This window comes from Ramlibacter sp. bp-362, from assembly GCF_054956735.1.
Genome location: NZ_JBUDXE010000006.1, coordinates 219310 through 315116, shown reverse-complemented (window position 1 = coordinate 315116; position 95807 = coordinate 219310). Strand labels below are relative to the sequence as shown.

Annotated in this window: 65 protein-coding genes and 1 tRNA gene (1 of these 66 running past the window's edge); 30 read left to right on the top strand and 36 right to left on the bottom strand. The window is 70.5% G+C overall.

What is annotated here, in order from left to right; genetic code table 11:
* Positions 1-87: 87 nt before the first annotated feature.
* Genes ACY0MJ_RS11060 through hemC form a run of 4 tightly spaced genes read right to left on the bottom strand, consistent with a single transcriptional unit; the run spans position 88 to position 4104 of the window.
* Positions 88-1344: a heme biosynthesis HemY N-terminal domain-containing protein gene (locus ACY0MJ_RS11060; protein ID WP_462638499.1), complete on the bottom strand. Its 1257-nt coding sequence runs from the start codon at positions 1342-1344 to the stop codon at positions 88-90.
* A 3-nt stretch (positions 1345-1347) separates the two neighbouring features.
* The gene (locus tag ACY0MJ_RS11055) at positions 1348-2439 is read right to left on the bottom strand and encodes a uroporphyrinogen-III C-methyltransferase (RefSeq protein WP_462638498.1); all 1092 of its coding nucleotides are present in this window, start codon (positions 2437-2439) and stop codon (positions 1348-1350) included.
* Positions 2436-3191 carry a uroporphyrinogen-III synthase gene (locus tag ACY0MJ_RS11050; protein WP_462638497.1) on the bottom strand — a complete coding sequence of 252 codons (756 nt, stop codon included), beginning with the start codon at positions 3189-3191 and terminating at the stop codon, positions 2436-2438. Before ACY0MJ_RS11050 ends, ACY0MJ_RS11055 begins: the two co-directional genes overlap by 4 nt.
* A gap of 10 nt (positions 3192-3201) precedes the next feature.
* Entirely contained in the window at positions 3202-4104 is a 903-nt protein-coding gene (gene hemC, locus ACY0MJ_RS11045; RefSeq protein WP_462638495.1) for a hydroxymethylbilane synthase, read from the bottom strand.
* 75 nt (positions 4105-4179) lie between these two features.
* Between hemC and ppc the strand changes: the two genes are divergently transcribed.
* Positions 4180-6978, top strand: a complete 2799-nt coding sequence (gene ppc / locus ACY0MJ_RS11040; RefSeq protein WP_462638494.1) for a phosphoenolpyruvate carboxylase — start codon at positions 4180-4182, stop codon at positions 6976-6978.
* 36 nt (positions 6979-7014) lie between these two features.
* Here the strand turns inward: ppc and ACY0MJ_RS11035 are convergent, their stop codons facing one another.
* The 4 genes from ACY0MJ_RS11035 to ACY0MJ_RS11020 are packed head-to-tail and all read right to left on the bottom strand — an operon-like array spanning position 7015 to position 10324.
* Entirely contained in the window at positions 7015-7281 is a 267-nt protein-coding gene (locus tag ACY0MJ_RS11035; RefSeq protein ID WP_462638492.1) for a DUF3297 family protein, read from the bottom strand.
* An 11-nt stretch (positions 7282-7292) separates the two neighbouring features.
* A complete protein-coding gene (locus ACY0MJ_RS11030; RefSeq protein ID WP_462638490.1) occupies positions 7293-8483 on the bottom strand; it encodes an AI-2E family transporter in 1191 nt (396 codons plus the stop codon).
* Positions 8484-8520: 37 nt separating this feature from the next.
* Positions 8521-9258, bottom strand: coding sequence for a LytR/AlgR family response regulator transcription factor (locus ACY0MJ_RS11025; RefSeq protein ID WP_462638489.1), 738 nt, complete (start codon positions 9256-9258; stop codon positions 8521-8523).
* Positions 9259-9283: 25 nt separating this feature from the next.
* Complete coding sequence (locus ACY0MJ_RS11020) at positions 9284-10324, bottom strand: sensor histidine kinase (RefSeq protein WP_462638487.1); 1041 nt, start codon at positions 10322-10324, stop codon at positions 9284-9286.
* A gap of 105 nt (positions 10325-10429) precedes the next feature.
* Here ACY0MJ_RS11020 and argH point away from each other — a divergent pair, with 105 nt between their 5' ends.
* Positions 10430-11821: an argininosuccinate lyase gene (gene argH / locus ACY0MJ_RS11015; protein WP_462638486.1), complete on the top strand. Its 1392-nt coding sequence runs from the start codon at positions 10430-10432 to the stop codon at positions 11819-11821.
* On the opposite strand, the gene ACY0MJ_RS11010 is transcribed toward argH, so the two are convergent.
* From ACY0MJ_RS11010 to ACY0MJ_RS10990, 5 genes are read right to left on the bottom strand one after another with little or no spacing between them, the layout of a single operon-like run.
* A complete protein-coding gene (locus tag ACY0MJ_RS11010; protein WP_462638484.1) occupies positions 11818-13959 on the bottom strand; it encodes an HlyD family efflux transporter periplasmic adaptor subunit in 2142 nt (713 codons plus the stop codon). The two genes, argH and ACY0MJ_RS11010, sit on opposite strands and share 4 nt — an antisense overlap.
* A 1-nt stretch (position 13960) precedes the next feature.
* Positions 13961-15286 (bottom strand): efflux RND transporter periplasmic adaptor subunit, encoded by a 1326-nt coding sequence (locus ACY0MJ_RS11005; RefSeq protein WP_462638482.1) that lies wholly within the window; start codon positions 15284-15286, stop codon positions 13961-13963.
* Positions 15287-15291: 5 nt separating this feature from the next.
* A complete protein-coding gene (locus ACY0MJ_RS11000) occupies positions 15292-16110 on the bottom strand; it encodes an efflux RND transporter periplasmic adaptor subunit (protein WP_462638481.1) in 819 nt (272 codons plus the stop codon).
* Positions 16111-16112: 2 nt separating this feature from the next.
* Complete coding sequence (locus tag ACY0MJ_RS10995) at positions 16113-18098, bottom strand: TolC family protein (protein ID WP_462638479.1); 1986 nt, start codon at positions 18096-18098, stop codon at positions 16113-16115.
* A 26-nt stretch (positions 18099-18124) separates the two neighbouring features.
* Positions 18125-45892 (bottom strand): tandem-95 repeat protein, encoded by a 27768-nt coding sequence (locus tag ACY0MJ_RS10990; protein ID WP_462638477.1) that lies wholly within the window; start codon positions 45890-45892, stop codon positions 18125-18127.
* A 347-nt stretch (positions 45893-46239) separates the two neighbouring features.
* On the opposite strand from ACY0MJ_RS10990, the gene ACY0MJ_RS10985 reads away from it, so the two are divergent.
* The 3 genes from ACY0MJ_RS10985 to ACY0MJ_RS10975 all read left to right on the top strand — a co-directional run bounded on the left by ACY0MJ_RS10985 (position 46240) and on the right by ACY0MJ_RS10975 (position 48984).
* Entirely contained in the window at positions 46240-47388 is a 1149-nt protein-coding gene (locus ACY0MJ_RS10985) for an alpha-hydroxy acid oxidase (protein ID WP_462638475.1), read from the top strand.
* A gap of 31 nt (positions 47389-47419) precedes the next feature.
* A complete protein-coding gene (locus ACY0MJ_RS10980; RefSeq protein WP_462638511.1) occupies positions 47420-48619 on the top strand; it encodes a Y-family DNA polymerase in 1200 nt (399 codons plus the stop codon).
* A gap of 101 nt (positions 48620-48720) precedes the next feature.
* On the top strand, positions 48721-48984 hold the full coding sequence (locus ACY0MJ_RS10975) for a hypothetical protein (RefSeq protein WP_462638473.1): 264 nt from the start codon (positions 48721-48723) through the stop codon (positions 48982-48984).
* A gap of 97 nt (positions 48985-49081) precedes the next feature.
* Here ACY0MJ_RS10975 and queF read toward each other — a convergent pair whose 3' ends face one another.
* From queF to ACY0MJ_RS10955, 4 genes are read right to left on the bottom strand one after another with little or no spacing between them, the layout of a single operon-like run.
* Positions 49082-49924 (bottom strand): NADPH-dependent 7-cyano-7-deazaguanine reductase QueF, encoded by an 843-nt coding sequence (gene queF / locus ACY0MJ_RS10970; RefSeq protein WP_462638472.1) that lies wholly within the window; start codon positions 49922-49924, stop codon positions 49082-49084.
* Between the two features lie 10 nt (positions 49925-49934).
* Positions 49935-50798, bottom strand: coding sequence for a 2OG-Fe(II) oxygenase (locus tag ACY0MJ_RS10965; protein WP_462638470.1), 864 nt, complete (start codon positions 50796-50798; stop codon positions 49935-49937).
* Complete coding sequence (yaaA, locus tag ACY0MJ_RS10960) at positions 50795-51571, bottom strand: peroxide stress protein YaaA (RefSeq protein WP_462638469.1); 777 nt, start codon at positions 51569-51571, stop codon at positions 50795-50797. Before yaaA ends, ACY0MJ_RS10965 begins: the two co-directional genes overlap by 4 nt.
* 11 nt (positions 51572-51582) lie before the next feature.
* On the bottom strand, positions 51583-51864 hold the full coding sequence (locus ACY0MJ_RS10955) for a hypothetical protein (protein WP_462638467.1): 282 nt from the start codon (positions 51862-51864) through the stop codon (positions 51583-51585).
* Positions 51865-51938: 74 nt separating this feature from the next.
* Between ACY0MJ_RS10955 and hemA the strand changes: the two genes are divergently transcribed.
* The 5 genes from hemA to ACY0MJ_RS10930 all read left to right on the top strand — a co-directional run bounded on the left by hemA (position 51939) and on the right by ACY0MJ_RS10930 (position 56762).
* Positions 51939-53210, top strand: coding sequence for a glutamyl-tRNA reductase (gene hemA / locus ACY0MJ_RS10950; protein WP_462638465.1), 1272 nt, complete (start codon positions 51939-51941; stop codon positions 53208-53210).
* A 155-nt stretch (positions 53211-53365) separates the two neighbouring features.
* On the top strand, positions 53366-54463 hold the full coding sequence (gene prfA, locus ACY0MJ_RS10945) for a peptide chain release factor 1 (RefSeq protein ID WP_462638464.1): 1098 nt from the start codon (positions 53366-53368) through the stop codon (positions 54461-54463).
* Positions 54460-55281, top strand: coding sequence for a peptide chain release factor N(5)-glutamine methyltransferase (prmC, locus tag ACY0MJ_RS10940; protein ID WP_462638463.1), 822 nt, complete (start codon positions 54460-54462; stop codon positions 55279-55281). The genes prfA and prmC overlap by 4 nt, the downstream gene beginning before the upstream one ends.
* 39 nt (positions 55282-55320) lie before the next feature.
* Entirely contained in the window at positions 55321-55650 is a 330-nt protein-coding gene (gene grxD / locus ACY0MJ_RS10935; protein WP_462638462.1) for a Grx4 family monothiol glutaredoxin, read from the top strand.
* 116 nt (positions 55651-55766) lie between these two features.
* The gene (locus ACY0MJ_RS10930) at positions 55767-56762 is read left to right on the top strand and encodes an AAA family ATPase (protein WP_462638461.1); all 996 of its coding nucleotides are present in this window, start codon (positions 55767-55769) and stop codon (positions 56760-56762) included.
* Positions 56763-56891: 129 nt separating this feature from the next.
* Here the strand turns inward: ACY0MJ_RS10930 and ACY0MJ_RS10925 are convergent, their stop codons facing one another.
* Together ACY0MJ_RS10925 and ACY0MJ_RS10920 are read right to left on the bottom strand one after the other, a co-directional pair.
* Entirely contained in the window at positions 56892-57506 is a 615-nt protein-coding gene (locus ACY0MJ_RS10925) for a lytic transglycosylase domain-containing protein (RefSeq protein ID WP_462638459.1), read from the bottom strand.
* A complete protein-coding gene (locus ACY0MJ_RS10920; RefSeq protein ID WP_462638458.1) occupies positions 57503-59248 on the bottom strand; it encodes a proline--tRNA ligase in 1746 nt (581 codons plus the stop codon). Before ACY0MJ_RS10920 ends, ACY0MJ_RS10925 begins: the two co-directional genes overlap by 4 nt.
* Positions 59249-59341: 93 nt before the next feature.
* Between ACY0MJ_RS10920 and ACY0MJ_RS10915 the strand changes: the two genes are divergently transcribed.
* Together ACY0MJ_RS10915 and ACY0MJ_RS10910 are read left to right on the top strand one after the other, a co-directional pair.
* Positions 59342-59998 (top strand): RNA pyrophosphohydrolase, encoded by a 657-nt coding sequence (locus tag ACY0MJ_RS10915; protein ID WP_462638456.1) that lies wholly within the window; start codon positions 59342-59344, stop codon positions 59996-59998.
* On the top strand, positions 59988-60500 hold the full coding sequence (locus ACY0MJ_RS10910; protein WP_462638455.1) for a CNP1-like family protein: 513 nt from the start codon (positions 59988-59990) through the stop codon (positions 60498-60500). Before ACY0MJ_RS10915 ends, ACY0MJ_RS10910 begins: the two co-directional genes overlap by 11 nt.
* 106 nt (positions 60501-60606) lie before the next feature.
* Here the strand turns inward: ACY0MJ_RS10910 and proB are convergent, their stop codons facing one another.
* From proB to rplU, 4 genes are all read right to left on the bottom strand, one after another.
* Positions 60607-61743: a glutamate 5-kinase gene (gene proB, locus ACY0MJ_RS10905; protein WP_462638454.1), complete on the bottom strand. Its 1137-nt coding sequence runs from the start codon at positions 61741-61743 to the stop codon at positions 60607-60609.
* The gene (gene cgtA / locus ACY0MJ_RS10900) at positions 61740-62819 is read right to left on the bottom strand and encodes an Obg family GTPase CgtA (RefSeq protein ID WP_462638453.1); all 1080 of its coding nucleotides are present in this window, start codon (positions 62817-62819) and stop codon (positions 61740-61742) included. Before cgtA ends, proB begins: the two co-directional genes overlap by 4 nt.
* Positions 62820-62884: 65 nt before the next feature.
* A complete protein-coding gene (rpmA, locus tag ACY0MJ_RS10895; RefSeq protein ID WP_462638452.1) occupies positions 62885-63145 on the bottom strand; it encodes a 50S ribosomal protein L27 in 261 nt (86 codons plus the stop codon).
* A gap of 12 nt (positions 63146-63157) precedes the next feature.
* Positions 63158-63472 (bottom strand): 50S ribosomal protein L21, encoded by a 315-nt coding sequence (gene rplU, locus ACY0MJ_RS10890; protein WP_201690164.1) that lies wholly within the window; start codon positions 63470-63472, stop codon positions 63158-63160.
* 224 nt (positions 63473-63696) lie between these two features.
* Between rplU and ACY0MJ_RS10885 the strand changes: the two genes are divergently transcribed.
* The 8 genes from ACY0MJ_RS10885 (at position 63697) to ACY0MJ_RS10850 (ending at position 70413) form a co-directional block, all read left to right on the top strand.
* Positions 63697-64626, top strand: coding sequence for a polyprenyl synthetase family protein (locus ACY0MJ_RS10885; RefSeq protein WP_462638510.1), 930 nt, complete (start codon positions 63697-63699; stop codon positions 64624-64626).
* A 27-nt stretch (positions 64627-64653) separates the two neighbouring features.
* Positions 64654-64730 (top strand) — tRNA-Pro (locus ACY0MJ_RS10880).
* A gap of 232 nt (positions 64731-64962) precedes the next feature.
* On the top strand, positions 64963-66696 hold the full coding sequence (pilB, locus tag ACY0MJ_RS10875; RefSeq protein WP_462638451.1) for a type IV-A pilus assembly ATPase PilB: 1734 nt from the start codon (positions 64963-64965) through the stop codon (positions 66694-66696).
* Positions 66697-66723: 27 nt separating this feature from the next.
* Positions 66724-67935, top strand: coding sequence for a type II secretion system F family protein (locus ACY0MJ_RS10870; RefSeq protein ID WP_462638449.1), 1212 nt, complete (start codon positions 66724-66726; stop codon positions 67933-67935).
* A complete protein-coding gene (locus tag ACY0MJ_RS10865) occupies positions 67935-68798 on the top strand; it encodes a prepilin peptidase (protein ID WP_462638446.1) in 864 nt (287 codons plus the stop codon). The genes ACY0MJ_RS10870 and ACY0MJ_RS10865 overlap by 1 nt, the downstream gene beginning before the upstream one ends.
* 8 nt (positions 68799-68806) lie before the next feature.
* Positions 68807-69409: a dephospho-CoA kinase gene (gene coaE / locus ACY0MJ_RS10860; RefSeq protein ID WP_462638445.1), complete on the top strand. Its 603-nt coding sequence runs from the start codon at positions 68807-68809 to the stop codon at positions 69407-69409.
* Between the two features lie 40 nt (positions 69410-69449).
* On the top strand, positions 69450-70202 hold the full coding sequence (gene zapD / locus ACY0MJ_RS10855; protein WP_462638444.1) for a cell division protein ZapD: 753 nt from the start codon (positions 69450-69452) through the stop codon (positions 70200-70202).
* A gap of 7 nt (positions 70203-70209) precedes the next feature.
* Positions 70210-70413, top strand: coding sequence for a DNA gyrase inhibitor YacG (locus ACY0MJ_RS10850; protein WP_462638443.1), 204 nt, complete (start codon positions 70210-70212; stop codon positions 70411-70413).
* Positions 70414-70545: 132 nt separating this feature from the next.
* On the opposite strand, the gene ACY0MJ_RS10845 is transcribed toward ACY0MJ_RS10850, so the two are convergent.
* From ACY0MJ_RS10845 to ACY0MJ_RS10825, 5 genes are read right to left on the bottom strand one after another with little or no spacing between them, the layout of a single operon-like run.
* A complete protein-coding gene (locus tag ACY0MJ_RS10845; protein WP_462638442.1) occupies positions 70546-71010 on the bottom strand; it encodes an NUDIX domain-containing protein in 465 nt (154 codons plus the stop codon).
* Complete coding sequence (locus ACY0MJ_RS10840; RefSeq protein ID WP_462638441.1) at positions 71007-71879, bottom strand: ATP-binding protein; 873 nt, start codon at positions 71877-71879, stop codon at positions 71007-71009. The genes ACY0MJ_RS10845 and ACY0MJ_RS10840 overlap by 4 nt, the downstream gene beginning before the upstream one ends.
* Positions 71876-73102 carry a bifunctional glutamate N-acetyltransferase/amino-acid acetyltransferase ArgJ gene (gene argJ / locus ACY0MJ_RS10835; RefSeq protein WP_462638440.1) on the bottom strand — a complete coding sequence of 409 codons (1227 nt, stop codon included), beginning with the start codon at positions 73100-73102 and terminating at the stop codon, positions 71876-71878. The genes ACY0MJ_RS10840 and argJ overlap by 4 nt, the downstream gene beginning before the upstream one ends.
* Positions 73103-73140: 38 nt before the next feature.
* Positions 73141-73575, bottom strand: a complete 435-nt coding sequence (locus ACY0MJ_RS10830; RefSeq protein ID WP_462638439.1) for a rhodanese-like domain-containing protein — start codon at positions 73573-73575, stop codon at positions 73141-73143.
* Between the two features lie 49 nt (positions 73576-73624).
* Complete coding sequence (locus ACY0MJ_RS10825; RefSeq protein WP_462638513.1) at positions 73625-73816, bottom strand: hypothetical protein; 192 nt, start codon at positions 73814-73816, stop codon at positions 73625-73627.
* On the opposite strand from ACY0MJ_RS10825, the gene ACY0MJ_RS10820 reads away from it, so the two are divergent.
* The 5 genes from ACY0MJ_RS10820 to ACY0MJ_RS10800 all read left to right on the top strand — a co-directional run bounded on the left by ACY0MJ_RS10820 (position 73737) and on the right by ACY0MJ_RS10800 (position 81425).
* Entirely contained in the window at positions 73737-74858 is a 1122-nt protein-coding gene (locus ACY0MJ_RS10820; protein ID WP_462638438.1) for a TRAP transporter substrate-binding protein, read from the top strand. The genes ACY0MJ_RS10825 and ACY0MJ_RS10820 overlap by 80 nt on opposite strands.
* A gap of 85 nt (positions 74859-74943) precedes the next feature.
* Entirely contained in the window at positions 74944-75558 is a 615-nt protein-coding gene (locus ACY0MJ_RS10815) for a TRAP transporter small permease subunit (RefSeq protein ID WP_462638437.1), read from the top strand.
* Positions 75555-77618 (top strand): TRAP transporter large permease, encoded by a 2064-nt coding sequence (locus tag ACY0MJ_RS10810; protein WP_462638436.1) that lies wholly within the window; start codon positions 75555-75557, stop codon positions 77616-77618. The genes ACY0MJ_RS10815 and ACY0MJ_RS10810 overlap by 4 nt, the downstream gene beginning before the upstream one ends.
* A gap of 133 nt (positions 77619-77751) precedes the next feature.
* A complete protein-coding gene (icmF, locus tag ACY0MJ_RS10805) occupies positions 77752-81045 on the top strand; it encodes a fused isobutyryl-CoA mutase/GTPase IcmF (RefSeq protein ID WP_462638435.1) in 3294 nt (1097 codons plus the stop codon).
* 23 nt (positions 81046-81068) lie between these two features.
* The gene (locus tag ACY0MJ_RS10800) at positions 81069-81425 is read left to right on the top strand and encodes a SpoIIAA family protein (RefSeq protein ID WP_462638434.1); all 357 of its coding nucleotides are present in this window, start codon (positions 81069-81071) and stop codon (positions 81423-81425) included.
* Here the strand turns inward: ACY0MJ_RS10800 and ACY0MJ_RS10795 are convergent.
* Positions 81385-82527, bottom strand: coding sequence for a 3-deoxy-7-phosphoheptulonate synthase (locus ACY0MJ_RS10795; RefSeq protein WP_462638433.1), 1143 nt, complete (start codon positions 82525-82527; stop codon positions 81385-81387). The genes ACY0MJ_RS10800 and ACY0MJ_RS10795 overlap by 41 nt on opposite strands.
* 34 nt (positions 82528-82561) lie before the next feature.
* On the opposite strand from ACY0MJ_RS10795, the gene ACY0MJ_RS10790 reads away from it, so the two are divergent.
* Entirely contained in the window at positions 82562-83347 is a 786-nt protein-coding gene (locus ACY0MJ_RS10790) for an alpha/beta fold hydrolase (RefSeq protein WP_462638432.1), read from the top strand.
* A 27-nt stretch (positions 83348-83374) separates the two neighbouring features.
* Here the strand turns inward: ACY0MJ_RS10790 and glgX are convergent, their stop codons facing one another.
* A complete protein-coding gene (gene glgX, locus ACY0MJ_RS10785; protein WP_462638431.1) occupies positions 83375-85516 on the bottom strand; it encodes a glycogen debranching protein GlgX in 2142 nt (713 codons plus the stop codon).
* A 119-nt stretch (positions 85517-85635) separates the two neighbouring features.
* Between glgX and ACY0MJ_RS10780 the strand changes: the two genes are divergently transcribed.
* A complete protein-coding gene (locus ACY0MJ_RS10780; protein WP_462638430.1) occupies positions 85636-86850 on the top strand; it encodes an MFS transporter in 1215 nt (404 codons plus the stop codon).
* Here ACY0MJ_RS10780 and ACY0MJ_RS10775 read toward each other — a convergent pair.
* The 4 genes from ACY0MJ_RS10775 to ACY0MJ_RS10760 form a co-directional block, all read right to left on the bottom strand.
* Positions 86840-87235, bottom strand: coding sequence for a response regulator (locus ACY0MJ_RS10775; protein ID WP_462638429.1), 396 nt, complete (start codon positions 87233-87235; stop codon positions 86840-86842). The two genes, ACY0MJ_RS10780 and ACY0MJ_RS10775, sit on opposite strands and share 11 nt — an antisense overlap.
* Positions 87236-87306: 71 nt before the next feature.
* On the bottom strand, positions 87307-88671 hold the full coding sequence (locus tag ACY0MJ_RS10770) for an efflux transporter outer membrane subunit (RefSeq protein WP_462638428.1): 1365 nt from the start codon (positions 88669-88671) through the stop codon (positions 87307-87309).
* Between the two features lie 8 nt (positions 88672-88679).
* A complete protein-coding gene (locus ACY0MJ_RS10765; protein WP_462638427.1) occupies positions 88680-91850 on the bottom strand; it encodes an efflux RND transporter permease subunit in 3171 nt (1056 codons plus the stop codon).
* Between the two features lie 10 nt (positions 91851-91860).
* The gene (locus tag ACY0MJ_RS10760) at positions 91861-93105 is read right to left on the bottom strand and encodes an efflux RND transporter periplasmic adaptor subunit (RefSeq protein ID WP_462638426.1); all 1245 of its coding nucleotides are present in this window, start codon (positions 93103-93105) and stop codon (positions 91861-91863) included.
* A gap of 110 nt (positions 93106-93215) precedes the next feature.
* Between ACY0MJ_RS10760 and ACY0MJ_RS10755 the strand changes: the two genes are divergently transcribed.
* The gene (locus ACY0MJ_RS10755) at positions 93216-93839 is read left to right on the top strand and encodes a TetR family transcriptional regulator (RefSeq protein ID WP_462638425.1); all 624 of its coding nucleotides are present in this window, start codon (positions 93216-93218) and stop codon (positions 93837-93839) included.
* Here ACY0MJ_RS10755 and ACY0MJ_RS10750 read toward each other — a convergent pair.
* Together ACY0MJ_RS10750 and ACY0MJ_RS10745 are read right to left on the bottom strand one after the other, a co-directional pair.
* Positions 93836-94309, bottom strand: a complete 474-nt coding sequence (locus ACY0MJ_RS10750; protein WP_462638423.1) for a hypothetical protein — start codon at positions 94307-94309, stop codon at positions 93836-93838. The genes ACY0MJ_RS10755 and ACY0MJ_RS10750 overlap by 4 nt on opposite strands.
* A gap of 136 nt (positions 94310-94445) precedes the next feature.
* On the bottom strand, positions 94446-94916 hold the full coding sequence (locus ACY0MJ_RS10745; RefSeq protein ID WP_462638422.1) for a hypothetical protein: 471 nt from the start codon (positions 94914-94916) through the stop codon (positions 94446-94448).
* 133 nt (positions 94917-95049) lie between these two features.
* On the opposite strand from ACY0MJ_RS10745, the gene ACY0MJ_RS10740 reads away from it, so the two are divergent.
* Together ACY0MJ_RS10740 and ACY0MJ_RS10735 are read left to right on the top strand one after the other, a co-directional pair.
* Positions 95050-95550 (top strand): cupin domain-containing protein, encoded by a 501-nt coding sequence (locus ACY0MJ_RS10740; protein WP_462638421.1) that lies wholly within the window; start codon positions 95050-95052, stop codon positions 95548-95550.
* Between the two features lie 2 nt (positions 95551-95552).
* Positions 95553-95807: the beginning of an aldo/keto reductase gene (locus ACY0MJ_RS10735; RefSeq protein WP_462638420.1), read on the top strand. Its footprint extends 702 nt past the window's final position; 255 of the gene's 957 nt are visible here — the first part of the coding sequence; the start codon lies at positions 95553-95555; its stop codon lies off the right edge, out of view.

The window sequence follows — 95807 nt, the reverse complement described above, 5'->3', positions numbered from 1 at the left end:
CCCCCCCCCCCCCCCCCCCCCCCCCCCCCCCCCCCCCCCCCCCCCCCCCCCCCCCCCCCCCCCCCCCCCCCCCCCCAGCACCCTGCCTCAAGCGTTCCCCGCCGCCTTCTTCCACGCCTGCGCCGCCGCCGGCGCATCCTCGCGCTGCTCGGCGAGCTGCGCGAGCGCGCGCCAGGCGCTGCGGTGCAGGCCGGGGTCCTGCAGGCCGAGGGCGGCCTGGGTCAGGAGCTGTTGCGCCTTGCCCCACAGCTGGCGCTTCATGCAGGCCATGCCGGCCAGGTACTGCAGCGTCGCGTCGCGCGGGTTGGCCTTCTGCGCGGCCTCGATGCGCGCCAGCCAGGCGCCGTCCACCGAGTCCAGGCCCTCTTCCAGCGCGCACACCAGCTTGACGCGCAGGTTGTCGCTCAGCTCCGACTGCCGCTCCCACACCGGCAGCAGCCAGTCGCGCGCCAGGTGCGCGTCGCCGCCCAGCGCGACGAAGCGCTGCGCCGCGTGGATCGCGACCTCGGGCAGCAGCCGTTCGCCCGGCTCCAGGCCCATCCAGGCGCGCTGCAACTGCGCGACGTCGTAGGCGCCGTTGAGCAGGTCGACGGCCAGGCCGCGCACGATGCTGCGCGCCGCCACCGGCGAGAAGGCGTGGTGCTTCGCCAGCAGGCGCGCGGTGTCCAGCGCCTCGAGCGGCTGCCCGGCCTGGCGCGAGGCGCGCAGGCGCGTGCGCAGCGCCAGCGTGCGCCGGCCGGCGCCCTGCGGCAGGCCCTGCAGCAGCTGCATCGCGGTCTCCGGCTCGCGGTCTTCCAGCGCCCAGCGCGCCGCGCGCAGCAGCGCGCCGTCGCGCGTTTCCTGCGCGTCGCGGGCGGAGGCCTGCTCCAGCGCGCCCTGCAGGTGCTCCTCGCGGGCGGTGCGATCCTGCAGCGCCTGCGCCGATTCGGCGGCCAGCAGGTGCGCGATCGCGCGCAGCTGGGCGGCGTTGGCCGGCTTCGCGCCCGAGCCCGTGAGCGAGGCTTCCTGGTCCAGCACGGCCTCGGCGCACTTGCGCGCGCGGATGTAGCGCCCGGCCAGCAGGTGCGAGATCGCATCGAGCAGCGCCGCGTGCATCGCGCGCTCCTTCTGCTGGGTGCGCCAGCGCAGCGCCTGCTTGGGCAGGTCCAGCAGGGCCGAGAGCGCCCGCGTCACCGCGTGCACGAAGAAGAAGGCGCCCACCAGCAGCAGCACCACCAGGTTGAGCGAGAGGTCGATGCGGTACGGTGGCCAGAACAGCGTCACCGTGCCCTGGTTGTTGCCCGCGAACAGGGCGCCCGCCACCGCGATGGCGAACAGCACCAGCAGCCACAGCGCGGCGCGCATGGGCTACTTCCCGGCGCCGGCGGTCACCAGCGCGGCCAGGGTCTCGTCGATGCGCGGCAGCTGCGCGATGCGCACCTGCGCCTGCACCTGCTGCAGCTGGCCCACGACCGACTGCACGCGGCGCGAGCCCGGATCGAAATACTTGTTCAGCATCGCCATCGCCGTCGCGACGTCGGCGCGCGCCGCCTCGTTCTGGCGCGCCAGCAGCGACAGGCGCAGGTTCAGCAGCTTCAGCTTGAGGTTCTCGCGCAGGAAGAAGGCCTGCTCCGGCGCCAGCAGCATGGCGTCGGGCTGGTCGACGCGGCTCACCCGCACGAGGTCGCGGGCGTTGTCCAGCACGGCGTCGCGCCAGCGCACCCACCACTCGGCCACGCCCGGACGGGCCGGCGCGCTGGCCGCCCCGGCCGGCTTGGCCGCGGGCTCGCGCAGCGCCCGGGCGGGCACGGCATTGGCGACCGGCAGTTCGTCCACCTCGCGCACGATGTCGTCCAGCCGCGCGAGCAGCCCCGGCACGTCGGTGACGGTGGCCGAGCGGATGCGCTCGATGTCGCGCGCGATCGAGGTGCGCAGGCGGGCCAGGCGCGGCTGCGCGGCGCGCGCGAGGCGCTGGTCCGCCGTCTTCAGCGCGGCCAGCAGCGGCTCGGCGCTGCCGGTCAGCTGCGTCTGCTGCTGCGCGAGGCGCAGCGCCGATTCGATGTCGACCACCAGGTTCTCGTCGCGCGTGCGCGAAAGGTTCTGGATCAGGTCTTCCAGCTGGCCGCGCTGCAGCGCCACCTCGGACAGGCGCGATTCCAGCACGGCCTGGCGGCTCGCCGCGTCGCGGGCGATCTCCTGCGCCTGGCGCGCGAGCGTGCGCGCCTCGATGGCGGTGGCGCCGCTGTCCGCGCTCTGGCGCGCCAGCTGCTCCTGGATGGCCGACAGGCGCTGCCACAGCATCACGCTGGCCAGCAGCGCGACCCCGGACAGGAGCGCCAGCACGAACAGCGTGACGCGCGATACCGTCGCGCGCAGGGCGCCGCCTTGCGCGGGCGGGACCGGCGCCGGCAGCACCGGCGGAAGCTCGGGTGGCGGCGGCGGCGGAGGCAGGGAACTCATCCAGCCGATTCTATCGACGCGAGCACGTCGGCGAGGCCGGGACGCGATTCCTGCACGACACCGAACCCGACGGAACGCACCGCGTGCGCGATGCGCGGATGCGTGGCGAGCGCGCGGGCGCGCGACCAGTCCTGCCGCGGCAACAGTTGCGCCAGGTGCGCGACGGCCTGCGAGCTGCTGAACAGCCACAGCGACCCGTCCGTCGCCGCGCGCCGTGCCTGCGCCTGCTGCTCCGCGGTCCAGGAGGGGCACTGGCGCACGTAGGCCACGACGGTTTCGACGACGACGCCCTCGGCAGCCAGTTGCTGCGCGAGCCACTCGCGGCCGGCGCTGCGGCCGTCCTCGCCGCCGCCGCGCACCAGCAGCAGGCGGTCACCCGAACGCAGCTGGCCCCGCACCTGCTGCCAGAGATGTTCGGAATCGAATTGCCCCGCGTCTTCCGCCGGCGCATCGATGCGCTCCGGGTCCACGCCGCCGGCGACGAGCGCGTCGCGTGTCGCCGGTCCCGGCGCCCACGCGCGCGCGCCGCCGAAGCGCGGGCCGCAGGCCAGGAAGCCCTGCACCGCGTTGGCACTGACGAACATCACCGCGCCGTAGTCGCCGGCATGGTCGGCCGCGTGCTGCAGCGCGCCGGCGTCCGGCGCGGGCGCGATGGACAGGAGCGGCAGCCAGAGGCTCTCGACACCGCGTTCGCGCAGGAGCGCGGCCCAGCGTCGCGCCTCCTGCTGCGGCCGCGTGAGCACCACGGCCATGCGCGTTCCCTCAGCGGGCGCCGCCCGCGCGCAGGCGACCGGCGACCTGTTCGCCCAGGGCGGCGGCTTGCGCGAGGTCGGCCACGACGTCGGCGCCGCGGGCGCGCACCAGCACGCCGGGCTGGTCCGGGTCGCCCCAGGCGGCCTGCAGCTGCAGGTATTCGCCGTCGAAGGTGGCGTGCGCGGCCAGCGGCATGGAACAACTGCCGCCCAGCGCGCGGCTGACGGCGCGCTCGGCCGCGACGCACAGCCACGTGGACTGGTTCGCCAGCGGCTGCAGCGCCTCGGCCACGTCCGGGCGCTCGCTGCGCGTCTCGATGCCGAGCGCGCCCTGCCCCGCCGCCGGCAGCATCTCGGCCGGCTCGAACACCTGGCGGATGCGCGCGCCCAGCCCCAGGCGCTTCAGCCCGGCGGCGGCGAGCACGATGCCGTCGTACTGGCCGTCGTCGAGCTTGCGCAGGCGCGTGTCGAGGTTGCCGCGCAGCGGCTCGATCTTCAGGTCCGGGCGCAGCGCCCGCAGCAGCACCACGCGGCGCAGGCTGGAGGTGCCGACCACCGCGCCCTGCGGCAGGTCGGCCAGCCGCGCATAGCGGCCGGAGACGAAGGCGTCGCGCGGATCCTCGCGTTCCATCACGCAGGCGAGCTGGAAGCCGGCGGGCAGCTCCATGGGCACGTCCTTGAGCGAGTGCACGGCGAGGTCGGCCCGGCCCTCCTCCAGCGCCACCTCGAGTTCCTTGACGAACAGGCCCTTGCCGCCGACCTTGCTGAGCGACCGGTCCAGGATCTGGTCGCCGCGCGTGGTCATCCCCAGCAGGGCGACCTGGTGGCCGCGCTGCTGCAGCAGGGCCTGCACATGTTCGGCCTGCCACAGGGCCAGCCGGCTTTCGCGCGTGGCGATGGTGAACTGGCTCAAGTCCGTAACCTGCTCGTGATCGGTGGGAGGGAGGTCGATGCTAGCATCGCCCGCATCCCCCCACCGGAAGCCAGCATGCCGCCCAGCGAGCAGCCGCCCGTGCGGCGCGCCAAGGAGAACGAACGTCCGCTCACCGAGGACATCCGCCTGCTCGGGCGCATCCTGGGCGACGTGATCCGGGAGCAGGAAGGCGTGGAGGCCTTCGAGCTGGTCGAGCGCATCCGCAAGCTCTCCGTGGCCTTCCGCCGCGACGCCGACCAGGAGGCGGACCGCGCGCTCAAGAGCCTGCTGAAGTCGCTCTCGGGCGAGCAGGCGGTGCGCGTGATCCGCGCCTTCACCTATTTCAGCCTGCTGGCCAACCTCGCCGAGGACAGGCACCACATCCGCCGCCGCGAGGTGCACGAGCGCGCCGGCGACACGCAGGAAGGCAGCGTCGAAGTGGCGCTCGCGCGGCTGCGCTGGGCCGGCATCGGCGCCCGCGCCGTGGCGCAGACCCTCGCCCACAGCTACGTCTCCCCCGTGCTCACGGCGCATCCCACCGAAGTGCAGCGCAAGAGCATCCTCGATGCCGAGCGCGACCTCGCGCGCCTGCTGGCCGAGCGCGACGACATCAAGGCGCGCGCCCTGCCCCGCGACGCGCTGGCGCCGCGCGCGCTCGCCGCCAACGAGGCGCAGATGCGCGCCCGCGTGGTGCAGCTGTGGCAGACGCGGCTGCTGCGCTTCACGAAGCTGACCGTGGCCGACGAGATCGAGACCTCGCTCAGCTACTACGAGGCGACCTTCCTGCGCGAGATCCCCAAGCTCTATGGCCAGCTGGAGCAGCAGCTGGGCAACCAGCCGGTCGCGAGTTTCCTGCGCATGGGCCAGTGGATCGGCGGCGACCGCGACGGCAACCCGAACGTGACGGCGGAGACGCTCGCCTATGCGCTGCGCCGGCAGTGCGAGGTGGCGTTGCGCCACCACCTCACCGAACTGTTCTGGCTGGGCAGCGAGCTGTCGCTCTCGGCGCTGCTGGTGCAGGTGACGCCGGAGATGCGCGCGCTGGCCGAGCGCTCGCCCGACGTCAACGAACACCGGCTGGACGAGCCCTACCGCCGCGCCGTCACCGGCATGTACGCGCGCCTCGCGGCCACGCTGAAGGAACTCACGGGGGGCGAGGCGGCGCGCCACGCCGTGCCGCCGCAGAACCCCTACCCGGACGCCGAGGCCTTCCTGGCCGACCTGCGCACCATGCGCGACTCGCTCGTCACGCACCACGGCGCCGCGCTCGTGCAGCAGCGGCTGCATCCGCTGATCCGTGCCGTGGAGGTGTTCGGCTTCCACCTCGCCACCGTGGACCTGCGGCAGAACTCGGAGCAGCACGAGGAAGTCGTGGCGGAGCTGCTGGCGACGGCCCGCATCGAGGCGGACTACCGCGCGCTGGACGAGGCGGGCAAGCAGGCCGTGCTGCTGCGGCAGCTCGCCGACGCGCGGCCGCTGCGCGTGCCCTCGGCGGCCTACAGCCCGCTCGCGCGCAAGGAGCTCGCGATCTTCGAGACGGCGTTCGCGCTGCGCAGGCGCTTCGGGCCGCAGTCCATCCGCCACACCATCATCAGCCACACCGAGGCGGTGAGCGACCTGCTGGAGGTGATGCTGCTGCAGAAGGAAGTGGGCCTGGTGCGCGGCACGCTGGACCGCGACCTCGTGCTGGACCTGATCGTGGTGCCGCTCTTCGAGACCATCGCGGACCTGCGCAACGCGGCGCCCATCATGCGCGAGTACTACGCCCTGCCCGGCATCGCTGCGGCGATCCAGCGCTCGGGCGCCGAGCAGGACATCATGCTGGGCTACAGCGACAGCAACAAGGACGGCGGCATCTTCACCAGCAACTGGGAGCTGTACCGGGCCGAGATCGCGCTGGTGACGCTGTTCGACCAGCTGGCGCAGTCGCACCGCATCCAGCTGCGCCTGTTCCACGGCCGCGGCGGCACGGTGGGCCGCGGCGGCGGCCCCAGCTACCAGGCGATCCTGGCGCAGCCGCCCGGCACGGTGCGCGGGCAGATCCGCCTCACCGAGCAGGGCGAGGTGATCGCCTCCAAGTACGCCAACCCCGAGATCGGCCGGCGCAACCTGGAGACGCTGGTGGCGGCGACGCTGGAAGCGACGCTGCTGCAGCCCACCAAGCCGGCGCCCAAGGCCTTTCTGCAGGCGGCCGAGACGCTGTCGCAGGCCAGCATGCGCGCCTACCGGGCGCTGGTGTACGAGACGCCGGGCTTCGTGGATTTCTTCTTCCACGCCACGCCGATCCGCGAGATCGCCGAACTGAACATCGGCTCGCGCCCGGCCGCCCGCAAGGCGTCGCAGCGCATCGAGGACCTGCGGGCGATCCCCTGGAGCTTCAGCTGGGGACAGTCGCGGCTCACGCTCAACGGCTGGTACGGCTTCGGCTCCGCCGTGGAGGCCTTCCTGGCCGCGGGCCCGCGCAAGGAGCAGGCCGCGCTGCTGCAGAAGATGGTCCGGCAGTGGCCCTTCTTCAAGGCGCTGCTGTCCAACATGGACATGGTGCTGGCCAAGAGCGACCTGGCGCTCGCTTCACGCTACGCGGAGCTGGTGCCGGACGCGCGGCTGCGCCGCCGCATCTTCGGCGCGATGGAGGCGGAGTGGCAGCGCACCGTCGACGCGCTGGCGCTCATCACGGGCGAGAAGCAGCGGCTTGCGGGCAACGCGGCGCTGGCGCGCTCGATCCGCCACCGCTTCCCCTACATCGACCCCCTGCACCACCTGCAGGTGGAACTGGTCCGCCGCTGGCGCGCCGGCACCGCCGACGAACGCGAACGCCGCGGCATCCACCTCGCGATCAACGGCATCGCGGCGGGGCTGCGGAATACGGGGTGAGCCGGCACTGCGAAAACGGAAGTCCGCACCCGAGGCTTACTGGTAGAACGCCTCGACCTTGCCCTTGAGCTTGATCAGCAGCGGCTTGCCCTTGCGGTCCAGGGTCTTGCCGGCCGGCACGCGGATCCAGCCTTCGCTGATGCAGTATTCCTCGACGTCGTGGCGCTCCTGGCCGTTGAAGCGGATGCCGATGTCGTGTTCGCAGACGGCGGCGTCGTGGTGCGGGCTGCGCGGGTCGACGGACAGGTGGTCCGGCAGCGGCGGCTTCGCCGCGGTGTCGGGGGAATCGTTGGTTTCGCTCATGGCCGCTATTGTCACGTCCCCAGCAGCTCGCCGATCGGCTTCAGGTGGTCGACCCGGTCGCACACCGCCTTCACCGCCATCAGGATGGGGATGCCCAGCAGCAGCCCCCACACGCCCCACAGCCAGCCCCAGGCCAGCACGCCCACGAACACGGCCACCGGGTTCATGCTGCTCGCCCGGCTGGTCGCCCAGGGCACCAGCAGGTAGCCCTCGATGGTGTTGATCAGCAGCGAACTGCCCGCCACCACCAGCGCCATGTTGAGGTCCCCGTCGAACTGCAGGAAGGCCACCAGCGCCGCCGCCGCGGTGACGGCGAAGGAGCCGATGTAGGGCACCAGGTTCAGCACGCCCGCGGCCACGCCCCACACGGCCGCGTGCTTCAGGCCGATGATGGCGAAGCAGATGCCCGTCGCCAGGCCCACGGCGACGCTCGCCGCCAGCTGCACCAGCAGGTAGCGCTGCATCTGCGCGTTGATCTCGTCCAGCGCCTGCACCGTCAGCTTCTTCTCGGCCAGGCCGGGCCCCGCGATCTTCACCAGCTTGCGGCGGAAGGTGTTGCCCGAGACCAGCAGGAAATAGGTGAGGAAGGTGACGATCACGGTCTGGCCGACGACGTTGGCCAGGCCCAGTGTCCCGGTCCACAGGTGCTCGCGCAGGTCGAAGCGCGGCTTCTCCACGACCACGCGCGCCACGCCCCTGGCCGGCGCGCCCTTGGGGCCGGCTTCCTCCGCCGCCTTCTGCAGTTCGGCCGCGGCCTTCTGCACCGTCTCCAGCGCCGTGTCCTGCTTCTTCGGGCTGCGGTGCATCACGTCGCGCACCTTGCGGGCCGCGTCGGGCAGCGAGGCGATCAGGTCGTTGGCGTCGTCGGACAGCGAATAGACGGCGGCGCCCGTGCCGCCCAGGATGCCCAGGATCAGCACCCCGGCGCTCACCGCGCGCGGCACCTTCATGCGCTGCAGCCAGTCCACCACCGGCGACAGCGCGTAGGTGAAGACCAGTCCCAGCATCAGCGGGATGAAGAAGCCGCTGGCCCAGCGCAGCACGGCCAGCACGGCGATCACCATGAGCACGCCCAGGGCGACGCTGCGCACGTTGCCCGGCATGTGCAGCAGCACGTGCGGCGGCCCCCGCGGGTCCACGGGGGTGCGGGGCAGGTCGTCGGGATCGGCGGAGCCGGTCGAATCGGATGGATCGGAACTCACTTGGTCTTCAGCTTCCTGCGAGTCCCCGGTCCTCTGGTCAGCTCGCCAGCGCCTCCCGCACGGCGCTCAATTGCCGGCGCGAGACCGACAGGGATTCTTCGATCCCGTTCAGGCGCACCGCCCAGCCCTCGCCTTCCTCGGCGTCGAAGTGCTTTTCCAGCGCCCGCACCGCCCGCCGGGACACCAGCGCGTTGCGGTGCACGCGCAGGAACTGCGTGCCGTGGCGCTCCTCGAGTTCGCTGAGCGAGCCGTCAAGGATATAGCTTCTGGCCGCCGTGCGGACGGTGATGTACTTCAGTTCGGCCTTGAAATAGAGCACCTCGTGCACCGGCACCCGCTCGGTGCGGCCGCGGTCCTGGATCACCAGCACCTCCTGCTCCGGCTCCGGGCCGCCCAGGCGGCCCTGCAAGGCCTTCTCCACCCGCGCCAGGGCCTGCTCCAGCCGCTCCAGGCGCACCGGCTTGGTCAGGTAGTCCACGGCCTCCAGCTCGAAGGCGGTGACCGCGTGTTCGGCGTAGGCCGTGACGAACACCACCACCGGCGGCTCCGGCAGCGTGCGCAGCACCTGGGCCAGCGCCAGGCCGTCGGCGCCGGGCATGTGGATGTCCAGCAGCACGGCGTCGAAGGCCTGCCGGCGCAGGTGCTCCATCGCCTGGGCGGCGTTGGCGGCCTCGCCGGCCACTTCCGCCGCGGGGGACTGGCAGTCCGCCAGCAGGGTCCGCATGCGCGAGCGCGCCAGCGGCTCGTCGTCGACCAAGAGCATCTTCAGGCCCATTTCTTCCCTCCGTCCGTAGTCTTGTTCATGCCGGCACCTCGATCCGCACCTGGTACCGCCCCTCGAGGAGCGCCGTCTGGAACTGCGCCTGCACGTCGTGCAGCAGCCGCAGGCGGTCGCGCACGTTGTCCTGCGCCACCCCGTGCCCCGGCCTGCCCTGTCCCGCCGGGACCGTGTTGGTCACCTTGATCACGACGATGCTGCCGCGCCGCTCGGTCGACACCTTCACGTCCGCTCCGGCCGGACTGGGCTCGACGCCATGCTTCACCGCATTCTCCACGAGGGGCTGCAGCAGCAGCGTGGGCACCCGGGCGCTGCCCGCGCGCGGGTCGATCGCCCAGATCACCCGCAGCCGCTCGCCGAAGCGGATCTGCTCGATGGCCAGGTAGTGGCGCGCCAGTTGCACCTCCTCGGCGAGGGTAGCGGAATCGCCCTTGCTCACCAAGGCATGCCGGAACAGCTCGCTCAGGTCCTCCAGCAGGGCCTCCGCCTTGGCGGGTTCCTCGCGCACCAGCGCGATGGCGCTGTTCAGGCTGTTGAACAGGAAGTGCGGGCGGATGCGCGCCTGCAGTTCGGCCAGGCGGGCGGCCGTCTCGGCCGGCATCCGGCCCTTGTCCCTCAGCACCAGGGCGACCACCATCACCCCCGCGATCAGGGCCCCGGCCAGGGCCGAAGCCGTCCAGGGCACGCGCCCGGCCGACCCCACGGCGGCGATCAGGGCGCACCCGAACAGGCCCGCCAGCGCCCCCAGCAGCACGCCCGTCACCTGCTGGGCGCCGCCCGGCAGGCGGGCCAGGATGCGCTTGCAGCTGCAGGTGACGCCCAGCCAGGCCAGCGTGCCGGCCAGCGAACCGCCGCTCAGGATGGCGAAGCGCTCGACCCAGGCCACCACGCCGCCGCCCGCGAACAGGGCGCCCACGGCCATCACCGCTTCGACGAACAGCACGGCCCGCAGCACCACACCCAGCTGGCAGGCGTCGAACACCATCTCCGGGCGCGGCTGGGCGACCGGCCGTTGCGGCCGGGACAATTCCTGGAACGCGGATAATAGTTGCGAGTCGTCCATCAGACCTCCGCGCGCGGCTCCGCGCGCCCTGCCGGGCCTCCTTCCGCCTGCATTATTGGTGAACAGACCCTCCAGCCCATCCGCCAGCGCATCCGTGCAACCCCTATGAGCCAACTCGATCACAAGTCCGAGGCGTGGTCCGCCCTCTTCAGCGAACCCATGAGCGACCTCGTGAAACGCTACACCGCCAGCGTGTTCTTCGACAAGAGGCTGTGGCAGGCGGACATCGCCGGCTCGCTGGCGCACGCCGCGATGTTGCAAAAACAGGGTGTCATTTCCGCAACGGACCTGGCCGACATCCGCCGCGGGATGGAGCAGATCCGCCAGGAAATCGCCTCCGGCGCCTTCGACTGGAAGCTGGACCTGGAGGACGTGCACCTCAATATCGAGGCCCGCCTGACCCAGCTGGTGGGCGACGCGGGCAAGCGCCTGCACACCGGCCGCAGCCGCAACGACCAGGTCGCGACCGACGTGCGCCTGTGGCTGCGCGGGGAGATCGACCTGATCGCCGGCCTGCTGGCCGACCTGCAGAAGGCCCTGCTCACGCTGGCGGAGCAGAACGTGGACGTGGTCATGCCCGGTTTCACGCACCTGCAGGTGGCGCAGCCGGTGAGCTTCGGCCACCACATACTGGCCTACGTGGAGATGTTCGCCCGCGACCAGGAGCGCATGCTGGACGTGCGCAAGCGCGTGAACCGCCTGCCGCTGGGCGCGGCGGCGCTGGCCGGCACCAGCTACCCGCTGGACCGCGAGTTCGTGGCGAAGGAGCTGGGCATGGAGGGCGTCTGCCAGAACTCGCTGGACGCCGTGAGCGACCGCGACTTCGCGATCGAGTTCACGGCGGCGGCCTCGCTGGTGATGGTCCACGTGAGCCGCTTCTCCGAGGAGCTGGTGCTCTGGATGTCGCAGAACTTCGGCTTCATCCGCATCGCGGACCGCTTCACCACCGGCTCGTCGATCATGCCGCAGAAGAAGAACCCGGACGTGCCGGAACTCGCCCGCGGCAAGACCGGCCGCGTGGTGGGCCACCTGATGGCCCTGATCACGCTGATGAAGGGCCAGCCCCTCGCCTACAACAAGGACAACCAGGAAGACAAGGAGCCGCTGTTCGACACGGTCGACACGCTCAAGGACACGCTGCGCATCTTCGCCGAGATGGCCGGCGGCATCACCGTGGTGCCGCAGGCGATGGAGCAGGCGGCCTTGAAGGGCTACGCCACGGCGACCGACCTCGCCGACTACCTGGTGAAGAAGGGCCTGCCCTTCCGCGACGCGCACGAGACCGTGGCGCACGCGGTGAAGGCGGCGGTGGCGCACAACTGCGACCTGTCGGAGCTGCCGCTTGCGGTGTTGCAGCAGTTCAACGCCGCCATCGGCAAGGACGTGTTCGACGCGCTGTCGCTGCGCGGCTCGCTCAATGCCCGAAACACGCTGGGCGGCACGGCCCCGGCCCAGGTGAAGGCGCAGATCGCGCGCCACCGGGCGCGCCTCGCCTAGAACCCGCTCTCGCGCACCAACACCGTCAGCAGCTGCCGCACGGATGCGGTGACGGCGTCCAGCGGCCCCGTGGGCACGTGCAGCACGCCCGGCGACAGCATCGCGGGCGAATGGGCCGCCGTCTCCACGTCGACCTGGTACAGGGTCTCGTGCAGCTCCCAGGCGCCGCGGCCGTTCTGCGTTGCCACCAGCGGGCCGCCGTTCTGGGCCGCCAGCAGCGGGTGCGGCAGCAGCCGGGAGCCGGTGGTGTCGACCCGCACGACGCGTCCTTCCACCCGCGCCAGCTCGGGCATCTGCGGCACGAACTCCAGCCGCTGCCCCACCCGCAGGCGCTTGACCTGCGACTCCGAGACCCAGGCCCGCACCTGGGCGCCGCGCGTGGCCACCACCCGCCCGAGCAGCTGGCGCGGGTTCAGCCAGCGGCCCGGCGCCAGGTCGGGCGCGAGGTCCGTGACGCGCCCGGCCTGCGTCGCCCGCACGGTCAGCAGGGCCTGCTCGTCGCGGATGCCCTGCTGCTGCGACAGCGCCTCGGCCAGCTCCTCCTGCAGCACCAGCGCGCGATCGCGCTGGCGGTCGCTCGCCGGGATGCGTGCGAGCTCGCCCTGGATCCGCGCGATGCCCACCTCGTTGGCGCGTGCCCGGTAGGCGAGGTCGGGCGAATCCAGCACCAGCAGCACCTCGCCCGCGCGGACGTTCTGGCCGGGCACGACGCGCACCTCCACCAGCCGCGCCGGCACCGGCGCGTACAGGCGCGCTTCCTCCGCCGCCATCAGCAGCCCCGGCGAGCGCGCCTCGCCGGCCCAGGCGAGCAGCGTGAGGCCGCCGCCGGCCAGCGCCAGCAAGGCCAGCAGCCGCAGCCAGCGCGGACGCAGCTCGGCGCGCATGCCCCACAGGGCGCGCGCCTCGTTCCACACCGGCATCGCGATGAACCAGCCCAGCTCCACGGCCATCAGCGCGATCCCCAGCAGCTTGAAGAAGGCCAGGTACACCAGCAGCGCGATGCCGAAGAAGACGACCGCGCGGTAGGCCCAGGTGACGAGCGCGAAGGCGACGAGGAAGCGCCCGAAGGCCGCGCCGTGCGGCTCCGGCGGCGGCACGTCGCGCCCCCAGAGGCTGCGACGCAGCCACCAGCGGGCCCGCGCGCCGGAGCGCTCGTGCAGGTTGGGGAAGTCGAGCGCGTCCGACAGCAGGAAGTAGCCGTCGAAGCGCATGAAGGGACTGGCGTTGAGCGACAGCGTCAGCAGCAGCGAGGTCGTCGACAGGAAGAACAGCGCCGAGCGCAGACCGCCGGGCGGCGTGATGGTCCAGAGGAACAGCGCGACGAGCGCGATCGCGCCCTCCGTGGCGATGCCGGCGGCGGCGATGCGGAAGCGGGCCCTGTGGTCCGGCAGCTTCCAGCTGTCGCTGGTGTCGGTGTAGAGCACCGGCCACATCACGAGGAAGGCCAGGCCCATCACCGGCACGCGCACCCCGTGCGCCCGCGCCACGAAGGCGTGGCCGCACTCGTGCAGGATCTTGGCGAAGAAGGCGGCCACGGCCGAGGCGACGATGCCCTCCAGCGTCAGCAGGCCGGCGAACGCCTGCGTGTAGTCGGTCCATTCGCGGGCCAGCAGCATCGGCGTGACGAGCGCCAGCGCGATCAGCAGTACGCGCACGGGCAGCGACACCAGCCAGCGCGCCGCCGGCAGCAGCTTCACCAGCAGCGCGTCGGGCCGCAGCAGCGGGATGCGGAAGAACAGGTAGTGGTGCAGCAGCCAGGTGAGCCAGTGCAGGCGCTGGCGCAGCCACAGCTCGCGCAGCGTGGCGTAGCCGGCGGCGCTGCTCGCGTCGACGAGCTGGTACCGCACGAGCAACTCGCGCAGCTGCAGGATGTCCTCGGGTTCGACGTCCCAGCCCTCGCCGGCGGCCACGCGCGCGGCCATCGCGCTGGCGCTTTCGCCGCCCTGCCAATGCGCGAGCAGGTCCACGTCGGCCTGGCCCAGCTCGAAGTAGCGGTTGCGCAGCGGGTCGTGGATGCGGAAGCGCGGCGAGCCGTCGCGGAAGGTGCCCACGCGCAGGACGTGCAGGTCGCTGCGCAGCGCGGGCAGCGGCAGCTGCGCCGGGTCCGGCGCGGCGGGAAGCGGCAGGACCGCGGCCACCTCAGAGTCCCAGCAGGCGGCGCAGCGAGCCGAGCGGCCGGCGCAGCAGGTAGTAGCCGAGCATCACGCGCTCGCCGTGCAGCCGGGCCGTGCCGCGCAGGCCCAGGCGCGGCAGCGGGGTGCCGGGGGCGAATTCGGCCTTCAGCACGAAGGCCAGGCCCGCGTCCACCGTGTTCTCGGCTTCGTAGCTCACCTGCGTGATGCGGGCGTCGAGCGCGCTCAGGGGCGCGACGTTCTGGAAGAAGCGCACCTCGGCCCCGGGCGCGAGCGGGATCGCGTCGGCGGGCGGAAGGTGCACGGTGAGCTGCGCTTTCGCGGGGTCGGCGACGGTGGCGATGCGCTCCCCCGTGCTCACGGTGCGGCCGATCCACTCGTCCGGGTCGGAATAGATCACCAGGCCGGCCGCGGGCGCCCGCAGCTGGATGCGCGCGAGCAGGTCCTCGGTGTAGGCCACCTCGGCCTGCTTCTCGTCGATGCGCGCCTTGAGTGTCAGCAGGTCGGCGCGGCTCTGGTCGTCGCCGAAGGCCTTGGAGCCGGCCCGCGCGTATTCGGCGCGGGCGATCTCCAGGCCCTTCTGCGCCACGGCGTACCGGTTGCGCAGCACCGTGTCGTCCATCGAGGCGACCAGGTCGCCCGCCTTCACCAGCGTGTTGGGCGCCACGTGGAAGCGCGCGAGCACGCCTTCCACCGGCGCCGTCACCGGCGCGGGCCGCTGCGGCGTGACCTCGGCCGGCGCCAGCGCCGACAGGCGCACCGGCACCAGCATCAGCGCGGCGAGCGCCGCGGCCAGGCCCGCGAGCAGCTTGCGGCTGATGCGCGGCCGCTGCTTCCAGCGGGCGATCCAGCCGCGTCCCTGCCAGGCGCCCAGCACCAGCGCCACCTGGCGCGCGGCCAGCTGCACCAGCGCGACGCCGGGGGCGTCCATCGGTTGTTCGAAGCCCAGCACCAGCCAGCCCAGGAGCACGCCCGAAGGGGAGGCGAGCCGGCAGACGATGGCCTGCTCCGGCAGCCACTCGGCCCAGTCTTCGGCGAGCTCCGGCGGCACGTCGGCGGCCGTGAGCGTGCTGCTCGCGGCCTCGCCCGTGCTGCGCACGAGCCGGGCCAGCCATTGCGCGAACGGCGCGTTCTCGTCCACCTCGTGCAGGTGCGACACGGCGGCGACCCGCGCGTGGCGCACCGGGTCGGGCTGCAGCAGGACGGCCAGCCGGTGCGGCAGGAAGGCGCCGAGCCGGTTGACGGCGACGAAACCGGCCTCGGCGGCGGAGGCCGCGGCGACCAGTTCCGCCTCGTAGCGAAGCAGGGCCTGGCCGGGATCGAAGGCTTCCATGGCCGCTAGCGGCGCTCCTGGAAGCTGGCGCTGCCGATCATGCCGGGCAGCACGTTGGCCGGGACGCGGTCGAAGCGCCCCACCACCTCCACCGTCTGGCTGCTGCCGTCCACGCGGCCGCTGATGCGGTGCACGCGGCCGTTGTACATCTCGCCGGTCTCTTCCACCTTCAGCTGGAAGGGCACGCCGGGCTTGAGCCAGCGCAGCCAGGACGAGGGCACCAGCAGCTGCGTGCGCAGGCTGGCGAGGTTGACGATCTCCAGCAGCGGCTGGCCGGCCTGCACCGACTCGTAGGCCTTGGCGCGCACGCGCACCACCTTGCCGGGATAGGGCGCGTGCACGGCGCACTGCTTCTCCTGCACCTGCGCCAGCAGCACCTGCGAACGCGCCTTCTCGGCGGCGGCGGCGGCCAGCGTGACGTCGAGGTCGCTCACCGCGCCCAGGCTTTGCAGCTTGAGCTTGGCGAGGTGCGTTTCGCGCGCGCCGAGCAGTTCCGCCTGCGCGACCTTCACGGCGGCCTGGCGGTCCTGGCAGTCGAAGGCGGCCAGCAGGTCGCCGGTGGCGAAGGTGTCGCCCACCTGCTTGGGCACGGTGGTGAGGCGACCGGCCAGCTGCGAGGAGATGGTCGCTTCCATGTCGGCGACGACCAGCGCGCGCACGGTGTTCGCTTCGGGCGCGGGCGCCGGCGACGGGACGGGTTTCGCGCCGGGAGGCGCATCGGCCGGCGCGAGGTCGGCGGGACCTTGGGCCCAGGCGAGCGGCTGCGCGAGCAGCAGCGCACAGGCGGCGGCGCGCAGCAGGAGGGGGAGGGACAGGGACTTCATGATCATTTCAGCGGTTGGGTGGACGCGGGCGACGGCCCGGTCCAGCGGCGATCGAGCTTCAGGACGTTGCCTTCGGTGAGCGAGAGCGTGTCGGCGCGGGCGTTGGCCTGCAGGCGGCCGCCGAGCAGCGCCCGCAACTGGTCGGCGACGCGGAAGACCGCGGCCTCCCCCAGCACCTTCCACTGCTCGGCGCCGATCGGCTCGACCAGCATGGAATGCGTCTCCACGGTCCGCAGGACCTTCTGGCCGTCGCCCTGCAGCAGCGTGACGCGCAGGGTGACCGGTCGGCCCGACGCCTGCCGCGGGCCGAGCTCCACGGCGACGTCGGTGCGCACGGCCGCCTCGCCCTCGGTCACCGGGATGCGGGCGATGCGCAGCACCAGGCGCATGGATTCCAGGAAGTCGGCGCGGGCGGACTCCGGCACGCCCGTGACCTGGCCGATGGCCATGGACTGCATCGGGTTCCGCGCCGCGGTCGAGAAGTTGTCGGCGGCGAACTTGCCGAGCGCCTCCGCCAGCTGCGCCGACAGCGTCGGCCCGTCGCCCACCGGCGTCTCGGCGGCCACGACGTCGTAGCCCACGGAGTTCATGAGCCGGCCCATGGCGTATTCCAGGTTGGACTGCACCACGTCGCGGTTGATCTCGGTGAGCGCCAGGCGCGCGGAGGCGCGGATCAGTTCCAGCTCGGTTTCCAGGCCCGACTGCTGCGTGGCCTGCATGGCGCGCAGCAGTTCGCGGTCGTCGATCACGGCCTCGTTCCAGATGCGTACCTCGTGCTTCAGCAGGTCGTAGCGCTGCGCGGCGATGCGCGTCTGCGTCATCACCGCCATGGCGGCGGCCAGCCGGCGCGCGTTGTCCAGTTCCTCGGTCGCCGCCTGGCTGCGCTGCATGGCCGGCAGCGACAGCAGCTTCAGCAGGTTGAACGACACCAGGCCGCCGGCCTCCGTCCACTGGTTGTTGATCAGGAAGCGGTTGCTGTCGTAGTTGGCGCCGACGTTCAGGTTCAGCGAGGGCAGGATGGACAGCAGCTGCTTCTTGCCCTCCTGCAGCGTGACGCGCTGGCGGTAGCGCTCCTCGCCGAGTTCCGGGCGTCGCTCCAGCGCCAGCGCCTCCAGTTCGTCCACGCGCGTGATCAGGTCCGGCAGCTGCAGGCTGAAGCGCACGACCGGCGCGATGCGGTACGGCTCGCCCGGGCGCAGGCCCACCAGCTCGGAAAACTCGGCCCGCCACTGCACGAGGTCCTGCCGGCGCGCGCTGAGCTGCTGCTGCAGGTCCAGCAGCGAGCGGCGGTAGGCGATGATCTGCAGCGGCGGCAGCAGCTTGCGCGCCTCGATCAGGCGCGAGCGCTCCGCGCCCTGCTCGATGCGGGCCAGCACCTCGTCGACCTCGGGCAGCAGGCGCTGCGCCGCCTCGGCGCGCCACCAGGCCAGCTGCACGTCCAGCACCAGGTTCTGCAGGGCGCGGCGGCGGCGCTCCTCGGACACCAGCACGAGGTCGGCGTTCTGCTTGGCGCGGTAGTAGCTGACGCCGAAATCCAGCAGGTTCCAGGTGAGCGCCGCGTTGCCCGTGTTGCGGATGCGCTCCGTCGCCGAGGACGGCACGGCGCTGATCGTGCCATTGGGCTGGTAGCCCAGGCCGAAGGCATCGTTGTCGCGCCAGGTGTAGCCCGCGGACAAGGCCAGCCGCGGCAGCATGTCGAAGCGCGAGAGATCCAGCTGCTGCGCCTGGACCGCGACTTCCATCTGCCGCACGCGGAACGCGAGGTTGTGCCGGATCGCGCGCGCGGCGGCGTCGGCCAGCGTGATCGGCGCCGTGACCGGCTCGCTGCCGCGGATGATGGCCGCCAGGTCCTCCTGCGCGAAGGTCGATTTCTGCTCCGGCGTGAAGGGCTGCGGGGTGACCGCGCAGCCCGCGAGCAGCAAGGCGGCCGCGCACGCTCCCGCGCGCGCAGCGCCCCGGACCCGGCCGGCCTGCCTGTCTGCTCTCACGTCGAATCCCCTCTGTAGATCATCGATTACATCCCATGTGTGCGCTGCGGCCCACCGTTTTTTGCGTCCGTGTCGCGCGCAGGCCGCGCCGACAACGCACGATTCACGAGTCCCAGGTCCGCCCCGGGCTCCCGCACCTGCCGCAGCTGCGCGCCGAAGCTCGGGGCCGCGCGCTTGGCGGGCTCCGCCTGCGCGTGCTCCTGGCCGGCGGCCGTGCGCACCGGCGAGCGCTCGAAGGCGAGCTTCAGGTGCGTGACGGCCTCCAGGCCGTGGTCGTCGCGGGCGACGATGCGGATGTCCAGCGTGCCGCTGAAATCGTCCGGCGCCGTGCCGCTGAAGCGGCCGCTGACCCGGTCGAAGGCCAGCCAGGCCGGCAGCGGCTCGCCGCTGGCCAGGCGCGCGCTCAGGCGCACCACCGCATGCGGATTCGTGTGCGCGAAGGCATCGGCCGGCACGCGGAAGTCCAGCGGGCGGCCGGACACGTGGCGCTGGTCGCGCATCGGCACGTACGGCACCAGCAGGTCGCCGCTGCGGCCCGCCGCCATCGCCAGCTGCTCCGGCGACAGGTGCACCACCTCGAAGCCCGGCTCGCCGTTCTCCAGCCGGGCGAGCCCCAGCCGGTCGCTGCCGTCCATGCTGAAGCGCGTGCGCGCCTCGCGCCCCGCGTTGTCGCGCGCGATCAGTTCCACGTCGAGGTGCGGCATGCCCTCGCCCGCCGCCGGCCGGCCCAGGAACTGGCCGGTGCTGCCGTCGAAGCGGATCCAGGCGGGCAGCGCCTGGCCGTCCACCTGCCGCGCCTGCAGCCGGACGATGGCGCGCGCGTCGGTGTGGATGAAGGCGTCGCGCGGCACCGTGTAGTCCAGGCCGTCGGGGCCGAAGGCGATGTCGGGCACGCCGTGCAGGACCGCCAGCGCGGCGCCGTTCACGAGCTCGCCTTCCGCGAGCGGGCCGCGCACGGCGGGGAAGCCGCGGTCCGAGGACTCGAGGATGCCGGTCGTCGTTCCCAGCATCGCGCTGCGCACCGGATCGCGCACGTCCAGCCGCACCAGCGCGTAGTCCGACGGCGTGAGCGTCAGCACGTTCAGGTCGGCCAGCGACGGCATCAGGAAGGGCGACGAGGCCAGGACCGGCGAGGCCGGCACGGCGCCCGTGGCGGGCAGCGGCGGCGCCGGCGGCAGCGGTGCGGGCGCCGGCGCGGGCGCCTGCACGGCGTCGCCCGTTCCGGTGACCGGGCCGGGGAGGACAGGCGGCAGGGGCACGGGGGCGACCGTCACGCGGATCGTGTAGGTCCGGGTCGCCACGCCGTCGCCGACCGTGTAGCTGAAGCTGTCCGTGCCCGCGTAGCCCGCGGCCGGCGTGTAGGTGTAGGTGCCGTCCGCGTTCACGACCACCGTGCCGTGGGCCGGGTCGCCGGCCTTGGCGTAGCGGACCGCGTCGCCGTCGGCGTCGCTGGCGGCCGGCAGGCGGCCGGTCGCGGCGGTGTCCTGGGTCGCCGCGAGGCTGCCGTCGCTGGCCCGCGGGACGTCGTTGACCGAGACCACCGTGAGCGTCACGACCTGCGTCGCGACCTTGCCGGCGTCGTCCCTCACCGAGACGGTGAAGCTGTCGCTGCCATGCCAGTCGCCGGCCGGCACGTAGGTCCAGCGGCCCGTGGCCGGGTCGAGGGTCACGGTGCCGTGCGCCGGGCCGCCGACGACGGTGAAGTCCGGCGCGGACATGCCGTCGGCCACGTCGGTCGCGGTGACGACGCCCGTGACCGGCGTGTCCTCGCTGCCGGTCGCGGCCAGGTCGCCGCCGAACACCGGCGCGTCGTCGACCGCCGCCACCGTGACGACCACGATCGCCGTCGTGCTGCCGCCGTGGCCGTCGCTCACCGTGTAGGTGAAGCTGTCGGTGCCGTGGAAATCGGCCCCGGGGGTGTAGACGTAGGTGCCGTCGGCGTTCACGACCACCGTGCCATGGGCCGGGTCGGCGGCCTTGGCGTAGCTCACGGTGTCGCCTTCCACGTCCGTCACCGGCGGCAGCGTGCCGGTCGCGGGCGTGTCCTCGGCGGTCGCGATCGCGACGGGGGTGGCGACGGGGGCGTCGTTGACGGCATTGACGGTGACGTTCACCGTGTAGCTGTTGCTGCCGCCCTGGCCGTCGCTGACGCTGTAGCGGAAGCTGTCGCTTCCGCTGAAGTTCGCGTCGGGCGTGTAGGTGTAGGTGCCGTTGGCGTTCACCACCACGGTGCCGTGGGCCGGGTCGCCGGCCTTCGCGTACGTGACGGCATCGCCATCGGCGTCGGTGGCCGCCGGCAGGCTGCCCGACCTGGCGCTGTCTTCCGCCATCGCGATCGCCAGCGGCGCGGCCACGGGCGCGTCGTTGACCGCGGCGACCGTCACGCTCACCGTGTACGTGCTGCTGCCGCCGTTGCCGTCGCTGACGGTGTAGCTGAAGCTGTCGGCGCCGTTGTAGTCTGCGTTCGGCGTGTAGGTGTAGGTGCCGTCGGCGTTGACGACGACGGTGCCGTGGGCCGGGTCGGCGGCCTTGACGTAGGTGACCGCATCGCCGTCGGCGTCCGTGGCCGCCGGCAGCGTGCCGGACTTCGCCGTGTCTTCCGCCGTCGCGATCGCCAGCGGCGCGGCGACCGGCGCGTCGTTCACGGCATTCACCATGACGTCCACCGTGTAGGTGTTGCTGCCGCCGTGCCCGTCGCTCACGCGGTAGGTGAAGCTGTCGGGGCCGTTGTAGTTGGCGACCGGGGTGTAGGTGTAGGTGCCGTCGGCGTTCACGACGACCGTGCCGTGGGCCGGGTCGCCGGCTTTGGCGTAGGTGACCGGATCGGCATCCGCATCCGTGGCGGCCGGCAGGCTGCCGGAGTTCGCCGTGTCTTCCGCCGTCGCGATCGCCAGCGGCGCGGCCGTCGGGGCGTCGTTCACGGAGGCGACCGTGACGTTCACCGTGTAGGTGTTGCTGCCGCCGTTGCCGTCGCTGACCGTGTAGCTGAAGCTGTCGGCGCCGTTGTAGTCGGCGTTCGGGGTGTAGGTGTAGCTGCCGTCGCCGTTGACCACCACCGTCCCGTTCGCGGGATCGGCGGCCTTGGCGTAGGTCACGGAGTCGCCGTCGGCGTCCGTCGCGGCCGGGAGCATGCCCGATCGCGCCGTGTCTTCGGGGGTCGTGATCGATTGCGTGGCGGCTACCGGCGCATCGTTCACGGCGTTCACCGTCACGTCGACCGTGTAGGTGTTCGTGCCGCCCTGGCCGTCGCTCACGCGGTAGGTGAAGCTGTCGTTGCCGTTGAAGTTGGGGTTCGGCGTGTAGGTGTAGCTGCCGTCGCCATTGACCAGCGCGGTGCCGTTCGCGGGATCGCTCGCCTTCGCGTACGTGACCGTGTCGGCATCGGCATCGCTCGCGGCCGGGAGGTTCCCCGACGTCGCCGTGTCCTCCGGGGTCGTGATCGCCAGGCCAGCCGCAACCGGCGCGTCGTTCACGGCATTCACCGTGACGTTCACCGTATACGTGTTCGTTCCGCCCTTGCCGTCGCTCACGGTGTACGTGAAGCTGTCGCCGCCGTTGTAGTCGCCGTTCGGCGTGTAGGTGTAGCTGCCGTCGCCGTTGACCACCACGGTGCCGTTCGCGGGATCGCTGGCCTTGGCATAGGTGAAGGGATCGGCGTCCGCGTCGGCCGCAGCGGGCAGGTTCCCCGAGACCGGCGTGTCCTCGCTGGTGGTGATCGAAGCACCTGCCGCGACCGGAGCATCGTTCACGGCATCCACCGTCACGTTCACCGTGTAGGTGTTGCTCCCGCCTTTCCGGTCGCTCACCGAGTAGGTGAAGCTGTCGGTGCCGTTGAAGTTCGCGTCGGGCGTATACGTGTACGCGCCGTTGGCGTCGATGACGACCGTGCCGTTGGCGGGATCGATCCCCTTCGCATAGCTCACCATGTCGCCGTCGGCGTCGGAAGCACCCGGCAGGTTGCCGGAGGCCGCGGTGTCCTCTGCGGTCGTGATCGCCAGGCCGCCGGCCACCGGGGCGTCGTTCACGGCCATGACCGTCACTTCGACCGTGTACGTGTTCGTTCCGCCGTTCCCGTCGCTCACGCTGTACGTGAAGCTGTCGTTGCCGTTGAAGTCGGCGTTCGGCGTGTAGGTGTAGCTGCCGTCGCCGTTGACCACCACGGTGCCGTTCGCGGGATCGCTGGCCTTGGCGTAGGTGAACGCGTCGCCTTCGGCATCGGTGGCGGCGGGCAGGCTGCCCGATGTCGCCGTGTCCTCGGCGGTCGTGATCGCCAGGTCCGCCGCCACCGGCGCGTCGTTCGCGGCGGTCACCGTGATGCTCACGCCGTACGTGTTGCTGCCGCCCTGGCCGTCGCTGACGGTGTAGGTGAAGCTGTCGCCGCCCTCGTAATCGGCGGCGGGCGTGTAGGTGTAGCTTCCGTCCTGCTCCACGACGAGCGTGCCGTGGGCCGGGCCGCTGGCCTCGGCGTAGGTCACGTCGTCGCCGTCCACGTCACTGGCGGCCGGGAGGTTGCCCGAGAAGGGCGTGTCCTCGGGCGTGGAGATCGCATCGGCGCCGGCGACAGGGGCGTCGTTGGCCGCGGTCACCGTCACGCTGACCGTGTACGTGCTCGTTCCCCCCTTGCCGTCGCTGACCGTGTAGTCGAAGCTGTCGGTGCCGTGGAAGTCGGCGTCCGGCGTGTACGTGTAGGTCCCGTCGGCGTTCACGACCACCGTGCCGTTGGCCGCGTCGCCGGCCTTCGAATACGTGACGCCATCGCCGTCCGCATCCGCCGCCGCCGGCAGGCTGCCGGACCGGGCCGTGTCTTCCGCCGTCGTGATCGCCAGGGGCGCAGCCACCGGATCGTCGTTCACGGGGTCGACCGTCACGTTCACCGTGTAGGTGTTGCTGCCGCCTTTTCCGTCGCCGACCGTGTACGAGAAGCTGTCGGTGCCGTTGAAGTCGGCGGCCGGCGTGTACGTGTAGCTGCCGTCGGTGCCGACGACCACCGTGCCGTTGGCCGGGTCGCTCGCCTTGCTGTAGACGAGGGGATCGCCCTCCGCGTCCGTGCCCACCGGCAGGTTGCCCGAGGTCGCCGTGTCCTCGCTCGTCGTGATCGAGGCCGCTGCCGCCACGGGCGCGTCGTTCACGGCCGTGACCGTCACGCTCACCGCGTAGGTGTTCGTGCCGCCCTTGCCGTCGCTGACGCTGTAGCTGAAGCCGTCGCTGCCGTTGAAGTCCGCGTCGGGCGTGTACGTGTACGTGCCGTCCGCGTCGACGACCACGGTGCCGTGGGTCGGGTCGCCGGCCTTGGCATAGGTGACGGCGTCGCCATCGATGTCGGTCGCGACCGGCAGGGTGCCCGCCTTCGCCGTGTCTTCCACGGTGGTGATCGACACCACGGCGGCCACCGGCGCGTCGTTGGCCGGATCCACGGTGACGTCGACGGTGTAGGTGTTGCTGCCGCCCTGGCCGTCGCTGACCGTGTAGCTGAAGCTGTCGCTCCCGTTGAAGTCGGCGTCGGGCGTGTAGGCGTAGGTGCCGTCGGCGTTCACGACCGCCGTGCCGTGCGCCGGGTCGCTCGCCTTGGACCAGATCATCGCGTCGCCGTCGATGTCCGTGGCGGCCGGCAGCACTCCCGATGCCGCCGTGTCCTCCGTCGTCGTGATCGCCAGGCCGGCGCCGACCGGCGCGTCGTTGGCCGCGGTGACGGTCACGCTGACGGTGTAGGTGTTCGTCCCGCCCTGCCCGTCGCTGACGGTGTAGTCGAAGCTGTCGCTGCCGTTGAAGTCGGCAGCCGGCGTGTACGTGTAGCTGCCGTCGCCGTTCACGACCACCGTGCCGTTCGCCGGGTCGCCGGCCTTGCTGTACGTGACGGGGTCGCCGTCGACATCCGTGCCGCCCGGCAGGCTGCCCGAGACCGGCGTGTCTTCCGCCGTCGTGATCGCCTGGGCCGCGGCCACGGGCGCATCGTTCGCGGGGGCGACCGTCACGCTCACCACATAGGTGTTCGAGCCGCCCTGCCCGTCGCCCACCGTGTAGCTGAAGCTGTCGCTGCCGTTGTAGTCGGCGTCGGGCGCGTAGGTGTAGCTCCCGTCGGAGTCGACGACGACCGTGCCGTGCGCCGGATCGCTCGCCTTGGCGTAGGTCACGGCGTCGCCGTCGATGTCGGTGCCGGCCGGAAGGTTGCCCGTGAACGGCGTGTCCTCGGACGTCGTGATCGCATCGGCCGCGGCCACCGGCGCGTCGTTCGCGGGCGTCACCGTCACGCTCACCGAGTAGGTGTTGCTGCCGCCGTTGCCGTCGCTGACGGTGTACGAGAAGCTGTCGCTGCCGTTGAAGTCGGCATCGGGCGTGTACGTGTACGTGCCGTCCGCGTTCACGACCACCGTGCCGTTGGCGGGATCGCCCGCCTTCGCATAGGTGAGCGCATCGCCGTCCGCATCCGCGCCGGCCGGCAGGCTGCCCGCCTTGGCGGTGTCCTCCGTCGTCGTGATGGCCAGGGGCGCGGCCACGGGTGCGTCGTTCACCGGGGCGACCGTCACGTCCACCGTGTAGGTGTTGCTGCCGCCGTTCCCGTCGCTCACGGTGTAGCTGAAGCTGTCGCTGCCGTGGAAGTCGGCATCCGGCGTGTACGTGTAGCTGCCGTCGGCGTTCACGACCACCGTGCCGTTGGCCGGGTCGCTGGCCTTGGCGAAGCTGACGGCGTCGCCCTCCACGTCGCTGGCCGCCGGCAGGTTGCCCGAGAACGGTACGTCCTCGGGCGTCGTGATCGCGTCGGCGGCGGCCACCGGCGCGTCGTTCACCGGGTCCACCGTCACGCTGACGGTGTAGGTGTTGCTGGCCCCGCCGCCGTCGCTGACCGTGTAGTCGAAGCTGTCGCTGCCGTTGAAGTCGGCATCCGGCGTGTAGGTGTACGTGCCGTCGGCGTTGACGACCACCATTCCGTGGTCGGGGTCCGTCGCCTTCGCGTAGCTCACGGCATCGCCCTCGGCATCGGCCGCCCCCGGCAGCGTGCCCGAGGCGACCGTGTCCTCGCTGATCGTCACCGCCAGCGGCGCGGCCACCGGCGCATCGTTCGCCGCCGTGACCGTGACGCTCACGGCATAGGTGTTGCTGCCGCCGTTGCCGTCGCTGACCACGTAGTTGAAGCTGTCGGCGCCGGCGAAGTTGGCGAAGGGCGTGTAGGTGTAGGTTCCGTCGGCGTTGACGACGACGGTGCCGTTGGCCGGGTCGCTGGCCTTCGCATAGCTGACCGGGTCGCCCTCGACGTCGGTTGCGGCCGGCAGGATGCCCGAGACCGCCGTGTCCTCCGCCGTCGCGATGGAAGCGGGCGCCGCCTCGGGCGCGTCGTTCACCGGATCGACGAGGACGGTGACCGTGTAGGTGTTGCTGCCGCCCTGGTCGTCGCTGACGCTGTACGTGAAGCCGTCCGTGCCGTTGAAGTCGGCGTCCGGCGTGTAGGTGTAGGTGCCGTCGGCATTCACGACGACCGTGCCGTTGGCCGGGTCGCTCGCCTTGGCGTACGTGATCGGGTCGCCTTCGGCGTCCGCCGCTGCCGGCAGGCTGCCCGACTTGCTGGTGTCCTCGCTGGTCGTGATGGAGATCGAGAACGAGGCCGCGATGGGCGCGTCGTTCACCGGGTCCACCGTGACGTTCACCGTGTAGGTGCGGCTGCCGCCGTTGCCGTCGGCGACCGTGTAGTCGAAGCTGTCGGCGCCGTTGTAGTTGGCGTTCGGGGTGTAGGTGTAGGTGCCGTCGGCACTCACCACCACGCTGCCGTTGGCCGGGTCGCTGGCCTTCGCGTAGCTGACCGCGTCGCCCTCGGCGTCGGTGGCCGCCGGCAGGCTGCCCGAGAAAGGCGTGTCCTCGTCGGTCGTGATCGCTGCGCCGGCAGCGACCGGCGCATCGTTGACCGGCGTCACCGTGATGCTGACGGTATAGGTGTTGCTGCCGCCGTTGCCGTCGCTGACGGTGTAGTCGAAGCTGTCGCTGCCGTTGAAGTCGGCATCGGGCGTGTAGGTGTAGGAACCGTCGGCGTTCACGACCACGGCGCCGTTGGCGGGGTCGCTGGCCTTCGCGTAGGTGACCGCGTCCCCGTCGGCGTCCGCCGCGGCCGGGAGGTTGCCCGTCTTGGCGATGTCCTCGGCGGTGGAGATCGCCAGGTCGGCCGCTTCCGGCGCGTCGTTCACCGGGTTCACCGTCACGCTCACCGCATAGGTGTTGCTTCCGCCCTGGCCGTCGCTCACGGTGTAGGAGAAGCTGTCGCTGCCGTTGAAGTGGGCCGCCGGCGTATAGGTGTAGGTTCCGTCCGCGTTGACCACCACGGTACCGTTGGCGGGATCGCTGGCCTTCGCGTAGGTCACGCCGTCGCCGTCGACATCGGTGGCCGCCGGCAGGCTGCCCGACTTCACGGCGCCCTCGGTCGCGACGATCGCCGCCGGCCCGGCCACCGGCGCGTCGTTCGCGGGGGTCACCGTCACGCTGACGGTGTAGGTGTTGCTGCCCCCTTTGCCGTCGCTGACGGTGTAGTCGAAGCTGTCGCTGCCGTTGAAGTCGGCGTCGGGCGTGTACGTGTAGGTGCCGTCGGCGTTCACGACCACGGCGCCGTTGGCCGGATCGCTGGCCTTCGCGTAGCTCACCGTGTCCGCGTCGATGTCCGTGGCACCCGGCAGGCTGCCCGACTTCGCCGTGTCTTCCGTCGTGGTGACGGCCTGCGCGGCCGCCACTGGCGCGTCGTTCACGGCGTCGACGGTGACGTTCACCATGTAGGTGTTGCTGCCGCCGCTGGGGTCGCTGACGGTGTAGCTGAAGCTGTCGCTGCCGTTGTAGTTGGCGGCCGGCGTGTACGTGTAGGTGCCGTCGGCGTTGACGACCACCGTCCCGTGGGCCGGGTCGCTGGCCTTGGCGTACGTCACGGCGTCGCCGTCGACGTCGGTCGCCACCGGCAGGGCGCCGGACTTCGGCGTGTCTTCCAGCGTGGTGATCGCGTCGGCCGCGGCCACCGGCGCGTCGTTCGCCGGCGTGACCGTGACGCTCACCGTGTAGGTGTTGCTGCCGCCCTTGCCGTCGCTGACGCTGTAGGCGAAGCTGTCGCTGCCGTTGAAGTCGGCATCGGGCGTGTACGTGTACGTGCCGTCCGCGTTCACGACCACCGTGCCGTTGGTGGGGTCGCCGGCCTTGGCGTAGGTGACCGTGTCGCCGTCGACATCGGCCGCGGCGGGCAGGCTGCCCGAACTGGCGCTGTCCTCGCCGGTCGTGATCGCCAGGTTCGCCGCGACCGGCGCGTCGTTCGTGGCCGTCACCGTGACGCTGACCGTGTACGTGGCGCTGCCGCCCTGGCCGTCGCTGACGGTGTAGTCGAAGCTGTCGCTGCCGTTGTAGTTCGCGGCGGGCGTGTAGGTATAGGTTCCGTCCGCGTTCACGACCACCGTGCCGTGGTCCGGATCTCCGGCCTTGGCGTACGTCACGGTGTCGCCGTCGACATCGGAGGCCACCGGCAAGGTGCCGGACTTCGGCGTGTCCTCGGTCGTGGTGATCGCGTCGGCGCCGGCCATCGGCGCGTCGTTCACGGGCGTGACCGTCACGCTGACCGTGTACGTGTTCGTTCCGCCTTTGCCGTCGCTGATGCCGTACGTGAAGCTGTCGCTGCCGTTGAAGTCGCCGTCCGGCGTGTACGTGTAGGTGCCGTCGGCGTTGACGACCACCGTGCCGTTGGCCGGGTCGCTCGCCTTGGCATACGTGACGGCGTCGCCGTCCGCATCGGCGGCGGCCGGCAGGCTGCCCGACTTCGCCGTGTCCTCGCCGGTCGTGATCGCCAGCGGCGCCGCCGCGGGGGCGTCGTTCACGGACGACACCGTCACGCTGACCGCGTACGTGTTGCTGCCGCCCTTGCCGTCGCTGACCGTGTAGCTGAAGCTGTCGGCGCCATTGAAGTTCGACGCCGGCGTGTAGGTATAGGTCCCGTCGGTGTTGACGACCACCGTGCCGTTGGCGGGATCGCTCGCCTTGGCGTAGCTGACGGCCTCGCCGTCGATATCGGTCGCCGCCGGCAGGGTGCCGCTCTGCGCCGTGTCCTCGGCCGTCGTGATCGAGGTGACGGCGGCCACGGGCGAGTCGTTCACCGCCGTCACCGTCACGCTCACGGTGTACGTGTTGCTGCCGCCGTTGCCGTCGCTGACCGTGTAGTCGAAGCTGTCGCTGCCGTTGTAGTCGGCGGCCGGCGTATAGGTGTACGTGCCGTCGGCGTCGACGACGACCGTGCCATGGGCCGGGTCGCTGGCCTTCGCGTACGTGACGGTGTCGCCGTCCGCGTCGCTCGCCGCGGGCAGGCTGCCCGACTTCGCCGTGTCCTCGCTGGTCGAGATCGAGGCCGCGGCCGCCACGGGAGCGTCGTTCACCGGCGTCACCGTGATCGTCACGGTGTAGCTGTTGCTGCCGCCGTTGTCGTCGCTGACGGTGTAGTCGAAGCTGTCCCCGCCGTTGTAGCCGGCGGTCGGCGTGTAGGTGTAGCTGCCGTCGGCGTTCACGGTCACGGTGCCGTGCGCGGGATCGGTCGCCTTGGAATAGGTGACGTCGTCGCTCTCCAGGTCCGTGGCCACCGGCAAGGTGCCCGCGAACACGGCGCCCTCGGTCGCATTGATCGCCGTGTCGCCGGCCACGGGGGCGTCGTTGACCGGGTCCACCGTGATCGTCACGGCGTAGGTATTGCTGCCGCCCTTGCCGTCGCTCACCGTGTAGGTGAAGCTGTCGGGGCCGTTGTAATCGGCCGCGGGCGTGTAGGTGTAGCTGCCGTCGGCGTTCACCGCGACGGTGCCGTGGCCCGCATCCGTTCCGAGCGCGTAGGTGACGTCGTCATTCTCGAGGTCCGTTGCCGCCGGCAAGGTGCCCGAGAATGGCGTGTCCTCGGTCGCAGTGATCGCCGCGTCTGCCGCCACAGGGGCATCGTTGACCGGGTCGACCGTGATCGTCACGGTGTAGGTGTTGCCGCCTCCGTGGCCGTCGCTGACCGCATAGGTGAAGCTGTCGGAGCCGTTGTAGTTGGCAGCGGGCGTGTAGGTGTACGTGCCGCCAGGATCCACCACCACCGTGCCGTGGCCTGCGGCAGTCTCCAGCACGTAAGAGACGTCGTCGTTCTCCAGGTCGGTTGCCACCGGCAGCGTGCCAGAGAACGGCGTGTCCTCGGTCGCAGTGATCGAAGTATCGCCCGCCACGGGCGCGTCGTTGACCGGGTCGACCGTGATCGTCACGGTGTAGGTGTTGCTGCCGCCGCTGGCATCGCTCACCGTGTAGGTGAAGCTGTCCGCCCCGTTGTAGTTCGCCACCGGTGTGTACGAGTACGTGCCGTTGGGATTGACCACCACCGTGCCGTGGCCAGCAGCAGTCTCCACAGCGTAGGTGACGTCGTCGTTTTCCGCGTCCGTGGCCACCGGCAGCGTTCCGGAGAACACCGTGTCCTCGGTCGCAGTGATCGACGTATCGGCAGCAACGGGGGAGTCGTTGGCCGGATCCACCGTGATCGTCACTGTGTAGGTGTTGCTGCCGCCGTTGCCGTCGCTCACCGTGTAGGTGAAGCTGTCCGGGCCGTTGTAGTTGGCGTTGGGCGTGTAGGTGTACGTGCCGTTGGGACCGACCATTACCGTGCCGTGTCCAGCAGCAGTCGCCACAGCGTAGGCGACGTCGTCATTTTCCGCGTCCGTGGCCACCGGCAGCGTGCCCGAGAACACGGTGTCCTCGGTCGCAGTGATCGACGTGTCGCCGGCCACGGGAGCGTCATTGACCGGATCCACCGTGATCGACACGGTGTAGGTATTGCTGCCGCCGTTCCCGTCGCTCACCGTATAGGTGAAACTGTCGGAGCCGATGTAGTCGGCAGTGGGCGTGTAGGTGTACGTACCGCCAGGATCGACCACCACCGTGCCGTGACCCGCAGCAGTCTCCAGGGTGTACGTGACGTCGTCATTTTCGGCGTCCGTGGCCACCGGCAGCGTGCCCGAGAACACAGAGTCTTCGGTCGCAGTAATCGACGTATCGCCGGCCACGGGAGCGTCATTGACCGGATCCACCGTGATCGTCACGGTGTAGGTGTTGCTGCCGCCGTTGCCGTCGGAGATGGTGTAGGAGAAGCTGTCCGCACCGTTGTAGTTGGCCGCCGGCGTGTAGGTGTACGTGCCGTTCGGGTTCACCACCACCATGCCGTGTCCAGCAGCGGTTTCCAACACGTACGTGACATCGTCATTTTCCGCGTCCGTGGCGAGCGGCAGCGTGCCCGAGAACACTGTGTCCTCCGTGGCGGTGATTGACGCATCGCCCGCGACCGGGGCATCGTTGGCCGGATCCACCGTGATCGTCACGGTATAGGTGTTGCTCCCGCCGTTGCCGTCGGAGACGGTGTAGGAGAAGCTGTCCCCGCCGTTGTAGTTGGCGGCGGGCGTGTAGGTGTACGTGCCGGTCGGGTTCACCACCACCGTGCCGTGACCAGCAGCAGTCTCCACAGCGTAGGTGACGTCGTCGTTTTCCGCGTCCGTGGCCACCGGCAGCGTGCCCGAGAAGACGGAGTCTTCGGTCGCAGTGATCGCGGTGTCCGCACCAACGGGAGCGTCATTGACCGGATCCACCGTGATCGTCACGGTGTAGGTGTTGCTGCCCCCATTCCCGTCGCTCACCGTGTAGGTGAAGCCGTCCGCCCCGTTGTAGTTGGCCGCGGGCGTGTACGTGTACGTGCCGTTGGGATTCACCACCACCGTGCCGTGGCCAGCAGCAGTCTCCAGCACGTAAGAGACGTCGTCATTCTCCACTTCGGTCGCCACCGGCAGCGTCCCAGAGAATGGCGTGTCCTCCGTTGCAGTGATCGACGTATCGCCGGCCACAGGAGCGTCATTGACCGGATCCACCGTGATCGTGACGGTGTAGGTGTTGCTGCCGCCGTTGCCGTCGGAGACGGTGTACGAGAAGCTGTCCGCACCGTTGTAGTTGGCCACGGGCGTGTAGGTGTACGTGCCGTTCGGATTCACCACCACGGTCCCGTGTCCAGCAGCAATTTCCAGCACGTAAGAGACGTCGTCGTTCTCCAGGTCGGTCGCCACCGGCAGCGTGCCAGAGAACGGCGTGTCCTCGGTCGCAGCGATCGAGGTATCGGCCGCCACGGGCGCATCATTGGCCGGATCCACCGTGATCGTCACGGTGTAGGTGTTGCTGCCCCCGTTGCCGTCGCTGACCGTATAGGTGAAGCTGTCCGCCCCGTTGTAGTTGGCGGTGGGCGTGTACGTGTAACTGCCGTTGGGATTCACCAACACCGTGCCGTGGCCAGCAGCAGTCTCCAAAGCGTAGGTGACGTCGTCATTTTCCGCGTCCGTGGCGACCGGCAGCGTGCCCGAGAACACGGTGTCCTCGGTCGCAGTGATCGACGTATCGACCCCCACAGGAGCGTCATTGACCGGATCCACCGTGATCGTCACGGTGTAGGTATTGCTGCCGCCGTTGCCGTCGGAGATGGTGTAGGAGAAGCTGTCCGCACCGTTGTAGTTGGCGGCCGGCGTGTACGTGTACGTACCGTTCGGGTTCACCGCCACCGTGCCGTGTCCAGCAGCAGTCTCCAGCACGTAAGAGACGTCGTCGTTCTCCAGGTCGGTCGCCACTGGCAGCGTGCCCGAGAACACGGTGTCCTCGGTCGCAGTGACCGACGTATCGCCGGCCACGGGAGCGTCATTGACCGGATCCACCGCGATCGTCACGGTGTAGGTGTTGCTGCCCCCGTTGCCGTCGCTGACCGTATAGGTGAAGCTGTCCGCCCCGTTGTAGTTGGCAGTGGGTGTGTAGGTGTACGTACCGCCAGCATCGACCACCACCGTGCCGTGGGCCGCGGCAGTCTCCAGCACGTAAGTGACGTCGTCGTTTTCCGCGTCCGTGGCCACCGGCAGCGTGCCAGCGAACACCGTGTCTTCCGTCGCAGTGATCGCGTCGTCTGCGCCAACCGGGGCGTCGTTGACTGGATTCACCGTGATGGACACGGTGTACGTATTGCTGCCGCCGTTCCCGTCGCTCACCGTATAGGTGAAGCTGTCGGAGCCGTTGTAGCCCGCCACCGGCGTGTAGGTATAGCTGCCGTCGGCGTTCACCGTCGCCGTGCCATGCGCCGGGTCCGTCTCCTTGGCGTACACGGGCGTGTCGCCCTCGGCGTCGCTGGCCGCCGGCAGGTTGCCCGACGCCGGCGTGCCCTCGCCCACCGTGATCGTGAGCGGACCGGCTTCGGGCGCGTCGTTCACCGGAATGACGTCGACCGTGGCGTCCAGCGTCGCGCTCGTGTTCCCGGCCGGGTCGGTCACGCTGTAGCTCACCGTGCGGCTGGCTGTGGTCGGGTAGTCGCTGCCGTTGGCGTAGGTGACCGAACGCAGCGCCGCCTCGTACGTGGCCACGCTCGCCGTGCCGGTGAGCGTCAGCACGCCCGTGGCGGCATCGAAGCTGCCCGTGATGCCGCCGCCGGCGGTGAAGGACAGCACGTCCTCGCCGGGCACGTAGCCACCGGTGATGGCAATGGTGGCCCCGGTCATGTCGGTGCTGTCGGCGTCGCCGAGGGAGAGCGCCGGGCTGACCACCGCCGGCGCATCGTTTTCCGTGTAGGCGAGCGTGCCGCCGTTCGCGAGCACGGGCGGGAAGCTGCTGGTCGTCGCCAGCGCGATGCTGCGTTCGGAGACGTCCGCGTCCACGCCGCCGTTCGCGGTGCCGCCATCGTCGCGCACGACGAAGGCGAGCGAGGCCGTCGCGGCGCCCGCGCCCGCCGTGTAGACCAGCTTGCCGGCCGCCAGGTCGGCCGCCGAGACGGTCACGGGGCTGCCCAGCGTGGCCGTGGTGATCGCCACGCCGTCCAGCGTCAGGCTGCCGTTCGCCGGCACGGAGGTGATCTGCACTTCCAGCAGCGCGTCGCCGTCGCGCGCATCGCTGAAGCCGAAATCGGTGGCGTCGAAGGTGTGGCTGGTGCCCACCAGCAGCGTCAGGGCGCCATCGCTGCCCTGCGGCGCGTCGTTCACCGACAGCACCGTGATGCTGGCGCTGTCGATCGCGCTGGAGAAGGCCGTGGTGCCGCCGTTGTTGGCCCCGCTCGTGTCGGCCGTGCCGCCGTTGCTGCCGCTCGTCCGGTCCCAGGCGCGGAAGCTCACGGCGCCGGACACCGTGCCGTGGAAATCGGCGGCAGGCTGGAACCAGATCCGCGTGTTCGCGTCGGCGGCCAGCAGCAGCGCGGCGCCGTCGCTCGGGCTGCTCGCGACCGGCGTCCAGCTCAGGCCGTTGTTGGTGCTGTAGTACCAGCTGCCCTGGCTGGTGTCGAGACCGGTGATGGCGATGCCTTGCATCGCGCCGGCGCCGTCCGCGTCGGACTGCCCGCCGGTGAGCGTCGACACCAGCGTGCCCACCGCGCCGCTGGGCGCGCCGGCGTCCTCGGCCACGGCGTCGAGCGCCAGGCCGGGCGTGGCGGCGAGCACCGGCGCGTCGTTGCGCGCCGCCACGGTGATGTTCACGTTGGCGCGCGAACTGCTGTTCGGCGTCGCCTCGTCGTCCTGCACCACGAAACTCACGGTGCGGGTGGCGGTGCTGGGCGCGTCCGAGGTGTTCAGGTAGCTCACCGAACGCAGCGCCGCCTGCCAGTCCGCCTGCGAGGCGGAGCCGGTGAGCGTCAGCACGCCGGTGGCGGCATCGAAGCTGCCCGTGATCGCCGCGGTGTTCGTGAAGGCCAGCAGGTCCTGGCCGGCCACGTAGTTGGCCGAGATGCTGACGGTGGCCTGCTTCAGGTTCACCGTGTCGGCATCGCTGACCGTGAGCGCCGGCGCGATGGCCAGCGCCGTGTCGTTCTCGGTGAAGCTGCGGGGCGCGACGCCGCCGATCACGGGCGGATCGCCCGCGGTGACCGCGATGGCCAGCGTGCGGTCGACCAGGTCGGTGTCGGCCCCGCCGTTGGCCGTGCCGCCGCCGTCGCGCACGCGGAACGTGAAGTCCGAGCCGGCCGGCGCGCCGCCGGCGCTGTAGCGCAGGTTGCCGGCGGCGATGTCGCCGGCCGACACGAAGTCGCTGGCGGCCACGGCCTGCCACGTGCCCGGGCTCGCCTGGAACTCCAGCACGCCGCCGCCGGGGATGCTGGTGAAGAGCACGCCCGCGAAGGCGTCGCCTTCCACGGGATCGCCGAAGCCGAAATCTGCGGCCGTCAGCACGACTGTCGTGCCCTGCTTCAGCGACAGCGCGCCGTCGCTGCCGACGGGTGCGTCGTTGACCGAGGCCACCGTGATCGTGATGTCGGCGCTGCTGGCCTGCAGCCGCCCGCCCGTGCCGGTGTTGCCGCCGTCGTCCAGCGTGAAGACCACCGTGCGGCTGGCCGTGGACGGCTGGTCGGACGTGTTGCTGTAGGCGATCGCCCGAGCGAGCGCCTGCGTGGCGGCGACGGTCGCGTTCGCGTTCAGCTGGATGCGCAGCGGCTGGCCGCCGCTGCCGTTGCTCGTGGCATCGATCGCGCCGATCGCCACGCCGCCGAAGGTGACCGTGTTGCCGACCACGCCGACCTGCCCGGCGCCGCTGCCCTGGTCCAGCACCGACAGGATGTCCTCGCCCACGGCGCCGTTGGCCGTGATGCGCACTTCCAGCCAGCCGCCGTCCAGGCTGGCCGGCAGGTCCGGATCGGCGAGCACCAGGCCGGCGTCGATCGCCGTCGCTGCCTGGTTCTCCACATAGGCCAGCATCGCGCCGGAGGCCGTGACCACCGGGGCATCGTTCTGCACGCCCATGGTGATCGTGGCGGCCACCACGTTCGAGTCCTGCGTGCCGTCGTTGACCGTGAAGGTGACGCTGCGGTCCGCCTGGCTGGGCGCATCGCTCAGGTTGACGTAGGTCACCGCGCGCAGCGCCGCCTGCCACTGGGCCTGCGTCGCACCGGCGGCGGAGGTGAGCGCGAGCACGCCGTTCGCGGCATCCCAGCTCGCCGTGATGTCGCCGTAGAGGGTGGCGTCCGTATTGGCGAAGGCCAGCACGTCCTCGCCCTCGACGTAGCCGCGGCTCATCACCACCTGGCCGGATTCCAGCGTGGCGTTGTCGGCGTCGAACACGGAGATGTTGGCGTTCACCGGCTGCGCGACCGGCGGGTTGGCTTCGGCGTAATCGAGCACGCTGCCGCCGGACAGCGCCGGCGGCACCTGGCTGCCGACGTTGAAGAGGATGGCGCGCTCGGTCGTGTCGAGGTCCACGCCGCCGTCGGCCGTGCCGCCGCTGTCCTGCACCCGGAAGCGGATGTTCGCCAGGCCCAGCCCGGTCTCGCCCGCCGCGGGGTCGTAGCGCAGGAAGCCGGCGGCGATGTCGGCGGCGGACACGAATTCGTCCTGCGCCACCGCGACCCAGCTGCTGCCGTCGAAGCGCTGCAGCGCCCCGGTGCCGGGCGCCGGCAGCCCCGTGATCTTCACCGCCTGCAGGCTGTCGGACGGCGAATCCTGCGTGTCGCTGAAGCCGAAGTCCGCGGCCGTGAGCACGTGCGGCGTGTTCTTGCCGGTCCAGAGCGTGCTGCCGCTGCCGACCGGGGCGTCGTTCACCGGCTTCACCGTCACGTCCACCGTGTCGCTGGCGCTGGAGAAGGCGCTGCTGCCGCCGTTCACGCCCGTGTCGAAGCGCCCGCCGTTGCTGCCGGCCGTGCGGTCCCAGGCGCGGAAGCTCACGGCGCCGGCGATGCTGCCGTTGAAGTCGGCGGCGGGCTGGAAGTACAGGTAGGCGTTGCCGTTCGCGGCCAGCAGCAGTGCCGACGCGGCGGAAGGCGCGCTGGCCACCTGCTGCCAGGAGGCGCCGCCGTCGATGCTGGTCCACCACGTGCCGCCCGCGCCGGAGAGGCCGGTGATCGCGATGCCCTGCAGCGCGGCCGCCCCATCGCTGTCGGCCTGTCCCGCCACCAGGCCGTCCACGGCGATCGCGCCGGCGACGCTGCCGGCGGTGGGCGCCGGCGCGTCCTCGAGCACCTGCACCGCGGCGCCCGCCGGCGTGAGCGTCGGCGCGTCGTTGACGCGGCTGACCGTGACCGTGGCGCTGCCGGCGTTGCTCTGGTCCACGCCGTCGCTGACGCGGAAGGCGATGCTGCGCGCCGCCATCGACGGGTTCTCGCTCGTGTTGCGGTAGGTGACGCTGCGCAGCGCCGCCTGGTAGTCGGCGACCGAAGCCGTGCCCGTGAGCGTCAGCACGCCGCCGGCGTAGCTGGCCACCGTGATGCCGTTCTGCGCGGTGAATTCCAGCAGGTCCTCGCCCGCGGCGAAGTTCCCGGTGATGGCGATCGTGGCGCCGGTGAGCACGAGGTGGTCCGCGTCCGCGACCGTGAGCGCCGAGTTGAGCACCACGCCCGTGCCGTTCTCGGCATAGGCGACAACCGTGGCGACGCCGCCCAGCACGGGCGCGTCGTTGGCCGGCACGACATCGATCGTGCTGGTCGCGAGGGTGTTGGAAGCCGCGGCGCCGTCGTCCACCTGGTAGCTCACGGTGCGCGTGGACGTCGTCGGCGCATCGCTGGTATTGCGATAGGCGACGGCGCGCAGCGCGGCCTGCCATTCGGCGGCGGTCGCCGTGCCGCCGGACGAGGTGAGCGTCAGTCGTCCCGTGGCGGCGTCGAAGCTGGCGACGATGTTGCCCATCGTGCCGTCGTTGGCGAAGGACAGCAGGTCCTCGCCGGCGACGTAGCCGCCGCTGATGGTGACGGTGGCGCTCGCCAGGCCGGGGCTGTCGGCGTCGCTGACGGTGATCGAGCCGTCAATGGCCGCGGCCGGCCCGTTCTCGGCATAGGTGAGCGCCTGGCCGCCGCCGCCCAGCACGGGCGCATCGTTGGCCGCGGTGAGCGTGATCGTGCTGGTGAGCGTGTTGGACGGCGTCGTGCCGTCGGTGACCTGGTAGCGCACGCTGCGTGTCGTGGTCACCGGGTCGTCGCTGCCGTTGGCGTAGGTGATGGAGCGCAACGCCGCCTGGTAGGCCGCCACGCTGGCGCTTCCGCTCAGGGTCAGCACGCCGGTGGCGGCATCGAAGCTGCCCGTGATGCCGCCCTGGTCGGTGAAGGCGAGCACGTCCTGGCCGGCCACGTAGTTGGCGATCCACACCGTGGCGCCGGTGAGGTTCGCGCTGTCCACGTCGGCGACGGTCAGGCCGGCGCTGATCGCCACCGGCGCGTCCTGCTCGCCGTAGGCCACGCTGGCGGGATTGGCCAGCGCCGGCGCGTCGTCCACCGAGACGAGGTTGATCGTGCTGTTCTGCAGCGTGTTCGACGCGCCGTCGCTGCCGCCGTCGTCGACCTGGAAGCGCACCGTGCGCACCGAGGTGTCGGGCGCCTCGCTGCTGTTGCCGTACTTCACGGCCCGCAGCGCCGCCTGCCATTGCGCCAAGGTCGCGGTGCCGCCGGCGGAGCCGAGGCTCAGCACGCCGGTCGCGGCGTCGAAGCTGGCGGTGATGTTGCCGTAGGTCGCCGCGCTGTCGTTGGTGAAGGACAGCAGGTCCTGGCCCGCGTGGTAGTTGCCCGTGATGGCGACACTGGCGCTCGCCAGCGTGGCGCTGTCGGCATCGCTCACCTGCAGCGTCGTGTTGACGGCCGTCGGCGCCGCGTTCTCCATGTAGGTGACGACCGTGCTGGCGGAAGAGAGGATCGGCGTGTCGTTGGCGCCGACGATGTTCACCGTCAGCGTGCGCGTGTCGCTGCCGCCGTCGCCATCGTCGACGGTGACGCTGAAGTTCTCGCTCGGGTTGGAGCCGGCCGGCACCGCGTTGATCGCCGCGTTGTCCGGCACGTAGGTGTACGCCCCGGTGACGCTGTCCAGGTACAGCGTGCCGTAGCTGCCGGCCAGCTGCAGGTCGTAGCCGTCGGGGGCGCCGGCGCCGGCGGCGCTGCTCCCGGTGAGGCCGAAGGTGGCGCCGGGCCCGTCCGCGTCGCTCACCGTGAGCGTGCCGGTCACGGCGAAGAAGCTCTGGGGCAGCGCGTTGTCGTTGAAGGTGATCGCAGCGGGCGTCGAGAGCGTGGGTGCGTCGTTGGCGTCCGTCAGCGTGATCGTGCTGGCGAGCTGGTTCGACAGGGCGCCGGTGGCGGAGCCGTCGCTCGCCTGGAACACCACGGAACGCGTGCTCGTGTCGGGCCGGTCGCTCGTGTTGGCGTACTGCACCGAGCGCAGCGCCGCCTGGTAGTCGGCGACCGTCGCCGTGCCGGACAGCGTCAGCACGCCGGTGGTGCTGTCGAAGCTGCCCGTGATGCCGTTCTGGCTGGTGAACGACAGCACGTCCTGGCCAGCCACGAAGTTCGTGATGCGGACGGTGGCGCCGGTCAGGTGGGTGCTGTCGCTGTCCGTGACGGTGAGCGACGCGTCGATGGCGGCCGAGGCGCCGTTCTCTGCGTAGGCCAGGGTGGCGGGCACCGCCAGCACGGGAGCGCTCGTCCCGCTGCTGCCGGCGAGGCTGATGGTCGTCGTCAGCGCGGCGGAGCTGGCCGTGCCGTCGTTCACCACGAAGTTCACGGTGCGCGCCGTGGTGTTCGCGCCGCTGGCGTTGGCGAAGCTGACGGCCCGCAGCGCGGCCTCCCACTGCGCCGCCGTGGCCGTGCCGCCGGCGGAGGTGAGCGTCAGCACGCCCGCCGCATTGCTGGTCAGCGCGATGTTGCCCATGGTCGCCGCGTTGGCGGTGAAGCCCAGGGCGTCGCCGGCCTGCGGATTGGCGAGCGTGACCGTCGCCGTGGTGTCGTTGCCGGCGACGACGTCGGCGAGGCCGCCGTCGAGGTCCGTGAGATGGACCCACGGATTGATCGCCGCCGCCGGACCCGGCGTGTAGCCCAGGGTGGAAGCGGTGCTCGAGAGGGACGGCGTGTCGTTCGTCGCCACCACGGTCACGGTCCCGGCGAGCGGCAGGCTCCAGACCGCGTTCGACGCGTCGGTGATGGCCTGGATGCTGAAGGTCCGGGCCGCCGTGCTCGGCGCGTCGCTGCCGTTGGTGTAGGTGACGGCCTGGAGCGCGGCCGCCATCTGCGCCGCCGTGAAGCCCGAGGCGCGGCTGAGCGTGATCACGCCCGCATTGATGCTGACGGTGATCGCACCGGCGCCCATCGTGGCGTTGTTCTGGGCGAACGACAACTGGTCCTCCGCGGCCACCCAACCGGAGGTGAAGGCGAGCTGGCCGGAGAGATAGTTCCCGGTCGACAGCGACACGGCCCCGTCGACCAGGGCGACCGCCGCGCCGTTCTCCGTGAAGGACTTCGGCGAGATGGAATTCGTCCAGGTCGCCTGCGTCGCGCCAGCGTTGGCGCTGAAGAAAGTGAGGACGGCCGAGGCGGAGGTGTTGGTCGCCGCATCGCCGCTGTCGTCGACGACGGCGAAACTCATCGTGCTGGTCTTGCCGTTGCCGCCCGGCGCCGAGAACCGGAACTTGCCCGCGGCGATGTCGGCATAGGTGACGGCAGTTCCCGCCACGTACGTCGTCCAGGTCGAACCGTTGGCGCTGTACTGCAGCGTGCCGTCGCTGGGAGACTGCAGCACGACCGACAGCGGCCCCGAATCCACGTCCGAGAACGCGAAGTCGGCGACGGTGAACACGTGGGTGCCACCGTTGCCGGCGTACAGGGTGCGCGATTGCGTGGTGGGCCTGTCGTTGACGGGCGCCACCGTGATCGCGCTGCTCACCTCGGCCGACAGGTTGGACGTCCCCTGCCCGTCGTCGACCTGGAACGTCACCGAGCGGGTGCCCGCCTTGGGATTGTCCACGCTCGTGTTCCGGTACGTGATCGTCCGCAGCGCCGCCTGGTACTGCGCCACAGTCGCCGTACCCGACAGCGTCAGCACGCCCGTCGTCGCGTCGAAGGACCCCGTGATGCCGTTCTGGTCGGTGAAGGCCAGCACGTCCTGCCCCGGCACGAAATTCGTGATCCGCACCACCGCGCCGGCCAGCGTGCCGCCGCTGTCGCTGATGGCCAGCGTGTTGTCGATGACGGTCGCCGGGTCGTTCTCGGCATAGGTGATCGTCCGGCCGCCGGTGAGCGAGGGCGCGGTGTTCGCCAGGGCGGTCTTCACCGTGCTGGTCGCCAGCAGGTTCGAGTCCGCCGCGCCGTCGTTCACGCGGTATTCGACGGTGCGCGTCGCCGTGCCGGGCGCCCCGAGGTTGCTGTAGGTCACGGCGCGCAGCGCGGCCTGCCACTGCGCCAGAGTGGCCGTGCCGCTGGCGGACGCGAGGCTCAGCACGCCGGTCGTGCTGTCGTAGCTGCCGGCGATGTCGCCCATCGTCAGGCCGTCGTTCGTGAAGGCCAGGCGGTCGTTGGCGTCGCGGTTCGCCGTGATGCTGACCGTCGCCGTCGCCAGCGTCGCGCTGTCCACGTCGGTCACGAACAGGGATCCGTTGACGGCCTTGGCCGCGTCGCCCTGGGTGTAGCCCAGCGCCGTGGCCGGGCCGGACAGCACCGGCGCGTCGTTCACGGCCGCGACGGTCACGGTGCTGGTCGCCGCCAGCGAGAAGGCGACGCCGTCGCTCACCCGCCATTCGATGCTGCGCGCGGCGGTGGACGGGTCCTGGCTCGTGCTGGAGTACGTCACCGAGCGCAGCGCCGCCTCGTACTGGGCGCGCGTCGCCGAGCCGCTGAGCGTCAGCACGCCGGTCGCCGCGTTGTAGCTGCCCGTGATGCCGTTCTGGTCGGTGAAGGACAGCAGGTCGCCGCCCGGCTGGAAGGCGCCGGTGATGCGCACCAGGGCGCCGTCCAGGTTGGGCGAATCGGGATCGGTGATCGTGAGGCCCGGGGCCATCACCACCGCTGCGCCGTCCTCGACGTAGGCGGCGCTGCCCGTGCCGCCCAGCGCGGGCGCGACGTTGACTGTGCTCACATCCAGCGTGAGCGTGCGGGGTGTCGCGTCCACCGCGACGCCGCCGTTGGCGACGCCGCCGTCGTCCCGCACGCGGAAGGTGAAGCTGGCGCTGGTGCTGCCGGACGGCGTGTAGCGCAGCTGGCTCGCGGCGAGCTGCGCGGCGGTCACGAAGGTCCCGTCGGCCACGGCCACGCCGTCGAGCGTCAGCGTGCCGGCGCCGGGCCCCGTCACGATCATCACGGCGTCGAAGCCGTCGGCGCCACCGTCCACCGGGTCGGAGAAGCCGAAATCCGCCGCGGTGAGCGCGTACGAGGCGCCTTGCAGGACGGTGATCGTGCGGTCGGCGCCCACGGGCGCGTCGTTCACGGCCGTCACCGATACGGTGGTGGTGAGCGGGTCCGAGCTGTTGGTGCCGTCGCTCGCGGTCCAGGTGATGGTGCGCGGCGCCGTGCCGGGCGCGTCGCTGGTGTTGCGGTAGGTGACGCTGCGCAGCGCGGCCTGGTAGTTCGCGACCGTGGCCGTGCCGCTCAGCGTCAGCACGCCGGTGGCGGCGTCGTAGCTGCCGATGATGCCGTTCTGGTTGGCGAAGGCCAGGACGTCCTGGCCGGCCACGAAGTTGCCCGTGATCGCGATCGTGGCGCCCTGCAGGCTGCCGTTGTCCACGTCGGCCAGCGTGAGCGAGGAATGCAGCGCGATGCCGGCGCCGTTCTCCACGTACGCGACCGCGGCGCTGCCGCCGCCCAGCACCGGCGGCGCGTTGTCGGTGATGACGCGAACGGTGGCCGCCAGCGCCAGCGTCGCCGTGTTGCGGTCGGGCGCGGTGTTGGCGCCGCTGTCCTGCAGCCGCGTGATCGTGACCGTGCGGTTGCCGCCCGTGGGCGCGACGGCGATGTTGCTGTAGCGGATGCCCTCGACGAGCGCCTGGGCCTGCGCGGTGGTGAGGCTGAGGCCGCTGACCGTGAGCGTCGCGGTCGTTCCGGAAACGGCCACCGTGTAGGTGATGCCGCCGATGGTGGTGCTGCCGGCAGCGAGACCGATCGCCTGGCCGTTGATGTCCAGCACTTCGGCCGCGCCGTTGCGCACGTTGCCGACGGTGAGCACCAGCTGCGTGAGGCTCTGGCCCGCCTCGATGGTCGACGCCGCGGCGCCGCTGAACAGGCCCACGGCGGGCCCGCCCTGGTTGAAGGTGGCGCTGGCGGCCGTGGCGGACAGCGTCGGCGCATCGTCCACCGGCCTGACGGTCAGCGCCACCGTCGCCGGGTCGCTGGCGTCGCCGCCGTTGCTGGCCACGAAGGTGACGGTGCGCGCGAGCGCCGACGGCGTCTCGCTCGTGTTGCGGTAGGTGACCGAGCGCAGGGCCGCCTGCCACTCGGCGGCGGTGGCCGTGCCGGTGAGCGTCAGCGTGCCGGTGGCCGCATCCCAGCCCTGCACGGTGATGCCGGCCGCGGCGGCGAACTCCAGCAGGTCCTCGCCCGCCTGGTAGTTGCCGCTGATGCGGATGGTGGCGCCCGTGATCGTGCCGGTGCCGGACACCGTCAGCACCGGCGCGAGGGCCGTGGCGGGGTCGTTCTCCACGTACGCCGTCGTGCCCGTGCCGGCCACCGCGGGCACCGGCCCGCCGACGTCGATCGTGAGCGTGTCCGTGTCCTGCACGGCGACGCCGCTGACCGAGGTGGCGCCGTCGGTGGTCCGCATCACCACCGTGGCCGGCCCGATGTAGCCGGCGGCGGCCTGGAAGCTCAGGCCCGCGAGCGCCGCGTTGACCTGCGCCTGCGTGCCGCTGAAAGTCATGCTGGCGTCGCCGCTGCCGGTGCCGGAGAGGAAGCTCAGCCCGGCCACGCTGGCGAGCGAGAGCGTGCCGTTGGTGGCGGTGAGGCGCACGGTGAGCACGCCGGAGTCCACGTCGGCCACGCTGGCGGCGATCGCGAGCGGCGTGTTGTTGCGCGCGGACAGCAGCGAGGGCAGCGTGTTGACCGGCGCGGCATCGATCGCCAGGTCCTTCTGGCCCGCCAGCGCCGTCGCGCTGCCCGTGGCCGGCAGCGTGAGGTCGGCGGCATTGCCCGCCGCGTCCTTGATCGTGCCGCCGTTCAGCCGCAGCGCGGTGGTCACCGCGTAGTTCAGGTCGGGCGTCGTGTCGCCCGCCTGCACCGTGTACGCGAACACCAGCGAATCGCTGCCGCTGCCGCGCACGTAGCTCGCCGTGCGCGTCGTCCCGGGGAACAGGTCCAGCTGCGGCGTGCCCGTCACCAGCACCTGCTCGGAGAACTTCACCCGCACGAACAGGGTGTCGCCCTCGATCCAGGTGCCGTCCAGGTTGGAGGCGGAGACCAGGCTCACCGTGGGCGGCGAGGCGTCGATGCCGGTCTTGAAGTTCAGCGCGTAGGCGTTGGTGGTGCCCTGGTTCAGCTCGGTGATGCCGATGTAGCGGTTGCCCGAGCCGTCCTGCAACGCCGTGCCCTCGACCTGCACGTTGTAGTCGGTGTTCTGCGCCAGGTCGGCGGACGGGTTCAGCGTGACGGTGCGCCCGTCGGCGCTGTAGCTCACCTGGCTGAAGTCGGCGGAGCTGATGCGCGCGACCACCGCGCCGTCCGAGCTGCGGCGGATGGTGAAGTAGCCGCTGTCCGGGAACACCGCCTCGCTGAAGGTCAGCACGATGTCGGTGGTGACCCGCACGCCCGACTGGTTGTCCGCCGGGCTGAGCGTGCCGCCGGCGTTGCTGGTGACCGCCGTGGCCACCAGCGTCGGCGGCGCGCTGTCGGACAGCTTGTTGGACCCGGTCGTGAAGTTCCACTTGTAGGTGGTGTTCGGGTCGGTGTCGTTCACGCCGGCGGGCAGGCCGCCGGCCAGCAGCGGATGGCCCGCGCTGTCCAGGGCCACGAAGGTGTTGCCCGCCAGGTCCTGGAAGGCGCCGGCGTCGATCTCCAGGTAGTAGGCGGTGCCCGCGGCGAGGTCCAGCACCGGGTTGACCGTGACGGTGCTGCCCCAGAAGCGCACCTGGTCGGGGTCCTTCACGGAGATCGTCTGCACGATCGCGCCGGTGGAGGCGTTGCGGATCACCAGGTTGCCGGTGCCGGGCTGGATGTCCTCGCTGAAGCGCAGGAACAGGTTCGCGTTGGGGGCGATGCCGGTGGCGTCGTCGGCCGGCGTGACGCCGGTGCGCAGGTCCAGGGTCGGGCGCGTCGTGTCGGGCTGCGGCACGACCGTGACGGTCAGGTCCTGCGTGTCCGTGCCGCCCTTGACGGTGGTGGCGCCGCTGTCCGCGTAGTCGCGCACGGCCACGGTCACCTGGTAGCGGCCGTCGCCGTCGGCGTCGGCCGGCGCGCTGGCGCTGGGCGTGAAGCCGGAGGCGAAGCTCAGGACGCCGGTGACCGGGTCGATCGTGAAGCGCGACGCGTCGGCGCCGCCGGCGATGGAATAGCGCAGCGTGTCGCTGGCGTCCGGATCGTGCGCCGCGATCGTGGCGATGTCCGGCTGGCTCTCGCCCACGGTGTACGCGGCGGTCTGTCCGCCGCCGCCGCTGGTGATGATGGGCGGCGAGTTGGACGGGCTCACCACCGGCGAGAAGCCCCCGAGCTGGTCCCAGGTGAGCGTGGACTTGTTGGCGCCGACGATGCCGCCGATGTCGCCGTTCAGCGAGTTCGACTGCGTCGCCGTCGCCAGCAGGAAGCGCATCGGCGAGTCGCGCGTGATCGCGATCCCGCCCGCGGGGTTGCCGGGGATGTTCGTTTCGGCCAGCTCCGCCTTGATCTCGGCGAAGGAGATCTTGTAGGAGACGAAGTAGTCGCTCTTGCCGCTGCCGTCGATGTCGTTGTTGCCGTCCCAGTCGGGGTCGCTGCCGGAGGCGACGGCCGTGAAGGCGTAGTTGCTCCCGTTCAGCGCCCACGAGCGCCCGGAGGACGTGTAGCTCGTGGTGCTGGGGGAGTTGTTCAGGTCCGTGCCGGGATTGAACAGGCCCACGGTCGGCGTGTTCCCGTCGTTGACGATCAGGAACATGTCGATGTCGCCGTTGAGGTCGGCATCGATCCCGATGATCCCGTAGGCGCCGAAGGCGCCGCCGCTGTTGGGGCCGCTCACGCGGAAGCGGAACAGGAGGCTGTCGTCCGCCTCGGTGGCGGTGCCGCCGCCGTCGTCGTAGGCGTAGTACAGCGTCGCGTGGCTGCCGTCCCCGACGATGTCGGTGCTGGCCGCGGCCGCCTGCATGTCGCCGGCCGGATCCTGGCGGGTTCCGTACAGCAGCGGCGTCCACCCGGCCGCGCCCGTGAGGCTCACGGTGGCGAGGCGCGCGCCGTAGTTCGCGCCGTCCGCCGCGCCCAGGAAGGGCGCGGACTCGATGCTGCCGGTGGCGTATTCGAACAGCCAGTTGCCCTGCAGCGCCGAGCCGCCGGTGGCGTCGGTGGAGGCCGCGACGTCGGCGCCGGTGAGCCGCGCCAACTCCTGCACGAAGTCCTGGCCGGCCGGCGTCGCCGCGACGTCGCAGCCATACAGCAGCACGTCGGCGCCTTCGGTGAACGAGGCCTGCAGTGCCTGGAAGGCGCCGGCATGCGCCTGAAGTTGCTCGCGATCGAGCTGGCTGGAGCCGAGCGTGATGTAGCCCGGCGCGCCGTGGCTGACGATGTGGAGGGCCGAGACCGGCGCGCCGGACGCGGCGACGGCCTCCTGGATCTGCGCGACGCCGTCGCGCTGCGCGTCCAGGCGCAGCAGCTTCAGGCCGGGGCGGGCGTTCGTCGCGAGGCTGGCGGCGTCGGGCACCGAGGCATCGATCACCAGCCATTCCACCGGCGCGGGCCGCGCCGCGGGGGCATCCACGGCGGCGGGGGTGGCGCGGGCCAGGGCGTCCAGCAGGCTGCCGGCGGCGGGCGCGCTCGCGTCGCCGCCGTCGGCCGGCCTGGCCACGGCAGCGGCCGTGTCGACGACGGCACCGTCGAACAAGACACGCGGCTCGAGAGCCAGCAACCGGCTGCGGCGCCGCTTCGGCGGCCCGGACCCCTTCGACATCCTTCAGCTCCTTCCGGGGGCTCTACCGGCCCGTTTGCAACATTATGCAACTCCGAGAAACACGTAGATACAACCCGGAGTGCTTGACGCGTGATGCTTTTCCTGATCAGCGAATACTTACGAACTAAGCCTTTTTGGTAATCCTTCACAGGATTCGGCCTAACCTGCTCTACCGTGGATTTTCCTGCAGGCAAACCCGGATTGCCATGCCGGCGGCGCCATGGGGGCGCCCGTTTGGCGTTCGCGCCACAGTCGGCCCGGCGACGGAGCCTTCCAGGGGCCGGTTGCGCCCGAGCCGGCCCTGCCGCAACGGCTACCATTCGCCGCACAGAAGAGGAGACCTGAACTTGCCCGTGATCACCAACATCGAGGACCTGCGCCTGCTGGCGAAGAAGCGCGTGCCGCGCATGTTCTACGACTACGCCGACTCCGGTTCCTGGACCGAGAGCACCTACCGGGCCAACGAGGCGGACTTCGAGCGCATCCTGCTGCGCCAGCGCGTGGCGGTGAACATGGAAGGCCGCAGCACCCGCACCACCATGGTCGGACAGGACGTCGCGATGCCCGTGGCGATCGCGCCGACCGGGCTCACCGGCATGCAGCACGCCGACGGCGAGATCCTCGCCGCGCGCGCGGCGAAGAACATGGGCATCCCGTTCACGCTGTCCACCATGAGCATCTGCTCGCTGGAGGACGTGGCCGAGGCCACGGGCCGCCACCCGTTCTGGTTCCAGCTGTACGTGATGCGCGACCGCGGCTTCATCGAGAGCCTGATCGACCGCGCGCGCGCCGCCAACTGCTCCGCCCTCGTGCTGACGCTGGACCTGCAGATCCTGGGCCAGCGCCACAAGGACCTGAAGAACGGCCTGTCCGCGCCGCCGAAGCTGACGCTCGGCAACATCGCCAACATGGCGACCAAGCCGCGCTGGTGCCTGGGCATGCTGGGCACGAAGCGGCGCCAGTTCGGCAACATCGTCGGCCACGTCAAGGGCGTGGAGAACATGGGTTCGCTCTCCGAGTGGACCAACAAACAGTTCGACCCGCGCCTGTCCTGGAGCGACGTCGAGTGGATCAAGAGCCGCTGGGGCGGCAAGCTGATCCTCAAGGGCGTGCAGGACGTGGAGGACGCGAAGCTGGCCGCCGCCTCGGGCGCCGACGCCGTGATCGTGTCGAACCACGGCGGCCGCCAGCTCGATGGCGCGCCCTCCTCCATCTCGGCGCTGCCCCACATCGTGGAGGCCGTCGGCGACCGCATCGAGGTGCACATGGACGGCGGCATCCGCTCCGGCCAGCACGTGCTGAAGGCCGTCGCGCTCGGCGCGCGCGGCGTCTACATCGGCCGCGCGATGCTCTACGGGCTGGGCGCGATGGGACAGGAAGGCGTGGAGCGGGCCCTGGAGATCATCCGCAACGAGCTGGACCTGTCCATGGCCTTCTGCGGCCGCACCAACATCCGCGACGTCGATCGCGGCATCCTGCTGCCGGGGACATACTGAGCGCACCTTGCGCCGTATCGCCCACCTCGACATGGACGCGTTCTTCGCGTCCGTGGAGCTGCTTCGCTATCCGCAGCTGAAGGGGCTGCCGGTGGTGATCGGCGGCGGGCGGCGCCGCGCCGACGACGAGCTGCTGCAGCGCTTCGCCGGCCGGCCGCTCGCGAAGATACCGGTCGAGGCCTTCCCGCTGCTCAAGGACTACGTGGGCCGCGGCGTGATCACCACGGCCACCTATCCCGCGCGCCAGTTCGGCGTCGGCTCCGCCATGGGCATGATGAAGGCGGCGAAGCTGTGCCCGCAGGCCATCGTGCTGCCGGTGGACTTCGACGAGGTGCGCCGCTACTCGCGCGCGTTCAAGGGCATCATCCGCGAGATCGCGCCGGTGATGGAGGACCGCGGCATCGACGAGGTCTACATCGACTTCACCGAGGTGCCGGGCGGGCAGCGCGAGGGCGGACGCGTGCTGGCCCGCCTGATCCAGAAGTCCATCCACGCGGAGACCGGCCTCACCTGCTCCATCGGCGTCGCGCCCAACAAGCTGATCGCCAAGATGGCGAGCGAGTTCGAGAAACCCAACGGCATCTCGATCGTGTACGAGGCGGACGTGCAGGCGCGCATCTGGCCGCTGCCGGTGCGCAAGATCAACGGCATCGGCCCCAAGTCCGAGGCCAAGCTGCACCGGCTGCACCTGCACACCATCGGCGACATCGCCGCGCAGTCGCGCGACTGGCTGGTGGACAACTTCGGCCAGGCCTACGGCAGCTGGATGCACGACGCCGCCTGGGGCCGCGACGACCGCCCGGTGGTGACCGAGAGCGAACCGGTCTCCATGAGCCGCGAGACCACCTTCGACCGCGACCTGCACGCCGTGCGCGACCGCGCCGAGCTCGGGGCCATCTTCACCGACCTGTGCACGCGCGTGGCCGAGGACCTGCGGCGCAAGGGCTACGTGGGCCGCACCATCGGCATCAAGCTGCGCTACGACGACTTCCGCACCGCCACGCGCGACCACACGCTCCAGCACTACACCGACGATGCGGCCGCGATCCGGCGCGCGGCCGGCCTGTGCCTGAAGCGCGTCGACCTGCGCCGGCGCCTGCGCCTGCTCGGCGTGCGCGTGGGCAAGCTGGCGCGCGCCGATGCGGTCGCGCAGGCAACGCCCGCGCCCCCGCTCGCGGCCGAACACACGCCCGACTTGTTTCAGGCGGAAGCGCCGCGGGAAATCGGCTGACAAGAGCCTGTGGCAATCGGCTGATGGCCTCGCGCTGACACGGAACTTACAGTGGCCCGCAAGCCCCAGTTCCCGGGGCGCATGCTGCGGAGAGCCTGACCATGGACCTGGATGCCTTGCAGCGCATCAAGCGCTGGCACGTGCGCCACCAGAACGAGCACCCGGTGGAATACCGCGCGTGGGACACGATGCTCACCCTGTGGCTGGTGGGCTGGGTCGGGTGGATCCCGGCCTTTGCCTTCGACGCCCTCTGGGCCGCGCCGCTGCTCGCGCTGGCGATGTCCGCACCCAGCCTGTACGTCACCTTGCGCGAGAAGGCGCACAAGGCGCGAAGGCTGCGGTGCGATTGGCTGGATGTGCGTTGACGGTGGGGTGCCGAGGCTCGGCTTCGCCTCACCTCGGGCTACGCGCTGCATGGCAGCGCTCGATCGCTGCGCTCACCGCCAGCCTGCGGGGAAGCAGCTACTGACGGGCGGTGCGCACGTTCGCAGGCAGCGCCATCGGGTGGCTGGTGCGCAGCGGATTGATGTCCAGGCCGCCGCGGCGCGTGTAGCGCGCGTAGACCGCCAGGCGCGAGGGACGGCACTGCCGCCAGAGGTCCATGAAGATCCGTTCCACGCACTGCTCGTGGAACTCGTTGTGGTTGCGGAAGCTCACGAGGTAGCGCAGCAGGCCGGCCTGCTCGATCTGCGGTCCCGTGTAGCGGATCTGCACGCTGCCCCAGTCGGGCTGGCCCGTGACCAGGCAGTTGCTCTTCAGCAGGTTGCTGGTCAGGACCTCCTCCACCGGCTGCTCGTCCACCGCCGCCAGCAGTTCGGGCGCCGGCGTGTACTGCGTGCAGTCGACGTCCAGCCGGTCCAGGCTCAGGCCGTCGAGTTCGTGGATCGGTTCGCGGTCGAACGCGTCCGGCAGGACCAGGCGCACCCCGACCGACGCCGGGTGCTCCGCGCCGCGCCAGGTGGCTTCGGCGAGGTCGGCCCGCAGCCGCTCGCGCACGGCGTCGGCGCTCGCGAACACCGTGCCGTTGTAGCTGGCCAGGTAGAGCTTGAGCGACTTGCTCTCGACGATGTTGGGCGTCTCGCAGGGGATGGTGAACTGCGCGATCGCGACCTGCGGCTTGCCGCGCGGGTTGAGCCAGCTCAGCTCGAAGGCCGTCCACAGGTCGGCGCCGAAGAAGGGCGGCGCGCCCGGGATGCCGATCTCCGCGCGCTTGGCCGCGCGCGCGATCGGGTAGAGCAGGCTCGCGTCGTACTGGTCGGCATAGCGCGCCGGCTTGCCGAGTTGCGACTGTTCGGGCGAATTCATGGCGATCCCGCTACTCGAAGCGCCGCTCGCGCAGCCACTTGGTGGCGATCCACTTCTCGCCGGCGAGCACCGGCGCGCCGCCATGCAGCGAGCGCGTGGCGGGATGCGCCCGCTCGTAGCTGAAGAACACCGCGTTGCCGCGCTTGGGCCCGACTTCCAGGTGCACGTCGGGGAACACCGTGCCGCCGCCCTTGCCGGGCTCGGCCAGGTACATGATCACCGTGCCCACGCGCTGGCCGCCGCGCCGCAGGATGGTCGGGGTGCCCGGCTCGTTCGGGTCGAAGTAGTCGTAGTGCGGCTTGTATTCCGCGCCCGGGCCGTACTGCAGGATCTGCAGGCCCTCGCCGTTCTCCTCCGGCCAGTTCACCAGCCGCGCGATGCGCCGCTCGATGCGCTGCACCAGTTCGTTCTCGCCGCGCTGGAAGAACATGCCGTTGCTGGTGCGGTCGGCGTTGACCTCCTCGCCGCCGGTCTTGGTGGCCACGGTCAGCGAACGCGCCAGGCGCGGCTTGGCCAGTTCGATCAGCTGCTCGCACTCCTCGTCGGACAGCAGGCCGCCGAACACCACCACGCGCGGGTTGTACATGGCCTGCAGCACGGCAACCTGCCGGTCGCCCGCGTCCACGTACAGCGGCGACTCGTCCAGCACCGGATCGGGGACCGGCACGGCCGGCGGCAGGCCCTGCGCCTGCGCCTGGCCCTCGAGGTGGCCGCGCAGCGTCGTCTCCATGGCCTCGACCGCGACGTCCTCGGTCCAGCCCGAGGCGATCATGGCCTTGAGCACCGACTCGGCGCCATGGCCGGCCTCGGCCTGCTCGACGATCCACTTGCGCAGCTCCGGCGTCACCTGCTGCTGGGTTCGGGTCGTGTTCATGCTGCTGTCCTGCGCCTGAAGACCAGCCGCTCGGGCTGCGAGGCGGCCGGGTCGAAGGCATAGCCTCCGAGGTTGAAGTTCTCGAGCCTGCGCGGGGTCTCCACCCTGTGCATGATCGCGTAGCGGGCCATCAGGCCGCGCGCCTTCTTCGCCGGGAAGCTGATCACCTTCCAGCCACCCGGCTTCCACTCCTCGAACACGCACTCGATCACGCGCGCCTTGAGCGCCCTGCGGTCGACCGAGCGGAAATATTCCTGCGACGCGAGGTTGATCACCACCGGGGTCTTGTCGGCCGCCAGCTCCGCGTTCAGGAATTCGGCGATGCGGGCGCCCCAGTACTGGTACAGGTTGGCGGCATCGCCCACCTTCAGCGACGTGCCCATTTCCAGCCGGTAGGGCTGCATCCAGTCGAGCGGCCGCAGCACGCCGTACAGGCCGCTCAGGATGCGCAGGTGCTGCTGCGCCCAGTCCAGGTCCGCCGGCGCCAGCTGCTTCGCCTGCAGGCCGTCGTAGACGTCGCCGTCGAAGGCCAGCACGGCCTGCCGGGAATTGCGGGCCGTGAACTTGGGCGACCAGGCCTGGTAGCGCGCGACGTTGAGGGCCGCCAGCGGGTCGCTGATGTCCATGAGCGTGGCCAGCTGCTGCGGCGACTTGCGCCGCAGCACCTCGATCAGGCGCGCGGAATCGGCGGCGAAGGCCGGCAGCGTGTGCGGCAGCTCCGGGAGCGGCGAGTCGTAGTCCAGCGTCTTCGCCGGGGAAAGCAGGAACAGCATGGGACCCGAGTCTAGGCGCGTCGCCAGGCCCGGCGGGCGAGCCACTCGCAGGTGGCGACCGCGACCACGAGCGCGGCATAGGTGGCCATCTTGCCGTCGCGGCCGAAATACCACAGTCCCGCCACCAGCACCGCCACGCCCACGGCGGAATCCAGGACGAACGGCAGCCACCAGCGGCCCGGGCGGGCGCTGCGGGGGACCACCACGCGCGCGGCCAGGGCCACGAGCACCCCCACGGCCAGGGCGGGAGCCACGAAGCTCAGGAGGTGCAGCAGGAAGGCGAGCGGGCCCATGGTCGATTGATCTGGCGCAAGCGGAATTGCCCCGTCCAAGTACTTGATCTGGATCGAATTTTATAATTCGGCGCATGGCAGTCTGGGCACTGGGCATCAACCACACGACGGCACCGCTGGATCTGCGGGGCCGCTTCGCGTTCGCCCTCGACCAGATCGCGCCCACCTTGCACGGATTGCGCGACAGCGTGGGGGCCCGCCTGGGCGGCCAGCCCGAGGCCGCCATCCTGTCCACCTGCAACCGCACGGAAATCTATTGCGCCGGCGCGCAGCACCAGATCGACGGCACCGTCGAATGGCTCGCGCACGCGGGCGGCGTCCAGCCGGCGCTGCTGCGCAGCCACTCCTACCAGCTGCAGGACGCCGGCGTGGCGCGCCATGCGTTCCGGGTGGCGAGCGGCCTGGACTCCATGGTGCTCGGCGAAGCCCAGATCCTCGGGCAGCTGAAGGATGCCGTGCGCGTGGCCGACGAGGCCGGCGCGCTGGGCACCACGCTCAACCAGCTGTTCCAGCGCTCCTTCGCCGTCGCCAAGGAGGTCCGCACTTCCACCGAGATCGGCGCCCATTCGATCAGCATGTCGGCCGCCGCCGTGCGCCTGGCCGGGCAGCTGTTCGAGGACCTCACCAAGGTGCGCGTGCTGTTCGTCGGCGCCGGCGAGATGATCGAGCTGGCCGCCACGCACTTCGCGGCGCGCAGCCCGAAGTCCCTGGTGATCGCCAACCGCACGCTGGAGAGAGGCGAGAAGCTCGCCAGCCGCTTCGGCGGCGAGGTGATGCGGCTGGCCGACCTGCCAGCGCGCCTGCACGAATTCGACGTGGTGGTGAGCTCCACGGCGAGCACCCTGCCCATCATCGGCCTGGGCGCGGTCGAGCGGGCGCTGAAGGCGCGCAAGCACCGCCCCATGTTCATGGTGGACCTGGCGGTGCCGCGCGACATCGAGCCCGAGGTGAAGCAGCTGGAGGACGTGTACCTCTACACCGTGGACGACCTCGCCCACGTGGTGCAGACCGGCCAGGCCAGCCGGCAGGCCGCCGTCGCCCAGGCCGAGGCGATCATCGACGCGGGCGTGCAGAGCTTCGTGCATTGGCTCGGCCAGCGCGACGTCGTCCCGCTGATCCAGCAGCTCAACGCCCAGACGGACGAATGGCGCGCCGCCGAGGTCGCCCGGGCGCGCAAGCTCCTGGCCCGAGGCGAGGACGTCGACGCCGTCCTGGAAGCCCTCTCCCGCGGCCTCACCCAGAAGATGCTGCACGGCGCCATGGCCGAACTGCGCGCCGGCGACGCCGAAGCCCGCCAGCGCGCCAGCTCCGCGATCGAGCACTTCTTCCTGCGCAAGGAGCGTTAGCTGCGCCGCGTCGCGCGCAGCCTCGACTCCGGAATACCGGACGCAAAAGTCGCGAAGGTTGCGCAAAAGTCGCAAAGGAACATCCTATGTTCGTTTTGCGACTTTGGATGTCCTCTTTTGCGCCCTTTGCGTCCGGCAGTCCTCTCCCCAGCCCAGTGAAACCCTTCCTCCGCCAGCAACTCGAGCGCTTCCCCGTCCGCCTGCAGGAACTCGACTTCTTCCTTTCGCAGCCGGACGTCGTGAGCAACATGGAGCGCTTCCGCGAGCTCACGCGCGAGCATGCGGAGGTGAGCGAGGTGGCGGGCGCCTTCCAGCGCTTCCTGCAGCGCGAGCGCGACCTGGCGCAGGCGCGCGAGATGATGGACGACCCCGAGCTGGCCGAGATGGCCCGCGAGGAGATCGCCACGCTCGACGAGGAGCTGCCCGCCCTCGAAAGCGAGCTGCAGGCCATGCTGCTGCCGCGCGACCCGGACGACGTGCGCAACACCTTCCTGGAGATCCGCGCCGGCACCGGCGGCGACGAATCGGCGCTGTTCGCCGGCGACCTGCTGCGCATGTACACGCGCTACGCCGAGCGCCAGGGCTGGCGCACCGAGATCGTCAGCGAAAGCGAGGGCGAGGTCGGCGGCTACAAGGAAGTCGTGCTCCACGTGATCGGCGAGGGCAGCTACGGCAAGCTCAAGTTCGAGTCGGGCGGCCACCGCGTGCAGCGCGTGCCGGCCACCGAGAGCCAGGGCCGCATCCACACGAGCGCCTGCACCGTCGCGGCCCTGGCCGAGCCCGACGAGGCCGCGGCCGTGCAGATCAACCCGGCCGACCTGCGCATCGACACCTTCCGCGCTTCCGGCGCCGGCGGCCAGCACGTGAACAAGACCGATTCGGCCGTGCGCATCACGCACCTGCCCACGGGCATCGTGGCCGAGTGCCAGGACGACCGCTCGCAGCACCGCAACAAGGCCAAGGCGCTGCAGGTGCTGGCCGCGCGCATCCAGGAGAAGGAGCGCTCCGAGCGCGCCGCAAAGGAGGCCGCCACGCGCAAGGGCCTGATCGGCAGCGGCGACCGCTCCGACCGCATCCGCACCTACAACTTCCCGCAGGGCCGGCTCACCGACCACCGCATCAACCTGACGCTCTACAAGCTCGGCGCCGTGATGGAGGGCGAGCTGGACGAGGTGGTCGACGCCCTGCTGCTCGCCCGCCGCGCCGAACAGCTGGAGGAGCTCGAGGTCGGCCTGGGCGCCGCACGCCCATGACCCTGAAGGAGGCGCTGGCCGCGGCGGCGGCGCTCGGGCTGGCGCGGCTCGACGCCCAGCTGCTGCTGCTGCACGCGCTGGGACGGCCCGCCGAGGACCGCGGCTGGCTGCTCGCGCACGACGAGGACGCGCTGGCACCGGCGCAGGAGGAAGCCTTCCTGTCCCTCGCCCGCCGCCGCGCCGCCGGCGAGCCGGCCGCCTACCTGCTGGGGGAAAAGGAATTCTTCGGCCTGCCGCTGCAGGTGGACGCGCGCGTGCTGGTGCCCCGCCCCGACACGGAGACGCTGGTGGAATGGGCGCTCGCGCTGCTGGAGGGCCGCACCGCGCCGCGCGTGATCGATCTCGGCACCGGCAGCGGCGCGATCGCGCTGGCCCTGCAGTCGGCGCGCCGGGACGCGCAGGTGGAAGGGGTGGACCGCAGCCCGGCGGCCCTGGAGGTCGCGTCGGCGAACGCGCGGCGGCTGGGCCTGCCGGTGCGCTTCCGCCAGGCCGACTGGCTGCAGGGCGCGGGACGCTACGACCTGGTCGTGAGCAATCCGCCCTACGTGGCCGTGGCGGACCCGCACCTGCCCGCGCTGCGCCACGAGCCCGCCGAGGCGCTGGTGGCCGGCGCCGACGGGCTGGACGACCTGCGCGCCATCATCGCGGCCGCGCCGGCGCACCTGCTTCCCGGCGGCTGGCTGCTGCTGGAGCACGGCTGGGACCAGGGCCCGGCCGTGCGTGCCCTGCTCGGCGCCGCACGCTTCGCGCAGGTGGCCACGCGGCGCGACCTGGGCGGCCAGGAGCGCTGCAGCGGCGGCAGGCTCGAACTGGGATAATCGACCCAAGCTTCCAGACTTCCGCCAGGAGAACTTTCCATGTCCGACGCCCAGCAACGCATCGCCGACCTCGTGCAGCACAACGACATCGTGCTGTTCATGAAGGGCAACGCGTCCTTCCCCATGTGCGGCTTCTCGGGCCGCGCCGTGCAGATCCTCAAGGCCTGCGGCGTCGACCTGCAGCAGCTGAAGACCGTCAACGTGCTGGAGGACGACGAAATCCGCCAGGGCATCAAGGAATTCAGCAACTGGCCCACGATCCCGCAGCTGTACGTGCGCGGCGAATTCGTCGGCGGCTCCGACATCATGATGGAGATGTACCAGAGCGGCGAGCTGCAGCAGGTGCTGGGGACGCCCGCGCAGTCCTGAGGGAGGACCTCAGCTGTCGGCTCCTGCTGACACGCGCGCGGGCAGCGGCGCGCATCCCTTGCTCGTCCCTTCGGCCTATGCTGGAATAAAGCACAGTCGTTGAAGGAGTGGCGCTCATGGACTCTCGCAGCCTCGTTCCCCAGAACCCGGGCCTCCAGTTGCCCATTGCCAACCTGCGCAATGTCTTCCGGCCGCACGACGTCGAGCGCAAGCTCGCCAAGCTGCCGGCGCGCGAGCACGAGAACCTGCGGGCGACCTACGAACGCATGCTCGAGCGCGGCCCGGAACGCTTCCAGGTCAAGCCCAGCGGCGTGCCGGAAATGGCCGGGCTCTACGAGCAGCTGCCCAACTTCGCCGACGCGCTGGACGACGTGAAGCGCCACGTCGCGCTGTCGCAGGACGCCGGCGAAGGCATCGAGATCACGCCGATGCTGCTGCTGGGCCCGCCCGGCATCGGCAAGACCCACTTCGCGCGGCAGCTCGCCGACCTGCTCGGCACCGGCATGAGCCTGGTGCCGATGAGCTCGATGACGGCCGGCTGGCTGCTGTCCGGCGCCTCGTCGCAATGGAAGGGCGCGAAGCCCGGCAAGGTGTTCGAGGCGATCGTCGACGGCCAGTACGCCAACCCGGTGATCGTGGTCGACGAGATCGACAAGGCCAGCGCCGATGCGCAGTACGACCCCCTGGGCTCGCTGTACAGCCTGCTGGAGCACGACACGGCCGGCGCCTTCATGGACGAATTCGCCGAGGTGGCGATCGACGCGAGCCAGGTGATCTGGATCATGACGGCCAACGACGAGCGCTGCATCCCCGAGCCGATCCTGAACCGCATGAACGTGTTCACGATCGACCCGCCCACGCTGGACCAGGCCCGCGCGATCGCGCGCAACCTCTACCAGTCCATCCGCGGCGAACACGGCTGGGGCCGCCGCTTCGACCCGGAGCCCGCCGACGACGTGCTGGACGCCCTGGCCGAACTCGCCCCGCGCGAAATGCGCCGCGCCCTCATGACCGGCTTCGGCAACGCCCGCCTGGCGCAGCGCGAAAGCGTGCTGGCGGAAGACCTGCCGAAGGCTTCCGGCAGCAAGACGAAGATCGGCTTTCTACAATAAGCGGGTCGGCGGAGATTGGAACGCAGAGGACGCAGAGGTTACGCAGAGGAACGCAGAGAACAGCCAAGTATGGGATGTTCCTCTGCGCACTCTGCGTAACCTCTGCGCACTCTGCGTTCTCCTCTATCCCTACACCCAGGCCCACCGGCGCGCCGCCGAGAACACCGCGGTCGGGTATTGCGGCTTGCCGCGGCTGCCGTTGTAGCGGCCGAGGGCCATGTAGAGGTCGCCGTTTTCGCGGTCGAGGTAGTGGCGCAGGATCACGCAGCCGAAGCGCAGGTTGGTCTGCATGTGGAAGAGGATCGACGGGTCGCCGTTGCCGATCAGGCGGGTCCAGAAGGGCATCACCTGCATGTAGCCGCGCGCGCCCACCCGGCTCACGGCGAACTTGCGGAAGTTGCTTTCCACCTGGATCAGCCCCAGCACCAGCCCCGTGTCCAGTCCCGCCCGCTTGCTCTCGTACCAGGCGGTCTGCAGGAATTCCTTGCGCTGGTTCCACACCGGCATGCGCTTCTCCAGCTTCCGGCTCATCGCGCCCAGCCAGCGCAGGTACTCCAGCAGGCCGTCGCGGTCGGGGAATTCCGGCACCGGCGGCGCGCCGTAGGCGACCGCCGAACTGAGCGCGGTGCGCACCGAGTCGGCGAGCGGCTCCTCGATCTGTCCGCCCGCGCGGGCCGGGCCGCCCAGCAGCCACAGGCCGGCCCCGGCCAGCGCCGGGGCGAGGCAGCCCCGCCGCGTGATCACGCCGCGAGCCGCCCCTGGACGAAGGCGGCGATCTCGCCCGCGGCCACCTTGGTGGCGGCGGTGTCGCGGCGATGCTGGTATTCCACCTGGCCTTCCTTCAGGCCACGGTCGGAGATCACGACGCGGTGCGGCACGCCGATCAGTTCCCAGTCGGCGAACATCGCGCCCGGGCGCTCGCCGCGGTCGTCCAGCATCACGTCGACGCCGGCCCGTGCCAGCGTGTCGTGCAGCTGCTCGGCGGCCGACTTCACCTCCGCGCTGCGGTCCATGCCGATCGGGCAGATCACCACCGTGAAGGGCGCGATCGCGTCGGGCCAGATGATCCCGCGCTCGTCGTGGTTCTGCTCGATGGCGGCGGCCGGCAGGCGCGTGATGCCGATGCCGTAGCAGCCCATCTCGAACACCTTGGGCTTGCCGTCCTCGTCGAGGAAGGTGGCGTCCATCGCCTGGCTGTACTTGGTGCCGAGGTAGAAGATGTGGCCGATCTCGATGCCGCGCTCGATCGCGAGCGGCCCCTTGCCGTCCGGCGACGGGTCGCCCTCCACCACGTTGCGCAGGTCGGCCACCGCATCGGGCTCGGGCAGGTCGCGGCCCCAGTTCACGCCGGCGAGGTGGACGTCCTCCTCGTTGGCGCCGCAGATCCAGTCGGCCATCACGGCGACCTCGCGGTCGGCCACGATCTTCACCGGCTGCTTCAGGCCGATGGGGCCCAGGTAGCCGGGCTTGCAGCCGAAGTGCGCCTGGATCTCGGGCACGGTGGCGAAGCGGAAGCCCGCGTCCAGCCCCGGCACCTTGCCGACCTTGATCTCGTTCATGTCGTGGTCGCCGCGCAGCAGCAGCAGCCACACGGTGGACTTCTTCACCTGGCCGGCGTCGTCGAGTTCGTCCGTGGCCAGCACCAGCGACTTCACCGTCGTGGCGAGCGGCACGCCCAGCAGCTGCGCGACTTCCTCGCAGGTCGCCTTGCCGGGCGTGGGCACCTTTTTCATGGCCTGCGCCGCGGCGGGCCGCGGGCCCTGCGGCGCCAGCGCCTCGGCCTTCTCCATGTTGGCCGCGTAGTCGCTGCCCGGGCAGTAGACGATCGCGTCCTCGCCGGTGGCGGCGATCACCTGGAATTCCTCGGACAGGTCTCCGCCGATGGCGCCGCTGTCGGCCGCGACGGCGCGATAGCGCAGGCCGAAGCGGTCGAAGATGCGGCGGTAGGCCTGCGCCATGATCTCGTAGCTGCGCTTCGCGGCCTCGCGGTCGCGGTCGAAGCTGTAGGCGTCCTTCATGATGAACTCGCGCCCGCGCATCAGGCCGAAGCGCGGCCGGCGCTCGTCCCGGAACTTCGTCTGCACCTGGTACAGGTTCTTCGGCAGCTGCTTGTAGCTGCGCAGCTCCTGGCGGGCGATGTCGGTGACGACCTCCTCGCTGGTGGGCTGCACCACGTAGTCGCGCTCGTGCCGGTCCTTGATGCGCAGCAGCTCGGGGCCCATCTTGTCGAAGCGGCCGCTTTCCTGCCAGAGCTCCGCCGGCTGCACGACGGGCATGGTGCACTCCACGGCACCCGCGCGGTCCATCTCCTCGCGCACGATCGCCTCGACCTTGCGGATGACGCGCAGCCCCATGGGCATGTAGGTGTAGATGCCCGTGCCCAGCTTCTTGATCATGCCGGCGCGGGTCATCAGCTTGTGGCTGGCGACTTCGGCGTCGGCCGGGGCTTCCTTCAGGGTGGAAATCAGGAACTGCGAGGCTCTCATCAAATCGGGCGAGGAGTGGGGACTGGCTGAGCCCTTCCAGCGCGCGGAGGCGCCGTGCATAATGAACTCAGTTCAAAGATTTGGGGTGTGATTATGCTTGACCGGGACGGCTTCAGGCCCAACGTCGGCATCATCCTGCTCAACCAGAAAAACCAGGTGTTCTGGGGCAAACGCATCAGGACGCACAGCTGGCAGTTCCCGCAGGGCGGCATCGACCGCGGCGAAAGCCCCGAACAGGCGATGTTCCGGGAACTCCACGAGGAAATCGGGTTGAAGCCGGAACACGTGCGCATCGTCGCCCGCACGCGCGACTGGCTGCGCTACGAGGTTCCCGAGCGCTACATCCGCCGCGACGCGCGGGGCCACTACAAGGGCCAGAAGCAGATCTGGTTCCTCCTGCAGCTGACCGGCCAGGACTGGAACCTGAACCTGCGCGCCACCAACCACCCGGAGTTCGACGCCTGGCGCTGGAACGACTACTGGGTGCCGCTGGACGTGGTGGTGGAGTTCAAGCGCGGGGTGTACGAGATGGCCTTGCGCGAACTGGCGCGCTACCTGCCCCGCAACGACCACCGCAACCGCTACCTGCGCAGCGGCATGCGCACGCGCGACGCCGAGCACGGCCTGCACGAGGCGGGCGCCGGCCCGCTGCCGTCGCCCGGCATGGAGCTGCCGCCGGGGGCGACTTTCGAACCGAATCCGCAGGGACGCGCCGAGCCCGTGTCCGTCAAGGGAAAGCATGCATCGTAGGATCCTGGCGCTGGCCTTCTGCAGCGCCGCCGCCGTCTCGGCCCAGACCATCCCGGACATCTTCACCGACTGGAAGGAAATCGAGGTCCCGCCGCCGCCGGCGCTGCGCACCGAGGGGCTGATCCCCGTGGAGGTGACGGGCAGCAGCCTTCGCTTCGCCGTGGACCCGGCGTCGATCCGGATCGGCACCGACGGCGTGGTGCGCTACGTGGTCGTCGCCACCAGCAGGAGCGGAACGGTCAACGGCATGTACGAAGGCATCCGCTGCAACACGGGCGAGGTGAAGACGTATGCCTGGCACAACCCGGGCAGCGGCTGGGTGCCGGCGAGCCGGGCGGAATGGCAGAACATCTACCGCACCCCCAACTCCCGCCACAGCCTGGCGATCGCGCAGAGCGGCGTGTGCCTGGACGCCGCGCCGAACGGAACGGCCGAACAGATCGCGCGCGACCTGCGAGCGCCGGTGACGACGCGCTTCCTGCGCGGGGGCGTGAACCGGTGATGCTGGGGTTCGCTGCGCTCACCGCCAGCCTACGCAATCACCGGCCTCGTAGGCTGGCGACGGCCACAGGCCGGCGGGAGGTGAGCGCAGCGAACCCCAGCGGCCTTCAGCGCGTCATCACCAGGTTCGTCCGGTCGATCATCTCCGGCTCGGCCACGTATCCCAGCAACTTCTCGATCGCGCGGGAGGGCTGGCGGCACAGCAGCCGCGCCTCGGCCGAGGCGTAGTTCGCCAAGCCGCGGGCGATTTCGCGCCCGGCCGGGTCGCGCACGGCGATGACGTCGCCGCGCGAGAAGTCGCCGTCCACCGCCGTCATGCCGATCGTCAGCAGGCTCTTGCCTTCCGCGCGCAGCTTGGCCGCCGCGCCGGCGTCCACCGTGACGGCGCCACGCAGCTGCAGCTGGTCGGCCATCCAGCGCTTGCGCGCCTGGCTCTTCTGCGTCGGCGCCAGCAGCAGCGTGCCGATGATCTCGCCACGCGCGAGGCGGATCAGGCAATCGGGCTCGCGGCCCCAGGCGATCACTGTGGAAGCCCCTGATCCCGCCGCCCGCTTGGCCGCGAGCACCTTGGTGATCATCCCGCCCTTGCCGATGCTCGAGCCGGCGCCCCCCGCCATGGCTTCCAGCGCCGGGTCGCCCGCCCGCGCCTCCTGGATGAAGCGCGCCTGGGGATCCTTGCGCGGGTCGGCGCTGTACAGGCCCTTCTGGTCGGTCAGGATCACCAGCAGGTCGGCCTCGACCAGGTTCGCCACCAGCGCGCCCAGCGTGTCGTTGTCGCCGAACTTGATCTCGTCGTTGACGACCGTGTCGTTCTCGTTGATCACCGGCAGCACGTGCAGCTGCAGCAGCGTGAGCAGCGTCGAGCGGGCGTTCAGGTAGCGCTCGCGGTCCGCCAGGTCGGCGTGCGTCAGCAGCACCTGCGCCGAGGCGAGCCCCTGCTCGCGCAGCTTGGTCTCGTACATCTGCGCCAGGCCCATCTGGCCCACGGCGGCGGCGGCCTGCAGCTCGTTGATCTCGCGCGGGCGCGTGCGCCAGCCCAGGCGCTTCATGCCTTCGGCGATGGCGCCGCTGGAAACCATGATCACCTCGCGCCCGTCCGCCGCCAGCGCGGCGAGCTGCCGGCTCCATTCGGCGATGGCGCGCTCGTCCAGCCCGCGGCCCTCGTTGGTGACCAGGCTGGACCCGACCTTCACGACGATGCGCCGCGCCTCGCGCAGCGCCGCCGATTCCTTGCTTGCGCTCATGAAGCCGGATTGTCGCCGCCCGCGAAGCGCGGGTCGACCTCCGCCACCGGCGGCTGCTCCGCCAGCTGCTGCGCGCGCACCTGCTGGTACACGGCCTGCACCAGGTGCTCGCAGCCCTCGCGCGTGAGCGCGCTGATCTCGAACACGGGGCCCTTGTAGCGCATGCGCTTCACGAAGTCCTTCACGCGCGCGGCGCGTTCTTCCGCCGGCACCATGTCCAGCTTGTTCAGCACCAGCCAGCGCGGCTTCTCGTACAGCCCCGGGTCGTACTTCTTCAGCTCCGCGACGATGGCCTTCGCCTGCGCGACCGGGTCGACGTCCTCGTCGAAGGGCGCGATGTCCACCACGTGCAGCAGCAGGCGCGTGCGCTGCAGGTGGCGCAGGAACTGGTGGCCCAGGCCGGCGCCTTCGGCGGCGCCCTCGATCAGGCCCGGAACGTCGGCGACCACAAAGCTCTGCTCCGGCCCCACGCGCACCACGCCCAGGTTCGGGTGCAGCGTCGTGAAGGGATAGTCGGCGATCTTCGGCCGCGCGTTGGAGACGGCGGCGATCAGCGTGGACTTGCCGGCGTTGGGCATGCCCAGCAGGCCGACGTCGGCCAGCACCTTCAGCTCCAGCTTGAGGCTCTTCTTCTCGCCGGGCCAGCCGGGCGTCTTCTGCCGCGGCGCCCGGTTGATCGAGCTCTTGAAGCGCATGTTGCCGAAGCCCCCGTCGCCGCCCTTGGCGATCAGCACCTTCTCGCCGGGCACCAGCAGCTCGTACAGCACCTCGCCGGTCTCGGCGTCGCTCAGGATCGTGCCCACCGGCATCTTCAGCGTGATGTCGTGGCCGGCCGCGCCGAACATGTCGGAGCCCATGCCGTGCTCGCCGCGCCCGGCCTCGTGCCGGCGCGAGAAGCGGTAGTCGACCAGCGTGTTCAGGTTCGGGTCCGCGACGGCCCACACGTGGCCGCCCCGGCCGCCGTCGCCGCCGTTCGGGCCGCCGAATTCCTTGTACTTCTCGTGGCGGAACGAGACGCAGCCGTTCCCGCCATCGCCGGCGGCGATGTCGATGAATGCCTCGTCGACGAATTTCATGCTGGGTCCTCAAACGACGAAGCCCCGACAAGTCGGGGCTTCGCAACTTGCGGCTCGAGGTTAACTCAAGCCGCCGGGATCACGTTGACCGTGTGCTTGTTCAGCGCGCCCTTGACCTGAAACTGCACGTGGCCGTCCACCAGGGCGAACAGCGTGTGGTCCCGGCCCACGCCGACGTTGTTGCCGGGGTGGAACTTGGTGCCGCGCTGGCGCACGATGATGGAGCCGGCGCTGATGAGTTCGCCGCCGAAGGCCTTGACGCCCAGCATCTTCGGCTGGGAATCGCGCCCGTTTCGCGTGGAGCCGCCGCCTTTTTTCTGTGCCATTTCCCGTTCTCCTCAGGCGCCGGCGATGTCACCGATCTGCAGTTCGGTGTATTGCTGGCGGTGGCCCTGGTGCTTCTGGTAGTGCTTGCGACGGCGCATCTTGAAGATGCGCACCTTGTCGTGCTTGCCGTGCGCCACGACCGTGGCCTTCACCGTGGCACCCGACACCAGGGGGACGCCGATCTTCAGGTCGCCGCCGTTGCCGACTGCGAGAACCTGGTCGATCGTGATTTCCTGGCCGATGTCCGCAGCAATCTGTTCTACCTTGATCTTGTCGCCGGAAGCAACGCGATACTGCTTGCCACCGGTTTTTATGACCGCGTACATGGTTGACCTCACAAAGGGGTGGGCCCGGACGGGCCCGCTCTTTCCCGGACGGATTTCCGGAAAGCCCGCGACTATAGCATAGTTGGTGGTCGCTCACAAGGAAGCGCGCGGCAGAGCCCGGGAGCGGCGAGGGCCGTTCCTATAATCCGGCAACTCTGCGGATCCCTCTCTTGACCGATTCCTCCCCCAGCGCCGCCCCCGTCCTGTCCCTGGTCGCGGACGACATGCGCGAGGTGGACGCCGTGATCGCCCGCCGCCTCGCTTCCGGGGTGCCCCTGGTGGGCGAGGTGTCCCGCTACATCATCTCCTCGGGCGGCAAGCGCCTGCGCCCGGCCCTGCTGCTCCTGGTGTGCGGTGCCCTGGACTACCGCGGCGCGCAGCGCTTCAACCTCGCCGCCGTCGTGGAGTTCATCCATACCGCCACGCTGCTGCACGACGACGTCGTCGACGGCTCGACGCTGCGCCGCGGCCGCGCCACCGCCAACGAGAGCTTCGGCAACCCGGCCAGCGTGCTCGTGGGCGACTTCCTCTACTCGCGTGCCTTCCAGATGATGCTGGAGGCGCACGACATGCGCGTCATGGAGATCCTCGCCGAGGCCACCAACGTGATCGCCGAGGGCGAGGTCCTGCAGCTGATGAACATGCACGACGCCGGCCTGGACGAGGCGGCCTACCTGCAGGTGATCCGTTCCAAGACCGCCAAGCTGTTCGAGGCGAGCGCGCGCCTGGGCGCCGTGCTCGCCGGGGCCACGCCGGCCCTGGAGCAGGCCTGCGCCGACTACGGCCAGGCGCTGGGCACGGCCTTCCAGGTGATCGACGACGTGCTGGACTACGCCGGCTCGCCGGAGGAGATGGGCAAGAACCTGGGCGACGACCTGCGCGAAGGCAAGGTCACGCTGCCCCTGATCGCGGCGATGCGGCGCGGCAGCGCGGAGCAGCGCGCGCTGGTGCGGCGCGCCATCGAGACGGGCGCGCTCGACGAGCTCGGCCACGTGGTGGACATCGTGCGCTCCACGGGCGCGCTGGAGGTGGCGCAGGACGCCGCGGCCGGCGAGGCGCAGCGCGCGATGTCAGCTGCGGCACAGCTGCCCGCGAATCCGCATGCTCAGGCTTTGGTACAATTGGCGGCTTCGCTGCTTGCACGCCGCAACTGAGTTGCCGGCGCCTTCAAGTCGGCGCATCGGGGTGTAGCTTAGCCTGGTAGAGCGCTACGTTCGGGACGTAGAGGCCGGAGGTTCGAATCCTCTCACCCCGACCAGGATCCCCTCGGAACAGCACCCTCGCGGTGCTGTTCCCCTTTCCGGGGCCCGCCGGAGGCGCCTGGGTAACAAGCCATTGCCAAAACGCGGCATCATCGGGTCACCCGTGACTTCCTACCAACGTTCAGGACCCGTATTCGGCTTGCGCGTTTACACCAACTCGGCTTTTCGGGATGATCGGGCACTGATCTTGCCTGTGCCGGCCTGAGCCGGCCGCCGGAACATCGCCTCATGGCTGCTGTCGACCCCTTCACCGAAGCTTCCGCCCTCGCCCTGCCCGGGCTGGGCCGCGCACTGGTGTCGGCCGGCAAGCTGGGCCAGCGCGCCGCGGAGGACATCTACCGCAAGGCCCAGGCCAACCGCACCAGCTTCATCGCGGAACTCACCGGCTCGGGCGCCGTGTCGCCGGCGGACCTTGCGCACACCATGTCCACGGCCTTCGGCGCCCCGGTGCTGGACCTGGACGCGATCGACATCCACCGCCTGCCCAAGGGCCTGCTGGACTCCCGCATCTGCCAGGACTACCGCATCGTCGTCCTGTCCAAGCGCAACAACCGCCTGATCGCGGCCACCGCCGACCCGTCGGACCAGCAGGCGGCGGAGAAGATCAAGTTCGCCACCCAGATGGGCGTGGACTGGGTGATCGCCGAGTACGACAAGCTGACCAAGATGGTGGAGGGCCTCGCCACCACGGCCACCGAGGCCATGGACAGCATCATCGGCGACGACTTCGAGTTCGACGAGTCGACCATCGACTCCGGCAACGCGGAGGAGGACTCGGGCGCCGCGTCCGACGTCGACGACGCCCCCGTCGTCAAGTTCCTGCACAAGATGCTGCTGGACGCGATCGGCATGCGCGCGTCCGACCTGCACTTCGAGCCCTACGAGCACACCTACCGCGTGCGCTACCGCATCGACGGCGAGCTGCGCGAAATCGCGTCGCCGCCCGTGGCGATCAAGGACAAGCTGGCCTCCCGCATCAAGGTGATCTCCCGCATGGACATCTCCGAGAAGCGGGTGCCGCAGGACGGCCGCATGAAGCTCAAGGTGAGCGCGGACCGGGTGATCGACTTCCGGGTCTCGACGCTGCCCACGCTGTTCGGCGAGAAGATCGTGATCCGTATCCTGGATCCGAGCAGCGCCAAGCTGGGCATCGACGCCCTCGGCTACGAGCCCGAGGAGAAGGCGCGCCTGATGGACGCCATCGCCCGCCCCTACGGCATGATCCTGGTGACGGGCCCCACGGGCTCCGGCAAGACGGTGTCGCTCTACACCTGCCTGAACCTGCTGAACAAGCCGGGCGTGAACATCTCCACGGCGGAGGACCCGGCGGAAATCAACCTGCCGGGCGTGAACCAGGTGAACGTGAACGACAAGGCCGGCCTCACCTTCGCGGCCGCGCTGAAGTCCTTCCTGCGCCAGGACCCGGACATCATCATGGTCGGCGAAATCCGCGACCTCGAGACCGCCGACATCGCCATCAAGGCCGCGCAGACGGGCCACCTGGTGATGTCCACGCTGCACACCAACGACGCGCCGACCACGCTCACGCGGATGCGCAACATGGGCATCGCGCCCTTCAACATCGCGTCCTCCGTGATCCTGATCACCGCGCAGCGCCTGGCGCGCCGCCTTTGCCCGCAGTGCAAGGCGCCGCAGGACATCCCGTACGAGAACCTGATCGACGCCGGCTTCAAGGAGGAAGACGTCGACGGCACGTGGACGCCCTACCACCCGGTGGGCTGCTCCGCCTGCAACAACGGCTACAAGGGGCGCGTCGGCATCTACCAGGTGATGCCGATCAGCGAGGACATGCAGCGCATCATCCTGGCCGACGGCAGTGCGCTGGAGATCGCCGAGCAGGCCCGCAAGGAGGGCGTGAGGAGCCTGCGCGAGTCCGGGCTGCACAAGGTCAGGCAGGGCCTGACTTCCCTCGAGGAAGTCCTGGCCGTCACGAACGAATAACAGCGCAAGACGCACAAGGAGTCCGCGATGGCGACCGCAACGGCAGGCAAGGAATTCGTCTTCGAGTGGGAGGGCCGCGACCGCAACGGCAAGACCGTGCGCGGGGAGTCGCGCGCCGGCGGCGAGAACCAGGTGATGGCCTCGCTGCGCCGCCAGGGCGTGTCGCCCACGAAGATCAAGAAGCGCAAGATGCGCGCGGGCCAGAAGATCAAGCCCAAGGACATCGCGATCTTCACCCGCCAGCTCGCCACCATGATGAAGGCCGGCGTGCCGCTGCTGCAGTCCTTCGACATCGTGGGCCGCGGCAACGCCAACGCCAGCGTCACCAAGCTGCTGAACGACATCCGCACCGACGTCGAGACCGGCACCTCGCTGTCGGCCGCCTTCCGCAAGTACCCGCTGTACTTCGACAACCTCTACTGCAACCTGGTGGAGGCCGGCGAGGCCGCCGGTATCCTGGAAAGCCTGCTGGACCGCCTGGCCGTCTACATGGAGAAGACGGAGGCGATCAAGTCCAAGATCAAGTCCGCGCTGATGTACCCGATCGCCGTGGTGGTGGTGGCGTTCGTGGTGGTCTCGGTGATCATGATCTTCGTGATCCCGGCCTTCAAGGAGGTGTTCACCTCCTTCGGCGCCGACCTGCCCGCGCCCACGCTGTTCGTGATCGGCATGAGCGAGGTCTTCGTCCAGTGGTGGTGGCTGATCTTCGGCGGCATCGGCGGCAGCATCTACTTCTTCCTGCAGGCCTGGAAGCGCAACCAGAAGGTGCAGCAGTTCATGGACCGCCTGATGCTGAAGATGCCCGTCTTCGGCGACCTGGTCTACAAGTCGGTGATCGCCCGCTGGACCCGCACGCTGGCCACCATGTTCGCCGCCGGCGTGCCGCTGGTGGAAGCGCTCGACTCGGTGGGCGGCGCCTCCGGCAACTCCGTCTACGAGTCCGCCACGCAGAAGATCCAGCAGGAGGTGTCCACCGGCACCAGCCTGACCGCGGCCATGACCAACGCCAACGTCTTCCCGTCGATGGTGCTGCAGATGTGCGCGATCGGCGAGGAGTCGGGCTCCATCGACCACATGCTGGGCAAGGCCGCGGACTTCTACGAGGCCGAGGTCGACGACATGGTGGCCGGCCTGTCCAGCCTGATGGAGCCGGTGATCATCGTGTTCCTGGGCGGCATCATCGGCGGCATCGTGGTCTCGATGTACCTGCCGATCTTCAAGCTGGGTTCGGTCGTCTGATGCCGGGCGCCGGACTCGAAGCGGCCGTGGTTGCCGCCGTCTTCGGGCTGCTGGTCGGGAGCTTCCTCAACGTCGTGATCCACCGCCTCCCGAAGATGCTGGAGCGGCAATGGGCCGCCGAGTGCGCGGAGTTCAGCGGCCAGCCGGTGCAGGAGCAGGACCGCTTCGACCTCTTCGTGCCGCGATCGCGCTGCCCGCACTGCGGCCACGCGATCCGCTGGTACGAGAACATCCCGGTGCTCAGCTGGCTGGTGCTGCGCGGGCGCTGCTCCGCCTGCAAGGCGCCCATCGGCCTGCGCTACCCGGTGGTGGAACTGGTCACGGCGGCCTTCTTCGCCCTGTGCGGCTGGCGCTGGGGCCTGACGCTGCAGGCCGCGGCCTGGGCCGCCTTCGCCGCGCTGCTGATCTGCCTGTTCCTGATCGACATGGACACGCAGATCCTGCCGGACGACCTGAACTACCTGCTGCTGTGGCTGGGCCTGCTGGCCGCGAGCGTGGGCTGGACCGTCCCGCTCGGCTCCGCCGTGTGGGGCGCGGCCCTCGGCTACGGCGTGTTCTGGGCGATCTTCCAGGCCTTCAGGCTGGCCACCGGCAAGGAAGGCATGGGCTACGGCGACTTCAAGCTGCTGGCCGCGCTGGGGGCCTGGCTGGGCGCGCCCTACCTGCTGGCGATCATCCTGCTGTCGTCCATCGTCGGCGCGGTGATCGGCATCGTGCTGCTGGGCGTGGGCAAGCTGGCCAACAAGGACATCCCGATGCCCTTCGGCCCCTACCTCGCCGGCGCCGGCCTGCTGACGCTGGCCCTCGGCCCGGCGATGATCGCCGCGCTGATGCCCTTCGCCTTCCCCTTCGGCGTGCGCTAGGAGCAGCCGTGGCCGCGCGCATCGGCCTCACCGGCGGCATCGGCAGCGGCAAGAGCACCGTGCTGGCGATGCTGCACGAGCTCGGCGCGGCCGCCATCGACGCCGACGCGATCTCCCGCGCCACCACGGCCGCCGGCGGCGCCGCCATCCCGCGCATCGCGCAGCAGTTCGGCCCCGAGTTCATCGATGCCGACGGGGCGCTCGACCGCGCGCGGATGCGCGAGCGCGCCTATGCCCACCCCGAATCCCGGCGCGAGCTGGAGCAGATCATCCACCCGCTGGTGGCCGAGGAGATCGCGCGCCAGGTCGACGCGGCGACGGCCGCCGGCGCGCGCTGCATCGTCTTCGACATCCCGCTGCTGGTGGAATCGGGCCGCTGGCGTCGCCAGCTCGATCGCGTGCTGGTGGTGGACTGCGCGCCGGAAACGCAGGTCGAGCGCGTCGTCGCGCGCAGCGGCCTCGCGCCGGACGCCGTGCGCGCGATCATCGCGGCGCAGGCCCCGCGCGGGCTGCGCCTGGCGGCCGCCGACCTCGTGATCTGCAACGAAGGGCTCACGCTCGCGGAGCTCCGCAACGTCGTGCAACAGGCGGCCCGGTCCTTCGGGCTATGATGACGGCCTGCTTCCGGCCCGACCCGCCCGACGTCCGCGCGTGATCCTCTACGAATATCCCTTCAACGAACGCATCCGGACCTACCTGCGGCTGGAACACCTGTTCCGCCGCCTGGGCGAGCTGATTCCCCGCAGCCACCCGCTGGACCACCACTACGCGCTCGCCACCATCTTCGAGGTGATGGACGTGGCCGCGCGCGCCGACCTCAAGTCCGACGTGCTGAAGGACCTCGAGCGGCAGAAGCACGTGCTCCATGGCTACCGCGGCAACCCGGCGATCTCCGAGCAGGCGCTCGACGAGGTGATCCGCCAGATCGAGGCCTGCTTCAGCGCCGTCAACGGCACGCCCGGCAAGGCCGGCCAGCCGCTGACCGAGAACGAGTGGCTCATGAGCATCCGCAGCCGCGCCGGCATCCCGGGCGGCACCTGCGAGTTCGACCTGCCCGGCTACTACGCCTGGCAGCACCTGCCCGCGCAGCAGCGCCAGGCCGACCTGGAACGCTGGGCCGGCACGCTGGGGCCGCTGGCCGAATCCATCCACCTGCTGCTGAAGATGCTGCGCGACTCGGGCATGCCGCAGAAGGTGATCGCCAACGGCGGCCAGCTGCAGCAGACGCTGCCGCAGGGCCGGACCTTCCAGCTGCTGCGCCTGCGCATCGATCCGTCGCTGGGCGTGGTGCCGGAAATCAGCGGCAACCGGCTGATCGTGTCGGTGCGCCTGATGCGCCAGGACAGCGAGCGCATGCAGGCCAGCAGCGACAACACGCCCTTCGAGCTGACGCTCTGTTCCTGAGGCGGCGATGGCGACCCCGGCGAAGAAGCGCATCGTGCGCTGCCCGGCCTGCGGCGGCGACAGCGTGTACGCGCCGTCGAACCCCTACCGGCCCTTCTGCAGCGAACGCTGCAAGAACCTGGACCTGGGCGCCTGGGCCAGCGAAAGCTTCCGCGTGCCGGACGAGACGCCGCCGGACGACCTGCCCTTCGGGGACCCGAAGGAACGGTGAGGTGGGTGGCGCGGCTGGAATTTGAACGCAGAGTGCGCAGAGATTACGCAGAGAACGCAGAGGGACATCCTTTTTCAATGGGCTGTTCTCTGCGTTCCGCTGCGTAACCTCTGCGTCCTCTGCGTTCCTTCTCTAGCCGTGTGTCTTCCCTGGGAAAGCGCGCTCTTCCGCGAACCACTTCAGCACCGGCACCGTTCCCGGCAGCACCGGCTGCACCGTCACGGGCAATTGCTGCCAGGCGAACTGCTGGCCCTCGTGCATGTGCAGGGTGCCGGTCCAGGCGAAGACCTTGCAGAAGTTCAGGCGCACCAGCGCGTGCGGGTAGTCCACGCGCTCGACGCGCCAGGGATGCACCGCGCCGATGGTGATGCCGATCTCTTCCTGCAGTTCGCGCCGCAGCGCCTGCTCCACGGTCTCGCCGGGTTCGACCTTGCCGCCGGGGAATTCCCAGTAGCCCTCGTACACCTTGCCGGGGGGGCGCGAGGTGAGCAGGAAGGCGCCGTCCTCGCGGAGCAGCACGCCGACGGCGACCTCGACCTCCTTGCGGTCGGGCCCGCCCTCGCGCGGGCGGTCGCCATCGGCGACGAGGACGCTCACGCCTGCCGCCGCCCCGCGTAGTCGCGCGCGAACTGGTAGGCCACGCGGCCGCTGCGCGAAGCGCGCTCCAGCGCCCACACCAGCGCCTGCGGACGCGCGGCCTCGATGTCGGCGGCGGGCACGCCGAAGTGCTCCAGCCAGGTCGCCGTGATGTGCAGGTATTCCTCCTGGCTGAAGGGATAGAAGCTCACCCACAGGCCGAAGCGCTCCGACAGCGAGATCTTCTCCTCCACCACCTCGCCCGGATGCACCTCGCCGTCCTCCGTGTGCGTGTACGTGAGGTTCTCCTTCATGTACTCGGGCAGCAGGTGGCGCCGGTTGCTGGTCGCGTAGATCAGCACGTTGGGCGTCGCCGCCGCGACGGAGCCGTCCAGGATGGACTTCAGCGCCTTGTAGCCCGGCTCGCCCTCCTCGAAGCTCAGGTCGTCGCAGAAGACCATGAACTTCTCGGGCCGGCCCGCCACCACCTCGATGATGTCCGGCAGGTCCACCATGTCGGCCTTGTCCACCTCCAGCAGGCGCAGGCCCTGCCCCGCGTACTCGTTCAGGCAGGCCTTGATCAGCGAGGACTTGCCGGTGCCCCGCGCGCCGGTCAGCAGCACGTTGTTGGCCGGCAGCCCCTGCACGAACTGCAGCGTGTTGCGCTGGATCTTCTCCTTCTGCGGGTCGATCTCCTTCAGGTCGTCCAGGCGGATCGCCGCCACGTGCTTCACGGGCTCCAGCACGCCGTGGCCGCTGGAACGCTTGCGATAGCGCCAGGCGATCGCCGCGCCCCAGTCGGGCGCCGACAGCGGCTGCGGAAGGATGGCTTCGATGCGGGAGAGCAGTCGGGTGGCGCGCTCGAGGAGTTGTTGCAGTTCCGGGGTCATGAACGGTAGTCGGCGTTGATGCTCACGTAGTCGTGGCTGAGGTCGCAGGTCCACACCTGGTCGGCGGCCGTGCCGCGGCCCAGGCCCACGCGCACCGTGATCTCCGCCTGCTTCATCACGCGCTGGCCGTCCTCCTCGCGGTAGGCCGGGTGGCGCCCGCCGCGCGTGGCGACGTGCACGTCGTCCAGGTGCAGCTCGATCTTCGCCTGGTCCAGGTCGGCGATGCCGGCGTAGCCCACGGCGGCCAGGATGCGCCCCAGGTTGGGGTCGCTCGCGAAGAAGGCCGTCTTCACCAGCGGCGAATGCGCGATGGCATAGGCGACCTGGCGGCATTCCTCCTGCGTGCGGCCGCCCTCGACGCGCACGGTGATGAACTTGGTGGCGCCCTCGCCGTCGCGCACGATGGCCTGCGCGAGCAGGCGCGCGACCTCCAGCATGGCGCCTTTCAGCGCCGCGCCGGCGGGCGTGTCCCACGACGCGATGGGCGCATGCTGCGCCTTCTGCGTCGCGACGACGACGAAGGAGTCGTTGGTGGAGGTGTCGCCATCCACCGTGACGCGGTTGAAGGAGCCTTCGGCCAGCTCGCGCGCCAGCTGCGGCAGCAGTTTCGCGTCGACCTTTGCGTCGGTGGCGAGGAAGCCCAGCATCGTCGCCATGTTGGGGCGGATCATGCCGGCGCCCTTGCTGATGCCGGTGACGGTGACCGTGGCCCCGTCCACCTGCACCTGGCGGCTGAAGGCCTTGGGCAGCGTGTCCGTGGTCATGATGCCCTCGGCGGCGCGCAGCCACTGGTCCGGCCGCGCATCGGCGATCGCGGCGGGCAGGCCGGCCTCGATACGCTCCACCGGCAGCTGCTCCATGATCACGCCGGTGGAGAACGGCAGCACCTGCTCGGGTGCCAGCTTCAGCGCCCGGGCCGCGGCGGCGCAGGTGGCGCGGGCGCGCGCCAGCCCTTCCTCGCCGGTGCCGGCGTTGGCGTTGCCCGTGTTGATCACCATCGCGCGGATGCCGCCGCCGGCCAGGTGCTCGCGGCACACCTGCACGGGCGCGGCACAGAAGCGGTTCTGCGTGAACACGCCCGCCGCCGCCGCGCCCTCGTCGAGCAGGAACACGACCAGGTCCTTGCGGTTGGCCTTGCGGATGCCCGCCTCCGCGACGCCGATGCGCACGCCGGCGACGGGATGCAGCGCGTCCGCACGCGGGGCGCTCAGGTTGACTGCCATGGATGGATCCTCGAAAGAAACGGGAAGGGAGCGCGGCTTCAGTTCTGGCGCCAGGGCAGGCCGCGCGCGCGCCACCCGCCCTTGTTGTTGCGGTGGCCCTGCTCGTCGGGATCGCCCTCGAAGCCTTCCAGGATGTTGTAGGCCTCGATGCCGAGCTCGGTCGCGCGCTTCGCCGCTGCGATGGAACGCACGCCGCTGCGGCACAGCATCACCGCCTTCTTGCCGGCCGGCACGGCCGCGCGCAGCTTGTCGCCGAACTGCGGGTCCACCTGCATGCCCGGCCAGTGCTTCCACTCCAGCGGCACCGCGCCCGGGACGTAGCCGACCCACTCGCGCTCGGCATCCGTGCGCACGTCCACCAGCACCGCGTCGCCCGACTGCCACCATCGGCAGGCGAGTTCCGGCGTGACGTCGCCGGCATAGCCCTCGGCGGGGCGGGGCTGGTCGGGAGTGGCGGGGGCGGGAGCGGTCATGGCGCGATTTTGCCAGCGCGGCGCGGACAGGCATGCCGACAGCCATTCGTCAGGAAATGGAGGCCATCGCCTGTTGTTGCTCGGTGAAAACCCTCTTACCCGGTACTGGCACCGCATCAAAGATAGCCGGCTGGTACGAATCCAACGAAGGAGAGAGAAGCATGAGCGAGAGCAATTCCCCGCGCCGCCGAAGCCTGTTGAAAGGCGCAGCGGTCGCCGCCGGTGCCATGTCGGCGCCCATGGTCTCCATGGCCCAGACGACTTCGCTGCGGTTCCAGAGCACCTGGCCGTCGAAGGACATCTTCCACGAGTACGCGCTGGACTTCGCCAAGAAGGTGAACGACATGGCGGGCAACCGCCTGAAGATCGAGGTGCTGCCGGCCGGCGCGGTGGTGCCGGCGTTCCAGCTGCTCGAGGCGGTGAACAAGGGCACGCTCGACGGCGGCCACGGCGTGGTGGCCTACCACTACGGCAAGAACTCCGCCCTGGCCCTGTGGGGTTCGGGCCCGGCCTTCGGCATGGACCCCAACATGGTCCTGGCCTGGCACTACTACGGCGGCGGCAAGGCGCTGCTCGACGAGATCTACAAGTCCATCAACATGGACGTGGTGTCGTACCTGTACGGCCCGCAGCCCTGCCAGCCGCTCGGCTGGTTCCGCAAGCCGGTGTCGAACGTCAGCCAGATCAAGGGCCTGAAATTCCGCACGGTGGGCCTGTCCGTCGACATCTTCAACGCCCTCGGCGCCGCGGTGAACCCGCTGCCCGGCGGCGAGATCGTCCCGGCGCTGGACCGCGGCCTGCTGGATGCCGCCGAATTCAACAACGCCACCTCGGACCGCCTCCTCGGCTTCCCCGACGTCGCGAAGAACTGCATGCTGCAGAGCTTCCACCAGTCGGGCGAGCAGTTCGAGATCCTGTTCAACAAGACCAAGTACAACAGCCTGCCCCAGGAGCTGAAGTCCATCATCGACTACGCCGTGCAGGCCTCGAGCGCCGACATGAGCTGGAAGGCGATCGACCGCAACTCCAAGGACTACATCGAGCTGAAGACCAAGGAGAAGGTCAACTTCTACAAGACGCCCGACTCCATCCTGCGCGCCCAGCTGGAAGCCTGGGACAAGGTCATCGCCGCCAAGCAGAAGGACAACCCGCACTTCAAGAAGGTGCTGGACTCCCAGCGCGAGTTCGCGCAGCGCGCCGGCCAGTGGCAGAACGACTACGTCGTCGACTACAAGATGGCGTGGAACCGCTACTTCGGCGGCAAGCAGCCGAAGAAGTCCTGAGGTCACCCTGGACCCGTGAAGAGGGGCGGCTGCGCACCAGCCGCCCCTTTTTTGTGCGGCATCCGCCGCAGGCAAGAGGTACTGAATGCAGAAACTACTCCTGGCCATCGACCGGCTGTCCACCTGGGTGGGGCAGCTGTTCGCATGGCTCATCGTCTCCCTGACGGTGATGATCTCGTGGGAGGTGTTCTCCCGCTACGCGCTGGGCAGGCCGCACGGCTGGATGCTGGACGCCCAGATCATGCAATACGGCGTCCTGTTCATGATGGCCGGCGCCTACACCCTCGCCAAGGACGGCCACGTGCGCGGCGACGTGCTCTACGGCTTCTTCCGCCCGCGCACGCAGGCCGCGCTGGACCTGCTCCTGTACATCGTGTTCTTCCTGCCGGGCGTGGTCGCGCTCACCTGGGCCGGCTGGATCTACTTCCAGGAATCGCTGGCGATCCGGGAGACCACGTTCAACGCGGACCCGCTGCCCGTGTACCCGTTCAAGTTCTTCATCTCGCTGGCCGGCGCGATCCTGCTGCTGCAGGGCATCGTGGAGATCGCGCGCTGCGTGATCTGCCTGCGTGACGGCGAGTGGCCTTCGCGCGACCAGGACGTGGAGGAAGTGGACGTCGACAAGCTCAAGGCCATGGTCCATGCGGACGACGCCCCCAACCTGGTGGCGGCGCCGCCCGCCGAGAAGGGGACGCTGTGAAGATCCGCAAGGAACTCTGGTTCGGCTTCAGCCTCATGGGGCTGATCGTCGCCGCCGCGCTGTACATGCTGGTGAGCGTGGAGCACATCGAACGCGGCCACATCGGCCTGCTGATGCTGTCGCTGGTGGTCGTGGCCATCATGCTCGGCTTCCCCACGGCCTTCACGCTGATGGGCATGGGGATGATCTTCACGTGGCTGGCCTACAACCGGAACACGACCCACACGCTCGACCTGATGGTCCAGGCGGCCTTCAAGACGATGGCCAACGACGTGCTGATCGCGGTGCCGCTGTTCGTGTTCATGGGCTACATCGTCGAACGCGCCAACCTGATCGAGAAGCTGTTCCGAAGCATCCACCTGATGCTCGCGCGGCTGCCCGGCGCGCTGGCGGTCGCGACGCTCGTCACCTGCGCCATCTTCGCCACGGCCACCGGCATCGTCGGCGCCGTCGTCACGCTGATGGGCCTGCTGGCGATGCCGGCGATGCTGCGCGCCGGCTACAGCATCCACCTCACGTCCGGTTCGATCACGGCCGGAGGCTGCCTGGGCATCCTGATCCCGCCCTCGGTGCTGCTGATCGTGTACGGCGCCACCGCGGGCGTGTCGGTGGTGCAGCTGTACGCCGGCGCGTTCTTCCCCGGCATCATGCTCGCGGGCCTGTACTGCCTGTACGTGATCATCCTGGCCAAGCTCAAGCCTTCGGTGGCGCCGCCGCTGTCGAAGGAAGACCGCTTCGTGCCGCTGCCGCCCCTGACGCAGAAGATCACGAACCCGAACGGCGGCGGCCACGCGGTCGCCGGCCTGCTGCGCGCGCTCAAGGGCAGCCGCAACCAGGACGTTCCGACCGGCTACCTGGTGCGGCAACTCGCCATCGCCCTGTTCCCGCTGGTCCTCTTCGCTTTCGCCGCGCTGTGGAGCTACCAGAGCGTTACGGCGCCGGCAGTGCAGGAAGCCGGCGTCGAGGGCCTCACCCGCATGGGCGAGGGCGGCCCGGCGCTGCGCCGTTCCTCCGGCACCGGCCTGGCGGAGCCGCCCGGATCGGGCACGGGCCTCGCCGAGCCTCCGGGAGCGGGCGCCCTGGCCGAGCCCCCGGGCTCCGGCGGACTGGCGGAGCCACCCGGTGCGGGCGGCCTCGCCGAACCGCCGGGCGCGGGCGGGCTGGCCGAGCCTCCGGGTGCGGGTCCCGTCGTCGAGCCCTCGGGCGCGTTGCCGGATCCGCCCGGCAGCACGACCGGCGTGCAGGAGCCTCCCGGCGCCGACGGCGCCGAGGCGGCCGTGCCGGGCGAAGGGGGCGGCAGGACCGCGGCGCCGACCGGCTGGTGGGTGACCTTCGGGGTGCTGGGCATCCTGCTGGCGATCTACTACGCGCTGCTCAGCTTCGCGCGGCTGGAGATCTTCAAGCTGCTGCTCACCAGCTTCTTCCCGCTGATGATCCTGATCCTCGCGGTGCTGGGTTCCATCGTGCTGGGCCTGGCCACGCCGACGGAAGCGGCGGCCGTGGGCGCGCTGGGCGGGTTCCTGCTCGCCCTGGCCTACCGGCAGCTCACGTTCGGGGTGATCAAGGAGAGCGTGTTCCTCACGGCGAAGACGTCGGCCATGGTCTGCTGGCTGTTCGTGGGATCGGCGATCTTCTCCGCGGCCTTCGCGCTGCTGGGGGGCCAGGAACTGGTGGAACGCTGGGTGCTGTCCATGGACCTGACCAAGACGCAGTTCCTGGTGCTCACGCAGGTCATCATCTTCATCCTGGGCTGGCCGCTGGAGTGGACCGAGATCATCGTGATCTTCATGCCGATCTTCATCCCGCTGCTGGACAACTTCGACGTGAACCCGCTGTTCTTCGGGCTGCTGGTCGCGCTGAACCTGCAGACGGCCTTCCTCTCGCCGCCGGTGGCCATGTCGGCCTTCTACCTGAAGGGCGTGAGCCCGCCGCACGTGACGCTGAACCAGATCTTCCTGGGCATGCTGCCGTTCATGGGACTGCAGGTCGTGGCGATCGTGCTGCTGTACATCTGGCCCGAGATCGGCCTGTGGCTGCCGCAGCTGCTCTACTCGCGGTGAACGGAGAAAGCGAGGCGTCCGGCGACGCCTCGTCCCCAGGCAAAGGGCGCTCCGGCGCCCTTTGTTTTCGCCCCCGGTTGACGTTGACGTAAACGTCAATTAGGCTGGCGGCTTCCGGAGAGACAATCCCCCCATGACCGACCTGTCCGCCGAATTCAAGGCGCTCGCCAGCTATCGCCCGACGCACAAGGTGCGCTTCGTCACGGCCGCTTCGCTCTTCGACGGGCACGACGCGGCCATCAACATCATGCGGCGCATCCTGCAGGGCATGGGCGCGGAGGTGATCCACCTCGGCCACAACCGCAGCGTCGACGAAGTCGTCACCGCCGCCCTGCAGGAGGACGTGCAGGGCATCGCCGTCAGCTCCTACCAGGGCGGGCACGTCGAGTACTTCAAGTACATGGTGGACCTGCTGCGCCAGCGCGGCGGCGCCCACGTGCAGGTGTTCGGCGGCGGCGGCGGCGTGATCGTCCCGTCCGAGATCCAGGAGCTGCAGGACTACGGCGTCACCCGCATCTACAGCCCCGAGGACGGCCAGCGCATGGGCCTGCAGGGGATGATCGGGGAGATGGTGATGCGCTGCGACCAGGACCTGGCGCCGCACGCGCCGCGCGAGCTCGCCGCCCTCCAGGGCCACACACCCGGGGCCTGGCGGGCGCTCGCACAGCTGGTCACGGCGCTGGAGAACGGCAGCGCCGACGCGAAGCTGGTGCAGGACCTGCGGCAGGCCGCGGAAGCCAGCCGGATCCCGGTGCTGGGCATCACCGGCACCGGCGGCGCCGGCAAGTCCTCGCTCACCGACGAACTGGTGCGCCGCCTGCGCCTGGACCAGGAAGACCGCCTGCGCGTCGCGATCGTCTCGATCGACCCTTCGCGCCGCAAGAGCGGCGGCGCCCTGCTCGGCGACCGCATCCGCATGAACGCGATCGGCCCCTGGAAGCAGGGCCCGCGCGTCTACATGCGCTCGCTCGCCACGCGCGACTTCGGCAGCGAGATCACCGCGGCGCTCGGCGACGTCGTCGCGGCCTGCAAGGCCGCCGGCTTCGACCTCGTGATCGTCGAGACCTCCGGCATCGGCCAGGGCGACGCCGCCATCGTCCCGCACGTGGACATCCCGCTGTACGTGATGACCCCGGAGTTCGGCGCCGCGAGCCAGCTGGAAAAGATCGACATGCTGGACTTCGCCGAGTTCGTGGCGATCAACAAGTTCGACCGCAAGGGCGCGGCCGACGCGCTGCGCGACGTCGCCAAGCAGGTGCAGCGCAACCGCGAAGCCTGGAAGATCCGGCCGGAGGAAATGCCGGTCTTCGGCACCATGGCCGCGCGCTTCAACGACGACGGCGTCACCGCCCTGTACCAGGCGCTCAAGCCCCGCCTCGCCGAGCTGGGCCTGCCGCTGCGGGAGGGCCGCCTGCCGGCCGTGGCCGTGCGCCACAGTACCAACCAGACCCCGGTGGTGCCGCCCGCGCGCACGCGCTACCTGGCCGAAGTGGCCGACACGGTGCGCGGCTACAAGCGGCGCGCCCGCGAACAGGCGAAGCTGGCGCGCGAGATCCAGCAGCTGAAGGAAGCCGCGCGCATGCTCCAGGCGGAGAAGCCCGGGCGCGCGCCGGCGGCCGAGGCCACGCTGGACCTGGCCGGGCAGCGCCTCGCCCGCATGGACAAGGACGCCCTGCAGCTGCTGAAGCGCTGGCCCGACATGCAGCAGGCCTACGCGGGCGACGAGTACGTGGTGAAGATCCGCGACCGCGAGCTGCGCACCAAGCTCACGTACAAGTCGCTCTCGGGCACCACGGTGCGCAAGGTCTCGCTGCCGCAGTACGAGGACCACGGCGAGGTGCTCAAGTGGCTGATGCTGGAGAACGTGCCGGGCAGCTTCCCCTACACGGCCGGCGTCTTCGCCTTCAAGCGCGAGAACGAGGACCCCACGCGCATGTTCGCCGGCGAGGGCGACGCCTTCCGCACCAACAAGCGCTTCAAGCTGCTGTCGGCGGGCATGCCCGCCAAGCGCCTGTCCACGGCCTTCGACTCCGTCACGCTGTACGGCAACGACCCCGACCCGCGCCCGGACATCTACGGCAAGGTCGGCAACTCCGGCGTGTCGATCGCCACGCTGGAGGACATGAAGGTGCTGTACTCCGGCTTCGACCTGTGCGACCCGGCCACCTCGGTGTCGATGACGATCAACGGCCCGGCGCCGACCATCCTGGCGATGTTCATGAACACCGCCATCGACCAGAACATCGAGAAGTTCAAGGCGGACAACGGCCGCGAGCCGACGGAGACCGAGGCCGCCAGGATCCGCGAATGGGTGCTCGCCAACGTGCGCGGCACCGTGCAGGCAGACATCCTGAAGGAAGACCAGGGCCAGAACACCTGCATCTTCTCCACCGAGTTCTCGCTCAAGGTGATGGGCGACATCGCCGAGTACTTCGTGCAGCACGACGTGCGCAACTTCTACTCGGTGTCGATCTCCGGCTACCACATCGCCGAGGCCGGGGCCAACCCGATCTCGCAGCTGGCCTTCACGCTGGCCAACGGCTTCACCTTCGTGGAGGCCTATCTCGCGCGCGGGATGCACATCGACGACTTCGCGCCCAACCTGTCCTTCTTCTTCTCCAACGGCATGGACCCGGAGTACACCGTGATGGGCCGCGTCGCCCGCCGCATCTGGGCGGTGGCGATGAAGGAGAAGTACGGCGCCAACGAGCGCAGCCAGAAGCTGAAGTACCACATCCAGACCTCCGGCCGCAGCCTGCACGCGCAGGAGATCCAGTTCAACGACATCCGCACGACGCTGCAGGCGCTGATCGCGGTCTACGACAACTGCAACTCGCTGCACACCAACGCCTTCGACGAGGCGATCACCACGCCCACGGAGGATTCCGTGCGGCGCGCCATGGCCATCCAGCTGATCATCAACCGCGAGTGGGGCCTGGCGAAGAACGAGAACCCGAACCAGGGCGCCTTCGTCATCGACGAGCTGACCGAGCTGGTGGAGGAAGCGGTGCTGGCGGAGTTCGAGCGCATCGCCGAGCGCGGCGGCGTGCTGGGCGCCATGGAGACCGGCTACCAGCGCGGGCGCATCCAGGACGAGAGCATGCACTACGAGATGCTCAAGCACACCGGCGAGCTGCCGATCGTCGGCGTCAACACCTTCCGCAACCCGCACGGCGACGCGATCCCGCAGAAGCTGGAACTCGCCCGCTCCACGGAGGAAGAGAAGCAAAGCCAGCTGAAGCGCCTGCAGGACTTCCATGCCCGCCACGCCGGCGAGGCGCCGGCCATGCTGGAGCGCCTGCAGCAGGCGGTGATCGCGAACCGCAACGTCTTCGAGGTCCTGATGGACGCCGTGCGCGTGTGCTCGCTGGGGCAGATCACCGGCGCATTGTTCGAGGTGGGCGGGCAGTACCGTCGCAACATGTAGCGGGAGCAGGCATACTCACGGGCGTGACCGCCTCGCTGCACTACACCCGCGGGCCCGCCTTCGCCGTCGTGGAGGTCATCGCCCTCGCCTTCATCGAGAACGCGGAGCCCGTGCTGCGCGACATCGCCGAGCGCACGCGCCGGCACGGCGACCGCCGGCTGCTGATCAACCTGTTCGACGTGGTGGGCACCTTCGGGCCCGAGCAGCAGCGCGACATCGGCCTGCTGGCGCACAAGTACCTGTCGCACCTGGAAAAGGTGGCCTCGCTGGTGCCGCCGGAGAAGCTCACGCGCGTGAGCGAGGCCGCCGCCCGCGCCCAGGGCATGGAGCTGCGCGTGTTCACGCGCCTGAGCGACGCGATGGACTGGCTCGTGGCGTGATGCCGCGGCGCCGCCGCACCGCACCCGCCAGTCCGCGCAACACCTCCTCGGTCTGCTCCCAGCCGATGCAGCCGTCGGTGATCGACACGCCGGGCTGCAACGGCATGCCGGGCCGCAGGACCTGGCGGCCTTCCCGCAGGTGGCTCTCGACCATCACCCCGAAGATGCGCCGCTCGCCGGCCGCGAGCTGGCTCGCCAGGTCGCGCGCGACCTCCGGCTGGCGCCGGAAGTCCTTGCCCGAATTGGCGTGCGAGCAGTCGACCATCACCCGCTCGCGCACGCCGCCCTTGCGCAGGATCGCGCAGGCGGCCGCGACGGCGGCCGCGTCGTGGTTGGGCCCGCGCGAGCCGCCGCGCAGGATCACGTGGCAGTCGTCGTTGCCCGCAGTCTCGAAGATCGCGACCTGGCCCATCTTGGTCATCCCCATGAAGGCGTGCGGCGCGCCGCAGGCCACCAGCGCGTCGGCCGCCACCTGCACGCCGCCGTCCGTGCCGTTCTTGAAGCCGATCGGGCAGCTCAGGCCGGAGGCGAGCTGGCGATGGCTGGGGCTCTCGGTGGTGCGGGCGCCGATCGCGCCCCAGCTGACCAGGTCGGAGATGTACTGCGGGCTGAGCAGGTCCAGGAACTCGGTGCCGGCCGGAAGCCCCAGCTGCGCAATCTCCAGCAGCAGGCCGCGCGCGAGCCGCAGGCCCTCGTTGATGCGGAAGCTGCCGTCCAGGCGCGGGTCGTTGATGAAGCCCTTCCAGCCCACCGTCGTGCGCGGCTTCTCGAAGTAGACGCGCATCACCAGCAGCAGGTCCTGCCGCAGTTCGCCGGCCAGCGCGTGCAGGCGGCGCGCGTACTCGAGCGCCTGGCCGCGGTCGTGGATCGAGCAGGGGCCGACCACGGCGAGCAGGCGGTCGTCGCCGCCGTGCACGATGGCCGCCACTTCGCGGCGGCTGCGTTCCACGAAGGCCTGCACCGCCTCGTCGGCGGGCAGTTCGTATTGCAGCAGCGCGGGGGAGATCAGAGGGCGCACCTCGCGGATGCGGACGTCGTCCAGGCGCGTGGCCTGGGGCATTTCCTCGGGGCCTTCGGGCCGCGCGGCGGGGGTCGGGGTCATGGGTGCTCCTGCACCTGCACTATATTGGCTGGCCATGGAATTTGCCGAGATCCGCGCGGGCGGCCAGCCGCTGCGCATCGAATACGAATGGGTGGGCCCCGCCAACGCGGCGGCCACGCTGGTCTTCCTGCACGAGGGGCTGGGCTCGGTCACGATGTGGCGCGATTTTCCGGCACGCCTGTGCGCGGCCACGGGCATGAGCGGGCTGATGTATTCGCGTCCGGGCTACGGGCGCTCCACGCCGCGCCCGGCGGGCGAACACTGGGGGCCGGACTTCATGCACCGCCAGGCGCGCGAAGTGTTGCCGGCGCTGCTGGAGGAACTGCGCGTGCCGCGCCCCTGGCTGTTCGGCCACAGCGACGGCGGCTCGATCGCCCTGCTCTACGCCGCCGCCTTCCCGCAGGCGCTGCGCGGCGCGATCGTGCTGGCACCGCACATCCTGGTGGAGGAGATCTCCGTCACGAGCATCGCGCAGGCGCGCGAAGCCTACCTGCACACCGGCCTGAAGCAGCGCCTCGCGCGCTACCACGAGGACGTGGACTCGGCCTTCTGGGGCTGGAACGACGTCTGGCTGTCGCCCGCCTTCCGCGCCTGGTCCATCGAGGAGGAGATCGCAGCCATCCGCTGCCCGCTGCTGGCGATCCAGGGTGTGGACGACGAATACGGCACGCTGGAGCAGATCCGCGGCATCGCCCGCCGCGTGCCGCAGGCGCAGCTTCTCGAATTGCCGGACTGCGGCCACTCGCCGCACAAGGACCGGCCGGAGGCGGTGATCGAGGCGGTGACGGCCTTCGTCCGCTCGTCCACCGGCGGTCCGTAGGCTGGCGGTGAGCGCAGCGAACCCCAGCTAGCGCGGGCAGCGGAACAGCTTCAGCGAGCGCGCCAGCAGCAGCGTGGTCTCGCCCGCCGCGTGCGACTCGCTCGCGTCGTCGTCGCTCGTGTCCACCAGCAGCTCCCAGTGCGCGCAGCCGGGCAGCTCGGGCAGCGTGAACTCCAGGTCCTCGTGCGAGGCCGAGAGCATCAGCAGCAGGTGGTCGTCCTGCAGCGGGCGGCCCTGGCGGTCGGTCTCCTTCAGGCCGTTGCCGGCCAGGAACATGGCCAGCGACTGCGTGTGCGGGTTCTGCCAGTCCTCGTCGGTCATGGTCTCGCCGTCGTGGCGGAACCACATCACGTCCTCGATGTCGCTGCCGCGGATCGGCCGGCCGGAGAAGAAGCGCTGCCGGTGCAGGGCCGGATGGCCCTTGCGGATGCGGATCAGGCGCCGCGTGAACTCCAGCAGGCGCTCGTCGGCGGCGGCCCAGTCGTACCAGCTGATCTCGTTGTCCTGGCAGTAGGCGTTGTTGTTGCCGCCCTGGCTGCGGCCGAATTCGTCGCCGCCCAGCAGCATCGGCGTGCCCTGGCTCAGGAGCAGCGTGGCGAGGAAGTTGCGCTGCTGGCGCGCCCGCAGCCGGTTCACCGCCTCGTCGTCGGTCGGTCCCTCGGCGCCGCAGTTCCAGGAGCGGTTGTCGTTGTGGCCGTCCTGGTTGTTCTCCTGGTTGGCCTCGTTGTGCTTGTCGTTGTAGCTCACCGAGTCGCGCAGCGTGAAACCGTCGTGCGCGGTGACGAAGTTGATGCTGGCCGAGGGCTTGCGGCCGTCGCCCTGGTACAGGTCGCTGGAGCCGGTGAGGCGGTAGCCGAGGTCGCTGGCACGCCCGCCCTCGCCCTTCCAGAAGGCGCGGATCGAGTCGCGGTAGATGCCGTTCCACTCGGCCCACTTCACCGGGAAGTTGCCGACCTGGTAGCCACCCTCGCCCACGTCCCAGGGCTCGGCGATCAGCTTCACGTGGCTCAGCACGGGGTCCTGGTGGATGATGGTGAAGAAGCCCGAGAGCTGGTCCACCTCGTGCAGCCCGCGTGCCAGCGTGCTCGCCAGGTCGAAGCGGAAGCCGTCCACGTGCATGGCCAGCACCCAGTAGCGCAGCGAGTCCATGATCAGCTGCAGCGTCTGCGGATGCCGCACGTTCAGCGTGTTGCCGGTGCCCGTGTAGTCGAAGTAGAAGCGCGGGTTGTCGCCCACCAGCCGGTAGTAGGTCGGGTTGTCGATGCCCTTGAAGCTGAGGGTGGGCCCCATGTGGTTGCCCTCGGACGTGTGGTTGTAGACCACGTCCAGGATCACCTCCAGCCCCGCGGCGTGCAGCGCCTTCACCATCTCCTTGAATTCCGTGATGGCGCCGACGGCGTCGCCGCGCCGGAACGCCGCGCTGTAGCGCAGCTCCGGCGAGAAGAAGTTCAGGGTGGAGTAGCCCCAGTAGTTCGTGAGGCCCTTGTCCAGCAGGAAGGGATCGTCCAGGTGCGCGTGCACCGGCATCAGTTCCACCGCCGTCACGCCCAGCTTCTTCAGGTAGGTGACCATGGCCGGGTGCGCGAGCCCCGCGTAGGTGCCGCGCAGTTCCTCCGGCACCTCGGGATGCAGCATGGTGAGGCCCTTGACGTGCGCCTCGTAGATCACGGTCTGGTGCAGCGGCGTGTTGGGCCAGCGATCGTTGCCCCAGTCGAAGGCCGGATCGACGACCACGCCCAGCGGCACGCCGCGCTGCTCCTGGTCCACCAGCGCGTAGTCCTCGCGCTCGTGTCCCAGCTCGTACGCGAACACGCCCCGCTCGAAGTTCTCCAGGCCGTCGAGCGCGCGGGCGTACGGGTCGAGCAGGACGACGTTCGGGTTGAAGCGCAGGCCGCGGTCAGGGTCGTAGGGGCCGTGGACGCGGAAGCCGTAGCGCTGCCCGGGCTGCAGCCCGGGCAGGTAGCCGTGCCAGACGAAGGCCGTCTGCTCGCGCAGGCGCACGCGGGTCTCCTTGCCGTCGGCATCGAACAGGCAGACCTCGACGCCGGTGGCGTTCTCGGAATAGACGGCGAAGTTCACCCCTTCGCCGTCCCAGGTGGCGCCCAGGGGATAGGGCTCGCCGGGGTGGACGAGGAATTCGGTCACCCCGATCGCGGGAGTTCCTTGCATGACGCTGGCTCCTGCAGCTGGATTCACGCCTGCGATCCTCGCCTCATCCGCAACCGGTGTCCGTAGGACGGCGCCAACGGCTGCGCCGAAAGCCCCTCGGCCGCAATGTAGGATAGCGGGTGACTTCCCGCGCAGTAGCCTCCCCTCTCCCTGACGCGGCCGCTTCCACCCGGGCGGCCGTCACCCTGCTCGCCCTGGCGAGTTTCTTCAGCGGCGCCGCCCTGCGCATCTGCGACGGGCTGCTGCCCCGGCTGGCCGGCGACTTCGCCGTCACCCCGGGCACGGCCGGCCGCGTCGTCCTGACCTTCGCCGTCGCCTATGGCGTCTCGCAGTTGCTGTTCGGCCCGCTCGGCGACCGCTACGGCAAGACGCGCGTGATGTGCGCGGCCCTGTTCGCCTGCGCGCTGGCCTCGGTCGCCTGCGCCCTGGCGCCCGGCTTCGACGCGCTGGTGCGCATGCGGGTGTTCTGGGGCGTGGCCGCCGCCGGCGTGATCCCGCTCGCGATCGCCTGGATCGGCGACGCGGTCCCCTACGAGGAACGGCAGGCCACGCTCGCCCGCCTGCTGATGGGCACGCTGTCGGGCATGACGGCCGGCCAGCTGGGCGGCGGCCTGTTCGCCGACACGCCGCTCGGCTGGCGCGGCGCCTTCGCGACGCTGGGCGCCGGCTACCTGCTGATCGCCGCGCTGCTGCTGGCGCGCCTGCGCAGCATCGCGACCGTCCCGCCCGTGCGCGGCCAGGGGCGCTTCGCCTTCGCGTCGCAGCTCGCGTCCGTGCTGGCCGTGCCCTGGGCGCGGGTGGTGATCGCGGCGGTCTTTGCCGAGGGCGTGTTCCTGCTCGGGCCGATCGCCTTCCTGCCGTCCTACCTGCACCAGCGCTTCGGGGTGAGCCTGTCGATGGCCTCGGCGCTGATCGCGCTCTACGCCCTGGGCGGCCTGCTCTATGCCGTGATCGCGCGGCACGTGGTGCGCCGCCTGGGCGAGCGCAGGATGGTGCTGTCCGGCACCGTGATCATGGGCGTCGGCTTCCTCGCCTGGTACGCGATGCCGGTGGCCTGGGTGGCGGCACCGGTGGCCCTGGCGGTCGGCTTCGGCACCTACCTGTTCCACAACACCTTGCAGACCAACGCCACGCAGATGGCGCCGGCGATGCGCGGCACCGGCATGGCGCTGTTCGCCTTCTGCCTGTTCAACGGGCAGGCGCTGGGCGTGTGGCTGGCCGGCGTCGCCTACGACCGCGTCGGCGCGCTGCCGCTGCTGGTCGTTCCGGCGCTGGTGCTGCCCGTCGTGGGCTGGTGGTTCGCCCGCGGCCTGGCCCGCCGGGTCAATGCGTGAGCGCCTTCCGGTCCCCGATCAACTGGTCCAGCGTCGCCAGCAGCGTCTCCGGATCCACCGGCGAGACCATGTAGGCGTTCCCGCCGGTCTGCATGCCGTGGCGCTGGTCGGCCTCGGTGACGTACATCGCGGACACGTACACGACCGGCAGGTCGGAAGTGGAGGGCTTGCTGCGCAGCAGCCGGCAGACCTCGAAGCCGAGGAGATCCGGCAGGTGCACGTCCAGCACGACGGCCGACACGAACTCGACCAGTTCCAGCGCTTCGGCGCCGGCGGCCGCCTCCACGATGTTGAAGCCCGCCGCGCGCAGGTGGCGGGCGGTCGCGTACCTCGTGGCCGGGTTGTCGTCCACCACCAGCACGCTGTAGAGGGAACGATCGATCATGCGAACTGCTGCAATTTCTGGAAAGGTCGAGTTTAGCCGGACGCTGCCTCATCAGCTCATCAGAAATTCGCCTAGCTCTGCCACCCGCCGCCCAGCGAGCGATAGAGCTGCACCTGGTTCTGCAGCCGCGCGAGCCGCGCCTGCACCAGCGCCTGCTGCGCCGCGAACAGCGAGCGCTGCGCGTCCAGCAGGTCCAGGTAGCTCGCCACGCCGTTCTCGTAGCGCAGGCGCGCCAGGCGATAGCGGGCCGCCTCGGCCTCGACCACCTGCGACTGGGCACGGACCTGTTCGCCATAGGTGGCGCGCCCGGCCAGCGCATCGGCGACGTCGCGGAAGGCCTGCTGGATCGCCCGCTCGTACTGGGCCACGGCGATGTCGCGCGTGACCTGGGCCACTTCCAGGTTGGCGCGGTTGCGGCCGGCGTCGAACACCGTCTGCAGCAGCGAGGGCGCCACGGTGTAGCCCCAGGAGCCGCCGCTGAACAGGCCCGAGAGGTCCGAGCTCGCCGTGCCGATGCCGGCCGTGAGCGAGATGCGCGGGAAGAAGGCGGCCCGCGCCGCGCCGATGTTGGCGTTGGCGGCGATCAGCTGCTGCTCGGCCTGGCGCACGTCGGGCCGGCGCACCAGCACGTCCGAGGGCAGCCCGGCCGGCACGTCGGGCAGCTCCAGGCCTTCGGTCGTGATGCCCACCTGGTAGTCCGGCGGCACGGCCTCGCCGAGCAGCAGGCCCAGCGCGTTGAGGTCGGTCGCGCGCTGGCGCTGCAGCTGCGCGAGCGTGGCGCGCGCCGTCTCGTAGAGCGACTGGGCCTGGCGGAAATCGATCTCCGAGGACGCGCCGTTCTCGAAGCGCAGGCGCGTGAGGCGCAGCGACTCCTCGCGCGTGGCGAGCGTCTGGCGCGTGAGCGCGAGCAGCTCCTCGTCGGCCGCGAGGTTCAGCCAGGTGTTGGCGACGCTCGCCACCAGCGCGACCTGCGCCGCGTTGCGGCCCTCCTCCGTGGCGAGGTACTGCGCCAGCGCCGCTTCGCTCAGGCTCGCGATGCGGCCGAAGAAGTCGATCTCCCAGCTGCTGAACGCCAGGTTGGAAGTGAAGGTGTTGGCCTGCTCGCCCTGCGCGTTGGGCGCGCGCGTCGCGCTGGCGCCCACGCCCACGGTCGGGAAGCGGTCGGCGTTGCGGATGTCGTACTGCGCCCGCGCCTGCGCGATGTTCAGCACGGCGACGCGCAGGTCGCGGTTGTTGCGCAGGGCCGTCGCGATCAGCGAACGCAGCCGCGTGTCGGCGAAGAACTGCTGCCAGCCCAGGTCCGCCGCCGGCGTGCCCTGCTGCGCCGAGGGATAGGGAAAGGCGGCCGGCACGGGCGGCGCCGGCCGCTCGTACTTCGGGATCATGGAGCAGCCGGCCAGCAGCAGCGCCGCGACCAGGGGGGTGAGGGTCTTCATGGGAATGCTCATACCTGGTCCCCCGCCGTGGCGCCCGCGGGCAGGTCCTGCCCGTACTCGTGCGCGTGCAGCTTGCGCTGGCGCTCGCTGCCCTTGAAGCGGCCGCGGATCACGACGAAGAAGATGGGAACGAAGAACAGGGCCAGCGCCGTGCCGGTCAGCATGCCGCCGATCACGCCGGTGCCGATGGCGCGCTGGCTGGCCGAGCCGGCGCCGCTCGCGATGGCCAGCGGCAGCACGCCCAGCCCGAAGGCCATGGAGGTCATCACGATCGGCCGGAACCGCAGGTGCGCCGCCGCCAGCGCCGCCTCGACCACGCTCTTGCCCTGGGCCTGCAGGTCCTTGGCGAACTCGATGATCAGGATGGCGTTCTTGGCCGACAGGCCGATGATGGTGATCAGGCCCACCTGGAAGTAGACGTCGTTCGCGTAGCCGCGCAGCAGCGTCGCGAGCAGCACGCCCAGCACGCCCAGCGGCACGACCAGGATCACCGCCAGCGGGATCGACCAGCTCTCGTACAGCGCCGCCAGGCACAGGAACACCGAGAGGATGGCGAAGCCGTAGAGGATCAGCGCCTGCGAGCCGGCGAGCTTCTCCTCGCGCGACTGGCCGGTCCATTCGTAGCCGAAGCCCTGCGGCAGCTGCGCGGCGAGCCGCTCCATCTCCTCCATCGCCGCGCCCGTGCTGTAGCCGGGCGCCGGCGCGCCGGAGATGCGCATCGCCGGGTAGCCGTTGTAGCGGATCGTCTGCATGGCGCCGTTGACCCAGCGCGTGCTCGCGAAGGCCGACAGCGGCACGGGCTTGCCCTGGTTGCTGATCACGTTCAGGCGCAGCAGGTCTTCCGGCTGCATGCGCGCCGGTGCGTCGGCCTGCACCACCACGCGCTGCAGGCGCCCGCGGTTCGGGAAGTCGTTGACGTAGGACGAGCCCAGCGCCGTGGACAGCGTCGCGTTGATCGCCTCGAAGGGCACGCCCAGCGCGTTCGCCTTGTCGCGGTCGATGTCCAGCTGCAGCTGCGGCGCGTCCTCCAGGCCGTCCGGGCGCACCTGCGACAGCACCTTGCTCTGCGCCGCCAGCCCCAGCAGCTGGTTGCGCGCGGCGATCAGCGCCTCGTGGCCCTTGCCGCCGCGGTCCTGCAGGCGGAAGGTGAAGCCCGAGGCCGTGCCCAGCTCCGGAATCGGCGGCGGGCTGAGCGGGAAGATGAAGGCGTCGCGGATGCCCGACAGCGCGCCGAAGGCGCGGCCGGCCAGCGCCTGCGCCGACTGGCTCTCCTCCTCGCGCTCGTGCCAGTCCTTCAGCGTCACGAAGGCGAGGCCCGCGTTCTGGCCCTGGCCCGAGAAGGAGAAGCCCAGCACGCTCACCATGCTCTGCACCTCAGGCTGCTTGAGCACCCAGGCCTCCACCTGCTCCATCACGGCGCGCGTGCGCTCCGCGGTGGCGCCCGGGGGCAGCTGCACGTTGACCAGCATGTTGCCCTGGTCTTCCTGCGGCAGGAAGGAGGTGGGCAGGCGCGTGTAGATCAGCCCGGCGACGCCGGCGATGAGGGCATAGATGATCAGGAAGCGCGGCGCGCGCCGCAGCACCCGCTGCACCAGCGACTCGTAGCCGTGCGCGGTGCGCAGGAACATGCGGTTGAAGGCGCCGAAGAAGCCCTTCTTCTCCTCGTGGTGGCCGGCGGCCACGGGCTGCAGCAGCGTCGCGCAGAGCGCCGGCGTGAGCGACAGCGCCATGAAGGCCGAGAAGCCGATGGAGGCCACCATCACCGCCGCGAACTGGCGGTAGATGTTGCCGGTGGACCCGGCGAAGAAAGCGAGCGGCACGAACACCGACACCAGCACCACCGTCACGCCGACGATGGCGCCCTGGATCTGGCCCATGGCCTTGCGCGTGGCCTCGCGCGGCGGCAGGCCCTCGTGGCTCATGATGCGCTCGACGTTCTCCACCACCACGATGGCGTCGTCCACCACGATGCCGATCACCAGCACCATGCCGAACATGGTCAGCACGTTGATCGAGAAGCCCAGTGCCAGCAGCGCCGAGAAGGTGCCCAGCAGCGCCACCGGCACCACCAGCGTCGGGATCAGCGTGTAGCGCCAGTTCTGCAGGAACAGGAACATCACCAGGAACACCAGCGCCACCGCCTCCAGCAGCGTCTGCACCACCTGCGTGATGGAGATGCGCACGAAGCGCGAGCTGTCGTAGGGGATGTCCCAGGTCATGCCGCGGGGGAAGTAGGCCGACAGCTCGCCCATGCGCTTGCGGATCGCGTCGGCCGTCTCCAGCGCGTTGCCGCTGGGCGCGAGCTGCACGCCGATGCCGCTGGAGGGCTTGCCGTTCAGGCGCGCCGAGGTGGCGTAGTTCTGCGCATCCAGCTCGACCCGCGCGACGTCCTTCAGGCGCACCGTGGACCCGTCCGGGTTGGCGCGCAGCACGATGTTGCGGAACTGTTCGACCGTCCCGAGCTGGCCGTTCACCACCACCGTGGCGGCGATGCCCTGGCCCGCGACGTTGGGCAGTTCACCGATGGAGCCGGAGGACACCTGCGCGTTCTGCGCGCGGATCGCCGCCGTCACCTCGGCCGAGGACATGTTGTAGCCCACCAGCTTCTGCGGGTCGATCCACACGCGCATGGCGGCTTCCGTGCCGAACAGCTGCGCCTGGCCGACGCCGGGGATGCGCTGGATCTCGGGCAGGATGTTGCGCGAGGCGTAGTCGCCCAGGTCCACCGGCGTGAAGTTCGGGTCGCTGGACGACAGGATGGTGAACAGCAGGAAGTTGGAGCGCGACTTCTCGACGCGCACGCCCTGCTGCGTCACGGCCGAGGGCAGGCGCGGCGTCGCGCGCGACAGCCGGTTCTGCACGTCCACCTGCGCGAGGTCGGGGTTGGTGCCGGGCTGGAAGCTGAGCGTGATCTGCCCCGTGCCGTTCGCCTGCGTGACCGACTCCATGTAGATCAGGCCGGGCGAGCCGTTCATTTCCTGCTCGATGACGCTGATCACGCTTTCTTCCAGCGTGCGCGCGGAGGCGCCCGGGTAGCTGGCGGACAGCACGATGGCGGGCGGCGCCACCGGCGGGTACTGGGCGATCGGCAGCTGCGTGATGGACACGGCGCCCAGCACGATGATGAACAGCGCGATCACCCACGCGAAGATGGGGCGGTCGATGAAGAACTTGGCCATGCGGCGGTCCTCAGCCCTTCCTGGCCTGCGAGGCCGCGGACGCGGGGGCCGAGGCCGGCTTCACCGGCACGGCGGCCGTGCCGGCGGGACCTGCCGCGGCGCCACCCGCGCCCCAGGGCACGGGCTTCACCGGCGCGCCGGGCCGCAGCTTCTGGAAGCCGTCCACCATCACCTGCTCGCCGGGCTTGAGGCCCTCGAGCACCACCCAGTGGCCGCCCTGCGAGCCGCCGATCTTCACCGTGCGCGGGCTCACCTGGCCGTCCGCCGCCACGACCATGACCGTGTCGCCCTGCGGCGAGCGCGTGACGGCCTGCTGCGGCAGCAGCATCGCGTTCGCGGCCTTGGCCTGCTCCAGGCGCACGCGCACGAACATGCCGGGCAGCAGCATGGCGCGCGGGTTGGGCACCTCGGCGCGCAGCGTCACCTGGCCGGTGGCCTGGTCCACGCTGAGGTCGGCGAACAGCAGCTTGCCGGGCTGGGGGTGCTCGGTCCCGTCCTCCAGCACCACGCGCACCTGCGCGCCCTCGGCGCCGGCGCGCTTGAGCTTGCCCTGCTCCAGGGCGCGGCGCAGGTTCATCACCTCGGTGGCCGACTGCGTGAAGTTGACGTAGAGCGGGTTGATCTGCTGGATCACGGCCAGCGGCGTCGCCTCGCCCTGCCCCACCAGCGCGCCCTCGGTCACGAGCGAGCGGCCGATGCGCCCGGAGATCGGCGCCGTGACCGAGGCATAGCCCAGGTTGATCTCGGAGGTGCGCAGCGCCGCGCGCGCCGCCGCCACGTCGGCCTCGGCCTGCTTCTCGGCGGCCACCGCGTTGGCGTATTCCTGCTTGCTGATCGCGTTGGCTTCCACCAGCGGCTTGTAGCGCTGCGCCAGGGCCGCGGCCTGCGCGTGGTTGGCCTGCGCCTTCACCACCGCGGCCTGCGCGCTGGCGTGCGCGGCGGCGTAGGGGCCCGGGTCGATGCGGTACAGGACCTGGCCCGCTTTCACGTCGCTGCCTTCGCGGAACAGCCGCTGCTGCACGATGCCGGCGGCCCGCGCCCGCACCTGCGCCACGCGCGAGGGCTCCAGCCGCCCGGGCAGTTCGGTCACGAGGCCGATGTCGCTGGTGGCCACGGTGACGACGCCGACTTCCGGCGGCGGCGGCGTGGCCCCGGCCTGCGGCGCCCCGCCGTTGCCTTTGCCGCAGGCGGCGAGGCCGAGCAGGAGCAGGGAGAGAAGGGACCACGCAAGGGTCCGCGGCAAGCGAGCAGCCATGGATCGTTGTTCTGAGAGGATGGGAAGGACACGCTGCGGCCCCGGGACGGCAGGCCGGCGAAAGCCGCGAGTATATACATACAAGCTTGCATGTATAGTCCGGCCCTGCCATGGCCCGCCGTTCCAAGGAAGACGCCCTCGCCACCCGCAACAGCCTGCTGGATGCGGCGGAGCGCGTGTTCCTGGCGCAGGGCGTCGCCGGCACCTCGCTGAACGACATCGCGCAGGCGGCGGGCACCACCCGCGGCGCCATCTACTGGCACTTCAAGGACAAGGCGGACCTGTTCAACGCGATGATGGACCGGGTCGCGATGCCCTTGCAGGCGGCCCTGTCATTGGTGGACGCGGCGCCGGAGGAGGATCCCCTGCCGGGCCTGAAGAAGTCGCTGCGGGCGGCGCTGCGCCAGACGGTGCACGACCCGCAGACGCGCCGCGTGTTCGAGGTGGCGACGCACAAGGTGGAATACGTCGACAGCCTGTGCGCCGTGCGGGCGCGCCACCTGCGGGTGCGCGCCCTGTGGCTCGAGCGCTTCCGCAACGTGCTGCGGCAGGGCGCCGCCGTGCGCGGCAAGCGCCTGCCGGTGCCGGCCACGCTGGCCGCGCAGGGACTGCACGCCCTGCTGGACGGCCTCACGCAGAACTGGCTGCTGGACCCGAAGGCCTTCGACCTGGAGGCCTGCGGAATGAAGTCGGTCGACGCCTTCCTCCGCGGCCTCGGTCTCGAGCCCGACTAGCTCCCCTTGCCGGCCTGCGCCTTGGCCCTGGCCGCCGTGCCCGGTCCGGCCGCCGCCGTCTGCGGCGGCATGGCGGCCGCGCGGGCCGCATCGTGCGCCGTCTTCGCTTCCTTCCTGCAGGTGTCCTTGGCCGCGCCCTTCTGGTCGTCGCACTTCTCCTTGGCGACCTTGTAGTCGGCATCGGCCTTCGCGAGCTTCACTTTCTGGTCGGCGCGGGCGCTCGGCTTGTACTGCGCCTCGAGTTCGGCCTTGGCGACGTCTTCCTTGCCCTTGGCCTCCGCCTTGCAGACGTCCTTGGCATTGGCCTTCATCGCGTCGCAGGCCTTCTTGTCGGCCTTGTACTGCGCCTCGATCTTCTCCTTTTCGGCCTTGTGCGCATCCTTGCTCATGGCGGTGGCGTCGGCGGCGAGCGCGCTGCCGCAGAAGGCGCAGCCGAGCGCGAGGGCGAGCGTGGTGACTTGCAGCTTCATGGAAGCGTTCCTTTCTTGCGTGGTGGGTTTCAGGAGGACTCCCCTTCCACCAACGCGGCGCGGCCGCGGCCGCGCGTAGGAACGCGTGCCCTGCCCCTGTAGTCGCACGCTGGCGCCGGGCAGGCGGCGCGATGCGTCAGCGCTTGCGCGCGGAGAAGTAGCCGCCGGTGGCCTGCACCTTCTCCACCTTGGCCTGGCGCACGGCGGCTTCGCGCGCGGCCTTCGCCATGTCGATGCAGCGGTCGCGCGCGTCGTCGTCGCGCTTGGCCTCGCATTCGACCTTGTCGACCTTGTAGTTCGCCTCGGCGATGACGCGGCGCGCCTCCAGCGTCGCCTCGGGGCTGGGGTCGTAGCGGGCTTCCAGCTCCGCCTTCGCCGCATCGGCCTTGCCGCGCGCCTGCGCCTGGCACAGCTCCTGCAGGTGGTCCTTGAGGCCGCCGCAGAACTTGCGGTCCGCCTTGTACTGCGCCTCGATGTGGTCCTTGGCCGCCTCGTACGCGCTCTTGCTCATCGCGGGCGGCTCGGCGGCGGCGACGCCGGCCAGCGCAAGGCCGCACAGGAGGGGAACGGCGCGGGTCAGCAGGGGCTGCAGGAAGGCTTTCTTCATGGCCGCAAGCTTAGGCATCCGCCGTTCGCCCATCCGTAGGAAGCGCGCAGCGGCTGCTGTCGGCCAGCGCGGCTAGACGAAGGTAAGCGCCGGGCGGGTGCGGCTGCCGGCGCGAAGGTGTACGCTGCGCGCCATGAGCCAGCATGAGCACCCGCATCCCCACGGACACGACGACGGCAAATGGAAGCACGACGGCGTGCGCGTCATCCCCGGCCACCAGCTCGACGCCAACACGGCGCAGACGCCCGGCATGGACCGCCGGGCCGCGATCAACTTCGCGCGCGTGGGCGCGCAGAAGCTGTGGGCCGGCACCGTGACCATCCATGCCAACGCGAAGACCGGCGCGCACCACCACGGCCACCTGGAGAGCGTGATCTACGTGGTGAAGGGCCGCGCGCGCATGCGCTGGGGCGAGCACCTGGAGTTCACGGCCGAGGCCGGCCCCGGCGACTTCATCTACGTGCCGCCCTACGTGCCGCACCAGGAGATCAACGCCAGCCCGACCGAGGTGCTGGAGTGCGTCCTCTGCCGCAGCGACGGCGAGGCCGTGGCCGTCAACCTGGACATCGAGCCGGCGGAGAAGCCCGAGCAGGTGCTCTGGGTCGACCCCACGCATCCGCACGGAGGGGTGTGAACATGGCGATCGAATACCGCAGCCTCGGCCGCTCGGACCTGCAGGTCTCGCCGCTGTGCTTCGGCGGCAACGTGTTCGGCTGGACGGCCGACGAGCGCACCTCGTTCTCCCTGCTCGACGCGTGGGTCGACGCGGGCTTCAACTTCATCGACACGGCGGACGTCTATTCGCGCTGGGCGCCCGGCCACGCCGGCGGCGAGTCGGAGACCGTGATCGGCCGCTGGCTGAAACAGGGCGGCCGCCGCGACAAGGTGGTG

What these genes read in the sequence shown, in the direction of transcription:
- ACY0MJ_RS11060 (WP_462638499.1), bottom strand. Translation starts at nt 1,344, where the DNA reads ATGCGCGCCGCGCTGTGGCTGCTGGTGCTGTTCGCCATCGCGGTGGCG.
- ACY0MJ_RS11055 (WP_462638498.1), bottom strand. Translation starts at nt 2,439, where the DNA reads ATGAGTTCCCTGCCTCCGCCGCCGCCGCCACCCGAGCTTCCGCCGGTG.
- ACY0MJ_RS11050 (WP_462638497.1), bottom strand. Translation starts at nt 3,191, where the DNA reads ATGGCCGTGGTGCTCACGCGGCCGCAGCAGGAGGCGCGACGCTGGGCC.
- ppc (WP_462638494.1), top strand. Translation starts at nt 4,180, where the DNA reads ATGCCGCCCAGCGAGCAGCCGCCCGTGCGGCGCGCCAAGGAGAACGAA.
- ACY0MJ_RS11035 (WP_462638492.1), bottom strand. Translation starts at nt 7,281, where the DNA reads ATGAGCGAAACCAACGATTCCCCCGACACCGCGGCGAAGCCGCCGCTG.
- ACY0MJ_RS11025 (WP_462638489.1), bottom strand. Translation starts at nt 9,258, where the DNA reads ATGGGCCTGAAGATGCTCTTGGTCGACGACGAGCCGCTGGCGCGCTCG.
- ACY0MJ_RS11020 (WP_462638487.1), bottom strand. Translation starts at nt 10,324, where the DNA reads ATGGACGACTCGCAACTATTATCCGCGTTCCAGGAATTGTCCCGGCCG.
- argH (WP_462638486.1), top strand. Translation starts at nt 10,430, where the DNA reads ATGAGCCAACTCGATCACAAGTCCGAGGCGTGGTCCGCCCTCTTCAGC.
- ACY0MJ_RS11005 (WP_462638482.1), bottom strand. Translation starts at nt 15,286, where the DNA reads ATGGAAGCCTTCGATCCCGGCCAGGCCCTGCTTCGCTACGAGGCGGAA.
- ACY0MJ_RS11000 (WP_462638481.1), bottom strand. Translation starts at nt 16,110, where the DNA reads ATGAAGTCCCTGTCCCTCCCCCTCCTGCTGCGCGCCGCCGCCTGTGCG.
- ACY0MJ_RS10990 (WP_462638477.1), bottom strand. Translation starts at nt 45,892, where the DNA reads ATGTCGAAGGGGTCCGGGCCGCCGAAGCGGCGCCGCAGCCGGTTGCTG.
- ACY0MJ_RS10980 (WP_462638511.1), top strand. Translation starts at nt 47,420, where the DNA reads ATGGACGCGTTCTTCGCGTCCGTGGAGCTGCTTCGCTATCCGCAGCTG.
- ACY0MJ_RS10975 (WP_462638473.1), top strand. Translation starts at nt 48,721, where the DNA reads ATGGACCTGGATGCCTTGCAGCGCATCAAGCGCTGGCACGTGCGCCAC.
- queF (WP_462638472.1), bottom strand. Translation starts at nt 49,924, where the DNA reads ATGAATTCGCCCGAACAGTCGCAACTCGGCAAGCCGGCGCGCTATGCC.
- ACY0MJ_RS10965 (WP_462638470.1), bottom strand. Translation starts at nt 50,798, where the DNA reads ATGAACACGACCCGAACCCAGCAGCAGGTGACGCCGGAGCTGCGCAAG.
- yaaA (WP_462638469.1), bottom strand. Translation starts at nt 51,571, where the DNA reads ATGCTGTTCCTGCTTTCCCCGGCGAAGACGCTGGACTACGACTCGCCG.
- ACY0MJ_RS10955 (WP_462638467.1), bottom strand. Translation starts at nt 51,864, where the DNA reads ATGGGCCCGCTCGCCTTCCTGCTGCACCTCCTGAGCTTCGTGGCTCCC.
- hemA (WP_462638465.1), top strand. Translation starts at nt 51,939, where the DNA reads ATGGCAGTCTGGGCACTGGGCATCAACCACACGACGGCACCGCTGGAT.
- prmC (WP_462638463.1), top strand. Translation starts at nt 54,460, where the DNA reads ATGACCCTGAAGGAGGCGCTGGCCGCGGCGGCGGCGCTCGGGCTGGCG.
- grxD (WP_462638462.1), top strand. Translation starts at nt 55,321, where the DNA reads ATGTCCGACGCCCAGCAACGCATCGCCGACCTCGTGCAGCACAACGAC.
- ACY0MJ_RS10930 (WP_462638461.1), top strand. Translation starts at nt 55,767, where the DNA reads ATGGACTCTCGCAGCCTCGTTCCCCAGAACCCGGGCCTCCAGTTGCCC.
- ACY0MJ_RS10920 (WP_462638458.1), bottom strand. Translation starts at nt 59,248, where the DNA reads ATGAGAGCCTCGCAGTTCCTGATTTCCACCCTGAAGGAAGCCCCGGCC.
- ACY0MJ_RS10915 (WP_462638456.1), top strand. Translation starts at nt 59,342, where the DNA reads ATGCTTGACCGGGACGGCTTCAGGCCCAACGTCGGCATCATCCTGCTC.
- ACY0MJ_RS10910 (WP_462638455.1), top strand. Translation starts at nt 59,988, where the DNA reads ATGCATCGTAGGATCCTGGCGCTGGCCTTCTGCAGCGCCGCCGCCGTC.
- proB (WP_462638454.1), bottom strand. Translation starts at nt 61,743, where the DNA reads ATGAGCGCAAGCAAGGAATCGGCGGCGCTGCGCGAGGCGCGGCGCATC.
- cgtA (WP_462638453.1), bottom strand. Translation starts at nt 62,819, where the DNA reads ATGAAATTCGTCGACGAGGCATTCATCGACATCGCCGCCGGCGATGGC.
- rpmA (WP_462638452.1), bottom strand. Translation starts at nt 63,145, where the DNA reads ATGGCACAGAAAAAAGGCGGCGGCTCCACGCGAAACGGGCGCGATTCC.
- rplU (WP_201690164.1), bottom strand. Translation starts at nt 63,472, where the DNA reads ATGTACGCGGTCATAAAAACCGGTGGCAAGCAGTATCGCGTTGCTTCC.
- ACY0MJ_RS10885 (WP_462638510.1), top strand. Translation starts at nt 63,697, where the DNA reads ATGCGCGAGGTGGACGCCGTGATCGCCCGCCGCCTCGCTTCCGGGGTG.
- pilB (WP_462638451.1), top strand. Translation starts at nt 64,963, where the DNA reads ATGGCTGCTGTCGACCCCTTCACCGAAGCTTCCGCCCTCGCCCTGCCC.
- ACY0MJ_RS10870 (WP_462638449.1), top strand. Translation starts at nt 66,724, where the DNA reads ATGGCGACCGCAACGGCAGGCAAGGAATTCGTCTTCGAGTGGGAGGGC.
- ACY0MJ_RS10865 (WP_462638446.1), top strand. Translation starts at nt 67,935, where the DNA reads ATGCCGGGCGCCGGACTCGAAGCGGCCGTGGTTGCCGCCGTCTTCGGG.
- ACY0MJ_RS10850 (WP_462638443.1), top strand. Translation starts at nt 70,210, where the DNA reads ATGGCGACCCCGGCGAAGAAGCGCATCGTGCGCTGCCCGGCCTGCGGC.
- ACY0MJ_RS10840 (WP_462638441.1), bottom strand. Translation starts at nt 71,879, where the DNA reads ATGACCCCGGAACTGCAACAACTCCTCGAGCGCGCCACCCGACTGCTC.
- argJ (WP_462638440.1), bottom strand. Translation starts at nt 73,102, where the DNA reads ATGGCAGTCAACCTGAGCGCCCCGCGTGCGGACGCGCTGCATCCCGTC.
- ACY0MJ_RS10830 (WP_462638439.1), bottom strand. Translation starts at nt 73,575, where the DNA reads ATGACCGCTCCCGCCCCCGCCACTCCCGACCAGCCCCGCCCCGCCGAG.
- ACY0MJ_RS10820 (WP_462638438.1), top strand. Translation starts at nt 73,737, where the DNA reads ATGAGCGAGAGCAATTCCCCGCGCCGCCGAAGCCTGTTGAAAGGCGCA.
- ACY0MJ_RS10825 (WP_462638513.1), bottom strand. Translation starts at nt 73,816, where the DNA reads ATGGGCGCCGACATGGCACCGGCGGCGACCGCTGCGCCTTTCAACAGG.
- ACY0MJ_RS10815 (WP_462638437.1), top strand. Translation starts at nt 74,944, where the DNA reads ATGCAGAAACTACTCCTGGCCATCGACCGGCTGTCCACCTGGGTGGGG.
- icmF (WP_462638435.1), top strand. Translation starts at nt 77,752, where the DNA reads ATGACCGACCTGTCCGCCGAATTCAAGGCGCTCGCCAGCTATCGCCCG.
- ACY0MJ_RS10795 (WP_462638433.1), bottom strand. Translation starts at nt 82,527, where the DNA reads ATGACCCCGACCCCCGCCGCGCGGCCCGAAGGCCCCGAGGAAATGCCC.
- ACY0MJ_RS10790 (WP_462638432.1), top strand. Translation starts at nt 82,562, where the DNA reads ATGGAATTTGCCGAGATCCGCGCGGGCGGCCAGCCGCTGCGCATCGAA.
- glgX (WP_462638431.1), bottom strand. Translation starts at nt 85,516, where the DNA reads ATGCAAGGAACTCCCGCGATCGGGGTGACCGAATTCCTCGTCCACCCC.
- ACY0MJ_RS10775 (WP_462638429.1), bottom strand. Translation starts at nt 87,235, where the DNA reads ATGATCGATCGTTCCCTCTACAGCGTGCTGGTGGTGGACGACAACCCG.
- ACY0MJ_RS10770 (WP_462638428.1), bottom strand. Translation starts at nt 88,671, where the DNA reads ATGAAGACCCTCACCCCCCTGGTCGCGGCGCTGCTGCTGGCCGGCTGC.
- ACY0MJ_RS10765 (WP_462638427.1), bottom strand. Translation starts at nt 91,850, where the DNA reads ATGGCCAAGTTCTTCATCGACCGCCCCATCTTCGCGTGGGTGATCGCG.
- ACY0MJ_RS10760 (WP_462638426.1), bottom strand. Translation starts at nt 93,105, where the DNA reads ATGGCTGCTCGCTTGCCGCGGACCCTTGCGTGGTCCCTTCTCTCCCTG.
- ACY0MJ_RS10755 (WP_462638425.1), top strand. Translation starts at nt 93,216, where the DNA reads ATGGCCCGCCGTTCCAAGGAAGACGCCCTCGCCACCCGCAACAGCCTG.
- ACY0MJ_RS10750 (WP_462638423.1), bottom strand. Translation starts at nt 94,309, where the DNA reads ATGAAGCTGCAAGTCACCACGCTCGCCCTCGCGCTCGGCTGCGCCTTC.
- ACY0MJ_RS10745 (WP_462638422.1), bottom strand. Translation starts at nt 94,916, where the DNA reads ATGAAGAAAGCCTTCCTGCAGCCCCTGCTGACCCGCGCCGTTCCCCTC.
- ACY0MJ_RS10740 (WP_462638421.1), top strand. Translation starts at nt 95,050, where the DNA reads ATGAGCCAGCATGAGCACCCGCATCCCCACGGACACGACGACGGCAAA.